A 112,618-nucleotide genomic window follows, 5' to 3' on the forward strand; every position below is an offset into this window, starting at 1 on the left:
CATGCGCATCGACATTGGCCATCGCCTCCGTCTTCAGCGGCGACAGCCTCCCCGGCCCCGCCGCCGCCCCCGCCATACCCGGCATCAGCATCGCGCCTGTCATCAGCGCCGTCATCAACGTGCGGGCGAACTTCATATCCATCTCCCCGGATGCAAACAGGATCTTAGTAAGAGAAGCGCACGCCGAGCCTGAACACCCGGCCGAGCACATCATAGAGCTGGCGGTTGGTCTGGGCGGCGGACGGGGTGTTGTTGGCGGTGATATCGCCGGCGACCAGCACCGGATCCCGGTTGAAGATGTTCTTGATCGACAGGAACGCTTCCGCCTTGCTGTTGCCGATCTCGAAACCGTAACTGGTGTTGAGATCGACGTAGAAGGCGCCGGGGATACGGTTGTTGTTGATGCTGTAGCCGTTGTCGGCGGCCATCTGCGCCTGGGTCCTGGCCGGACAGGACGCTTCGCAATCGACATATTGGGTGTTGTAGACACCGCCGCTCACGCCACGGCCGACGACGCTGATCGAAAACGGCCCCTGATCATAGCCCGCCGACAGGCGATAGCTCCAGTCGGGCGTGCTGCCGCTGTTCTGGCCGGCCGCCTGGCTGGGCACGCCGATGCCATTATTGGTGTAGACGCTGATATAGCGCGTCGCCAGCGCGCGCACGGTGACATTGCCTGCCAGCACCGGCCGGCGGTAGCTTGCCTCGAAATCGATGCCGCGCGACTTGGTCTCCGAATAGTTGAGCGACGTCGAATTGACGATCGAGATGTCCGACGCCGGCGTCAGCGCGCCGCCGTCGGCGGTGACGATGTTGGCGCAGGCAGAGGCGATGTTCTGGCGGAAGCAGAGATCGGTGATGTTGGCTGCGCTCAGGCTGCCGATCGCACCCGTCATGCGGATCGCGTAATAATCCACCGACATGGCGAAGCCCGGAAGGAAGCGCGGCGTGAGCACCACGCCGACGCCGTAGGTCTTGGCCACTTCTGGCTTGAGGCCGGGATTGCCCATCACCTGCTCGAGGATCTCGTCGCTGCGCACCGTGCCGTTGGGCTGGAGCACCTGCACCGTATTGGTCCGCCGGATGCCGGGGGCGAACAGCTCGTTGAGATTGGGCGCACGGATATCGCGGGAGACAGTGCCGCGCAGCTTGATGTCGTCGATCACCTGATAGGTGAGGCCGAGCTTCCAGGTACTGACCGTGCCCGAAGTCGAATAGTCGGTGACGCGCACCGCGCCGTTCAGGTCCATGCCGCGCAACAGCGGCACCACCGTCTCGAGATAGGCCTCCTTCACATTGTAGGAGCCCTTGGTGACCAGATAATTGCCGTAGAGCCAGCCCGACGCGAATTGGGGATCGACGCTGCCGTTCACCTGCTCCTTGCGCCATTCGCCGCCGAACGCGATCGAGACGGGGCCGGCCCAGGTCTCGAAGAGGTCCGCGGTGGAGAGGTTGAACGCAGCGACGTCCTGCTTCAGCGTCTGCTTGCGCAGCGGCTGGTCGCCATTGTTGAAGATATAGTCGATCGCCGCCGGGCTGGCGCCGCCGACGCCGATGCGGTTGATCGGCACGCAGCCATTGTTCGGGCTGGCGAGCGTCGAGCGGCAGACGATGGTGCCGGCGGCGATGCCCGCGCTGTTGCCGGCCGGCGCGAAGACGGCGTCCTGGGCCAGCGCCATGCGGGCGGTGTTCCAGGTGTTGATCAGGCTCTCGTTCGTCTTGGCGATGCCCTTCTGATAATAGGCATCCCATTTCCATTCCCGCGACAGCGCCTCAAACCCGCCCTCGGCGCCGAGCACGTAGCGATAGACCTGGCGGGTGTTGTCGCTGCCCGCCGCCGGGATGCCGGAATTGGTGGTGCCGATGGTGATCGAGCGGAGCTGCTGGGCGGCAGGCACCGTCGCGTTATAGGCGTTGACGCGGCTCAGGAAGGCGGCTGGCAGGAAGGCATTGTCGAGCTGGATCGAGACGCCGGTGCTCGGCGTCTGCTGGTAATAGCTCAGCCCGTTATAATGGCTGTAGGCCATCTGGGCATAGACCTGCAGCGCCGGCGAGAATTCCCAGCTGACCCGCCCGAAGCCGCTGTAGCGTTCCTCATCCGGCATCAGCGAGTTGGTGCCGACGAAGCCGTCCAGGCTATATTGCCAGTCGCCGCCGAGCATCCATTGCCCGCTGGTCCGGGCGACCGGCGCGCCGGCGGCGAACTGGCCGGTCGTCGCGCGCCCGGTGGCGGGATCGATCGTGCCGAAATAAGTGTCCTGGATGCCGGCCGGGCCGTTGGTGACGAGGCCGCCCGGCGTCATGCTGCGCACGCCGATGCCGTCCGACACGAGATAATAGGGCTGACCGTTGGTCGCCGTCCAGGCCGGGTTGACCATCATGAAGTGGCCCTTGCTGTTCCACTTCCGATCGATCGTGCTCTTGCCCTGCTGGTTGAAATATTCGCCGCTGACGAGAATATGGCCCTTGCCGCCGCCGAACGGCATGCCGGCGGTCAGCGTCACCTTGTGGTTGGGCACGTCGCCATAGGTGGTGACGCCATATTCGTAGCTGCCCTTCACGCCGGTATATTTGCGGTCGAGGATGAAGTTGACGACGCCGGCCACCGCATCCGAGCCATAGGCCGACGAGGCGCCGCCGGTCACCACCTCGACCCGCTCGACCAGCGCCTGCGGGAAGGTGTTGGTGTCGACGAGCCCGGTGGCCGAGGACGCAACCGAGCGCTGACCGTCGAACAGCACCAGCGTGCGCACGGCGCCGAGATTGCGCAGGTTGAGCGCGGAGATGCCCGCCTCACCCGCCGAGAGGCGGCCGGAATTGGTCGCGCCGTTCTGGCTGCCGCGGATGGCGGGGAGGGTGGCCGCGAAGTCGGCGATGCTCGCCGGCGCCTCGGCCTGCAACTCCTTGGTGCTGATCACGCTGACCGGGGTGGGCGCGCTATAGCCGTCGCGAACGATGCGCGATCCGGTGACGGTGATATCATCGACGGTCGGCGCGGCTGCATCGGCAGCGGCCATCACCGGCGCGGCATCCTGAGCCTGAGCCTGAGCGCCAACGCAGAGAGCCATCATGCCTGCCGTCGCCAGGCTGCGATGCCTGAGGGAACGCCAGCTGCTACGTGCGTCGGATGCGATGAAACCCGGTAGTATCGTCATGATTGCCCCCGATTTTATGATTTCGGGCAATCCTCTCCATTTTTCTTATGCTTTTTCGTCGCCTTGGCGGGGCGACTATATTGTATAACTGCAATAACAACCTGCTCATATTCAGACATAAACACGCCCGTCGTCCGAGCGCCTGCCATACCTATTGGAGCTAATTTGCCAGCTGCCCCTATCCTTAAACGTTATCAGAATGGTGATTGCGGTTCCCACAATTATCCGGACGCAATCAGAGAGGTGATTGCAGATTCCGGCGCGACATCGGTAATCGACGCCGGAAACTGCTCGCCGGGTTTCGGTTCGCGACATCCGATCCCGGTGCAAGCGCAGGGAGGGCCGCAGGAGATTCGGAAATCGGCGCTCGGGGCGACGAGCGCGCCGGATTCGGCGCACGATACCCGCCTGCACGACCGAAAGCGTCATGGCCTCAAGACGGGTGGCGAAGAAATGACAGAAAATGCAATCAAGGCCATGCTAGCCTAAGGCTGTCCGGGGAGGGGCGGGGCAGCAGATATTTGCGGATCGCTCCCGTGGCGCCGTCCGGCGTGCGCGAAACAAGGGGATGATTTCATGAAGCGGAAGATCCTGATCGGTACTGGCTGCGCCTTGCTCGCGCTCGCCGCAGCTCCGGCCGTCGCCCAGCAGCCGGCCGGCGGCGGCGGAGCGCTGATGCCGGTGCGCGTCGTCGCTGCCGAGGGACGCATCCTGATGACGCTGCCGCCGCCCGACAGGGACGGGGTGTCGGGCCGCTATCTCTATGCCAGCGCGCTGCGCACGGGCCTCGGCTCGGCGGATCTCAGGCTCGATCGCGGCATGCTGGGCGGTGAGCAGATTCTCGCCTTCCGCCGCATCGGCAAGAAGATCGCCGTCACCTTCGAGAACCCGCGCTTCAAGGCGAGCGGCGACGCCGGCGTCCAGGCGGGCGGCCGCGACAGCTTCCCGTTCAGCACCATCGTCATGCTCGATATCGCCGGCACGGGGCCGGACGGCACGACGACGGTGGATATCGCGCCGTTCCTGACGCGCGACCTCGTCGGCATCGCGGACACGCTGAACCAGGGCGGGAAGGGGTTCCGCCTCGCCGAGACGCTGAGCGCGGCGGATCCGTCGTCGGTGAAAATCTTCCCGGACAATGTCGAGATGGAGGCGCTGCAAACCTACACCTCCGACGCGCCGGGCCGGGACGTCTCGGCGATCGCATCCGAGCCCAAGCAGGTCAGCTTCATCGTCCACCACAGCTTCATCCGGCTGCCGGGGCCGGGCTTCCAGACCCGCAAGTTCGATGTCCGCGCCGGCAGCTTCGTCACCCAGCATTATGATTATGGCACGCCGCTCGGAGAGCCCGTGGTCGAGCAGCTCGCCAATCATTTCCGCCTGGAGAAGGTCGATCCGTCGGCCGCGCGCTCGCGGGTGAAGAAGCCGATCATCTTCTACATCGATCGTGCCGCGCCCGAGCCGATCCGCACCGCGCTGATGGAGGGCGTCAATTACTGGCGGACGGCATTCGACAAGGCCGGCCTGATCGACGCCTTCGAGGCACGCATCCTCCCTGAGGGCGCCGATCCGCTCGACGTGCGCTATTCCATGGTCAACTGGAGCAACCGGCTGACGCGCGGATGGTCCTATGGCGGGGGCATCACCGATCCGCGCACCGGCGAGATCATCAAGGGCAATGTCGTCATCGGCGCGCTGCGCGTGCGCCAGGACATGATCATCTTCGAAGGCCTTGTCGGCGCCGATCAGGACAATAAGGGCGGGCCGAACGATCCGGTGCGCGTCTCGCTGGACCGCATCCGCCAGCTCGGCGCGCACGAGGTCGGCCATGCGCTCGGCTTCATGCATAATTTCGCCGGCAGCATCCAGGACCGCACCACGGTGATGGATTATCCGCCGCCGCGCATCAAGCTGACCAACGGCAAGATCGACCTGTCGGACGCCTATGCCAAGGGCGGCGGGCCGTGGGACGATTTCACCGTCGACTGGCTCTACGGCCAGCCAAAGCCGGGCGAGGATCCGGATGTAGCGGCGCGTCGCAAGGCGCTGGCGGCCAAGGACCTGCTGTTCATCACGGACGTCGACGGACGGGCGCCGGACACGCCGAGCCCGTGGGGCAGCATGTGGGACGACGGCGCCGATCCGGTCGACGCGCTCGGCCATATGATGGCGGTGCGCAAGGTCGCGCTCGCCAATTTCGGCACGGCCGTGCTGCAACCGAACGAGGCTCTTTCGAACTTGCGCCGCAAGTTCGTGCCGGTGTGGCTGCTGCATCGCTACAATATCGACGCTACCGGCAAGCTGATCGGCGGCATCGATTATCGCTACGCCGTCAATGGCGACAATCATCCGCCGGCCCAGCCGGTGCCCGCCGCGAGGCAGATGGCGGCGCTGGATGCGCTGCTCGCAACGCTGTCCGCCGATGCCCTGACCGTGCCTGACCGGCTGGTGATGCCGCTGTCCGCCGCGGTGAACGGCGGGCGCGACCTGCAATATAATCTGGAGGTGTTCCAGAATGCCTCGGCCTCGGCGTTCGATCCGCTGGTCGCGGCCGACGCGGCGGCGCAGATGACGCTGGACTCGCTGCTGGCGCCGGCGCGACTGACCCGCGTCTATGAGCAGCATCGCCGCGATCCGGCCTATCTCGGCGTGGACCGGCTGCTCGACAGGCTGCTCGCGGCGACGGTGGACGCGCGGAAGGATGCGGTCGGACGGCGCATCGCGTTTCGCACGATCCTAACGATGGCGCGCACGGCGCGCGACAACGATACTTCCGTCGATGTGGCCGCGCTCATCAATGATCGGCTGCGTGGATTGGCCGACCGGCTGAAGGCGGCAGGCACCGGCGAGGATGGCGCCTGGGCGCGCAGCGTCGCGCAGATCCTGTCCAATGACGGGGCGCTGACCCGCGAACTCGCCAAACGCCCCGCAGCGCCGGCCATTCCGCCGGGCATGCCGATCGGCAGCAGCGAGAGCGACTGGTTCGACGACGTGATGTAGGCCGCGGACCGCAGAGGCGACGGCGGTGAACCCCGCCGTTGCCCGGGTCCGATTTTACATAATATATATTATCGGACTGAGCGACGTCCCGTCGGGGCGGTCGCGCGGCAATGCGATCGTCCATGCCGCGATCGCCATGGCATCCAGCCTCCCCTCCAAGGCGAGTGTGATTGCATCAGCCCCATCCCGGAGGATGATGATCCCGGTGTCCGCCAGCGGGCATCGCAAGTTACGTAGCCCCAGAGAATGCCGGAGCCCATTGCCGCAGGCTGGCATTCAGGGCGAGCAACGCTGCGATTTTGTGTTGATGGCGGAAGGAAGAGTCGCTCCGGGCATGTCCTGGCACCATATTCCTCTGCCCCCCCCTCGCATTCATGGGGAAGCTCCAGTCAATCAGGATAATGGGTGTGGTCACGAGCGCGGCGCGCGAGAGCCCGTGAGGCCCGACCATGCCGATCTCGTGGACGCGCCGGACGGGATCATCACGATCGCGCTGCTGCGACGATTGGGCCACCCTTGCCGGACTGCACGAGGACCGCCGTGCGGTAGACAGGGTTGGGGTTCGGCGGCAATGCGAAGCTCGATGCGGCGCCCGACCAGGTGCCGATCGCCGTCAGCTGGCGGACGATATTACGGTGAGGCAGCGTGCGCCCGCCATTCTCACCGGCGCGGATCGGCACATTATTGACGCGCGGGTCATAGCGGACGACCCATATCGTCGACGTTGGCGCGCCGCGCGCTGCGCCGATAAACAGTTTGTCGCCAGTCAGCCGGATCTGCGGACCAGAATGTCGCGGTGCCGCGGTGATCGCCGCTTCAAGCTGCTGGCGATCGTTACCGACGATCGTCTGCTTTCCGCCGTTTATGACCATCTGCGGCGTCGCGACTTCGCCGCGCCCGGCGCTATGGGCGTAGTCCCACTGCCGTGCCGTGAACCGGGGTGTGGCGAAAGTGTCCTTCCAGCCGAGCTGGTCCCAATAGGTCACCGCGAACGACAGCGGGATGACGTCCGGGCGATCGGCGATCGCATTGAGGTTCGCATTGGCCGGCGGACAGGAGGAGCAGCCCTGGCTCTGAAACAGCTCCACCAATACCGGCGAGCCGGCGGCAGGCGGCGGCGAAACGGATGCTGCGGAGACGCCAACAGCGCCAGCAGCCGCCAGCGCGAGAGTCGCAGCGATCCAATGTTGGCTCTTCATCGTGATGCTCCTCGACTGGTTCCGTGGATCTGGGCCTGCCCTCGGCCGCGCCCGTTAGACCCCGGCAGGCGCCTGAACGACCATAGGCCGGCCCGATAAAGCGGACCGGCCAAATCATGAATCGGCTCAGAACAGGTGCGTGCCGTGGGTGATCGCACCGCCGGCGCGGATCGCCGCAGCGACGGTGGTCGCTTCCGCGAGCTGCGCATCGGTTGCGCCGGCTTCTCGCGCCTGCCTGGTATGGATCTCGATGCAATAGACGCACTGCGTCGTGAGCGCGACGGCAACGGCAATGAGCTGCTTGTTGAGCGCGGAGATCTCGCCGTCCCTGAACACGGCCTTGTCGAACTCCCAGAAGGCCGACATCGCGTCGGGCGCGCCCGCATCCAGGCTCTTCAGTTTCTTCAGCTTACCCATGTCGTGCATGTCGCGTTCCTCGTCGTCGTTCGAAGGTGGATGCTCTGGCCGGGTCGGACGTTGCCCGTCGCGCGCCGTCAGCATGAGGACCTACGTGCCGGCCGGGGCGGGGGTTACAGAGCTGACCGAATGACGAAATCCTCGTCGCCGGCCACCGACTGTGGGACGGATGAACGGGAGGAGCGGGTCGTCCCGATCCGCTCCTCCCCAGCCTTCGGCCGTCAATCAGGGACGTGGCGTGGACAATCGCCGGGCCTGATCATGCCGTCGCCGCACCGGCGAACCTCGTGTCCTTGCGCACCACCGCCCCGATGAGGCCGAAGCCGAGCATCATCATCGCCCAGGTTGCCGGCTCCGGAACGGCGGCGGCGGAAAAGGTGATGCGGTAAAATGGCGTCTCGGCGGAAAGCCCGCTGTTGAAACTATAGCCCGGCGCCGTGGTGAGCCCGTTGAACTTGCTGAAGTCGGCGAAGCTGCGCGAGACCGTGCCGTTCTCCGGATCACGCAGCGTCGCGTCGGCACCGGCGATGTAGGCGGCATTTGCCGGATTGAAGAGCTCCGAGCCGGCGTCCCAGATATCGCCGGCGGTCTGCGTGATGGAGCTTATCAGCAGATTGCCCGCTGCATCGAACAGGCGATAGGCGTGCGGATCATCATTGCCGATGAAGGAATCGTTGCTGGGCACGACCATCGCCGCAAATGAAAAGAAGGGGTTGGTCGCCGGGTCGACCGTAAAGGTCGCGCTCGCCACCTCGCCCGGGGGCATCGGGGCGCCACCCACCGTGCCGAGGACCGCAGCCGGATCTGCCGCGGCAAAGGCCGATAGCCAGTCCGTGCCAGAGCCGAGTTCGGCCGCCGTGACGATCGGCATGGCGGCAGGGCCGCCCTGATCGAAGGCATCGAAGGTGCCGCCGCTGAAGCCGACGTTGAGCGGCGCGACACCGACGCTTGTCGGCGGCGCGATGTTCTGCACGGTGACCGTGACCTTGCGCTGAGCAAAGGCCGGCTGGGCCACGGCTGCGGCGACAAGGACGGCCGGAATTGCCATTCTCGCGATCTGCTTCACGACGCATTCTCCCTTGAGCAGACGGGATGCCTGCGTTCGGCAGTACGTCGACCGTGAGACCGCCGTTACAGTCCCGGGCGCGGATGCGGCGAAGCGTGGACGGGCCGCAGTCACCAGCGAAGCAGCCGTGGCCCCAGCAACGCGCCGACCCCCGCTGCAAGCGCTATTCCAAGACTGTACCAGGTGAGCACAAAGATCGCGGAGACTTCCGGACAGTGGAGGCAATAGATCGTGGCCGCCCAGGCGCCCGCCCCCAGCCCCGCCACCGCGCCGGCGGCGCGAAGGCGGTCGGCGCAAGCTTGCGGAACGACCAGAGCAGCCCGGCGAAGATCGGCGCGGCGAGCGCCACAACCAGCCACGGACATGCCATCCAGCTGCGTCCGAGCCACATCGCGAGCCAGTGCGATGAGGGCGTCCGGGCGAGCTCGCCGACCCCGACACCTGCCAGGATCAACACAGGCGCCGCCAGAAACCAGAGTCCGCCGAGCGATCCCGGCGCAGGTCGCGCCAGACGCGAGATCCCGTATACCGCGCCGAGCCCGAGCGAAATCGTGTAGGTCCATTTCATCCAGAAGGAGAAGCCGTGCATCGCGACGCGCAGGTCCGGACGGACGCCGAGCGTCACCGTCACCAGCAGCATGGCCGCGACGCAGCCGGCGGCGATGCCCAGGCCGATCCGCGTAACGACGGCGTGGCGCGGCACGGATCGAACATCTCGGCTCAGCGCCTGAATGAGCTGATCGTTGTTCATCATGAGCAGCCTTTGGTGGCATCCTCGAAACCTTCGGCCGCGAGGATCGCCTCGACTTGAGCTGGGCTTCGCTCGTTGCCGTCCTCAACCCGGGCCTATGTCGGTTGGCCGCGATCAGTTGCAAAGCTGCTGCCGACGTTCCTGGGATCTCCGGCGGCACGAGCGATCCTACGACCGATAGAGGCGCGGCATCATGCGGCGTAGCGCGTCCACTTTCGGCGCGTCGTTGATGACGATGTACGGGTAGGTCGGGTTCTTCGCCATGAAGTTCTGATGATAGCCTTCGGCCGGATAGAAGTGATCTGCATGCTCGATCCGCGTGACGATCGGGCGGGAAAAGATATGCGACGCCGTGAGCTGCTGGAGGTAGGCACGCGCGACCCGCTCCTGCGCGGCCGACTGCGGGAACAGCGCGGTGCGATACTGGGAGCCATGATCAGGCCCCTGCGCATTCAACGTCGTCGGGTCCGCCACGACGGAGAAATAGACGCGCAGCAGGTCGGCATAGCTGACCCTGGCGGGGTCGAATATGACCCGAACCGCCTCGGCGTGTCCGGTGGTGCCGGTCGACACCTCCTCATAGGTCGCGGCGCCGGCCCGCCCGCCGGCATAGCCCGACGTCGCCGAGGCGACGCCCTTCACATGGTCGAACACGCCCTCCACGCCCCAAAAGCATCCGCCGGCGAAGACCGCGGTCTCGGTCTTGCCGGATACAGGGGCGGTGACGCTGGGCTGCGGTGCGTCGACAAATGCTTCCGCGGACGCGCCAACAGCGGAGGATGCCGCCACCATGGCCAGCACAAGGACGCCGCCGAAACCGAGGTAGGAAACTGAACGCATGGCCGGAAAACTCCTTTGACTACCCTGACATACGCAGATCCCTGTCGTGGCGTTACGCGTAACCTCGGCGGCCGATCGGACGTATCACCAATCATGACCCACCCATCCGATCGCCGAGCCTTCCTCACCACCAGCGCCCTGGCGCTCGCCGGCGCCGCCATGGCCACCGCCAGCCTGCCGGCGCTTGCGGCCGCGCCCCGCCCGTTGCGCCTGAGCGACGCTGAGTGGCGCCGGCGCCTCTCGCCGCAAGCCTATGCCGTGCTCCGGCAGGCCGCGACCGAGCGCCCGTTCTCGAGCCCGCTCAACGCCGAGCACCGCAACGGCACCTTCCTCTGCGCCGGCTGCGCGCTGCCGCTATTCGCCGCGCGCACCAAGTTCGACAGCGGCACGGGCTGGCCGAGCTTCTGGACGTATCTCCCCGATGCGATCGCCACGAAGAGCGATACCAGCCTGTTCATGGAGCGGACCGAAGTGCGCTGCGCACGCTGCGACGGGCATCTCGGCCATGTGTTCGACGACGGGCCCAAGCCGACCGGCCTTCGCTACTGCATGAACGGCGACGCGATGCACTTCGCGCCGCTCCCGGCATTTCCGGCCGCACCTGCACCGTCCCCGGGAGGCGTGGCCAGGAGGTGAATCAAGCGTTGCGCACATCGCGGCCCGATGGCGCATGACCTCAAGGCGGTCCTGTCCCATCGGGCCGATCACCTCACCGGCTTCGTCCCAAGGCGATTGCCGGCCGCCCGCCCCGCCACGGCCGTTGGACTGGAAGGGTCAGAACTGGGTCGACCACTCGGTCATCCAGTCCGGGAAATGATCAAGCGCGAACGCTTCGACCTTCCGGTCGAAGCCGGTCAGGATGAAGACGCCGACCAGGAGGAGAAGCACGCCCAGCACCGCTTTCCCGCGTCCGCCGGCCGCCATCATCCGCCCACGCCACCGGGCGAGCGCCCCGCGAGCCGCGAATGCGATGACCAGCAGCACGGTCGAGATGCCGAGCCCGAAGGCAACCATAACGAGGGCCACCTCGCCCAGGTCCTTGCCTTCGGCCGCAAGTGCGACCGCGGCGCCCAGTGTCGGACCCACGCAAGGCGCCCAGACGATGCCGAGGAGCGCCCCGACCAGCCCCTGCCCCCACAATCCCGCCCTGCCGTCCAGCGAGGACTGGCGCTCGCTCGCCCACGCGGCAAGCGGGGTAGCGATACGGGTGAGCACGTCCTGCAGCTTCGGCAGGAGCAGGATTACGCCGGCCGCGCACAGGATAGCCGCCCCGGCCGCGCGCACGACGAGCGTGTCGATCCCGAGCGCTTGCCCGAACGCGGCCACGATGAAGCCCGTCGCGGTGAATGCGGCCACCAGCCCTGCCGCCAGCGCCAGCGGAGCATAGCGGTGCCGCTGCGCCGCCGACGAGAGCACGATCGGCACCAGCGGCAGCACACAGGGCGACAGGATGGTGAGCGCGCCCGCCGCATAGGCGAGCGCGGGATTGAGAGCGGACGCCATCCTCGGCGTCAGGCGATCGCGCTGTGGATCACCGCGGTGACCTTGCCGTCATCGGTTTCGTGGGCGATCCGGGCCGTCTCGCGCTTGCCGTGGAAGGCGATCACCGTCGACTGCATCGTGGCGCCGAACTTCTGCCAGAGTGGCTTCTGCGTGTCGTAGTCGATACGGAACACCTGCATGTCGCGATATGCGGGCTCTGCGGTCACCCGGGCGATGGTCTTGGCCTGCTCGCGGCAGACCGGGCACCAGGGCGCATGAACCCACACGATGATCGGCTTGCCCGCCTTCTGCGCATCATCGAACGCAGCTTGATTGAATGGCTGTACCGCGGGAGCCGCGGCGGCGGCGGGCGAAACGGCGACGACCGTCGGAACTCCGGCAGCAAGAGCCGCCAAAACCGCGAAAGAAGACTGGCGCATAGGGCCTCCCTGAAACTGTGAAGCACGCTTCCTACGGGCCATCGCCGGGCGCGGTTACACATGGTCGAGAAGGTCGGCCTCACGACGATGATTTTTACCGGACGGGGGCGGTCAAGGGCTGCATGCGCGAGGCGGTGGCCGGCGCCGGTCGTGATAAGCGAGGCACGCCGAACAGCGCCCGGGCGCGCCCCTAAATTGTCCACTCGTCTTCTGGCAGCCTGCACGGTCGTGGAATCCGGCTATCTCCCGCCACCGACACTCCCCCCGCCGTGCCGGATCAGCGCACGACCAGCCGCGTGTAGAGATGCCACGTCGCATAGCCGAGCACCGGCAGCACCACCGCCAGGCCGATCAGCGCCGGAATGGCACCAAGGACGAGCAGCGCGCCGACCATCAGGCCCCAGCGCAGCATGACGCCCTTGTTCGCCGCGACAGCGCGCACGGAGGTATCAATTGCGGTCCGGGCATCAACCGGCTTGTCGACCAGCATCGGCATCGACACCACGCTAACCGTCAGCGCCAGCGCCGAGAAGAATAGCCCGGCGGCGTTGCCGAGCACGATCAGCGCCCAGCCTTCGGGCGTGGTGAACAAGCGCGTCAGGAAGCCGTTCACCGTCTCCGGCACCGGCCCGATCAGCCACAGATAGAGTCCGGCCGCCACCGCCATCCAGGCGAAGAACACCACCAGCAACAGCCCGCCGACGATGACGATCGCGTCGAAAGCCGGGCGCTTCGCCACGTCGAAAAAATGTGACCAGTCGGACGGCAGGCCCTGTTCGCGGCGGCGGGCCAGTTCGTAGAAGCCGATCGCCACCGCCGGGCCGAGTAGCCCGATACCGGCGAGCAACGGGAAGAGCAGATGGACCAGCGAACCCTGCAACGCCACGATCGCCGCGACAAAGCCAATCACCGGATAGATGATGCCGGCGAAGAGCAAGTCACCGCGCCGTTCCATGAAATCGGCCCAGCCCTCGCTGAGCGCTCTCCGCAGGTCCGCCGTCTCGATGGTGCGAACCTCGTAGCTTTCGACAGGTCGATCGATGCCTTCGACATGGGCAATTGCCATGACGCGCTCCTTTGATCCCCGCTCGCGGATCATACGCCTCCCCCAGCCGGGCGGCAATCCACCGCTCCATATTGCTGGAAATCGAGGTCATATTTCTTGCCGGGCATGAAGAACCTATGTATCGTTAACTAAATATATAGAGGAATCGGCGGTTTCTGCCGATTCGAGTTCGGAGAGCCCTCTTCAGCTGACGATCCGGTTCGGCGTGCCGCGGAAAGAACAAGAACATTCATTGCGATGTCCTTGGTCTTAGCCGTGCCTTTGTCCTATCATACTCGATTTATTAGAAAATCGTCTTGGGTACCCCAGCGTTCCTCGTGCGGGCGGATGCACATTCGAATTCATCACAGGGAGGATCGATCATGAGACTTGCAGGAAGAATAGGCGCGCTCGCCTCGGTGGCGCTCGCCGCCGTCACCATCGCCGCGGCGCCGGCCGAGGCCGTCGTCTACCAGAGCTCGATCATCGCATCCGGGCTCGACAATCCGCGCGGCCTCGCCTTCGGGTTGGACGGCGCGCTCTACATCGCCGAGGGTGGCACGTTCAACAATGGCCCGGTCGGCCCATCCGGCGAAGGCCCCGCAGCCTATGGCACCACCGGCGCGATCTCCAGGGTCGACAATGGCGTGCAGACCCGCATCATCAGCGATCTGCCCTCGTTCACCAATATCAACACCGGCTCGGCATCCGGCCCGCAGGACATCGCCTTCTATAACGGCGTCGGCTATTTCGTCGTCGGCCTCGGCGCCAATCCGGCCGTGCGCACCAATGAACTGGGCTCCGCGCCCGGGGCGGCCAACCTCGGCTCGCTCTACTCCTTCACCGGCGCCACCGTCACCAAGATTGCCGACCTCGCCGGCTACGAGGCTTCGGAGAACCCGACCGGCGACCAGATCGACAGCAACCCCTATCACCTGACCGCCGGCGCCAACGGCCTGCTGGTCACCGATGCCGGCGGCAATTCGCTGCTCAACGTCACCGCTGGCGGCGCGGTGTCTACCGCCGGCACTTTCGCCGACGTCGGTTATGACGCGGTGCCGACGGGTGTGTCGGTCGGGCCGGACGGGGCCTTCTATGTCGGGCAGCTTACCGGCTTTCCCTTCCCGGTCGGCGGCGCGGATATCTTCCGCATCGATCCGTTGACCGGCATCCAGTCGATCTACGCCACCGGCTTTACCAACATCACCGACATCGCCTGGGGCGCGGACGGCAGCCTCTATGTGCTGCAGATCGCCGACAACGGCCTGCAGAACGGGCCGTTCGGCTCGATCCAGAAGCTCAACGCCGATGGCACGCACAGCCTGGTCTATGGCGGCCTGTTCGCCTCGACCGGATTGGAGATCGGCCGCGACGGCTCCTTCTACGTCACCCAGAACAGCTCCGCGCCAGGCGTCGGCCAGGTGCTGCGCATCTTCGCCGTGCCGGAGCCGGCGACCTGGGCGATGATGCTGATCGGCTTCGGCGCGGTGGGCATGATGGCGCGCCGCCGCCAGCCCGTCCTCGCCAACGCCTGATCGACGACGGCGTCCGAGGCAAACAGGGCGTCCGGCCAGACGGCCGGGCGCCCTTCCCCTTTTCTCACTACAACGCAACCGCCCAACGCAGCACTTGCCCCGCATGGAAGGCCGATGCAGGCTGGACCGCGCACATGTCGACGAGGGGAAGGAACATGGAGAGCGGACAGGGGAAGATCCCGGCCGAGGCGGTGGACCTCTATACCCGTTTCGTTCACGGGGAGATCAGCCGCCGGGCCTTCACCGCCGGTATCAGCCGGTGCGCTGGCGCCGGCATGACCGCCGGCGGGATCATCGCTGCCCTGATGCCGAACTACGCACTGGCCCAGCAGATCCGCCGCGACGACGAGCGTATCCGCGCCGGCTATGAGACGGTGGCGTCGCCGAAGGGCAATGGTTCGATCCGCGGCTATCTGGTGCGGCCGTTCAGCGCCGAATCCCGGGAGGCGACCTCGACAAAGCTGCCGGGCGTCCTCGTCATCCACGAGAATCGCGGTCTCAACCCGCATACCGAGGATGTCGCACGGCGCTTCGCGCTGGAGAATTTCATCGCCTTCGCGCCCGACACGACGACCTCGCTCGGCGGCTATCCGGGCGATGATTATAAGGGCGGCCAGATGTTCGCGAAGATCGATCGGGACAAGATGACCGAGGATCTCGTCGCGGCCGCGCGCTGGCTGAAGGCGCATCCCGGATGCAATGGCAGGATCGCGGCAACCGGCTTCTGCTACGGCGGCGGCGCCTCCAACGCGCTGGCGGCGATACTTGGCGACGAGCTGTCGGCCGCCGCGCCCTTCTACGGCGCGCCGACCCCGGCGGCCGAGGTGCCCCGGATCAAGGCGGCGATCCTCATCCACCACGGCGCGCTCGATACCCGGCTCGCCGAAGGCTATCCGGCCCAGGAGGCGGCGCTGAAACAGCATAATATCCGCCACGAAGGCCATGTCTGGCCGAACTCCGTCCACGGCTTCTTCAACGATGCCACGCCCGAGCGTTACAACAAGGTGACGGCGCCGCAGGCGTGGAACCGGACGATCGAATGGTTCAACCAATATACCCGCACCGCCTGACCGCCGCGTGGCCCCCGGGGGCATGAATGGATGATCTGACCGACGAGCATTATGTGGCGCTGGCGAGGATCCGCTACGAGCTGCGCCACTTCCTCCATTTCAGCGAGGAGGCAGCCGCCGCCGCCGGGGTGACTCCGCAGCAGCATCAGGCGTTGCTCGCCATCCGCGCGGCCGGCGGCGAGATGCTGGTCGGCGCGCTCGCCGAGTTTCTGCTGCTGAAGCCGCACAGCGCCAGCGAGCATGTCGACCGGCTGGCGAAGCTGGGGCTGGTCAGCCGCAAGCCCGGCACGGCGGATCGCCGGCAGGTGTCCGTCGCGCTCACCGAGGACGGCCGGGCGGTGCTTGCCTCCCTCTCACGCGTCCACCGCGAGGAACTGCGCCGCATCCGGCCGCTGCTGACGCAATTGATCGGCGGGCTTTGAGCCGATCAGTCGCCGCCGAACATGCGGATCAGCAATACGCCGAGCGCAAACACCGCGATCCAGGCGATCGCCATCAGCGCCATCGAGCGCGCCGGCAGGCGGCGGACGGCGATGCTGCCGCCGACCAGCACGAGCATGCCGAGGATCAGCAGCACATCGACGGCGCGATCCGCGTCCATCAGCCGAACTCCAGTTCCATGCCGTCATAGCCAGGCTCGACGCCGTCCGGCAGGATGCGAAGCAAGGTGCGATAATCCATGCTGTTGTCCATGTGCATCAGCACCGCCCAGCCCGGTTTGAGGCGCTGGATCCAGCCCAGCGCCTTTTCGAGATTGGGATGGGTCGGATGCGGGGTGACGCGCAGCGCGTCCAGCACCCACACTTCGACGCCCCGGAACAGCGCCGCCATCTCATCGGTAAGCGCATTGAAATCGGTCGAATAGCCGGCCGAATAGCCCTCCCAGTCGAAGCGCAGCCCGGCCGAGGTGATCGCGCCGTGCGGCTGGTCGACGACGCGGATACGGATGTCGCCGATCGTGAAATCATCGGGCAGATCATGGCCGACCACGGTCGGCGGATATTGATCCTTGCCCTGGAAGGCATAGCCGAAGCGCGCCCGCATCGAGGCCATGGTCTCCGGACGGGCGTAGCAGTCGATCGCGCCGCGCTTGGCGAACCAGAGCTGGCGCAGATCGTCGATGCCGTGGGTGTGATCGGCATGATCATGCGTCCAGATGACCGCGTCCACCGCCCCGCAATCGGCATCGAGGAGCTGTTCGCGCATGTCCGGCGAGGTGTCGACGAGGATGGTGGTGGTCTCCGTCCGCACCAAGATCGAGGCGCGGCGGCGACGGTTCTTCGGCTCGGCGGGATCGCATTTGCCCCAGTCATTGCCGATGCGCGGCACGCCCGAGGAGGTGCCGGTGCCGAGCAGCCGGACCCTCATGCGCGGCGCGCCTTCGCGAAGAGCGCGAAGAAATTGTCCGCGGTCCGATCGGCCAGCACGGCGACCTCCTCGCCGCGCAGCCCGCCAAGGAAGCGGGCCGTGTCGGCGACGAACGCCGGCTCGCCCGGCTTGCCGCGATGGGGCACCGGCGCGAGGAACGGCGCGTCGGTCTCGATCAACAGGCGATCTTCCGGAAGGGTTGCAGCGATGTCCTGCAAGTCCTTGGCATTCTTGAAGGTGACGATGCCGGAAATGGAGATATAGAGCCCGAGATCGAGGGCCGCCCGGGCGAAATCGGCGCTCGCCGTGAAGCAGTGGATAAGCGCCGGATAGGCCCCCTTTCCCATCTCGTCGCGCAGGATGGCGATGGTGTCGGCCTCGGCGTCGCGGGTGTGGACGATCAGCGGCAGCCCCGTTTCGCGGGCGGCGGCGATATGGGCCCGGAAACTCGTCTGCTGCTGCGCGCGATCGGATTTGTCGTAATAATAATCGAGCCCGCTCTCGCCGATGCCGACGACCCGCGGATGGGCGGCAGCATCGACCAGCCGCGCCGTGTCGATATCGGCATGCTGGTCGGCCTCATGTGGATGGATGCCGACCGAGGCCCACACGTCCGCCTCGCGATCCGCGGTGGCGATGACCTCGTCCCATTCCCGCGCGCGGGTCGAAATGTTGAGCATCGTGCCGACGCCCGAGGCGCGGGCGCGATCCAGCACTTCCGGCTGACGCTCGACCAGGCCGGGATAATTGAGGTGGCAATGACTATCGACAAACATGGCCGCCAGATAGGCACCCTGCCCGCGCCGCGCCAGTCGAAAGCTTGGCTCAGATGTCGAGGCGCGGGAAGACGCCCTCCGGCGGCGGCAGCGCGTTCCCCGGGGCGAGGCCGGTGTCGAGGGTGGCGAAGCTGCGCGCGTCTGTCGCGACGCCGAGTTGATCGAGCAGCCGGTCGGCGCTCGCCGGGATGAACGGGCGCAGCATCAGCGCGACGCGGCGCAGGCCGTCGGCGGCGCGATAGAGCACGCCGCCCATGCGGGCCGGGTCGGTCTTCTTCAGCGCCCAGGGCTGTTCGCTCGCGACATAATTGTTGAGGTGGCTGGCGAGCGCCAAAGCGTGCTCGGCGGCGCGATGGAGGGCGAGATCGGCCATCGCCCCGTGATAGGCCGGCACCAGATCCGCAAACTGGGCGGCGAGCGCGGCGTCCGCATCGCTGTCCGGGCCTGGCGCGGGCACCAGCCCATCGCAATTCTTGGCGATCATCGACAGGCTGCGCTGGGCGAGGTTGCCGACATTGTTGGCAAGATCGGCATTGACGCGGGTGACGATCGCTTCGTGGCTATAGCTGCCGTCCTGACCGAAGCTGACTTCGCGCAGGAGGAAGTAGCGCAGCGCATCGACTCCGTAAATCTCTGCCATTTCAATCGGATCGACGACGTTGCCGACAGACTTCGACATCTTCTCGCCGCGATTGAGCAGGAAGCCGTGGCCGAATACCCGCTTGGGCAGCGGCAAACCGGCCGACATCAGGAAGGCGGGCCAATAGACGGCATGGAAACGGACGATGTCCTTGCCGATGATATGCACATCAGCCGGCCACCATGCGGAGGCATCGCCCGGATAGCCGGCACCGGTCAGGTAATTGGTCAGCGCGTCGACCCACACATACATGACATGGCCCGGGCTGCCCGGCACCGGCACGCCCCAGTCGAAGCTGGTCCGCGATACGGACAAGTCCGCAAGGCCGCCCCTGACGAATGACACCACCTCGTTGCGGCGCCCGTCCGGGCCGACGAAATCGGGGTTCGCTTCATAATGAGCGAGCAGCCGATCCTGATAGGCGGACAGACGGAAGAACCAGCTTTCCTCCACTGTCCATTCAACCGGCGTGCCTTGCGGCGACAGCCTGGCCCCGTCCTCCCCGGCAACCAGCTCCTTCTCGTCGTAAAAGGCCTCGTCGCGAACCGAGTACCAGCCTTCATAGCGATCGAGATAAAGATCGCCATTGGCCGCCATTGCCTGCCAGATCGCCTGGCTGGCGGCATAATGATCAGCGTCGGTGGTGCGGATGAAGCGATCATAGGAGATGGAAAGCTTGTCATCCATCGCCTTGAAATACGACGACATCTCGTCGGCAAGCTGGCGCGCCGTCAGGCCCCGGCCGCGCGCCGTCTGGGCCATCTTCAGGCCGTGCTCGTCGGTGCCGGTGAGGAAGCGGACGGTGCGGCCGAGCTGCCGTTGATAGCGGGCGATGACGTCCGTCGCGATCGCCTCATAGGCATGGCCGATATGCGGGCGGCCATTGGGATAGCTGATGGCGGTGGTGATGTAGAAGGATTCGGTCATCGGCTCGCTTGTGTCTGGGGCGCCAGCGCCGCGAGCATGCTGCCCAACTCGAAGACGGTGGTCTGGGGATCGAGCGAGAGGCGCACCGCGCTGCCGGCAAGGGCGCGCGCCTTCTCCCACAGGGCGATCGCCTCGGCAAGCGCGGCTCCGGAGCGCCGCCGCGCCTCTTCGGCGATCGCCGACGGCGCACGCTCCAGGAACATCTCGTAGCGCGGCTGGGCGGCCTTGAGCGCGAGCTGGCGGGCGAGCGCGGCGCGGCGCTGGTTGAGCGGATCCCCCTCGGTCACGAGCGCCGCCATGGCCTGATCCAGCGCCTCGATATCCAGCCCCGCGAAGCGCAGCGCCGAGCCGGGAGCGCCCGCGCCGAGCGCGGCCAGCGAGGCGATCTCGGCCGCGTCCGCCTCGGGCATGGCATCACGAAGCGCGGCGGTCATGTCGGCGTCATCCAGCCGGCCGAAGCGGAGCAGGCGGCAACGCGAGCGGATCGTCGGCAACAGCCGGCCCGGCGCGTGACTGACGAGAAGAAACACCGTGTTCGCAGGTGGTTCCTCGAGATTCTTGAGAAGCGCATTGGCCGCCGAGCGCTCCATATCGTCGATCGAATCGACCACGATCGCGCGCCACTCCGACAGCGACGGCGTGGTCGACAGCAGCCGCTGCAAGCCGCGCACCTGATCGACGCTGATGTTGCGGGCGAGCTGGTCCGACCTGTCGCGGACCAGCCGCTCCAGCCGGGCGAAATCCGGGTGACTGCCTGCCTCGAAGAGATGCGCGATGGGGTGGTCGCCGGGCAGCTCCAGTCCCGGCGCCAGCACCGGCGGTCCGGCCGCCTCGGCGAGCAGTCGCCGCGCCGCCATGTCGGCGAAGCGCGCCTTGCCCACGCCCTGTGGCCCGGCGAGCAGCCAGGCATGATGCAGCCGCCCGGATGCGCGCGCCGAGAGGAAGGCATCCACCGCGGCGGCGTGGCCGTAAAGATGGGTCATGCGATGGCGTCCAGCGCGGCGAGCAAGCGGGCGGTCACCTCGCCCTCCTCACCGGTGGCATCGATCAGGCGCACCCGCTCCGGCTCCTCGACGGCGATGCGCTCGAAGAAGGCGCGGACCCGCGCGTGATAGGCGTCGCCCCGGCGGCGGAAGCGGTCGGCAGCGCCGTCCCGCGCCAACTCCCGCGCCTCCGCCTCGCCCGGCGGCAGGGACAGCACCAGCGTACGATCCGGCAACAGCCCGCCGCTGCCGATGCGGTGCAGCGCCAGCACGTCCGCGTCGCCAAGCCCGCGCGCATCGCCCTGATAGGCGCGCGAGCTGTCGAGGAAGCGATCGCACACCACCCATTGGCCGGCGGCGACGGCCGGGCGGATCACCCGTTCGACATGGTCCGCGCGGGCGGCCGCGAACAACAGCGCCTCGGCCGCCGGCGACCAGCGCTCGCCGTCACCCTCGAACAGCAGGGCGCGGATTGCCTCCGCGCCCGCGCTGCCACCCGGCTCGCGGGTGGTGACGACGTCGTGGCCGCGTGCACGAAGCGCCTCGGCAAGCAGGCGGAGCTGGGTGGATTTGCCGACCCCCTCCCCGCCCTCAAGGCTGATGAACCGGCCTTGCGACACTCAGGCGAGACCGAACAGCGCCCGGAGCCCCGCCCACAGCCGATCGAAGAACCCGGCCGGGCCGACATCGCTGGCGGCGACGAGCGGCAGCAGCTGCTGGCCGGCGTCGGCCGAGGTCACCACCAGATCGGCGACATGGTCGCCGGCCTTGATCGGCGCCTTGAGCGGCCCCTGATAGACAACCTTCATCGTCATGTCGGACGCAGCACCCGCCGGCACGGTGACGGTGAGGTCGCGCGGGGCGATCAGCCCCACTTCGCGGGCATTGCCCAACTGCACCTCGGCGGTCTGCACCTGCTTGCCCTTGGCGAAGAGCGGGCGGGCGCGCCATGCACGGAAACCCCAGTTCATGAAGCTGACCGACTGGGCGATGCGCTCGTTCGACGAGGAGAGGCCGGCCATCACCATCACCAGCCGCCGGCCATTCTGCTCCGCCGAGCCGGTGAAGCCATAACCGGCTTCTTCGGTATGGCCGGTCTTCAGCCCGTCGGCGCCGGCGACGCGGCCGAGCAGCGGATCGCGATTGGCCTGGGTGATGTCCTGGCCCGAGCCCATCGTCTTGCCCCAGGTGAAATCGAGCCTGGAGTAGAAATCCTTGTAGAGCTTGGGATGGTCGCGGATCGTCGCCTCGGCCAGCCGCGCCAGATCGCGCGCCGTGACATAGGTGACGCCATTGTCCGGCCAGCCATTGGACGTGCCGAAATGCGAATTGGTGAGGCCGAGCTTGCGCGCCTGCTCGTTCATCAGGCTTACGAAGGCAGGCTCGGTGCCCGAAATGCCCTCGGCGAGCACCACGCAGGCGTCATTGCCCGAGAGCGTGACGATGCCGGCAAGGAGGTCCGCCACCGACACTTCCTCGCCGGGCGAGAGGAACATCGTCGAGCCGGCAGCCGGGCCGTGCCACTGCTTCCACGTCTCGGGCCGCACCTGGAACTTCTGGTCCAGCTTCAGCTCGCCCTTCTTGAGAAGATCGAAGGCGACGTAGACCGTCATCATCTTCGCCATCGAGGCGGGCGGCATGCGCAAGTCGCCGGCCTTGTCATAGAGCACCGCGCCCGAGGACAGGTCCTTGAGATAGGCGACCTTGGCGGTCGTATCGAAGGGCGGGGCGGCCGCGATGGCGGGGGCCGAAAGGCTGAGCAAAGCAACGAGATAAGCGGGCTTCATGCGTCCGGGACCAGTCATGTGAGGAATGTGATGCGATTCAGGTTAGCGCGGGGCGAGGCCCCGTCTCAAGCTCAGTTCACCACTGCATCGGCGAGCAGGCCGACCGACAAGGCGTAATAGTTGGAGCAGTTGTAATCGAGGATGGCCCGATAGTTGGTGGTGAGAAGATAGGCGGTCTGCCCCGGGCCGTCGGGCTCGATCAGGGTCGCCATCTCCTCGTCCGCCGGCCACGGCCCGCCGGCCTGGGTCAGGCCCTTCGCCTTCCACTCGGCGACGGTCAGCCAACGGCTATGCCGCGCAAAGACGCGCGGGCAGCGCGGGCTCACCAGCCTGGTCGCCACGGCGCCGCGATCGAAATCGGGCGGCACCATCACCGCCGTGCCCCAGCGGACATCGGGCTTCCAACCGGCGTTGACGAGATAATTGCCGATCGAGGCAAGCGCGTCGTCGGCGTTGTTCCAGATATCGACCTTGCCGTCGCCATTGCCGTCGCGGGCGAGGCGCAGATAGACGGACGGCAGGAATTGCGGATAGCCGGTGGCGCCGGCCCAGCTCCCCTTGAGCTGATCGCGCCTCACGCCGCGATCGATCATCTTCAGCGTGTCGATGAACTCGGTGGTGAACAGCTCGCGACGCCGCCCCTCGAAGGCGAGCGTGGCCAGCGAGCGGGGCAGATCGAAATTGCCGGTATAGCCGCCATAATCCGTCTCATGCCCCCAGATGGCGACCATGATCGCCTCCGGCACGCCGGTCTCCGTCTCGATGCGGGCGAGCGAGGGGCGCGCGTTCAGCCAGGCGCGCTGGCCACGCCCGATGCGCGCGGCATCGACATGGCGGGCGCGATAGGGCGCGAAGGCCGGCGGCGCCGCGCTCGGCGTGCCCGGCTGGCGGCGATCGAGCGTCACCACCCGCGGATCATAGCTGAGCGTCGGGATCACCGCGTCGAACGTCGCGGCGGTCACTCCCTCGGCGAGGGCGCGCTGGCGCAGCCCGACGACGAAGGCGGAGAAGCCGGCTTCCTCCGGCGGCGCGGCGGCGGCCGGCGGAAGCGGCTCGGGATCGGCATCCTCTTCCTGCACCTGGGCATGGGCGGCGATCGACCCGCAACAGGCGGCAACGAGGAGAAGCGAACGGATACCGGGCAGGAAGGACATTCGCCCTCCCTGCCACAGGCGGCGGGGATCATGAACCCCCGTCGCCCGCGGGCTCAGAAATCGGTGACGAAATCGAGGAAGAAATAATGCGCGTCGCCATTGTCGGGGGCGTTGGGCGCATCCTTCAGGAAACGGCCCCGCGCCAGCACCGCGCCGCCGGCCTCGACCCGGAAGATCTTGGGCACGAACCAGTAGCGCACGCGGCCCTCGACCTGGGTGCCGGCATGATCGCCGGACCGGCCGCGCGCATCGCGCACACCGGTCGAGCCGAAGCTGTCGGTCTTCGAATCGAGCCACAGGCCGCGGACCATGACGAAGCCGTCGAGCTTCTTGCTCGGCGCCGCTTCCAGCCTGACGCCAACCGAGCGCAGATTGGCCCGGGAGACCATGCCATAGAGGCTGGACGGGCCGAAATCGGTGCGCGCCGCGCCGTAAAGGCTGTCGAATCGGGTGATCTTGCTCGGGTCGCTGTCCTCGCCGGTGATCTTGTCACCGTGAAATGAGATACGCGGTGCCCACGGCCCGCCAAACTTCCGCCCGACCTCGCCATGGATCAGCCACGCCGACACGTCGACATCCTTGCGATCGGTGGCGGCGGTCGAGGCGCGGGCATGTCCGGTCTGGCCGATGCCTTCCACCTCGAAGTCGAAGCTGTTCGTCTGCGGCTTGCGGAACAGGCGGCCACCATAGGTCACCAGATGCCGGTTCCTCGTTGCCTGATAGGAGGCATCCCGCTCGGCGAGGCGAAAGACATAGGCTTCGCCGGTGACGCCCGCGATCAGCGGCCGGGTATAGTCGCCGCCGAAGAACTGCAGGCCGGTGCGGGCGCGGTCCAGCTCGACCCTGTTGTGGTGGATCGCGTCCGGATCGCTCGGCAAGCGCGTGCTCGGCATCGTCCAGAACAGCAGAAGATGGTCCTTCCCCTGCCCCGTCCAATCGAACGAGACGCCGGTGAAGCTGTTGACGCTGTCCGAGAAATCCGGCCGCGCGGCGAGGCGCCCCGCGCCGATGTCGAGCGTGAAGCGACCCGCAGTGAGGGCGCCCCGCGAACCCTTGCCGGTCATGCCGTCGAGATCGAACCGCAGATAGGCCTGTAGCGGCTCGAGCGCGTTGACCTCGTTGATGCCGGCGGACGAATTGTCCTTCTCGGCATAGCCGCGCGCGTCGCGCAGCTCGCCGACGATGTGCACCGGACCGGTATCATAGTCGGCGAGCAAGGTGGTGCGGAAGGTGGTGAGCAGGTCGCGCCTGGCGATGTTGGGGCGAAGCTGCCCGTCGATGCCTTCGACGCGGGTGCGGAAATTCAGCTTGAGGGTGAGATTGTCCGGCGCGTCGACCCATTCATGCAGCGGATTCGAATCGGCCGCCACCGCCGGCGAAAACCCCGCCGCCGCCATGACCATTCCCCAGCCCATCGCCGCGGCGCGCGTGCGCCGGGCGAGCCCATGCTTGTTCTCGTTCACCATCCCACCTTATCGAAACCCATATCGGGACGGGCGACAAGGTCCATGCGGCATGCGGAGCCCTCTGGCTGCGCAAACGACGTGCCCCCCGGCCTACCATCCGCCGAACGGCCTAATCACATTGTCCTAACGGGGAGCTAACCGAGGGATCGCAAACTGTTGGCGGCGGCGCTCTCAGATCACCCCGAGCATGCGCATCGCCTCGGCCACACGGGTGAAGCCGGCGATGTTCGCGCCGAGCACGTAATCGCCCGGCGCGCCATAATCCTCCGCGGTTTCGTAGCAGGTATCGTGGATGTTGCGCATGATCACGTTGAGCCGCGCCTCGGTCTGTTCGAAGCTCCAGCTGTCACGGCTGGCATTTTGCTGCATTTCCAGCGCGGAGGTGGCAACCCCGCCGGCGTTGGCGGCCTTGCCCGGGCCGAACAGCACGCCGGCCTCGCGGAAGATGCGGATGGCGTCGGGCGTGGACGGCATGTTCGCCCCCTCGCCAACCGCGATCACGCCGTTCCTGACCAGCGCCGTCGCGTCCCTGCCGGACAGCTCGTTCTGGGTGGCAGACGGCATGGCGACATCGCAGGGCACATTCCAGATCGAGCCTTTTTCGAGCGGCACGAAATGCGCGCCCTCGCCGCGCCGCTCGGCATATTCGCGGATCCGCTCGCGCCGGGCGTCCTTGACGTCCTTGAGCAGCGCGACGTCGATGCCGTTCTCGTCCAGCACATAGCCGCTGGAATCCGAGCAGGCGATCACCTTGGCGCCGAACGACTGAACCTTCTCGACGGTATAGATGGCGACGTTGCCGGAACCCGAGACGACGACCTTCTTCCCGTCGAAGCTGGTGCCCTTCGTTTCCAGCATCGCCTGCACGAAATAGCTGTTGCCGTAACCGGTTGCCTCGGTGCGGGCGCGCGAGCCGCCATAGACCAGAGCCTTGCCGGTGATGACGCCGGCCTCGTAGCGGTTGGTCAGCCGCTTGAACTGGCCGAACATATAGCCGATCTCGCGCCCGCCAACGCCGATATCGCCGGCCGGGACGTCGGTATATTCGCCGAGATGGCGGTGCAGCTCCGTCATCAGCGACTGGCAGAAGCGCATGATCTCGCCATCCGACTTGCCCTTCGGATCGAAATCCGAGCCGCCCTTGCCGCCGCCGATCGGCAGGCCGGTGAGCGCATTCTTGAAGGTCTGCTCGAAGCCGAGAAACTTGATGATGCCGACGTTCACCGACGGGTGGAAGCGCATGCCGCCCTTATACGGCCCGAGCGCCGAATTGAACTGGACGCGGAAGCCGCGATTGATCTGCACCTGTCCGCGATCGTCGACCCATGGGATGCGGAAGATGATCTGGCGCTCCGGCTCGCAGATCCGCTCGATCAGGGCGTCGTCGAGGAAGTGCGGATGCTTGGCGGCGACGCGACCGAGGCTTTCCAGTACCTCGTGCACAGCCTGATGGAATTCCGGCTCCCCGGCATTGCGCTCGATCACCTTGGCGAGGATCGGCTGGAGCTTCTCGTCGATGCTGGTCATGATTCTCGCCTGTTGTTCCGGGGCAGGCTGCATGATGAGACGATGCCGGGAACCACAACTGGCCTCATGGACAGGGGGCGCCGGCTGCGCATAGGCTGCGCGCCATGCACATCAGGGCGCCCGCGAAATCCCCTCCGGACCGACGCCAGGCGGCGAAGGCGCTGCTCGCCGAGGCGCGCGCGCTGAAGGCAGCCGGGCGGCTGGACGAGGCGCTGGAGGTCAATCGCCGCGCCGTCGCGGCCGACCCGGCGAGCGGCATTGCCGAGCATAATCTCGCCGCCACGCTGGGCGACCTGTCCCGCTTCGCCGAGGCGGAGGAAGCCGCATCGCGCGCCGCCGCCAAGGGCGTCGATGCGCCAGAGACATGGCTGGTCCGCGCCCGCGCGCTGCAAGGGCTCGGCCGGCTCGACGAGGCCGAAGCAGCGTTCGCCGCGGCCATCGCGCGCCGAGCGCTCTATCTCGACGCCCAGCGGGATCTCGCCCAGCTACGCTGGATGCGATCGGCCGATGCCGCCACCGCGACCGCCGCGATCGACCAGGCGCTGGCCACGGCCCCGGACACGGTGGAACTGTTGTTGCTCAAGGCGCGCGTGCTCGGCTGTGCCGGCGAGGAGACGGCGGCCGGCGCCCTCCTCGCCCACGCGCTGGCCCGTCAGCCGGGACATGCGCCGCTTCACCTCGCGGCGGCGGAGCTTGCTGCGCGCGCCGGCGATGCCGACGCCCAGCTCCGCCATGCCACCGCCGCGCTGCGCCTCACCCCGGCCTCGACCGACGCTGCGCGCGCGGCGGTGGAGGCGCTGCTCCATGCCGGGCGGGCGGCCGAGGCAGAGCAGCTGGCATTGCGCGTGCAGGCGGCGACCCCGCTCGATCAGGCAGTGCTGGCGCTGCTCGGCACGGCGTGGCGGCTGATGGGCGATCCGCGCCATGCCGCGCTGTGCGACGATGCGCGCCTCGTCTCGACGGCGACGATTGCCACCCCGCCCGGCTGGCCGGATCGCGAAGCCTATCTCGCCGATCTCGCCAATGCGCTGCGCGCCCGCCACGCGTGGCGGACGCATCCGCTCGAGCAATCGCTTCGCCACGGCAGCCAGACGCAGGAGGACCTGACCCGATCGGATGATCCGGCGATCCGCGCGCTGTTCGTGGCGCTCGACCCGCTGATCCGGGCGCACATCGCCGCGCTCGGCAAGGGGACCGATCCGGTACGGGCGCGGGCGACGGGGGACTATCGCATCGTCGGGGCATGGTCGGTGCTGCTCCGGCCGGGCGGCTTCCATGTCGACCATGTCCATCCGCAAGGGTGGCTGTCATCGGCCTTCTATATCGCCCTGCCGGAAGCGGTGGAGCGCGGGCACGAGGGCTGGCTGGCGTTCGGCCGTCCCGGCATCCCGACGCGGCCGCCGTTGGCACCGACGCGCTTCGTGCGCCCGGAGCCGGGGATGCTGGTGCTGTTCCCCTCCTATTTCTGGCATGGCACCGAGCCCTTCACCGGTGGCCAGCCGCGCCTGACGGTGGCGTTCGACATCGTGCCGGCCTGAGCGTTTCCCCAAAAAAACTTCGCGACCGCCGCGCGGCCCGGTGAGGGATGGCGCTGGCGTTGCGTCTAACCCATGAACGTGGTGCGTTCGGCGCGGCTGGCGCAGGGCGAGCAAAGGGGGCTGAGAGTGAAAAGAGAGATGTTGCTCGGTGCGGCGGCGATCGCGCTGTTCGGTGGGGCCCAGGCGGTTGCGCAGACGAGCATTTCGCCGCCCAACAATGCGGGCGTCACCAGCCCGCGCGAAGCTTTCCCGGTAGAGCCGGGCAGCGATTACTATCTCGCCAATTACAGCGCCTATGAAGCCTATCTGAAGAAGATCGCCACCCAGTCCGACCGCATGAAGCTGGTCGACATCGGCAAGAGCGCCGAGGGGCGGACGCAGTGGATGGCGATCGTCTCCTCGCCCGAAAACCTCGCCAAGATGGACCAGTATCGCGGCATCGCCCAGCGACTGGCCAAGGCCGAGGGGCTGACCGACGAACAGGCCCACCAGCTCGCCAACGAAGGCAAGGCAGTGGTGTGGATCGACGCCGGCCTGCACGCCACCGAGGTGATCACGGCGCAGAGCCAGATCCACGTCCTCTACCGCATGCTGACCTACAACGATGCCGAGACGAAGCGCATCCTCGACAATGTCATCATCCTGTTCGGGCATGACAATCCGGACGGCATGCAGCTTGTCGCCGACTGGTACATGCAGAAGGCGGACGAGAAGAAGCGCGAATACAACTACATCCCGCGCCTGTATCAGAAGTATATCGGCCACGATAACAACCGTGACTCATTCATGGCGCAGATGCCGGAGACGGAGAACGTCAACAGGCAGCTGTTCCGTGTCTGGTATCCGCAGATCATCTTCAACCAGCACCAGACCGGCCCGGCGGGCATGGTGGTGTTCGTTCCGCCGTTCCGCGATCCGTTCAACTACAACTATGATCCTCTGCTCGTCACCGAGCTGGACGAAGTCGGCGCGACGATCCACAGCCGCCTGATCGGCGAGGGCAAGCCCGGCTCCGGCATGCGCAGCGCCGCCAACTACTCCACCTGGCATAACGGGATGGAACGCTCCATCTCCTATTTCCACAATTCGATCGGCCTGTTGACCGAGATCATCGGCGGGCCGACGCCGCAGAAGATCCCGCTCATCCCCGACACGCAGCTGCCCAAGGGCGACGAGCCGATGCCGGTGGCACCCGGCGCGTGGCATCAGAGCCAGAGCCTGGAATATCAATGGTCGATGGATCGCGCGGTGCTCGATTATGCGGCGCGCAACCGCGAACGGCTGCTGTTCAACATCTATCGCATGGGCGCCAACGGCATCGCCCGCGGCAATCGCGACAGCTGGACGATCGAGCCCAACGACATCGATGCGCTGAAGGAAGCCGCCAAGGCTCGCCAGGCTCCGTCCGCGGCCTCGGAGCCGAGCTATGATCCGCGCCAGCGCAACGCCGTCGACCCCGCGCTCTACGAGACCGTGCTGCACGATCCCGCCAAGCGCGATCCGCGCGGCTATGTCATCCCGCTCGACGCCCAGCGCGACCTGCCGACCACGATCACCTTCCTCAACACCCTGATCAAGACCGGCGTCGACGTGCTGCGCGCCACCCAGCCCTTCACGGCAGGCGGCAAGACCTATCCGGCCGGCTCCTTCGTGGTGAAGACGGCACAGGCCTATCGTCCGCACGTCCTCGACATGTTCGAGCCGCAGAACCACCCGAACAATCTCGAATATCCCGGCGGCCCGCCCAAGGCGCCCTACGACATCACCGGCTACAACCTCTCCTACCAGATGGGCATCGGCTATGATCGCATTCTCGAGGGATTCGACGGCCAGTTCGAGAAGGTGCCCGATCTGCTGACGGCGCCGGCCGGCCATGTCATCGGCACCGGCAAGGCCGGATGGCTGCTCCGCCACGAGGCAAACAACAACTTCATCCTCACCAATCGCCTGCTGAAGGCCGGCGTGAAGGTGGCGTGGCTGAAGGAGCCGACCAGCGCCGAGGGCAAGCAGTTCGGCGCCGGCGCGGTATGGGTGCCGGCTTCGGCCGCCGCGCAGAAGATCATCGCCACCAGCACGCAACAGCTTGGCGTCGACGCCTATGCCGTCGCCGCCAGGCCGAGCGGCGCGGCGATGCCGCTCAAGCCGGTCCGCGTCGGGCTGGTCGATCAATATGGCGGCGTGATCCCGTCCGGCTGGATCCGCTGGCTGCTCGAGCAATATGAGTTCCCGTTCAAGGTCGTCTATCCGCAGGAACTCGACGCCGGGAAGCTCAACGCCAAATATGACGTGCTCGTCTTCGCCGACGAAACGGTGCCGCCGTCCAACGATAGCCCCTATCGCGGCCGCACCCCGAACCAGCCCAAGCCGGAGGATATCCCGGCCGAGTTCCGGTCGTGGCTCGGCGTTATCAGCGACGCCAGGACGGTGCCGCAGCTCTCCGCCTTCGCCAAGGCGGGCGGCACGATCGTGACGATCGGCAGCGCCAATCGGCTCGGGCCGCTGCTCGGCGCGCCGGTGCAGCCGGCGCTCGTGCGCATGGTGAACGGCAAGCCGGCGCCGCTCGACACCAAGGAATTCTATATTCCTGGCGCGCTGATCCGGGCGGATGTCGATCCGAACCAGCCGCTCGCCTATGGCGTGCCGGACAAGGTCGACATGTTCTTCGACCACAGCCAGTCGTTCAACATCGCCGCCGGCAGCCCGACGGCGAAGCGCGTGTCCTGGTATTCGGACGCGAAGCCGCTGCGCAGCGGCTGGGCGATGGGTCAGGAAAAGTTGCAGGGAACGACCGCGATCGTCGATGTCGATCTCGGCAAGGGCAAGCTGTTCGTGGTCGGCCCGGAGGTGACGCAGCGCGCCCAGCCCTATGTCACCTTCAAATTCCTGTTCAACGGCCTGCTCTACGGCCCGGCCGAGGCCGCCGCTCGTTAAGCCTCTGTACCAATAAAGTTCCCCCCAGGGGCCGGGATGGTGACATCCCGGCTCTTTTTTTTGCGCTGCGTCGTGAGGGGGTGGCGCAGGCGCGCGTCTTTCCTGTCGAGCCCGTCCGCCAAGGACGGCCGATCTCAACAGGGGGACAGACAATGGCGACGCGCTCCGCAATTCACTGGCTGCTGGTCGGGAGCTGCGCCTGCAGCGCGCTCGCCAGCGGCATGGCACAGGCCCAGACCGCCGGCGAGGTCGCGCCCGAGGCGCCGCCGGCCGGCCGCGAGGAGATCGTGGTCACCGGCTCGCGCATCGCGCGGCCCGACTATGTCTCGAACAGCCCGATCGTTTCGGTCGGCTCGGAGGCGATCCAGAATTCCGGCCAGATCACCATCGAGCGGTCGCTGACCCAGATGCCGCAATTCTCCGGGTCCTTCGGCCAGTCCAACGGCGGCAGCACCTCGACCGGCCTCAACGGCGGTCAGTCCTACGCGTCGCTGCGCGGCCTCGGCCCCAAGCGCACGCTGCTGCTGCTCGACGGCCGCCGGCTGCAGCCGTCCAACCCGGATGGCTCGGTCGATCTCAACATCATCCCGGAGGCGCTGATTGAGAATGTCGAGGTGATCACCGGCGGCGCCTCGACCACCTATGGCTCCGACGCGACCGCCGGCGTCGTCAATTTCCGCCTCAAGCGCAAGTTCGACGGCGTCGAGCTGAACAGCCAATATGGCGTCAGCGACTATGGCGACGGCCAGTCGTTCCGCATCACCGGCACGGTCGGCGGCGAGTTCGCGGATGGCAAGGGCAGCGCCGTGCTGTCCGTGGACTATACCGATCGCGGTCGGGCCTATCAGAAGAAGCGGCCTTACTACCTTGCGCGCAGCAACGTTCCCGGCACCGCCACCCTCCCCCAGGGCACGGCGCTGTTCGGCGGCAACACCCCGACGCTGGCGTCCGTCAACGCGCTCTTCCAGGGCAAATATGGCACCGCCGCCCTGCCCGGCAGCGCCGCCGGCCGCTACACCGCGCAGCTCGGTTTCAACACGGACGGCTCGCTGTTCAGCACCGTCAACGTGCCCGTGCTCAATTTCCGTGATCCGGAATCGGACCTGGCCTACATCGTGACCAGCAGCCCGGGCAGCCAGCAGATCAATTTCGGCTTCACCGGCAGCTCCATCCAGTCGAACCTGAAGCGCTACAATATCTTCGGCAAGACGGAGTATGAGCTCAGCGATCACCTGAAGGTCTTCGCTCAGGTCACCTATACCAGCTACAGCTCGGTCGGACTTTCCAATCCGACGCTGGCGTCCAACGTCTACGGCCTGTCCGTGCCGGTGACCAATCCCTTCATCCCGGCCGACTTCAGGCCGATCCTCGCGTCGCGCGCCGATCCGAACGCAGACTTCAGCTTCTACAAGGCGTTCAACCTGCTCGGGCCGCGCTATCAGGGCTATGAGTACAACGTCTACCAGATCACCACCGGCGCCTCCGGCGACATCGGCGTGAAGGACTGGACCTGGGACCTGTACGGCAGCGTCAGCCAGGCGAAGTTCGAGAACTGGCAGACCGGCGGCGCCAGCTTCCAGGCGCTGCACGACCTGCTCTACAGCCCCAATGGCGGCACAAGCCTGTGCGCGGGCGGCTTCAACCCGTTCGGCGACCGGACGCCCTCGCAGGCCTGCGTCGACTATATTTCCCGTCGCACGCTCAACACCAACGAGCTGCGGCAGCGCACGGTGGAAGGCAACATCCAGGGCGAGCTGTTCAAGGGCTGGGCGGGCCCGGTCCGCTTTGCGGTGGGCGCCGATTATCGCTACAACAGCTACGGCTTCCAACCGGACTCCGCCTTCTCGCTGCCGAACGGGACCAGCGACATCGTCGGCTACAGCGTGCTGCTGGCCGCCCGGGGCAAGGTCAGCACCAAGGAAATCTACGGCGAGCTGCTGTTCCCCGTGGCGAAGGACCTGCCGCTGGTCCAGGAACTCAACCTCGACCTTGGCGCGCGCTATTCGGATTACAGCTCGGTCGGCGGCGTCGCCACCTACAAGGCCGATCTCGACTGGCGGGTGTTCGAGCCGCTGCGGCTGCGCGGCGGCTATAACCGCGCCATCCGCACGCCGAGCGTGGGCGAGCTGTACGCGCCCGTATCCACCGGCAGCGTCGGCATCGGCGCGCCGAACCGCAGCAACAATAGCGGCGATCCCTGCGACACCCGCTCCTCCTATCGGCAGGGCGCGAACAGCGCCAAGGTGCAGGCGATCTGCCTGGCGCAGGGCATGCCCGCCTCGCTGGTCGGCACCTATGCGCTCGGCACCTCGCAGGTGTTCGCGCTGACCGGCGGCAACCCGGAGCTTGAGGAAGAGACGGCCGACACCTTCTCGGCCGGAGCCGTGATCACATCCCCGTTCAGCTCGCCATTGTTCCGCCGCATGTCGCTGTCGGTCGACTGGTACAAGATCAAGGTCAAGGGCGCGATCGGCCCGTTGTCGATCTCTCAGGCCTTCCAGTTCTGCTTCAACGCCGACGGCAGCAACCCGACCTATGATCCGAACAATTATTATTGCGGCCTCGTCGGGCGGCGTAATCCGTCGACCGGCGTGCCGGTCAATCCCAGCCAGCCGCTGCTCAACCTCGGCAAGTTCGACGTCAGCGGCGTCGACGTGCAGTTCGACTGGCAGGTCGATCTCGATGACCTCGGTCTCGGCAATGCCGGCAAGCTCTCGCTCAACACCGCCGTCAGCTATCTCGACAAGTTTGCATCGCAGGCGCTGCCCGGCGCCCCGACCTATGATTATGCCGGGACGATCGGATTCAGCATCGATACGGCCGGCGGCATCGCCCATCCGCGCTGGAAGTCGATCACGGCCCTGTCCTGGTCGAAGGGCCCCGCGACGCTCGGCTTCCGCTGGCGCTTCATCGACAAGATGAAGTCGAACCAGTCGGTCACCTCGGCGACCAGTACGCTGCGCGGTATCAACGCCTATAACGTGTTCGACCTCAACGCCCGCCTCGACCTGCCGTGGAATGGCGAGCTGCGCCTGGCCATCACCAATCTGTTCAACAAGACCCCGCCCCAGAATGGTGACGAAGCCGGCAATTTCGACTCCCAGAATTACGACACGATCGGGCGTTATTTCTCCTTCGGCATCAGCCAGCGCTTCTGACCACCGGCGGAGGACGATCATGCATAACGCCTTCACATTCGGGCTGGCCGCGACCCTCGTCGCGGCCAGCCCCGGCTGGGCCAGGGAATTGACGCCGCCCGACCAGACGCAGCTGCTCGGCACGATCGACCGCGATTCCGCGGTACTCGGCGACACTGCCCTGCAAATCTGGAAGTTCGCCGAGCTCGGCTATCTCGAAACGCAGAGTTCCGCCTTGCTGCAAAGCCGGCTGAAGGAGGCCGGCTTCCAGATGAAGACCGGCATCGCCGGCGAGCCCACCGCCTTCCTCGCCAGCTATCGCAACGGCAGTGGCGGCCCGGTGATTGCCGTGCTGGCGGAGTTCGATGCGCTGCCGGGCCTCGCCCAGGCGGCGGTGCCGACGCGCCAGCCGCTGAACCAGGCGGCCGGCCATGGCTGCGGCCATAACCTGTTCGGATCAGCGTCCACCTACGCGGCCATCGCCGTCAAGGAATGGATGATCCGCAACAATATCAAGGGCGAAATTCGCCTCTATGGCACGCCCGCGGAGGAAGGCGGATCGGGCAAGGCCTACATGGCGCGCGACGGGCTGTTCAACGATGTCGACATCGCGCTGCACTGGCATCCCGGCAATGCCAACTCGGCCGCGCAAGGCCCGAGCATGGCCAATATCAGCGGCAAGTTCCGGTTCCACGGCAAATCCTCACACGCCGCGGCGGCGCCGGACAAGGGCCGCTCCGCACTCGACGCCGTCGAGGCGATGGACGCGATGGTCAATCTGATGCGGGAGCATATTCCGGATCGAACCCGCATCCATTACGTCATCACCAACGGCGGCAAGGCTCCCAACGTCGTGCCCGACGAGGCCGAGGTATATTACTATGTACGGCAGACCGATCCGCAGATCGTCATTTCGGTGATGGACTGGGTGAAGCAGGCCGCTGCCGGCGCGGCCATGGGCACCCAGACCAAGGTCGATTTCGAACAGACCGGCGGCGTCTACAGCCTGCTTCCCAACGAAGCGCTGATGCATGTCATGGACCGCAATCTCCATCGCGTCGGCGGCATCAGCTGGACGCCGGAGGAGCAGGCATTCGGCGCGGAGATTCAGAAGAGCTTCACCGGCCAGGCGCCGCCTCTCTCCAGCGTCGGCGAAATCCAGCCGGCCGTGATCGGCAGCGAGGGGGCCGCATCCACCGACGTCGCCGATGTGAGCTGGGTGGTGCCGACCGTCGGGCTTTCCACCGCCACCTTCGTCCCCGGCTCGGCCGGCCATAGCTGGCAGAATGCGGCGGCGGCGGGGATGAGCATCGGCGTTAAGGGCGCCATTCTCGCGGCCAAGACCCTGTCGCTGACGGCCGCCGAGCTGTTTCGCAGCCCGGAGGAGATCAGCGCGGCCAAGGCCGAGTTTGCCAGGCGGCGCGGCGCGGGCTTCCAGTACAAGTCGCTGGTCGGCGACCGCAAGCCGCCGCTCGACTATCGCAAATCCACCAGCGTGGAATAGTCCCCCGCGCCTGGTGGTCCGGCCGCCCCCTCGACGCTCCGGGGGGCGGCCGGAGCCGCTTCAATATTGGGCGAGCACCAGTTCGTGGTCATCCTGATGCGCGATGCGGGCAATGCGATAGCTCTCCAGCGCCGAGGCCAGCGCGTCGCCGTCCGTCGTATTGAGCACCCCGCTGAACGGCACGTTGGCGAGCGTCGCGTCCCGAAGCACGATCTGCCGCGCGGAATAGCGGTTCATCTCCGCCACCACCTTGCCCAGCGGCTCGGCATTGAAGCTGATCCGGCCCTCCAGCCAGCCCATCGCATCCTCGGCGTGATCGGCCGTCACCCGCACACCCGTCGCATCCGCCTCCAGCGTCGCGCCGCGGTGCAGGATGGTGGACCGGCGCGCGGCCGGGGTGTCCACCTTCACGGTGCCCTCGGTGAGCGCGACGCGAAAGCGCTGCGGCGCCAGCCGCACCGAAAATGCGGTGCCCAGCGCCATCACCCGGTTGCCGGCGCCCGAGACGATGAACGGATGGGCGCGATCCTTGGCGACCCGGAAAAAGGCCTCGCCCCGCACCAGCTCGACGCGGCGCTCGGCGCCCCATTGCGGCAGGCGGACGAGGCTTGCGGTGTTGAGGGTGACGCGCGATCCATCGGCGAGCTTCACGGTCAGCCGCTCGCCCACCGCGGTGCGATATTCCTTTGCCGCGGCAACCAGGGTGCGGTCCGGTTGCGGCGACGGGCGGCGTACCGCGAAGAACGCGCCGCCGACAACCAGCGCAAGCAGGGCGATCGCCGCTGCCATCGCCATCCAGTTGAAGTTCGTCTCACGCGCCGGCGCCGCCATGGCCAGCGCCTCCGCCCGCATCGCGCGAAGCTCGGCATCGTCGGCCGCGGCATCCAGCCTGTCGGCGATCGTGGTCAGCGCATCCCAGGCGCGGCGATGTTCCGGCGCGGCCGCGTGCCAGCGGGCGAAGTCGTCCCGCGCCGCCAGCCCGGCATCGTCCGCATGGAGGCGGGCATACCACGCCGCTGCCTCGGCATCGGCGTCCTTGTTCGCCTTGATGTCGGTCATTCGCCTGCGCGCGCTGCGAGATGGCGGATCGCCTTCATGATATGCTTTTCGACGGCACTCACAGAGATCCCCAAATGACGGGCGATCCCGCCGTAACTCATCTCTTCGAAGCGATGAAGAACAAATATCTGCCGCGTGCGGTCGGGCAGCTCCTTCAGGGCCGCGATCAGGAGGGCGAGCTGTTGCTTGCCCTCGAGCACCCGGGCCGGCGAGATTTCCTCGACCGGATGATCGGGTTCCTCCAGCGGGCTGTGCTGGGAGCGCCGGCGCACCTGATCGCGCCGCCCGCGATCGGTGAGCACGCTGTGCGCGACCTGGAACAGATAGCCCTCGAAATTGCCGATACCCATCTCGCTGCGGCGCACCTGCATGCGCAGCACGACTTCCTGCACCATGTCGTCCACATCGCACGGCGCCACGCGCTTGACGAAGAAAGCGCGCAGCCCGCCGAGATAATGGACGACGTCGCTGGCCGGCTTCCGATCAAGCGGAATTTCGGCGCGGCTGGACGTGAACATACCCCTTTTGTCCCCCTGTCTGTTCCGATCCTGCGGGGATTTATTATTTTTGTAACCGACTATGTTGCTTCGCTGCCGTCAAGCGTGGAAACTGTTACGGTGGAGCCGTCGCAGAAGCGGCCTGCTGAGTGTGCCCGGCACGACACAGAAAGGACGAGGCTGGGCATCGCCATTCCCGGCCGGCGCCGCATATTCGCGTGCCACCCGGCCCGCCCGATGCGCGCGCTGGCGCCGTTCATCGCAGCTATCTCCTCGGGGGCACTGGCGCGCGCCTATGATCTGGCGATCCCGGCCGGCCCGCTTGATCAGGGGCTGACCAGCTATGCCGTGCAGACCGGCCGCCAGATCCTGTTCGCGCCGGGTCTCGTCGCCGGCAAACGGGGCAATGCGGTCACCGGCCTTGTCGATGCCGATCGCGGGCTGAGCGCGTTGCTCGCCGGCAGCGGCCTCGTCGCGCGGCGGCTGCGGGGCGAGGTGCTGATCATCGAGGTCCGGCCGGCGCCGCTTCCTGCCGCGCCACCGCGCCCGCCCTCGCCGGCCCCGCCCGATCCGCCGCCAGAGGAGATCGTGGTGACCGCGCTCAAACGCGAGACGCTGCTGGCGGAGACCGCGGTCAGCATGGACGTGCTGACCGGGCGCGATATCAGCGGGCGCAACATCTACGATCTGCGCCGGATGATGCGCAGCGTGCCGGGCTTCGCGACGATCGACACCGGCAGCGGCCAGCAACGCCTGGCGATCCGCGGCGTGTTCGCCACCGGCGAGGCCACGGTCGGTGTCTATTATGACGAGACCCCGATCAGCGGTCCGAGCGGCACCACCTTCGATCCCGGGCAGGTGGCGCCGGACGTCGAACTGGTCGACGTCAACCGCGTCGAATTGCTGCGCGGCCCGCAGGGCACGCTCTACGGCGCGAGCTCGATGGGCGGCACGCTGCGCGTCCTGTTCAACCAGCCCGACGCCAGCGGCTGGCATGGCGACGTGCGCGGCGGGCTCGATTTCGTGACGCGCGGCAATACCGGCGCCAATTTCTCCGCCGTCCTCAACGCGCCGATCGTCGCCGATCGTCTCGCCGCGCGCGTCGTCGTCTATCGGCGCACGCTGGGCGGCTATATCGACCGGCCGAACCTCGGCCTCAGCGATACCGGCGGCATCACCCGCAAGGGCGCGCGGATCGCGTTGGCATGGACGCCGGAGCCCGCCGTGCATGTCTCGCTATCCGGGCTGGTCCACCGCGGCAGCGCCGACGACGCGACCTATTGGTCAACCCGCCTCGGCCCCTATCGGAACGATCAGCCGACCCGCACGCCGACGTTCAACACGCTCAAGCTGCTCAGCGGCACGGCGCGCTGGGACGCGGCGTTCGCCACGCTGACGGCAACCGCGTCCGCCTATCGCTGGCTGGTGACGCGCGACAATGACTATACCAGCGTGCTCGCCCGCCAGCGCACCAACGCGACGAGCTGCCGGGACTACAACAAGCTTCCCGACGACGGCGCCTGCACGCCCGCACAGTTCGCCAGCTTCGCCGCCTATGCCGACAGCCGCCTCCCGGGCATCCTCTATCAGCCGATGCTGGTGCGCAGCCAGAGCGGCGAGGTTCGGCTTGCCTCCCCGGCGGGCGCGACGACGATCTGGACGGTAGGCGGCTTCGTCGAGCATCGTCGCGATCGGGTCGACAGCATCGTGCTGCGCGCCGATCCGCGCACCGGCATCGTGATCACGCCTTACGACGTCACCGGCCTGCGCACGATCTGGACGACGCTCAGCCAGCAGGCGCTGTTCGGCGAGCTTACCCAGCCGATCACCTCGCGCTTCTCGCTCACCGGTGGTGGCCGCTATTTCCGGTATCGCCGTTCGGCGACGGGCGATGTCTCCCAGCCCAACATCCTCACCGGCACCGCCGATCTCGCCGCCGGCCCCTTCCATACCCGCGAAGGCGGCGCCAATCTGAAGGCCCAGCTCGCCTGGCATCCGGGCCACGACGCGATCGTCTATGCCCAGGCGGCCGAAGGCTTCCGGCCCGGCGGCGTCAACATCACGCCGAACCTCACCGAGGAGGAGCGCAGCTATCATGCGGACCGGCTGTGGAGCTACGAGCTGGGCGGGCGCACCCGGCTCCTCAACGGCGCTGTCGGGGCCAGCCTCGCCGCCTTCCACATCGACTGGTCGGACATGATCTACGCAACGGCGAGCGCCAATGGTGCCTTCGCCTACAACACCAATATCGGACCGGTGAACATCGACGGCGCCGAGGCCGAGATCAGCACCATTTGGGCGCCCGGCGGCGAGCTGGTGTTGCGGATCAGCTATGTGAATGCGCGCCTTGCCGCCGATCAGACGAGCAACAACCCGCGCGGCCTCGGCCGGAAGGGGGACAGGCTGCCCAACGTCGCCCACCTCGCGGCCTCCGCCTCGCTCAGCAAATCGGTCCAACTGGCCCGCGCGCTGACGGGCTTTGCGCGGGCGGACGTCACCGCCGTCGGCGCCTCGGGCACGCAGTTCAATCCCTCGATCACCTATTATGACCGCTCGCCCGCCTATGTGCTGACGGATGTCCAGGCAGGGGTGGAGCATCGCGGCTGGGAGGCCGCGATCGCGGTGCAGAATCTTTTCGACAAGGCCGGCGCGGGCCGGGCGCTGTCCAACACCTTCCTGTCCAACCAGGTCTATTCGGTCCCGCCGCGAACCATCACGCTGACGCTGGCGCGGCGTTTCTGAGGTCGGTCGTCAGGCCAGGTCGAGCTGGCGCAGGTCGCGCCCGCGCGTCTCGCGGCCGAACCAGGCGACGAGGATCAGCGCGACGATCGTCGGCAGCATGATCAGCGCCGCGGCCAGCCCCATCGACAGAGCGATGCCACTGATCGTCAGCGCCTGCGCGAACAGCCCGCCCGCCTTGGTGCATGCCGCCACCCAGCCGGTGGCCCGACCGCGTACGCGGAGCGGAAAGCTTTCGGCGGCATAGGGCAGAACGATGGCGATGATGCCATTCGTCCCCACGATCAGCAGCGCCACCGGCAACACCGGGCTGCCGACGCCGGCGAGTTCGAGCCGCAACACCAGCGCCAGCCCGGCGAGCGTCAGCGCGACCATCGCCACCAACGACCATTTGGTGCTCCATCGGCTGTAGAGCAGCGCTGCGAGGAATACCGTGGGAAAGGCGATCAGGGCGCTTTCGGCGAGCAGCCGGCTCGACACGCCGACCGAATAACCCTTGGCGACAAGATCGGCGGGAAGCCACAGCAGCAGCCCGAAATTGATCAATCCCCAGGACAGCGCGCAGACGCTGAGCGCGGCGAGCTTGCCGTAGAGGCTGAGGCCGGTCAGCGCGTGCGACCCGGCGGCCGGGGCGGAGGCCATTGGCGGCACCTTTCGCGCCTTCGACCCGAAACGGCGCATCACCGCCTCCGCTTCCGCCACGCGGCCGCGCGCCAGCAGGAACTTGGCCGATTCCGGGATGAATGCGCCGAGCAGCACCAATGTCAGCCCGGTCGGCAGATTGGCCAGCCACAGGATGCGCCAGCCGAAAATCGGCTGCAGGATTGCGGAAAGGCCGCTCGCCGCGAAATAACCGCCGACGGCGCCCAACCCGCCGACCAGCACCAGGCTCCAGCCACGGTGGCGGTTCGGCATCATCTCCGCGAGCAGGGCATAGGTAACCGGCAGCATCCCGCCCGCTGCCGCCCCCATCATGAAGCACATCGCGATATTCCAGGCGAGACTGGGCATCGCGCCGCAGATCGACGTGCCGACGAACATCACCGCCGACAGCAGGATTGACGCCTTGCGCCCGTAGACGTCGGCGATGACTCCCCACAGCACCGATCCGGCGACCGTGCCCGCCAGCGCCGCGAACGGCACCAGCGACACCGTCGCCTTGGCCACCCGATATTCGCTGATCATGCCGGGCACGGTGAAGCCCAGCGACGCCGGCTTCATCACGTCGATGACGAGCGCGACAACCAGCACCAGCATCAGCCCCCAATGGGCAAGGCCGAGTGGCGCATCCTCGGGCGCGGCGACGACGATGTCCGCGCTCGCGGCATAGTGGGCAGTGACATTGCGCGGCAGCAGCCCATAGGCGGCGACGAGCATGCCCGCGACGATCGCGCCCATGCCGGCGATCATCAGCCGATCCATCGGCATGCCGGCGAGCTGATAATGCATCGTCCGCGCCATCGCGAACATCGGCAGATGCGCGCAGACGCCCGCGGTGACGGCGACGCAGCCGAGCACGAACGCCCAGATCGCCTGCCGGTCCGATAAAGTGCTGCCCCACCCGCCCATGCCACTGCTTTACACCGCCCTGACGGCGCCGCCATCCCCAGCGACGCCCGTGCCCGGCACACTAGCTCCTGCCGCTGCCGGCGCGACCGTCCGTCCCCGGCGAAGGATCGGGAAGAGCATCAGGCCGGCGCGCAATATCTGGCGGATGGGGTGGGATTCGAACCCACGGTGGGCGTGAACCCACGGCGGTTTTCAAGACCGCTGCCTTAAACCACTCGGCCACCCATCCTGCTGGCCGGATGCGCTTATCCTCTCCCCGCCGAGGAGGAAAGGGCGCTATCCTGTCACCATGAGTCGCCCATCGTTTTTCGGAGGAGTTTCGTGATGCCCCGCCCCCTGCTCGTCCTCGTCGTGACGCTGTTCGGCGCGAGCGCGGCGCTCGCCCAGCCCAGCGCCAACGCCTTCAATGACCGACTGCGCAAGCTGTCCCCCGATCAGCAGAAGGCTGCGATGCGGCAGGCGATCACCAACAACGGCAACCGATGCGGTCGCGTCGAGAAGGCGGATTTCCAGCAGCCCTACAAGAATCTGATGATGTGGACGGCGACCTGCAACCCGGGCGGCCGCTTCGCGGTGTTCGTCGGTGCCGATCAATCGGTCCAGGCGCGGCCCTGCGCGGACCTGGCCAGCCTCAAGCTGCCGGTCTGCCGCTGAAACGCAAACGGGCGGCCGATGGCCGCCCGTCCCGCCGTCCGATCGGACGAACTTACTTCTTGGTGAGGCTGAGCCCGCCGAAGCGCTTGTTGAAGCGCGCGACCTGGCCGCCCTGGTCGAGAAGGCGCGCGTTGCCGCCGGTCCACGCCGGGTGGACGGTCGGGTCGATGTCGAGCTGCAGCGTGTCGCCCTCGGACCCCCAGGTCGAGCGCGTCTCGTAGACCGTGCCGTCGGTCATCTGCACCTTGATCATGTGATAGTTGGGATGGATATCCTTCTTCACCGCGCAATCTCCATGGCGGCTGGTTCCGACCAGCCTGAAAAGAAGGCGGCGCCATAGCGGCACCGCCCCGAAAACACAAGCTCGCCGCCCCCCCGCCTACTCGGCTGGCGGATCAGCAATCATCGCCGTGAAGTTGGCCTGCGCCGCCACCTTGCCGTCAAGCATCGCCCTGCCGGCGAACTTGCAGACGGTGGCGCGCTTCTGGACGAACTCCACCTCGAGGCGGAGCAGGCAGCCGGGCTCGACCGGCTGGCGGAACTTCACCTCGTCGATCGACATGAAATAGACGAGCTTGCCCGAGCCGGCGAGACCGAGGCTCTCGACAGCCAGCACGCCGGCGGCCTGCGCCAGCGCCTCGACGATCAGCACGCCGGGCATGATCGGCCGGCCAGGAAAGTGGCCGGCGAAGAAGCCCTCGTTGACCGTCACCGCCTTCACCGCGACGATGCGCTGGTCGACGACGAGCTCTTCGACCCGGTCGACCAGCAGCATCGGGTAGCGATGCGGCAGCGCCGCCATCACCCGGCGGACGTCAAGCGGCCCCAGATTGGTGGCGGCGTCGCTCATCGCGTTCGCCTCAGCGGCCCGGCGCGGCGGCAGGAGCGGCCGGAGCAGCGGCGGCCGGAGCCGGCGCGGCGCCGGCGGCGGGGGCGCCCTGCTGCGGCAGCTGGATGCTCACCGTCTTGAGCTGCGTGTCGAGGCGCTGCATCAGCGTCGTCGTCACGTCGGCGGCGGGATCTGCGGCCAGTGCCTCGTTGCGCGGAATCACCGCCGCAACCTTGCGCTCGGCGCGGATCTGCTCGGCGATCGGCACCGCGGCGCGCAGGATCTGGTCGCGCACGAAATTGCCGACCGCGTTCGCTTCCTGCTGGGTGCGGTTGAGCGCCTCGTCGGCGGCCTGCAGCTTCTGCTGGGCATCGGCGAGGGCGGCGCGGTTTGCGTCGGGAAGGCCCGAGCCGTCCGGCTTCACCAGCTTGCGGGCGGCCTCGACCTGGGTGTTGTAGGCGGTCGCCGCCGCGTTGAACGCATTCTGCTGGCTGGTCGCGGTGCCCTGATACTTGGTCTGGATCTGGGTGGCGCCGTTCTTGGCCGCGAGGCTCTCGGAGAACAGGCGGTTGAGGTCGACCGTGACGATGCCGCCGGTCTGGGCGGCGGCCGGCACGGCGGCGAAGATGGCGAGGCCAAGCGCCGCGCTCTTGATCATCGTCTTCATCAGAACTGGGTCCCTACGTTGAAAGTGAACAATTTCGGATCGTCGCCCTTCACGGTGACAAGGGCCTTGGCGATGTCGAGGCGCAGCGGGCCGAACGGCGAGTTCCAGTTCACGCCGAAGCCCACCGCGATGCGCGGCCGGGGCGAATCGCCCAGGAATTCCTCGCGGAAGGGGTTGATGGTGTTGGTGTATTTGGTCGTCCCGTTCGGGCAGACCGAGCCGACCGGCACCGTGCCGGAGATCAGGCCATTGCCGTCGAGGCACTGGAGATTGCCGTTCTTGTCGAGGATGTCGCGCACCACGACCTGCTTCTGGTCGATCAGCGTGCCGTCGGCATAGCTCGGCTTCTTCACGCCCCACAACGCGCCGGCATCGACATAGATGGACGGGCGCAGGCCCATTTCGCGCGCACCGGCCGAAAGCGGGATCTCCAGCTCGGCGCGAGCATGATAATAATAGCGGCCGCCGATGGCGTCGTCCTGGATCTGGTTCTTGTCGGTGACCAGATCGTTGGGATCATCGGTGCTCGTGTCATAGGGGGTGCGCTTCACGCGCGGGCCGATGCCGCGAATGTCGAAGCCGCGCATCTGCGGCGAACCGAGCATGAAGCGATCGGTCAGGCGAACCGCGTCGGAGCCGTTGCGCCCCTTCTGGAATGGCAGGATGGCGCCGCCCTCGCCGCCCACCGAGAAGATGAAGCCGCCGAACACGTTCCAGTATTTGGTGCCCTCGAGGCGGCTGCGCAGATATTTCACGTCGCCGCCCAGGCCCGCCACGTCCTGGCTGAACACGACGCGCTGGCCCGCCGACGGGCGGAGGCGGTTGTTCAGATTGTCGAAGACGAAGCTGTAGCCCACCGACGAGGTCAGCCGGTTGCCGACGGCGTCGCAGAGATAGCGCCCGGCAAGCAGCGGGTCGCAGACGCCGTTGGTATAGAAGGTGCCCTTGTCGAGCGTGACATTGTCGAAAGTCAGGCCGTAGCGCAGCGCCAGCTGGGTATATTCGGTGAGCGGCACGCCGGAGCGGATCTGGAAGCCGGTCGACACCTGATGATAGGTGGTCTGGCGATCGTCGTTCAGATAGTTGAACGAGTTATAGTCGCGCCTGAACACGTCGCCGCCGACGGCGATGTTGCGATCGAACAGATAGGGCTCGGTGAAGCCCAGCTCGATCGACTTGGAATAGGTCGAATAGTCGACGCTGGCGCGCAGTTCCTGGCCCTTGCCCATGAAGTTGCGCTGGGTGACCGACAGGTTGACGATGAACCGCTCGAGGCTGGAGAAGCCGGCCGAGACCTGCAGCTCGCCAGTGGCCTTTTCCTCGACATTCGCCTCGAGCACGACGCGATCCGGCGCCGAGCCCTGCTTCTGCTCGATCTCCAGCTTGTCCTGGAAATAACCGAGGCTGCGGATGCGATCGCGCGAACGCTTCACCTGGAAGCCGTTGAAGGCGTCGCCCTCCCCGAGGCGGAACTCGCGGCGGATCACCTTGTCGCGGGTGACGGTGTTGCCGTTGATGTTGATGCGCTCGACATAGACACGCGGAGCGTCCGCCACCTTGAAGGTGACGTTCATCTGCAGCTTGTCCTTGTCGCGCCGGAAATCCGGGCTGACGTCCGCGAAGGCATAGCCGAGCAGACCGGCCGTCTCCGTCATCTGATCGACAGTGTCCTCGATCATCTTGGCGTTGTACCAGTCATCCTTCTTCATGCGGATGAGGTACTGGAGCATCTCGGGCCGGAGATCGCGGATGTCGCTTTCGATCTTCACGTCGCCGAATTTGTAGCGTTCGCCCTCCTCCACCACATAGGTGATGATGAAGTCCTTCTTGTCCGGGGTCAGCTCGGCGACCGCCGAGACGACGCGGAAATCGGCATAGCCCTCGGTCAGATAGAACTGGCGCATCTTCTGCTGGTCGTAAGCCAGCCGATCCGGATCATAGCTGGTGCCGGACGAGAAGATGTGGGTGATCGAGCTTTCCTTGGTGGCCATCTCGCCACGCAGGCGGCCGTCCGAGAATTTCTCGTTGCCGATGATGTTGATGCGCCGGACCTTGGATTTCGCCCCCTCGCTGATCTCGAACACGACATCGACGCGGTTCTGGTCGAGCTGGACCATCTTCGGCTCGACGGTGGCGGCGAAGCGGCCCTGACGGCGATAAAGCTCGATGATGCGCGCCACGTCGGCGCGGACCTTGGAGCGGGTGAAGATCTGGCGCGGGGCGAGCTTGATCTCCGGCCGGATCTTGTCTTCCTTCAGGCGCTTGTTGCCCTCCAGCACAATGCGGTTGATCACCGGATTCTCGCGCACGGTGATGACGATGTCGTCGGTCGCCTGGTTGATCGAGACGTCGGCGAACAGCTCGGTGGCGTAAAGATCCTTCAGCGCCTGATCGAGCGATTCGCGGGTATAGGCGTCACCCGCCTTGAGCTTGATATAGGAGCGGACGGTGTCCGCCTCGAGCCGCTGGTTGCCGACCACCGAGATCGATTTGATGACGCCGCCCGTCATCGGCGCCGGCGCCGATGCGTTCGGGAACGCCACCGGCGGCGGCGCTGCACCCGCACCGGGGCCCTGTGCCGGGGCCTGCGCCTGCGCGCTGGCCACACACAACATCAGCCCGCCGCCGAGTGCCGTACCGAAGCGGAGTGCGGAAACCGTCGTGCGGCGATCGCCGTAACCCTTTTGACTCACCAATCCCCGCCTTCACCCGCTGGAACGCGCGAAACGCCCGTCCCTTGAGCCCTGTTAGCTAGCCCGCCGCCCTGCCCCAAGCGGCTCAACCGATCAAGCCGGCAAGCGTCCGCCATAAGCCGAAAGAACCCAGATCGTTGAACGTCACGAACAGCATCAACGACAGGAGCATCGCCAGACCCGACCGGAACGCCCATTCCTGCACCCTGGGCTCCAGCGGCCGGCGGCGAACCGCCTCGATCGCGTAGAAGAACAGGTGCCCGCCGTCCAGCAAAGGAACTGGCAGCAGATTGATGAACCCCAGATTGATGGAGATCATCGTCATGAACCAGATGAACTCGAACCAGCCCATGCTCGCCTGCTGGCCGGAGACCTGGGCGATCTTGAGCGGACCGCCCATCTCGCTGGCGGCACGCTGGCCGCGAATGATCTGGGCGGTGGTCTCGATCATCATGCCGACGGCGTTGACGGTGTAGCGCAGCGACGCGCCGACCACTTCGGTCGGCCCGAGCTTGCGCATCTCGCCGCGCCCGGCGAGGATGCCGAGGCGGCCGATGCGCATCTCGTTGCCGAAGCGATCGCGCAGCAGCTGGGAGCCCGTGACGATTGGCAGCGACATCGTCCGGCCATCGCGCTCGACGGCCAGCGTCATGCGCTCGCCGGGGCGGATCTGAACGATGTCCTGAATCTGCTCGAAGCGCCCGATGGCGCGGCCGGACACGCTGGTGATGCGATCGCCCGCGCGCAGGCCGGCGGCGGCGGCCGGGGAGCCCGGCTGGACGCCGGCGATCACGGGCGGGGTGGTCGGCTCGCCCAGCGTCGCGAATACGGCGCAGAAAACGAGGATCGCGAACAGGAAATTGGTCGCCGGCCCGGCCAGCACGATCAGGAAACGCTGCCATACCGACTTGGCCTGGAAAGTGCGCGCGCGCTCGGCGGCGGGCAGCGCCAGCCATTCCGTGGTCGGCGTGGACGCCGGATTCATGTCGCCGGCGAACTTCACATAGCCGCCGATCGGCATCCAGCCGACTTTCCAGCGCGTGCCGCGGCGATCCGTCCAGCCGAACAGCTCGCGGCCGAAGCCGATCGAGAACACGTCGGCCTTCACCCCGCAGGCGCGGCCGGCGAGATAATGCCCCATCTCGTGGATGAAGATCAGGGGACCGATGACGAGCAGGAAGCTCAACACGGTCATGATGATGCCGGGGGTCTCAGTCACGCGATCACGGTCTCCAGCGCCCTGTCGGCATAGGCCCGCGCCTCGGCATCGATAGCGAATACGTCGTCGAGCGAGGCGGGCGCGGGCGGATCATAGGCGCAAAGAGCTTGATCGACGATTGCGGCGATATCGAGGAAGCCGGCGCGTCGTTCCAGAAATGCCGCGACGGCCCGTTCATTCGCCGCGTTGAGCACGGCCGGCCGCGCCCCACCCGCCGCCAGCGCGGCGCGCGCCAGCGCCAGCGCCGGGAACCGCGCCGGATCGGGCGCCTCGAAGGTCAGCGTGCCGATCGCGGCGAGGTCGAGCGGCCGACACGGCGTCTCCATCCGCCGTGGCCAGGCAAGCGCGTGGGCGATCGGCACGCGCATATCCGGCGAGCCGAGCTGGGCGAGCGTCGACCCGTCGACATAATCGACCATCGAATGGATTACCGATTGCGGATGGACGAGGATATCGAGCCGCTCGGGTCCCACCGGGAACAGGTGGTGCGCCTCGATCAGCTCCAGCCCCTTGTTCATCATCGTGGCGGAATCGACGGAGATCTTGGCGCCCATCGACCAGTTCGGGTGCTTCACCGCCTCGGCCGGGGTGACGCCCCGCATCTGCTCGGGCGACCAGGTGCGGAACGGGCCACCGCTCGCCGTCAGCACGATGCGGCGGACGCGGCTCAGGTCGGTGCGGTCCAGGCATTGAAAGATGGCGTTGTGCTCGGAATCGACCGGCAGCAGCGTCGCGCCGTTGCGCTCCACCGCCGCAATCATCAGCGCGCCGGCGGAAACCAGCGCCTCCTTGTTGGCCAGGGCGACCGTGCCGCCGCGCTCCAGCGCCGCCATCACCGGCGGCAGCCCGGCGCAGCCGACGATCGCGGCCATCGTCCAGTCCGCCGGCCGCGCCGCCGCCTCGACGATCGCGTCTCCGCCGGCGGCTGCCTCGATGCCGGAGCCTTCCAGCGCGTCGCGCAGAGCCGCGTAAAGCCCCGGCTCGCCGATCACCGCGACCTCCGCCCCCAGGCGCCGCGCCGCGTCTGCCAGGCCGGCGACATCGCGATGCGCGGTAAGGGCGACGACGCGATAGTCGTCGGGGGCGCGCTCGATCAGGTCGAGCGTCGAGGTGCCGACCGAGCCGGTGGCGCCAAGCACTGAAACGCTACGCTTCACGGATATCCCACCATCACCAGTCCGGCGACGATCACCGCCACCGGCACCACGCCGTCCACCCGGTCCATCACCCCGCCATGTCCGGGCAGGAGGTGGCCGCTATCCTTGACGCCCGCGCGCCGTTTCAGCCAGCTCTCGAACAGATCGCCGCCCTGCGCGGCGGCGGCGAGCAGCGCGGCGGTACCGGCGAGCCGGAACGAGATGTTGAACGGAAAGGCCAGTGCCACGCCGATGACCAGCGCTGCCACCATGCCGCCGATCAGCCCCGCCCAGGTCTTGTTCGGGCTGAGCCGCGGCGCCAGCTTCGGCCCGCCGATGGCGCGGCCGGCGAAATAGGCGCCGATGTCGGTCGCCCATACGATGACCAGCGTCCACAAGGTCAGCGTGATCCCGTCATATTGATCGCGCAGGTAGATGAGCGACAGGATCGGCAGCAGCGCATAGAGCACGCCCGCACCGTTCCAGACGCTGCGCGACAGCAGCGCCACGGCGAGCGCTGCGGCGACGGCGGCGGCGAGGATAGCCTCACGCGGCACATCCGAGCCGAGCAGGATCAACAGAATCAGCGGCAGCGCCGTCGCGGCAACGAGCAGGCGGGTCGCCACCCGGCCGGCCCCCATCAGCCCGGCCCATTCCACCGCGATGGCCACCGCCGCCGCGCTGAGCAGGCCGGTGAAGGCGATCGAGCCGTAGCCGATGGCGGCGACGGCGATGATGATCATCACCACGCCCGAGGCCGCCCGCACCGGCAGATCGGAGCGGCGGCGGCCGGCGGGGGCGGCCCCCTCGCTCACAGGCCCCCGAAGCGCCGCTCGCGTGCGCCGAAGCGGGTGACCGCCTCGGCCAGCGCCGCAGCGTCGAAATCCGGCCACAGCGTGTCGACGAACATCAGCTCCGCATAGGCCGCCTGCCACAGCAGGAAATTGGAAAGGCGCACCTCGCCTGAGGTGCGGATCAGCAGGTCCACCGGCGGCAGGCCGGCGGTATCCAGCCGCGCCTCGATCTCCTCGACATCGATTGCTTCCGGCACGAGCGTGCCGGCGCGCGCCTCCTCCGCGAGGGCGCGCGCGGCGCGGACCAGCTCGTCCTGGGCGCCATAGTTCAGCGCCAGCACCAGCGTCAGCCGCGTGCCGGAGGCGGTGCGCGCGATCGCCTCGTCGATCAGCGCGCGGACATCGGCATCCAGTCGCGCCAGATCGCCGATCACCCGCAGCCGCGCGCCATTCGCGACCAGCTCTGCCACCTCCGCCTTGAGGAAGTGGCGTAGCAAGCCCATCAGGTCGCTGACCTCCTCGACCGGCCGCCGCCAGTTCTCGGACGAAAAGGCGTAGAGGGTGAGCACCTCGATGCCGATTTCGCCGGCGGCGCGGACGGTGCGGCGCACCGCCTCGGCGCCCTGGCGATGGCCGGCGATGCGCGGCAGGAAGCGCGCCTTCGCCCAACGGCCATTGCCGTCCATGATGATGGCGACATGGCGGGGCACGGCCCTGCCCCCGCCCCCGTCACCCCGCACGGAAAGGGCAGTCGCCGCCGTCACTTTCCGAGGATTTCCTTTTCCTTGGCGGCGAACGCGGCATCGATATCGGCGATGGTGGCGTCGGTCGCCTTCTGCACGTCGGTCTCGTGGCGCTTGCGCTCGTCCTCGGAGAGGCCGTGCTTCTTCTCGTCGGTCTTGAGGTTGTCCATGCCGTCGCGACGCACGTTGCGCACCGCGATCTTGGCCTTCTCGGCATATTGGCCGGCGAGCTTGGCAAGCTCCTTGCGGCGCTCCTCGGTCAGATCGGGGATGGGCAGGCGCAGCGTCTGGCCATCGACGATCGGGTTGAGGCCGAGCCCGGCCGAACGGATCGCCTTGTCGACGGGGCCGACATTGCTCTTGTCCCACACCTGCACCGAAAGCAGCCGCGGCTCAGGCGCGGAGACGGTCGCCAGCTGGCTGATCGGCATGTGCGCGCCATAAACCTCGACCGTCACCGGATCGAGCAGCGACACCGACGCGCGGCCGGTGCGCAGGCCCTGGAGATCATGCTTCAGCGATTCGACGGCGCCGGCCATGCGGCGATCGAGATCGGCCTTGTCATAGGTTGGTCCGGCCATGTCTTACTCCTGTTCCGTCAATGTCTTGGGCTCGATCTCAACCATCGCGTCTGAACTGCGCCGGCGATGTTCGAGCCCCTCATCCTGCTTCAGATTGCCGACGACCGTGGCCACGCCTTCGCCGGCCAGCACCCGGGCGAGATTGCCCTGCTCGCGGATGTTGAACACCACGATCGGGATATCATTGTCGCGACACAGCGCCACCGCCGAGGCGTCCATCACCTTCAGATCATCCGCCAGCACGGTGTTGAAGCTGACCTGATCATAGCGGCGCGCGCCCGGTACCTTCTTGGGATCGGCATCATAGACGCCATCGACCGAGGTGCCCTTGAACAGCGCGTCGCACTTCATCTCGGCGGCGCGGAGCGCGGCGCCGGTGTCGGTGGTGAAGAAGGGGCTGCCGACGCCCGCCGCGAAGATCACGATCCGCCCCTTCTCCAGATGCCGTTCGGCTCGCCTGCGGATATAGGGCTCGCACACCGAGGCCATCGGGATGGCGGACTGGACGCGGGTATCGACGCCGATCTGCTCGAGCGCGTTCTGCACCGCGAGGGCATTCATCACCGTCGCCAGCATGCCCATATAATCGGCGGTGGTCCGCTCGATGCCCTTGGCGGCGGCGGCCAGGCCGCGGAAGATATTGCCCCCGCCGACAACCACGCACAGCTCATGGCCCATGGCGCGGGCATCCGCGATTTCCTGGGCGACGCGGGCGGTGGTCTCGGGATCGATCGACACCCGCCCGTCGCCCATCAGCACCTCCCCGGAGAGCTTCAGCAGGATCCGGTTGAAGCGCGGGCGAGACATGGATGGAGGCGTCCGATCTGCAGCATGAAGGGGGGTTGGGGCGGGCGGCACCTTAGAGGCGCCGTTGCCGGAAAGCAAAGGGTGGCCGGACGGCAAAAGGGCGCCGATCGCATCGCTGCGACCGGCGCCCCTTCCGGTTCGACGATAGCTCAGACGCCAGCGGCGGCGGCGACCTCGGCGGCGAAATCCGACTGCTGCTTCTCGATGCCCTCGCCCAGCTGGAAGCGGACATAGCCCTTCAGCGTGATCGGCGTGCCGGCTTCCTTCGCGGCGGCACTGACCACGTCCTGCACCGGCGTCTTGTTGTCCATGACGAACAGCTGGCTGAGCAGCGCCGCTTCCTTCTTGAACTTGGCGATCGCGCCCTCGACCATCTTCTCGATGATGTTGGCGGGCTTGCCGCTCTCGTTCGCCTTCTCGGCGGCGACGACGCGCTCGCGCTCGATCATCACCGGATCGAGACCCTCGGCATGGAGCGCCTGCGGGTTGGCGGCGGCGATGTGCATGGCGAGCTGCTTGCCCAGCGCCTCCAGCTTGTCGGCCGACGCAGCGGATTCGAGCGCGACCAGCACGCCGATCTTGCCGAGGCCGGGGGCCACAGCATTGTGCACATAGGGCACGATCACGCCCTCGGTGACCGAGATGATCTGCGCGCGGCGGAGCGCCTGATTCTCGCCGATGGTGGCGATATTGGCGGTCAGCTTCTCCTGAACCGTGCCGCCGCCCGGATAGGCGGCCGCGGCCAGCGCCTCGATATTGTCGCCCGTCGCCAGCGCGACCTGGGTCACGTCACGGACGAACTGCTGGAACTGGTCGTTCTTGGCAACGAAGTCGGTCTCGGAATTGACCTCGACGGCAGCGCCCGTGGTGCCGGCGACGGCGACGCCGACCAGGCCCTCGGCGGCCTGACGGCCGGCCTTCTTGGCGGCGGCGGCGAGGCCCTTGGTGCGCAGCCAGTCGATCGCGGCTTCCATGTCGCCGGAGACTTCGGCGAGCGCCTTCTTGCAATCCATCATGCCGGCGCCGGTGCGCTCGCGCAGTTCCTTGACGGTGGCAGCGGTGATCTCCGCCATGGCGAAATCCTTTCGGGCTTGAAATGACGCGGGGCGACTGTGCCAGCCGCCCCGCGATGAAATCCGGCTATCGCCGATCTGTTACGCGAGAGCGGCTTCCGCGGGCGGCTCGTCCATCGCGCCCAGATCCTCGCCGCGCGACGCGCGGTTGCCCTGGTTGCCGCGGGTGGCGGCCTCGGCGATCGCCTCGCAGTAAAGACGGATGGCGCGGCTGGCGTCGTCGTTCGCCGGGATCGGGAAGGCGATGCCGTCGGGCGACACGTTGGAATCGAGGATCGCGACCACCGGGATACCCAGCGTGTTGGCTTCCTTGATCGCCAGCTCTTCCTTGTTGGCGTCGATGACGAACATCACGTCCGGCACGCCGCCCATGTCGCGGATGCCGCCGAGCGACAGCTCGAGCTTGTCGCGCTCACGGGTGAGCTGGAGGACTTCCTTCTTGGTGAAGCCCTGGGTATCGCCCGAAAGCTGCTCCTCGAGGCTCTTGAAGCGCTTGATCGAGTTGGAGATCGTCTTCCAGTTGGTGAGCATGCCGCCCAGCCAGCGATGGTTGACGAAATGCTGGCCCGAACGGCGCGCGGCGTCGGCAATCGGCTCCTGCGCCTGGCGCTTGGTACCGACGAACAGCACCTTGCCGCCGGCCGCGACCGTCTGCGACACGAAATCGAGAGCGCGCGCGAACAGCGGCACGGTCTGCGACAGGTCGATGATGTGGATGCCGTTGCGGTCGCCGAAAATATACGGCTTCATCTTCGGATTCCAGCGATGGGTCTGGTGGCCGAAGTGGGCGCCGGCGTCGAGCAGCGCCTGCATGGAGACGGTGGGAACCGCCATAGGATAATCTCCTTCCGGTTGAACCTCTGCGGAGCAGTGACCGACCGAGATCGGCACCGGGTTATGGCGCTCCGCATGCGGGATGGACGGGCCCCTTACTGGCGGCCGCGACTTAAATCAAGCCTTGTCATAAGAACAAAAAGGGAACATAAGGAACGCATGGCGCCGGCAGGGGGTTGGCGTTCCAGATAAATTCCACGGAAATTCCGTTGGATCGGACGGAGACCGGGCATGGCCCAATTGTTTTCGACGCTGTTTTTCGCCGCTGTGCTCGCTGGCGTCGGCACGCTGATCGTGCGGATGCTGCGCGCCGAGGCCGGGAAGATTCTCGACGCGCTGGCGATGATGCCGCCGCGCCCGGCGCCGCGGCCCTGGCCGTCGCGGGTGCGGCTGGTCGGCATCGCCCGGCCGGCGGCGGTCAGATCGGCCGCGCGGCGCGCAACCGCCTGAACCGCGCATAGCTGCGCACGCTGAACGGGACGGCGAGGACATAGGCAATCGTCAACAGCGTCAGCGTCTCCCACGGCGCGCTGATCAGCGCAGCGCCGATCATCGCGATGACCACCAGCGCGCCGAAACGCACGCCGCGGCGCAAGCGGAGCGAGCCCCAGCTATAGGTCGGCAGCGAAGACGCCAGGAGGAAGGCAGTGAGCGCCGTCCATGGCGCCACCACCCAGATTTCGCGGAACACGTCCATGCCGGTGGCGAGCCACAGATAGATCGGCAGGAACAGGACGCCCGCCCCAGCCGGCGCAGGAACCCCGGTGAGGAAGCCGGCCGCCTTGTGCGGCTTTTGCGAGGCCTCGATCTGGGCGTTGAACCGCGCCAGCCGGAGCGCGCAGCACAGCGCATGGGCGAGCGCGAACAGCCACCCGTAGCGGGGCAGCGCCTGTAGCGACCAGAGATAGATCACCACCGAAGGCGCGACGCCGAAAGCGATCACGTCCGACAGCGAATCGAGCTCGGCACCGAACCGGCTCTCGCCTTTGAGCAGGCGGGCGATGCGGCCGTCGACGCCGTCGAGCACGCCGGCGACGATCATCGTCGCCACCGCCCTCTCCCACTCCCCCGCCACCGCAAACCGGATGCCGGACAGGCCGAAGCAGAGCGCCAGCGCGGTGACCGCGTTGGGCGCGACGGCGCGCAACGGGATGCCGCGCGCCGCCCGGTCCCGCCAGCGCGTGCGCGCCTCGGGGTCCGGCTCGCTCACTGGGCGATCCCCTCGGGCGCGTCGGGTATTCCGGCGACACCAAGGATCGTTTCGCCGGCGATGGTGCGCTGGCCGACGATCACCTGCGGCGCGGTGTCGGCGGGCAGGAACACGTCGACGCGGCTGCCGAAGCGGATCAGCCCGATGCGCTGGCCGGCCGCGACCATGTCCCCGCCCTTGACGAACGGCACGATGCGGCGGGCGACGAGACCGGCGATCTGGGTGAACCCAATGCGCAGCCCCTGCCCGTCCTCGACGAGGATATATTGCCGCTCATTTTCCTCGCTCGCCTTGTCGAGGTCGGCATTCAGGAATTTTCCGGAGACATAGATGACACGCCGGATCGTGCCGCCGATCGGCGCGCGATTGATATGCACGTCGAACACCGACATGAAGATGGAGACACGCGTCAGCGGTTCCTGGCCGAGCCCGTCCGGCCCTTCCAGCTCGCGCGGCACTGGAACGCGCGTGATCATTGTCACCAGCCCGTCGGCCGGCGCCACGATGAACCCCGGCCCGCGCGGCGTGACACGCACCGGATCGCGGAAGAAGGACGCCACCCACAAGGTGATGCCGGCCATCGGCCAGGCGAGCGTTTCCCACGCCATCAGCGCGAAGAACAGCGTGAGGGCGGCGGCGATCACGACATATTTGCGGCCGTCCGGGTGAACGGCGGGCGCGCGATAGCGCACCGTCGGGGTGCCGAGATCCGGCTTTGGAAGGGAGGTCATGGGGCGGCACCCTAAGCGCCTGTCGGGCGGCTGACAATTGCGTGGGTCAATCGCATGGCCCGTTGATCACGACGCTTGCAACCCCTAAGCGGGCGGGGTTTTCCAACCTCCAGCACGGTGGAGCCGATATGGCAAAGATCAAGGTGAAGACCCCGGTCGTCGAGATCGACGGCGACGAGATGACCCGCATCATCTGGGAATGGATTCGCGAACGCCTGATCAAGCCCTATCTCGACATCGACCTGCTCTATTATGATCTCGGCATCGAGAAGCGCGACGAGACCAACGACCGGATCACCATCGACAGCGCCAATGCCATCAAACAATATGGCGTCGGCGTGAAGTGCGCCACGATCACCCCGGACGAGGCCCGCGTCGAGGAATTCGGCCTCAAGAAGATGTGGAAGTCGCCCAACGGCACGATCCGCAACATCCTCGGCGGCGTCGTCTTTCGCGAACCGATCGTGATCCAGAACGTCCCCCGGCTGATTCCGGGCTGGACGGACCCGATCGTCGTCGGCCGCCACGCATTCGGCGACCAGTATCGCGCCACCGATTTCCGCGTGCCCGGCCCCGGCAAGCTTAAGATGGTGTGGACCGGCACCGACGGCCAGCAGATCGAGGAGGAGGTGTTCGACTTCCCGTCCAGCGGCGTCGCCATGGGCATGTACAATCTGGACGAATCGATCCGCGATTTCGCCCGCGCCAGCATGAACTACGCGCTGGACCGCAAGTGGCCTCTCTACCTCTCCACCAAGAACACCATCCTCAAGGCCTATGACGGGCGCTTCAAGGATCTGTTCGCCGAGGTGTTCGACGCCGAGTTCAAGGACAAGTTCGCTGCCGCCGGCATCGTCTACGAACATCGCCTGATCGACGACATGGTCGCCTCCGCGCTCAAGTGGAGCGGCAAGTTCGTCTGGGCCTGCAAGAATTACGATGGCGATGTCCAGTCGGACCAGGTGGCCCAGGGCTTCGGCTCGCTCGGCCTGATGACCTCGGTGCTGATGAGCCCGGACGGCAAGACGATCGAGGCCGAGGCGGCGCACGGCACCGTCACCCGCCATTATCGCATGCACCAGCAGGGCAAGGCGACCTCCACCAATCCGATCGCGTCGATCTTCGCGTGGACCGGCGGTCTCAAGTTCCGCGGCAAGTTTGACGACACGCCCGATGTGGTGCGCTTCGCCGAGACGCTTGAGCGGGTCTGCATCGAGACGGTCGAGGCCGGCCAGATGACGAAGGATCTCGCCATCCTCATCGGCCCGGATCAGGCGTGGATGACCACCGAGCAATTCTTCGAGGCGGTTCGCGCCAATCTCGAAAAGGCGATGGGCGCCTGGAACTGACCTGAGAAACAGCGACAGGATCGGCCGGCATCAAACTGATGCCGGCCGATTTTTTGTTGGATCGCCTGCTTTTATCTACCAAAGGGTAGAAATCCCCAGCCAATGCCGCAAAGATGCCGGCATGGCGTTTCCCCTCAACTCCGCGCATTTCAGCGATGCCGTGCTGATCCTGGGTACCGCGGGCATCGTCATTCCGATTTTCACGCGAGTGCGGGTGAGCCCGGTGATCGGCTTCATCCTCGTCGGCATCCTCGTCGGCCCGCACGGCCTGGGCGCGCTGGTGCCGCGGGCGCCCTGGCTCTATTTCTTCACGATCACCGATACACACGCGATCGAGCCCTATGCCGAGTTCGGCATCGTGCTGTTGCTGTTCACGATCGGGATGGAGCTGTCGTTCAAGCGACTATGGCTGATGCGGCGGATGGTGCTCGGGCTGGGCGTCACCAAATTGCTGGTGTCGGCGGCGGCGATCGGCGCGCTCGTCTATCTGCTCGGCCAGCCGACCGCCGGGGCGCTGGGCCTCGGGCTGGCGCTCGCTCTGTCCTCCACCGCCCTGGTGCTGCCGATGGTCAACACCACCAGCATCGTCGGCACTGCCGCGTTCGCGATGCTGCTGCTGGAGGACCTGGCGCTGGTGCCGATCATCTTCACGCTGGGCACGCTCGCGCCCTATGCCGCCGACCCGGGCTGGGAGGCGATCCTGCGCGCGTTTCTGGTTGGCACGGCGGTGATCGTCAGCCTGATCGCCGCCGGCTATTTCCTGCTCCCGCGCCTGTTTGCGCAGGCGGCCCGGGCGAAAAGCCCCGAGCTGTTCCTTTCGGTCAGCCTGCTCGTCGTGATCATGTCGGCCATTGCCACCACCGCGGCGGGATTGTCGCCGATCGTCGGCGCGCTGCTCTCGGGCATGCTCATCGCCGAGACCGAATATCGCCACCAGGTCGAGACCATCATCGAGCCGTTCAAGGGGCTGGCGCTGGGCGTGTTCCTGCTCACCGTCGGGATGAGCATCGACCTGCGCCAGATCCTCGCCGAATGGGACAAGCTGGCGATGGCGGTGGTCGCGGTGGTGACGATCAAGGCGCTGGTCACCGCCGGGCTGCTGCGGCTGGCCGGCAATCGGCGGGGCATGGCGGCGGAAACCGGTCTGTTGATGTCCTCGCCGTCCGAGACGACGCTGATCGTGCTCAGCGCCGCCGCCGGCGCCCAGCTCATCCAGCCCTCCACCGCCAATTTCTGGCAGACGGTGACGGCGATCGGCCTCACCATCACGCCGATGCTGGCCCGCATCGGCCGGGACGCCGCCCGCCGCGTGGAACGGCGGGAGGCCGTCTCCGCCGATCCGGAACATGCCGAGGAAGGCCCGCCGCGGGCGATCATCATCGGCTTCGGCCGCGTCGGCCAGCTCATCGCCGATATGCTTGACGTGCATGGCCGGCCGTGGGTGGCGGTGGAATCCGATATCGACGCGGTGACGGCGGCGCGCGCCGCGGGGCGGCCGGTGATCTTCGGCGATGCGGCGCGCACGGAGCTGATCGAGCGGCTGCACCTCGACAGCGCCAGCGCGCTGGTCCTGACCATGGACGATCCCGTGCAGCAGGTACGGCTGACGCGCCGCGCCCGGCGGGACTTTCCGAGGCTGACCATCGTCGCCCGCGCCCGTGACGGGCATCACGCCGCCGAACTCTATCGCGCCGGCGCCACCGACGCCGTGCCGGAGCAGCTGGAAAGCTCCCTGCAGCTGTCCGAGGCGGTACTCGTCGATCTCGGCGTGGCGATGGGTCCGGTAATCGCCTCGATCCATGAGAAGCGCGCCGCCCAGCGCGCCGAGATCATGGCACTCGGCAATCTCTCGACGCCGCCGGTCGAGCGCGGACGCCGTCTGCGCGACGCCGCCGGCTAGACTGTCTTCGCCCGGTTCGGCAGCCGCGGCAGCGGCTGTTCGCCGGGTGCCGGCCAGTAATCGCGCGGCAGGGCGCGACCAACCCTGGCGAACGCCGCCTTCACCGCCGGATCAGCGGCCAGCTTCGCCCAGGCGGCGTCAGTCGGAGTCGGAATGAAGAAGAGCTGCGCGCCGCCGGGCTGGAGAAAGGCGATCAGGCGGCTGGCCTGCTCCGCGTCGGACAAGGTGGCAACCGCGGCGGCCGACGCCTCGGCGAAGCGCCCGGTGCACAGCATGGTCTCGATCGCGGCGCCGGGATTGTCGGCGACGCGGATCGCGGCGATGCTCGCCCCGGCCTCGTCCACCCGGCCGAGGCCGTATAGTGCGCAGCCCTCGGCGCGGCGCAGCCAGGCCAGCCCGAACGCGTTGTAGCGCTGCGGATGGGCCAGCCCCTCGCGGGCGACGGCAAGCGCCTCGTCATTGTGGCCAAGATCCTGCAGCCAGCGCGCCAGATAGAGCCGGCCGTTGGCGGCGACCGGCGACTTGTCCGGATCGAGCCTCGCCAGCGCACGCAGCCGATCGAGCGCGCCATCGGCGTTGCCCGAGGCGACCAGCGCCGCGGCGCCATAGAGAACGGCCGTGAAATCATCCTCCCCCATCGCCTCGTCGATCGTCACCTGGCGACTGAGCAGATCGGCATCCTCGTGCCGGTTAAGCATTTCGAACGCCTCGATCGCCTCCCGGCGCGTGCGCGGATCGCCGGCGGCGGTGGCCAGCGCGGAAAGGCTGCGCGAGGCGAAGCGGCCGATCGCCTTCTCGCCGCGCGGACCAAGGCGCTCCTCGATCGCCGGCCACAAGGCCGCGTAGCGGCGCTCGCCGGCCATGCGCAGCAGCTCCTCCGGGCGATCGATGTCGGCGAGGAACGGCTCTGCCTCGCCCGCCTTGCCATCCGCGATCAGCGCGCGCACCGCGTCCCCGGACAGGTCCTGGCTGATGTCGGTGCCGTCGGCGGGCTGCCAGTTGGCGCGGGCGAGCGCCAGCGCGGTGCGATAGCGGCGGGCATAATCGCCCTCGCGGGTCAGCTCGCGCGACAGGCTGGTCCACAGCTGGCTGTTGAAGCCGCCGAGCAGGCGCGGCGCGTCGGTGGCGATGGCGGCGAGCTGGTCGGCGCTGTCGGCGAAACGGCCCTGCGCGGCGGCCAGAAGCAGGCCGAAGCTGCGCACCACCGGATTGTCCGGCGATGCCGCGAGCAGCTCGCGATGGGCGGCGGCACCCTCGTCGAGCCGTCCCACGCGGAGCAGGCAGAGCAGCCGGCCGGCCTGCACCGCCTCATGCTCCCGCCCGGTCGTCTCCCCGAGCAGCGGTTCGAGCGTGGCGAGCGCGGCCGGGCAATCATTGTCGGCGGCGAGCAGCTGAGCCTTTTGCAGCGCGGCGGCGACCTCCATCGGTGCGGCGGCTGCGGCCGCTGGGCCGGAGAGGATCGCGGCCAGGGCGAGGAGGAGAGGCTTAGGCCTCATCCCGCGCCCGGGCCTCGGCGTCGGCGATCCAGGCTTCGACCACCGGCGCGGTCTTCTCGCGCCAGCGGCGGCCGTTGAAGATGCCGTAATGGCCGACACCCTTGGCCATGTAATATTTCTTCAGCTCCTTGGGGAGGCTGGCCGAGATATCCAGCGCCGCCTTGGTCTGGCCGAGGCCGGAGATATCGTCGCGCTCGCCCTCGATGGCGAGGATGGCGACATCGGTGATCGCAGCCGGATCGACGCGGCGGCCGCGATGCAGCAGCTCGCCCTTGGGCAGCGCATGGTGCTGGAAGACGAGATCGATGGTCTGCACGTAGAATTCCGCGGTCATGTCGCAGACCGAGCGATATTCGTCGTAAAAACCCTTGGTCGATTCCGCGCTCTCGCCGTCGCCCGCGACGAGGTGCTTGAACATGCCGTAATGGCTCATCAGGTGGCTGCCGAGGTTCATCGTCATGAACCCGGCCAGCTGCAGGAAGCCCGGATAGACCCGGCGGCCGGCGCCCGGGTAGTAGAGCGGCACCGTCGCCAGCACATTCTGGCGGAACCAGGCCAGCGGGCGGGTCATCGCCATCTCGTTGACGCTGGTCGGCGCCTTGCGGGTGTCGATCGGACCGCCCATCATCGTCAGCGAGCGCGGACGATAGGGGCTCTTCTCCGCCGACAGCACAGCCGTGGCGGCATAGGCCGGCACAGAGGGCTGGCAGACGGCGAGCATGTGCGCGCCCGGCCCGATCTTCTCCAGGAACTCGACGAGATAGTCGATATAGTCGTTGAGGTCGAAGCTGCCGTCTTCGAGCGGCACCAGCTTCGCGTCACGCCAATCGGTGATGTAGACGTCGTGCGTCGCCAGCAGCCGCTCGGCGGTGCCGCGCAGCAGCGTGGCATAATGGCCGGACATCGGCGCCACGATCAGCAGCTTCGGGCCGCCCTCCACCCCTTCCCGGCGAAAGCGCTTGAGCTGGCCGAATGGCTTGCGCAGCACGATCTCCTCATGGATCGGCACGTCCCGGCCGTCGATGGTCGTATGGGTGAAGCCGAAGGCGGGCTTGCCGCGCGCCGCGGCGGCATGGGCGAACACATCGAGGCCCGAGGCGACCAGCGGGCCCATGGCGACATGGCTGAGCGGGTTCACCGGGCTCTGCAGCCATTCGGACCCGAGGTTCGCCATCATGCTCGCCCCGGCGAGCCATGAACGCTGCAGATCATAAGCATTATAGAGCATCTGAAATTCCGTCGTCCCGAGTCTGGCCCCCAAGCCACCCATTTAATGCGCCGCCGCCGCCGCGTCAGAGCCGTTCACGGGCTTAACGCATCATCCTTTCGATCTGTCTAATTATATCGAGCCATCTTTTGCCCATCCCGTTCCGGGACGCGCGCGCCATTGCCCGGGAAATCTGCCGCTGCTAGGGCCTGCCGATGGCCCGGAATCCCAGTCGCGGGGGCGATGCCACGTCCCGTCGTTCCCTCTCCGACCTTCGGCTGGTCTGGCATCATGCGCGCGCCTATCCGATCCAGATCAGCCTCGCGTGCATCGCATTGCTGGTCGCAGCGGCGGCAACGCTCGCCATCCCGTCCGGTTTCCAGCGGGTGATCGACAAGGGCTTCATCGCCAATGGCGGCGATGTCGCCCCCTATTTCCATTATCTGCTGATGATCGTGGCGGTATTGGCGCTGGCGACGGCGGCGCGATTCTACTTCGTGTCGTGGCTGGGCGAGCGGGTGATCGCCGATGTGCGCATCGCCGTGCAGGCCAATCTGCTGACGCTGGCGCCGCGCTTCTTCGAGGAAAACCGCCCCTCGGAAATCGCCTCGCGCCTCACTGCCGACACTGCGATCATCGAGCAGATCATCGGCTCCACGGTGTCGATCGCGCTGCGGAACCTGGTGATGGGCGTGGGCGGGGTGATCTATCTGTTCGCGCTGGCGCCGAAGCTCGCCGCCATGCTGGTGGTCGGCATTCCGGTGGTGGTGGTGCCGCTGATCCTGCTCGGCCGGCGGGTCCGCCACCTGTCGCAGGAGACGCAGACGCGCATCGCCGCCGTCGGCACCATCGCCACCGAGATGCTCGGCGCGATGAAGATCGTGCAGGCATTCGGGCAGGAGCCGCGCGAGGCGGCGCGCTTCGCCGGCGCCGCCGAGGAAGCCTTCGCCACAGCGCGGCGCCGCATCCGCTTCCGCGCCGTGCTGACGGCGATCGTCATCGCGATCATCTTCGGCTCGATCACGCTGGTGATGTGGCAAGGCGCGGTGGACGTGGCGAGCGGCCGGCTGTCCGGCGGCTCGATCGCGGCGTTCGTCATCACCGGCGGGCTGGTTGCCGGCGCGTTCGGCGCGCTGACCGAGGTCTATGGCGATCTGCTGCGCGGCGCCGGCGCCGCCGCCCGCCTTGGCGAGCTGCTTGCCGCCCATGCCGAGATTCGCGCGCCGGCCGCTCCGGTGGCGCTGCCCGCGGCCGGGGCGGGCCGGCTCGCCTTCGAGGACGTCACCTTCCGCTATCCGACCCGCCCTGACGTGTCGGCGCTGGAGAATTTCAGCCTGACGGTGGAGCCCGGCGAGATGCTCGCCGTCGTTGGCCCCTCCGGCGCGGGCAAGTCCACCCTCTTCCAGCTCGCCCAGCGCTTCTATGATCCGGAGGCCGGCCGCTTGACGCTGGACGGCGTCGCCCTGCCCGACGCCGACCCGGCCGCGATCCGCGCGCGCATCGCCATCGTGCCGCAGGAGACGGTGATCTTCGCCGCCTCGGCGCGCGACAATCTCCGCTATGGCCGCTGGGCGGCGACGGATGACGAATTGTGGGCCGCCGCCGCCGCCGCCAATGCGGTGGATTTCCTGCGTGCCTTGCCCGAGGGCCTCGACACATATCTCGGAGAGGGCGGCGCGCGCCTGTCGGGAGGGCAGCGCCAGCGCATCGCCATCGCCCGCGCGATCCTGCGCGACGCGCCGCTGCTCCTGCTCGACGAGGCGACATCCGCGCTCGACGCGGAAAGCGAGCGGCTGGTGCAGCGCGCTCTGGAGTCGCTGATGCAAGGGCGGACGACGATGGTCATCGCCCACCGCCTTGCCACAGTGCGGGCGGCGGATCGGATCATCGTCATGGATCACGGCCGGATCGTCGAACAGGGCCGTCACGACACACTGATCGCGCAGGGCGGCCTTTATGCCCGCCTCGCGCGCCTGCAATTCGAAGGCCTGGCCGCCTGACACGGCACGGGGGCCCGGCGTCGCCGCCGGACCCCTGCCGATCCGGTCAACCCGTCAATAGGTGCCGGAGAAGCTGCGGTTGAGATTGCGACCGCCGCTCCAGTCACTGTCATTGTCGCGGCTGGTCTGATCGTCACCGCTCCCGCCGAACAGCCCGCCGCGGCGCTGCTGCTCGTTATTATCCTGCTCCTCGCGCCACAGGCGTTGGGCCTCGGCGGCGGTCTTGCTGATCGTCACCCGCCCTTCCTCGACCGTTTCCAGCCAAGACGAGGGAATGCTGTGGTGATGGCCGCCGGCCGACTGATCGGTCTTGGTCAGCTTGATGCGGTCGCCGCGCACATGATCGACAGTGCCGACATGCTGGCCGTCGGAGCCGAGCACCTCGGCATGCTCCTTGACCTGTTCCAGCAGCTGGCGCTGGGACTGGCGGCGCGTGCGATAGTTCGAGAACTCGCTCTCGAAGCGCGACTGGTTCTCCCGGCGATAATCTTCATAGTCGCGGTCGAAGGCGTCCATCTGCCGATCGCGCCACGAGCGATAATGATCGTCGCCCGGACCCTGACCCTGGCCCTGACCCTGCTCGGTGCCACGGCCGGAGGAGCGGCCGGCGGAATAAACGCCGAGCCCGCGATCCCCTTCGGACCGGCTGCGGCCCGACTGATCATTCCAGCTCGCGCCGTAGCTTCCGGAGCCTGAGGGGCCGCCGGCGCGGTAGCCGCCCCGGTCGCGGCCCGGGCTTTGGGCGCCGTAATCGCGGCCATAGCCGCGCTCGCGATCGCGACCGCCTTCGTCGCCGTAGCGGGCGTCGTAACGCTCGTCATAGCGGCGGCGACGCTCGGCCTCCTCGTCCCCGAACCAGGAGCGGACCTCGTCGCCAGCGCGATCGAGGAACCCGCGCTCCTCATAGTCATAGTCGGACGGGCGGCCGCCGCGGTCATAATCCGGGCTGCGGTCGCGCCCGGGGCCGGCGCGATAGGCGCCCTCGCGCCCTCGGCCCTGCCCGTAGCGGTCGTAATTGCCTCCGCGGCGATCATCATAACCCATGGCATCTCTCTCCCACGTCTCTGCGGTGATCTGCCGGACCACGCCATCATCGCGGCGCGGGCCCGAGATACGCCGTCAAAAACACGGGAATCGGGGAGCAGGTTCCTCCGCGCGGGGCCGGACGTGGCGGCACGGGGACGGATCGTCCACAGAAAGGAAGGGGGGAGATTTTCGGTCGTTGCATCGCGCCGAGAGCCCCGCTAAGGGGTGCGCACCGGCAGGTACGGGGCTGTAGCTCAGATGGGAGAGCGCTGCAATCGCACTGCAGAGGTCAGGGGTTCGATTCCCCTCAGCTCCACCAAACCCGCCGGATAATCTTCGATCGCCAGTCCGTGGCGCTCCCCCATTCCCCAGAACCCGATACTCCGCGCTCCGCCTGCGGCGGCGCATACTCATCGATTCTTCCGCTTACTGATACAGAAAAAGTTTGAACTCAATACGATTAACGGTTCATATGGATTCATATATTAGACGGGAGACAGGTTGAGGGGAGTGCGATCATGATCGAAACGACGGGCGATGCGTGGTGGGCCCTCCCGTGATCGCGCGCCTTGCCGCCAGCGTCGCCGCCCTGTTCGCGACGCAAAGCCGCAATCCAGAGCTGCTGCGCGAACGGCGCATTGCGCTGTCGCGGATGGTGCCCCTGCTCTACACGATCCTCATCGCCAACACCTGGGGTCTGGCGGTGACGTTCATCGGCAAGGCGCCTTCGCTGGTGACCTTCTATATCCCCGTCGTGCTCAGCCTCGTCTGCTGCGTGCGGCTGGTGCAATGGTGGCCGCGGCGAAACGTCGTACCGCCGCCCGAAGTCATCACGCGCGAGTTGCGGAGCACCGATCGGCTCGGCGTGCTGCTGTCGGCGTGGATCAACGTGTGGTGCTTCACGCTCTTCCCCTATGCCGACGACATCACCAAGGGGCACATCGCGTTCTTCGTGGCGATCACGCTGCTCAGCTCGATGTTCTGCCTGATCGCCGCGCAATCAACCGCGCTGATCGTCGCGTCCCTGGTCGGAATGGCGAACTTCATCTTCTTCATGATGACCGGCAACGCCAATCTGGAGAGCATGGCGGTTACCCTGTTCGTGGTGACGCTGGCGGCGGTGGTCATCGTCATCACCCAGAACCAGCATTTCACCCACATGGTCAACGCCCGCACCGAGGCGCGGCAGAAGCACGAGGAACAGGGCCGGCTGTTGCGCATGATCGACGACATGCCGATCGCGGCGATGACCATCGATCCGGCAAGCTTCGTCATCACCTATGCCAACAAGGCCGCCGTCCGGCTCGTCGAGCAGCTCGAGCATCTGTTGCCGATCAAGGCGAGCGAGCTGGTCGGCACTTCCACCGACATCTTCCATGCCGTGCCGGACCGGCAGCGCCGCATCATCGACGATCCGGCCAGCCTGCCCTTCCATTCCCGCACGCCACTCGGCAACGAGATCGTCGACCTCCAGCTCGCGGCGGTAACCGCCAATGACGGCAGCCGCATCGGGCTGATGCTGACGCTGGCGATCGTCACCAAGGAAGTCGAGGCGGAGCGGCATATCTGGCATCTCGCGCGTTACGACGCCCTTACCCAGCTGGCGAACCGCTCCACCTTCCACGAGGCGCTGCGCCGCCATCTGGAGGCGCGGCTGCCGGCAGCGCTGCTGTTCATCGACCTCGACGGCTTCAAGCTCGTCAACGACACGCGCGGCCATCGCGCCGGCGACCGGCTGCTCGTGCAGGTCGCCGACCGGCTGCGCAGCATCTGCGAGGCGCCGGGCGCCAGCCTCGCCCGGCTCGGCGGTGACGAATTTGCGGTGCTGATACCACACAGCGAGGACGCGGACGCGCGCGCGCTGGCGGTGCGCGTCATCGGCCTGCTCAGCGAGCCCTATGATCTTGACCCCGGTCAGGTGCGAATCGGCGCCTCGGTCGGCATTGCGCTGGCCCCGGAACAGGGCGAAACCGGCGAACTGCTGCTCGCCCGCGCGGATATCGCGCTCTACGCGGCGAAGTCAGCCGGCAAGGGCGTGGCGCTGGTGTTCGCGCCGGAGATGGAGGCGCGCATTCAGGAGCGCGTGCTCCTCGAAGGCCAGCTGCGCGAGGCCTTGCAGGACCGGCAGGGTCTTTCCGTCTTCTATCAGCCGATCGTGTCGATCAAGACCGGTCAGGTGACGGCGCGCGAGGCGCTGGTGCGCTGGTATCATCCGGTGCGCGGCTGGATCCCCCCGTCCGAATTCGTGCCGGTCGCCGAGCAGAGCGGCCTGATCGACGCGCTCGGCGAGTTCGTGCTGACGACGGCCTGCCGCGATGCCGCCTTGTGGGAGGATGGCGCGCGCGTCGCCGTCAACGTCTCGGCCGCCCAGCTCGGCCGCGATCTGGTGGCCCAGCACATCCTGTCGGCGCTGGTCAATTCGCGACTCGCGCCCGATCGGCTGGAGGTCGAGGTCACCGAGACGGCGCTGCTCGACGAGGGCCGCGACGTGATCGGCGACCTGCGTCGCATCCGCGCGCTCGGCGTCCGCGTGGCGCTGGACGATTTCGGCACGGGCTTCTCCTCCCTCGCCCATCTGCGCCTGTTCCCGTTCGACAAGATCAAGATCGACGGTTCCTTCGTGAAGGAGGCGACCAGCCGGCCGGATTGCGCGGCCATCGTCCGCGCCGTCGCCGATCTCGGGCGGCGGCTCGGCGTCACCACCGTTGCCGAGGGCGTCGAGACGCGGGCCCAATATGCCTGCGTCCGCGAGGAGGGCTGTACCGAGGTGCAGGGCTATCTGATCGGCCGCCCCGCTCCCAATGGCGAGGAGGACGAGCTGGAGATGGTCGACAGCTGCCAGGCCTGAGCGGTTGCCAATGCCGGCGCCGGCGGGCATCGCACCGCCATGCCGGACGAGATCGCGCCCATTCCCGCCGCGTCGCTGATCGTGATGCGCGAACGTGTCGGCGGGCCGCCGGAATTGCTGATGCTCGAACGATCGCCGGCGATGCGCTTCGCGGCAGGCGCCCTGGTATTTCCGGGCGGGCGCGTCGAGCCGGCGGATGGGCCGCGCGATAGCGACGCCGCCGCCCGCGTCGCCGCGATCCGCGAGACGATCGAGGAAGCGCGCCTCGCCATCGCCGTGACGCCCGAGCCGGGACCGCCGCAGCTCGCTCGCCTCGCTGAAGGTTTGCGCGGGGGCGGCGCCTTCGCCTCCCTGCTGGCCGCCGAGGGGCTGTCCGCCGATCCGGCGGCACTGGTGCCGTTCGCGCGCTGGCGGCCGAATTTCCACGAGACGCGGGCCTTCGACGCGCGTTTCTATCTCGCCGTCACCACGACATCGGCGCTGCCCGAGCCGGACGGCACGGAATGCGTCGCCGCCTTCTGGGCCAGCGCGGCCGAGATATTGACGAGCGGCCGCCCGATGCTGTTCCCGACGCGGCGCAATCTCGAGCGGCTGGCGCAATTCGCCAGCTTCGCCGAGGCTGTAGCCGACGCCGGGCGCCATCCGCCGCGCCTGATCACGCCCCGCGTCGAGCGCCGCCCGGATGGCGACTGGCTGACCATTCCCGATGACCTCGGCTATCCCGTTACCGCCGAGCCGCTGGCGCGGGCGCGGCGAAGCTGAGGCTGCGCCCGCCTTTCGTCGTGCCGAGCATAACCGGTGCGCTCAGGCCCCCGGCTGCCACAGATCATCGACCACGCCAGCACCGGCATAGGCAATGAGCAGGTCGCTCCCCTCGCCCATGTCCAGTTCGACCGGGCCGTCGACCAGCCAGGCGCCGCCGGATTCGAGCGCCTCGCCGTCCACCGTGCCATGTCCGACGATCGCCACCAGCCATACCGGCCGCCCGGCGGCCGGCGCCAGCGTGCCGCGCTCCTGCCAGCGCCAGCGCTCCAGCACGAAGGCGGGGCCGTCGGCGAGGATCAGATGTCCCGGCCGATGGCGCTCGCGCGCAATGGTCGTCGCGACATAGGGCACGGGATTGGAAACGGCGATACCCTCGTCGAGATGAAGCTCCCGCGGGCGGCCATAATCATAGAGGCGATAGGTGAGGTCGACATTCTGCTGCACCTCGACCAGGGTGAGGCCGGGACCGATCGCGTGGACCGTGCCGGCCGGCGAATAATAGACGTCGCCGACCTTCACCGCCTTCCAGTCGACAAGCTGCTCGATCGAGCCGTCCAGCGCCGCGGCGCGCAGCGCCTCGCGGTCCATCACCTGCAAGGTGCCGATCGCGATCGAGGCGTGCGGCTCTGCGCCGAGCACCACCCACGCCTCGTCCTTGCCGCGCGGATAGCCGGCGGCGCGCGCGGCCGCGTCGTCCGGATGGACCTGGATCGACAGTCGTTCGCTGGTGAACAGATATTTGATGAGCAGCTCCGGCCCCGGATCGGGCTGACCGGGCACCTCAAACCAGATCTCGCCGATCGGCTCGCCGTCCTCCGGTACGTCCCCGAAGCCGGGCAGCAGGTCACGGCGGCCCCAGGGCTTTTCGACGCGCTTGGTTTCGAGACGGACAGCAGGCATCGACGACGACTCCCGGAAACACATTAACAGGAAACACTCTTAACGTCCGAACGTCGTGCAAGGCGATGCGTTTCGTGTCCGTCTTGCGCGCCATGCTGGTGCTCGCGGTGGTCGGCCTGATCGCTCAGGCCTTTTATGCCTTCACCCGCGCCCGCCCGCAGGACATGCCGTGGACGGCGCTCGACCTGCGCCAGCCGATCGGCCTGTTCACCGGCCGCAAGCTGACGGCGCTCGGCGATGCCGAACCGGGCCATTGCCGCGCGCTGCTCGCCGCGGCGGGCGCCCGCGTCACGGCATTGCCGCCACGGCGGGACGGCGCGCGATGCGGCTATGACGATGCCGTGCGGGTCGCCACGGGTGTCACCCTGGCGGCGCCGGCGCCGGGCGTCGCCTGCCCGGTCGCGGCCGCGCTGTTCGTGTGGGAACGCGAGGTGGTGCGTCCCGAGGCGCTCCGCATGTTCGGCGCGGAGCTGCGGCGCATCGATCATTTCGGCAGCTATTCCTGCCGGCGCCTCTATGGCCGCGACAGCGGCGCGTGGAGCGAGCACGCCGCCGCCGACGCGATCGATATCGCCGGCTTCCGGCTCGCGGACGGGCGCCGCATCACCGTGGCGCGGGATTGGCGGCCGGGCGAGAGCGAGGAAAGCCGTCGCCGCGCCGCCTTCCTCCACGCGGTGCGCGACGGGGCCTGCCCGCTGTTCGCAACCACCCTCTCACCCGATTACAACGCCGCCCACCATGATCATCTCCACCTCGACCAGGCGATACGCGGGGCGATGGGCTGGCGTGCCTGCCGATAACCGCGCCGTTAAGGATGCTTTCCCGTTGCTGACTGCCTGATTTCGTCCACGTTCAGCAGGGCGAACATAAACGGGCATGTCACGGGGAGAGAATTATGGACAGTTATCTATCAGTCGCGCGGACGTCCCATCGCCGACCATGGAACGAAGAAGACGACAATCTTCTGCGAAATCTTGTAGGGCGCGGCGACTTTATTGGTGAGATCGCTTTGCAACTCGGCCGCACGCGCGAAGCCGTGCGCAATCGCGCCAATCACCTTGGCCTGTCCGTCCATTCCTCGCCGGGGCGGGGCCGCCGCCGGCTCGACGGGAATAGCTGATCCGCGCCGGCCCTTTCAGGAGGGCATGCGCGTGTCGACCTTGTCCACCCATTCCGGAAAGAAGCACGGCTCGCGGCCGGACCAGCCGGGCGCCGTCGCCGCCGCCTCGCTGATCGACTGTAGCAGCACGCGCCGCCGCTCCGGGTGGAGATGAGGCAACGCCGCCGCCGCGCAGAACGCTGCCGGCAACCACGGCCGCACACCGGCGCCGACCAGCCGCTCATAGAGGAAGCGATAGGCGGCGAAGCCGTTCAGCCGATCCTGGCCGAGGTCGAACGCGCTCATCGTCACCAGTGGCGCGAAAAACGGCTCGATCGTGTCTAGGCCGCTGTCGTCTGGAAGCTCGCGGCGGACATGATCGAGCCGCGCATAGACCCGCGCCTGCGCCTTGATGCTCGCCGCCTCGATCGTGTCGCGCGACCAGCAGGCCAGCGCGTCTCCCCGCTCCAGCCCGACATCGAGCGACCGGCGGATGTAACGCTGCGTCGCCGTCGGAAAGGCGGCGAATTCCTTCATTTCCTGGAGGCTCAGCGCGCCGTGCGCCGGCCGAGATTTCTGGCCCATAACCCCGATACCCGCTCATTAACTTCGGAATCGGTTATGCGCCCCCTGTCGTTACCGGCCGCTTAACTCCTCCCGCCCCGATGGGCACGACATCATGCCAAATGGGCTCTGGCAATGCCGAAATGTGGCAGTTCGGTTACGTATCCACAGCATTGCGACGAAACGAGGGTTCGCCATCGGGCTGGACGCCGACCGCGGGCTGGCGCATGAGGCGCCGGTCCGCAGCGCGTCGTGCCGGGTTAGCTCAGCTGGTAGAGCAACCGCCTTGTAAGCGGTAGGTCGTCGGTTCGAGTCCGACACCCGGCACCATGTCTCCGGGCAGCCTAGCGGCGCTCGGCCTGGGCGAGCGCCCGCCGGAACAGCGGATCCATCTGCCGATAGCCGGCCGGCGTGGGATGCACGCCGTCACCGGCCAGTCCCGCCCGCATGCCGCCCTGGTCGTCGGCCAGCGACGCATGATAATCGACATAGACCAGGCCCTCGGCGCGGGCGAGGTCGCGAAGCCAGCCATTCCAGGCGCGGATGCGGGCAGCCGGCCGGATGCCCGGCTTCCACGGAAAGGCCGCGGCCGGCGGGATGCTGGCGAGGATGACGCGGATGCCATGCGCCTTGGCGAGCGCGGTCATGGCACGGATATTGTCCTGAAACTGCCGGTCCGTCGTTGGCCCGGTATTCCCGGCGATGTCGTTGGTACCGGCCATGATGTGGACGATCGCCGGACGCAGCGCGATCACATCCTGCGAGAAGCGCACCAGCATCTGCGAACTGGTCTGCCCGCTGATGCCGCGCCCGACGATGCCGCCGGTGAACAAGCCCGGATCGAAGGCGCGCCAATTCTCCGTGATGCTGTCGCCGAACAGCACGACGCGCGGCCGGCCCGTAAGCGCGCGGTTCTCGTCCTGATAGCGGCAGAGGAAGGCCCAGTCGTTCACGCGGATATAATCCATATACTTGGTGGCGGCCTCGCGCTCCGCGGGCGATGGCGGCGGCAAGGGGGGCGCCGCGTTCCTGCGCTGGGCAAGCCCCTCGGGCAGCGGAGGACAGACATTCCCTCCCTGCGCTTGCGTGGATTGCCATGGCAGCAGCGCCGCCAGCAGCATCAGCATAGCCAGCCCCTCGCGTCGCATCCCTTTTCTCCTCGGCAAGGATCATAAGCGCATCGCACGGTACGGCCAATCGCGCCGATCGATTGACGATTGAGGCGGGCGGCCATTGCCGCCACAGAACAGGCCATGAGCCTGCCGCTCCAATCGCTGCTACCATGGCTGGACATCGCCGGGCTGACCGTGTTTGCGGCCTCGGGGGTGCTCGCCGCCGCGCGCAGGCGGCTGGATTTTGTCGGCGCCTGCTTCTTCGCGCTGATCACCGCGACCGGCGGCGGCACGTTGCGCGACGTGCTGATCGGCGCGCCGATCTTCTGGATGCACGACGCCGCGCCCGTGATGCTCTGCGTCGGGGTGAGCGCGCTCGCCTGGATCGTGCCGCTGCGCTGGTGGCCCGAGCGCGCGCTGGATTGGCTGGATGCGGCGGGGCTCGCCGCCTATGCCGTCTATGGTGCCGGCAAGGCGCTCCATTTCGGCATCGCGCCGATCCCGGCTGTCGCGGCGGGCGTGTGTACCGCCTGCATCGGCGGTGTCATCCGCGACATCACCGCCGGCGTGCCGTCGATATTGATGCGGCACGAGCTTTATGTGACGGCGGCGTTGCTGGCGGCGAGCGCGTTCGTGGGGCTCACCGGGCTGGGCCTCGCCGCTCCCTGGCCGATGCTGATCAGCGCATCCGTGGGCTTCGCGTTGCGCGGCGCCGCGATCCGGTGGCATCTCGCTCTGCCACCACACCGTGGAAGCTGAAAGCCCGGGGCTTTACGATTACGGTGCTTAGCGATGCACCCGGAACACGAAGCCGCTCCGAATTTCCATGCTGATATTGCTACGGCAGCTTCCGCACTTGCGGCTGACCCTGCCATTTCCATTGGGAAGTCCGTGAAAGAACATCTCGGTCGTCCCGCAACACGGGCAAGTAACTGAGGCATTAGCCATATCTATTACTCCGGTCCCCCGATATTCTGAATATCGGGGCCGGGATTGCGAAAACGTTAATTCACAGACTTGCCGTTCAGGGGCGCGGCGGGATGTTGAGGCCGCGCTGAACGGCCGGCCGCGCCAGCCCGCGATCCAGCCACGCCCCGACATGGGCGAAGTCCTTGAAGCCGACGAGCTCGCCCGCCTCGTAGAAACCGATCAGGTTGCGCACCCAGCCCAGCATTGAGATATCGGCGATGCTATAGTCCTCGCCCAGGAACCAGGTGCGCCCGGCCAGCCAGCCGTCCATGACGCCGAGCAGCCGCTTCGCCTCGGCGACATAGCGATCGCGAGGGCGCTTATCGTCATAGTCCTTGCCGGCGAACTTGTGGAAAAAGCCGACCTGCCCGAACATCGGCCCGACGCCGCCCATCTGGAACATCAGCCACTGAATGGCCTGCCAGCGCGCGGCGCCATCGGCGGGCAGGAACTTGCCCGACTTCTCGGCCAGATAAAGCAGGATCGCGCCGGATTCGAACAGCGGCAGCGGCTCGCCGCCCGGGCCGTCGGGGTCGATCATCGCGGGTATCTTGCCGTTCGGGTTGAGCGAGAGGAATTCGCTGCTCTTCTGATCGTCCGTGGCGAAATCGACGAGGTGCCATTCATAAGGAATCCCCGTCTCCTCCAGCATGATCGACGCCTTCACCCCGTTGGGGGTCGGCAGCGAGTAGAGCTGGATGCGATCAGGATGCTGCGCGGGCCAGCGGCGGGTGATTTCGAAGGCGGACAGGTCGGTCATCGGGCAGTTCTTCCTTGGGCAGCGGGAGAGTTCGATGGCGTTCGGCACGACGGCCGAACAGGATGTCGCGCCGTGCTCAGGCCGGCGCGCTGTGCGCCTCGTCCTCGGCGATGACGGCACGACCGCGCAGGATCAGCCCCACCCAGCCGGCAAAAGCATCCGCAATGCGGACGACGACATCCTTGAGCGGCCCCTCCTTCAGGCAGCCGTCCGCGTCGAACTTGTCGTCGGTGACGTTGCCGAGATAGGCTTCGGGCTGCTGCATCGTCGGCATGTTCAGGAACACGCAGAGCTGGCGAAGCTGGTGATTGGCGCCGAAGCCGCCGATCCCGCCCGGCGAGGCGCTGACGATGGCGGCGGGCTTCTTGTCCCAGACGCTGGCGCCGTAGGGGCGCGAGCCGACGTCGATGGCGTTCTTGAGCGCGCCCGGCACGCCGCGATTATATTCCGGCGTCACGAACAGCACGCCCTCCGCCGCCGCGATCGCCTCCCGGAAGCGGACATAGGCGGCCGGCGGCTCGCCATCGAGGTCCTGATTGTAGAGCGGCAGATCGCCGATCTCGACGATCTCGCATTCCAACGTGGTGCTCGCGAAGGACTGGATCGACAGCGCGATCCTGCGGTTGACGCTGCCCTTGCGCAGGCTGCCGACGACGATCGCGATCTTGTGCCGGGACATGGGGGAGCTCCTTTGTGTCGACGGAGTGATGGTCTAGCCGCGCGGGGGACGCTCCGGAATAGACGATTTTCGACACGGCCACGGCGCCATCTCATCCGGCCTTTTTCTCAGTGATTTTAATAACATCTGGAACCCAGGCGGCGCTTGGGCGTATCCGTTCCGACAGGCATGGGAGACGGACGATGGCGATATGGGGCCTTTTTTCCGGCGGACAGATCTCCGTGGACGAGACCATAGCGGTGGAGCATGTTCCGCCGATGCCGATTGGCGGCCTGACGCTTGCCGAGGAACAGCGCCGGCACGAGGCTGCGATGCAGCCGCCGCGCGCGCAGCGACGTGAACCAATGCCATTGCTGCGGAACTAACGGATATGAACGCACCGATCATCCGCATCCTGATCGCCGGCCTGGCGGGCGTGGCCTTGGCGACCACGGCCACAGCCGCCGCGCCGCGCTCCAAGGCCGATGGCGAAGCTGAGCTGGCCAAGCTGCTCGACGGGCGCGTTGCCGGCAAGCCGGTCGACTGTATCAGCCTGCCGTCGACCGGTTCCAGCCGGATCATCGAGGGCACCGCCATCGTCTACGGCTCCGGGCGGACGCTCTATATCAACCGCCCTCAATCCTCGGCCGACCTGCTCCATGATGACGATATCCTCGTCACCCGCACCTTCGGCAGCCAGCTGTGCCGGATGGACACGGTAAGGTTGACCAACCGCTTTTCTCGCATCCCCGGCGGGTTCGTGATCCTCGATCGCTTCGTCCCCTATAAGCGAGCCCAGCCGCGCAGGCGCTGAGGCAGCGCCGGCCGCATGGTGTCGGCCGCCGCCTTCGGGCATGAAGGGCGCCATGGCCCTCACTGATATCGCCACCCGCACCCCTATGATCATAATTGGCGGCTCGACCCGATCGTCCGCAGCCTGCTCGACACCGATTTCTACAAGCTGCTGATGTTGCAGATGATCCGCCATCTCCACCCGGACGTGGCGGTGACGTTCGAACTGATCAACCGCTCGCGCTCGGTGCGCCTCGGCGAGGTGATCGACGAGGCCGAGCTTCGCGCGCAGCTCGATCATGCCCGCACCATCCGCTTCACCAAGAAGGAGCTGATCTGGCTGGCCGGCAACAGCTTCTACGGGCGGCGGCAGATGTTCAGCCCCGGGTTCATCGCCTGGCTCGCCGACTTCCAGCTGCCGGATTACGAGCTTCGCAAGGAGGACGGGCAATACAGGCTCCGCTTCCACGGCCCGTGGACGCACAGCACGATGTGGGAAATCCCCGCGCTCGCCATCGTCAACGAGCTGCGCTCTCGCGCCGCGATGAAGGATCGCGGCCGCTTCGCGCTGGACGTGCTCTATGCCCGCGCCAAGGCGAAGCTGTGGGAGAAAGTGGAGCGGCTGCGGCGCCTGCCCGATCTCGTCCTGTCCGATTTCGGCACGCGGCGTCGGCACGGCTTCCTGTGGCAACGCTGGTGCGTCGAGGCACTGAAGGAGGGGCTGGGCGATCGCTTCATCGGCACATCCAATGTGCTGCTGGCGATGGACGCCGACCTTGAGGCGATCGGCACCAACGCGCACGAATTGCCGATGGTCGAGGCGGCGCTCGCGCCCGACGACGCCGGCATCGCCGCCGCGCCCTATCGCGTGCTGGAGGATTGGCGCGATCATTATGGCGGCAACCTCCTCATCGCCCTGCCGGATGCCTTCGGCACCGCCGCCTTCCTCCGCCACTCCCCCGACTGGGTGGCGGACTGGACCGGCTTCCGCCCGGACAGCGCGCCGCCGATCCCGGGCGGCGAGCAGATCATCCGCTGGTGGCAGGACAAGGGCCGCGATCCGCGCGACAAGCTGCTGATCTTCTCCGACGGCATGGACGTCGACACGATCGAGGCGACCTGTCGCCATTTCCACGGGCGCGTGCGGCTGAGCTTCGGCTGGGGCACCAACCTCACCAATGATTTCCGCGGCTGCGCGCCGTTCGAGACGGCGGGACTCGATCCGATCTCGCTTGTCTGCAAGGTGGTCGCGGCAAATGGCCGGCCGGCGGTGAAGCTTTCCGACAATCCGGCCAAGGCGACGGGTGATCCCGCCGAGATCGCGCGCTATCTGCGCATCTTCGGCGAGGATGGCCGCCGACCGGCGCCGGTCGCGGTCTGAACACGGAAAAAGGGGTGGGCATGCGCTGGTTGACGATCGCGACATCATTGCTGCTGGGCGCGGGCAGCGCGCTGCACGCCGCTGCGCCCGCGCCGCTGTTGCTCAAGCCGGCAGGCGTCTTCGACGGGATCGACGGCAAGGTCCACGCCGGGTGGCAGGTGCTCGTCACCGGCGACAGGATCACGGCGGTCGGGCCGGCGCTGTCGGCGCCGGCCGGGACACGCACCATCGACCTGCCCGGCGACACGCTGATCCCCGGCATGATCGAGGGGCATGATCACCTGTTCCTCCATCCCTATAACGAGACGAGTTGGGACGATCAGGTGCTGCACGAGCCGCTGGCGTTGCGCACCGCGCGCGCCGTCGCCAATGCGAAGGCCACGCTCCTCGCCGGCTTCACCAGCGCCCGCGATCTCGGCACCGAGGGCGCGGGCTATGCCGATGTCGGGCTGAAGGAGGCGATCGACCAGGGCATCGTCCCCGGCCCGCGCATGGCCGTCGCCACCCGCGCCATCGTCGCGCTCGGCGCCTATGGCCCCAAGGGCTTCGAGCCGGGGGTCGCGATTCCGCAGGGCGCCGAGGAAGTGTCCGGCGTCGACGGCATCGTCGCCGCCGTGCGCCGTCAGATCGCCGCCGGCGCCGATTGGGTGAAGCTCTATGCCGATTATCGCTGGCGCCCCGGCGAGGACAGCCGCCCGACCCTCAGCAGCGACGAGATGAAGGCGGCCGTCGCCGCCGCTCACGATGCCGGCCGGCCCGTCGCCGTCCACGCCTCGACCGCCGAGGGCATGCGTCGCGCCGTCGCCGCCGGCGTCGACACGATCGAACATGGCTATGGTGGCACAGCGGAGATTTTCGCGGCGATGGCGGCGAAGAATATTGCGCTATGCCCGACCCTCGCGGCGTCCGATGCCACCTCGCATTATCGCGGCTGGGACGGCAGCGAGCCGGCGCCGGCCGCGGTGCAGATCAACCGCAGGAGCTTCCAGCTCGCGCTGAAGGCGGGCGTGCCGATGTGCGTCGGCGGGGATGTCGGCGTATTTGCCCACGGCCAGAATGCGCGCGAAATGGAGCTTATGGCCGCCGCCGGAATGACCCCGGCGCAAGTCCTCGCCGCCGCCACCTGGGGCAATGCGCGCTGGCTGCACCTGTCCGACCGGCTCGGCGCGGTGAAAGCCGGGCTGCTCGCCGACCTCGTCGCTGTCGCCGGCGATCCGACCCAGGACATCGCGGCGGTACGCCGCGTGCGAATGGTGATGAAGGGCGGCGCGATCGTCTCGCCGGGATTGTGACCCCGCTCGGGCGATCGCGCCGGAGGATTATTGCGGCTTCTGCTTCGACTTGCCGGTCTTCGCCTTCGGATCGGACGCGGCAACCGGGCCGTTGGCGTTGTTGGGGTCCGGGCTGCGGTTGCCGTCAGCGGTGATGCGCGTTCCGGAAGTATCGGGCGCCATGGGCTGGTCGGCGCTCGTCGCGGCCGATCCGGACATGGATGTATCGCCCGGCCGCGTCGGATAGGTGGTTCCGCCCGGCGCTTGCGGCGCGGTCTGGCTGAATGCGGGGGCGGACATCGCGGTGGCGATAAGGCCCGCCCCGATCAGCAGCATGTGTCTGGGCATCGTCATTCTCCTGAAAACCGAAGAACGGCCGAGGAGAGGCGATGTTCATAAGATTACGTCCGGCCAACGAACTGCTAGCGGTCGCGCCCGCCATGCTGGCCGCCACGGTCGCCACGTGGCCCGCCGCCCCAGGACCGCGGCGCGCCGCCGCCGCCGTTGCCGCCGGAAGTGCCGGGCGGACGATTGAAGCGGGGCTGCGCGTCGGCAGCCGGGTTGGTCACGCCCGGATTGCCGTCCGGACGATTGGGGCGCGGCGGGCGGATATCGTTGCGCGGCGCCACGCCCGGCCCCCTGCCCTGCTGATTGGTGAAGGCGCGCCGATCCTGGCGGCGGTCCTGCCGGAAATCCTGCCGCGCGTCGCGGCGCTGCTCGCGGAACTGATCGCGGTTGATCGTGCCGTTGTCGAGCGCGGCGCGGTCGCGGCGGCGATCCTGGGCAAAGCCGCGGCGGTCGTCCCGACGCTCGTGGAGATAATCGCGACGCGCGCTCCAGTAGCGGCGCTGGTCGTCATTCCAGCGGCTGCGGCGGCCGCTGCGATCGAACACATAGATGCCGGAGCCGGGATAATAATAATCCCCATACCAGCCATAGCCGGGGCCATAACCATAGCCGATGTCATCGCCATAATAGCCGCCGGCATAGCTGTCATAATAGCCGCTCGGCCCATAGCCATAGCCGTCGGTCACGCATCCGCCGAGCATGGTGGAGCACGCGATCAGGGCGGCGGCAAGCCCATGTCTGGGAGAAATGGTCACGTCCTCTTCCAATCTGTCCTTCCAGCGAAAAGACCATAGCGCGCTTGAACATAGCGTGAACCTCGCGCCACATGGAAAGGCCAACGCGCGACTGAAGTTGAAGGCTTCATATCCAATACGGCGACGTCGCATTGTCGCGGATTTCGATTAGGCATAACCTTGCCGTCGGGCGGCGGGGAAAGGGCCGAGACACGTCGGCACTCTCCTTGTTCGCTCGCGTCCATAAGCTTTTGCGACAGAGGATCCGGGCCAAGACAAGGGAGCGAGGAATGGGAAAGCGACTTGCGGCAGAATTCATCGGCACGCTCTGGCTGGTGCTGGGCGGCTGCGGAAGCGCGGTGCTGGCCGCGGCCTTTCCGGAATTGGGCATCGGCTTTGCGGGCGTCTCTCTTGCTTTCGGCCTGACGGTGCTGACCATGGCCTTTGCGATCGGGCACGTCTCCGGCTGCCATCTCAATCCGGCGGTGTCGGTCGGCCTGTGGGCCGGCGGGCGGTTCCCGGCGGGCGACCTGCTCCCCTATATCGTGGCACAGGTGCTCGGCGGGATCGCGGGCGCCGGCATTCTCTACATCATCGCCAGCGGCCATGCCGGCTTCGACCTGTCCGGCGGCTTCGCTTCCAACGGCTATGGCGATCATTCGCCCGGCGGCTATTCGCTGACGGCGGCGCTGGTCTGCGAAGTGGTGATGACCTTCGCGTTCCTGTTCGTGATCATGGGCGCCACCCATGGCCAGGCGCCCAAGGGCTTCGCGCCGATCGCCATCGGCCTGTGCCTGACGCTGATCCATCTGATCAGCATCCCCGTCACCAACACCTCGGTGAACCCCGCGCGCAGCACCGCGCCGGCAATCTTTGTCGGCGGCTGGGCGCTGGCGCAGCTCTGGCTGTTCTGGGTCGCGCCGCTCGTCGGCGGTGCTTTGGGCGGCTTCGTCTATCGCTGGATCAGCGACGATCGCCCAGTTCCGGTCGCGGTCACCGGCGAGAACTGATCGGACCGGCGTGGGACGGCGGCGGGGGCCGCCCCGCGCTCACAGATCGCGCAGCGCGCGTGCCGGCCTGGCATTGAGCGCCGGCAGCGTGGCGAGCAGGCCGATGACCAGCGTGCCGACGCCGCCAAGCGCCAGCGTGGCCAGCACCACGCGCCAATCGGGCGCCCACTCCAGTTCCAGCACCCGCGTCACCACATACCAGCCGCCCGCCGCGCCGAAGACCAGCGCCAATATCGCCAGCGCCAGCGCCAGCAAGGCGAACTCCAGCGCCTGCGCCGCCAGCACTTGCGCGCGCGTTGCGCCGAGCAGCTTGAGCAGCACCGCGTCATAGACGCGCTGCCGCCGCGACGCCGCCACCGCGCCGACGAGCACGGCAATGCCGGCCAGCACCGCAACGGAGCCCGCGGCGCGGATGGCAAGGCCCATCTGGCCGAGCACCGTCGCCACCTGCCCGATCACATCCTTCACCCGGATCAGCGAGGCGGACGGGAAGTCCGCCGTCACTGCGCGCGAAATCGCCGGCTCCTCGCTCGGCGCCACGGCAATCGTCGCCGAGACGGTGTGCGGCGCCGCCTCCAGCACGCCGGGCGCGAACAGGATGGCGAAGTTGAACCCCATCGTGTCCCACTCGATCTCGCGGAACGAGGCGATATGGGCGGGGATCTCGACGCCAAGCACCGACACGGTGAGGCTGTCGCCGATCTTCAGGCCGAGGGCGCGCGCGGCCTGCACGTCGATCGAGACGAGCGGGGGCCCGCGATAATCACCCGGCCACCATTTGCCCTCCACTACCCGGCTGCCGGCCGGCAAGCTCGCGGCATAGGTCAGGCCCCGGTCGCCGCGCAGCATCCAGGCGTCGGACGGAATATCCTTCATTTCCTCGACGCGCCGACCGCCTATCTCGACGACCGCGCCGCGCAGCATCGGCACGGTACGCACCTCGGCGCGAGGCGCGCGAGCGGCGACGAGTTCGCGGAAGCGCGCCGCATCATCCTTGGGCAAGTCCAGCACGAAGAAGCTCGGCGCCCGGGCCGGAATGGCACCGGTGAGGGAGGCACCGAGGCTTGTCTCGATCACCGCCAGCGTCGCGAACAGGGTCAGGCCGAGGCCGAGGGCGACCACCAGTTGGCCGGTCGGCGCGCCCGGGCGATGAAGGTTGGCGATGGCAAGGCGCGCCAGCGGCCGGCGCGGTCGCGGCAAGGCCGCGGCGATCCGCCTGACCGCGACGCCGATGCCCGCCAGCAGGGCGAGCAGCCCCGCCACCCCGGCAATGAAGCCCGCCGCGATCATCCTGTCGTCGGCACCGAGAATCGCCAGCGCCGCGATGGCCAGCGCCAGCCCGCCCTGCAGCAGCCGCACCCGCCCGCCCGGCGCCGCCATCGGCTCGACCCCGCCGCGAAACAGCGAGGCCGCCGTCACCGCCCGCGCCCGGGCAAGCGGCGCCAGCGAGAACAGCAGTGCGACGAGCAGCCCATAGGCCGCCGCCACCACCATCGGCAGCGGGTGCAGCGCGAAGCCCGGCCGCACCGGCAGCGCGTCTCCGGCAAGCGCGCCCACGGCCGGCGGCACCAGCGCCCCGATGACGAGGCCGGCTGCCACCCCGATCGCGGCGACGATGCCGATCTGGGCGAGATAGGCGAGGAAGATGGTCCGCGAATCCGCGCCCAGCGCCTTGAGGACGGCGATGCCGCGGCGCTTGCCGTCCAGCCAGGACGACACGCCATTGCCGACGCCGATTCCGGCCACGGCCAGCGCCGCCAGCCCGACCAGCGACAGGAATTGCCCGAGCCGCGTGATGAAGCGGCGCAGCGACGGCGCGGCGTTGGTGCGGTCGCGCGTCTCCCAGCCGCCGAGCGGGAAGCGCCGCTCAAGCGCCTCGGCAGTGGCGTGCGCATCGGCGATCGCTGGCGGCAGCTTGATGCGGTAGCGCGCCTGATAAAGGCTGCCGGGCATGACCAGGCCGGTCTGGTGCAGCGTGTCCATGCCGGCGATCGCCACCGGACCGAGGGTGAAGCCCTCGCCCAGCCGGTCCGGCTCCTCGGCGACGAAACCGATCAGCCGCAGACGGGCATCGCCGATCCTGACGCTGTCGCCGATGCGCAGGCGCAGCCGGTCGGCCAGCGCGGGCGCCACGGCCACCTCGCCCGGCCCCGGCCGCGCCCGCAGCGCGCCCGGCGCCAGCCGGAAACTGCCGTAAAGCGGGTAACGCGCATCGACACCCTTGAGCTCGACCAGGGCCGTCTCCGCCCCATCCAGCCGGCTGGCCATGGCACGCATGCGGATCGTTTCCGAAACCAGGCCGGTACGGGCGAAGGCGGCCAGCTCGTCGGGGGCCGCGCGGCGCTGCGACACGCGCATCTCTATATCGCCGCCGACGATCCCCTGACCGGCCGCGGCCAGCCCCGAAAGGATCGCGGCCGACAGGCTTCCGACCCCGGCCAGCGCGGCGACGCCGAGCAGCAGGCAGATCGCCAGCAGCCGCAGCCCGCCAATGCCGCCGCGCAGATCGCGCAAACCCAGCCTCAGTGCGGCGTTCACGCGGCGAGACGGTCGCTGATGATGCGCCCGTCGCCCATTTCGACGACCCGCGCACAGCGGGCGGCGAGCGCTGGATCATGGGTGATGACGAACAGCGTGGCGCCGCGCTCGCGCTGGCGGGCGAAGAGCAGGTCCATGATCTGGGCGCCGGTGGTGGCATCGAGGTTGCCGGTCGGCTCGTCGGCGAAGATCAGCTCCGGCGCCGGCGCGGTGGCGCGGGCGATGGCGACACGCTGCTGCTCGCCGCCGGAAAGCTGGGCCGGATAATGGCCGAGACGCCCGCCGAGCCCGACGGCCACCAGCTCGGCCTCGGCGCGTGCGAAGGCGTCCGGGGCGCCGGCCAGCTCAAGCGGCACCGCGACGTTTTCGAGCGCAGTCATCGTCGGCAACAGATGGAAGGCCTGCAGCACGATGCCGATGCGGCCCCGGCGGGCGCGGGCGAGGCCGTCCTCGTCCAGCGCGGCGAAGTCCTGGCCGGCGACGCGGATCACGCCGCGGTCCGCCCGTTCCAGCCCCGCCAGCACCGCCATCAGCGACGATTTGCCAGAGCCGGAAGGGCCAAGGATGGCGATGCTCATGCCTCGCGGCACGGCAAGGTCGATGCCCTTCAGTATCTCGGTGCGCGCGCCGCCACTGCCCAGCGCGAGGGTGACATTGTGCGCGTCGATGACGATATCGGCGTCCGGCATGATGGGAGGATCTCGGTGAGGCGTTATGGCAATGCATATGGCGCTGCGCGACAGCTTGTCCAACTCGCGCTGGCGATTCTTCTTGTCGGCGCCGCGCCCGCCCTCGCCCAGCCCCGGCCGGCGGCCACCGCGCAGCCGCTGGTCGTCGCTTATGGCGACAGCCTCAGCGCCGGCTACCGGCTCGGGCCGACGGAAGGGTTCGCGCCGCGGCTGGAGGCGGCGCTGCGCAAGGCCGGCATCGCCGCCAGGGTCCATAATGCCGGCGTTTCCGGCGATACCAGCGCCGCCGGGCGCGCGCGCCTCAACTGGGTATTGTCCGCGCTTGGCCGCAAGCCCGATCTCGTCATTCTGGAACTCGGCGCGAACGACATGCTGCGCGGCCTGCCGCCCGCGCAGACTCGTTCAAATCTCGACGCTATTCTTGCCGACATGAAACGACACAATATTCCGGTACTGCTCGCCGGTATGCGCGCGTCGGGTAATCTTGGAGTCGTCTATCGCCGCCAGTTCGACGCCATCTATCCCGATCTGGCACATGTATATCGGGTGCCGCTCTACCCCTTTTTCCTCGACGGGGTCATCGGCCAACGCGCGTTGCAGCTCGACGACGGAATGCATCCCAATGCACGCGGCGTTGATCGCATTGTCACCGGCATCCTTCCTCTGGTTCGCCGCGCGTTGGGCAAATAATGAGGCAAAGCGGCGGGAAGGCGCGATTTCAGGGCCATTCCGGGATAGACGCCGGCATGCAAACCCGCCTATCTGCCGCCTCCAATCAACAAAGGGCTCTCCCTATGAACAGCAATGACCTCGCAGACCACGTCGCCGGTATCGCCAGCGTTTCCAAGTCCGACGCGCGCAAGATTGTTGACGCCGTCTTCACCGCGCTGACCGACGCTGCGTCGAAGGGCGAGGAGGTCTCCATCAACGGCTTCGGCAAGTTCAAGGTGAAGGAAAGTCCGGCCCGCGATGGCCGTAATCCCGCCACCGGCGAGCCGATGAAGATCGCCGCTTCGAAGAAGCTCGGTTTCTCCGCCGCCAAGGCGGTCAAGGATCGCCTGAACGGCTGATTCCTCGCTTGGGGGACGGTGCGCCGTCCCCCAAGACCCCGCCTAGACTGGCCGTGATCCTTTTTTTGGGTAGCGCCTGCGGATTTTGATTTATCGCGCTAGCATTCCGCTGTATTTGAGCTATTGGGCTTTGTTCAAGATATGCTCACGGCAGAGGAACGTGCCATGGCCGATAATGAAACACTCATCACACTGACCGCCGACATCGTGGCGAGCTTCGTCGCCCATAATCATGTCGGTGTCGCCGAGACGCCCGATCTCATCCGCAGCGTGCATGATGCGCTCAGCCGACTTGGCCAGCCGGACGCCGCTCCCGAGCCGGAGAAGCCGAAGGGCGCCGTTTCCATTCGCGCCAGCATCAAGCCGGACGGCATCATTTCGATGATCGACGGCCGCAAGTATCAGACGCTGCGCCGCCACATTTCCGGCCACGGTTATACGCCGGAAACCTACCGCGACACTTTCGGCCTGCCGCGCGATTATCCGATGGTTTCCGCCAATTATTCGGAAACCCGCCGCGCCATGGCGAAGAAGATCGGCCTGGGCCGCAAGCGCGCCGCCGAAGCTGCCCCCGCCCCTGTGGCTGAGGCGCCCAAGAAGGCCGGTCGCAAGCCGCGCGCTGCTGCCGCCGCCGCGCCGGTCGAGACGCCGAAGGCCCCCGCTCGCCGCCGCGGTCCGCGCAAGTCGAGCTGATCGGATCAACTATCGCCCGCTCCACGCCTGCGGGCGCGGGGCGGGCGGGTGATCCAATTTGACTGCATCATGTTGAATCCTTCGACAGGCCCAGAACGGGCTTGTTTCAGCATGCACTGAGCTACGCACACCTGTGCTTGTGAAGGACGGAGCTTGTGAAGAAGCGGCCCCTGACATGTTCAGGGCGTGCCCCCCCCCGAACGAGTACAGGGTGACGACAGTTAGACCGCGCACCCGCGCGATCTGGCTGAATTAAGCATCGCGAGAGGCTGATCGCCTAGTCAATCTGTCCAAGGACGGTTGCGATCCGCGACACGATCTCATCAATCTGTCCGTTTTCGACAATCAATGGCGGCGACAGGGCGATGATGTCCGCCGTTACCCGAATCAAAAGCCCTTCGTCGAAGCAGCGGTGGAACGCCTCCATCGCCCGCGCGCCCACGGCGCCTTCGCGCGACGTCAGCTCGATGCCGGCGACGATGCCGATATTACGGATATCGACGACATGGCGGGCGCCCCTCAGTCCATGCACCGCCTCCTCCCAGCGGCGGGCGAGCCCGCCGGCGCGATCGAACAATGCTTCCTCCGCATAAAGGTCGAGCGTCGCAATGCCGGCGGCAGCGGCCAGCGGGTGGCCGGAATAGGTGTAGCCATGGAAGAATTCGATGCCCGGCCCGGCGCCGTCGACCACCGTGTCGTGCACCTCGCGGCTCGCCGCCACCGCGCCCATCGGCACCGCGCCGTTGGTCAGGCCCTTGGCCACCGTCAATATATCGGGGGTCACACCGAAATAGTCCGCCGCCGTCGCCGACCCGAGCCGGCCGAAAGCAGTGATCACCTCGTCGAAGATCAGCAATATGCCGTGCGCGCTGGTGATCTCGCGTAGCCGTTGCAGATAGCCGCGCGGCGGCACCAGCACGCCTGTCGAGCCGGCCACGGGCTCGACGATCACCGCCGCGATCGTCTCGGCGCCATGCAGGGCGACGAGCTCTTCCAGCTCACCGGCGATATCCTGGTTGGTGGTGCCCATGCCGCGCGTGAATGGGGCAGTGCCGCCATGGGTATGGGACAAATGGTCGACGCCCCACAGCTGCGCGGAAAAGCCCCGGCGATTGCCGCCGATGCCGCCCACCGACATGCCGCCGAAATTGGTGCCATGATAGCCGCGTTGGCGACCGATCAGCCGGGTGCGCCCGGATTGGCCCCGTGCGCGGTGATAGGCGAGCGCCATCTTCAGCGCCGTATCCGCCGATTCCGATCCGGAATTGGTGAAGAAGATGCGGTCCAGCCCCTTGGGCATAATCGCCGCCAGCTTGTTGGCCAGCACGAACGGCAGCGGATGGCCGAGCTGGAATGTTGGCGCGAAATCGAGCGTTGCCGCGGCGTCCTGGATGGCGCGGACGATGGATTCCCGGCCATGGCCGGCGTTGACGCACCACAGGCCCGCAGTTCCGTCGAGAATCCGGCGACCGTCCGGCGTCCGGTAATACATGCCGTCCGCCGAGACGAGCATGCGCGGAGCAGCCTTGAACGAGCGATTATCCGTGAATGGCATCCAGAAGGCGGACAGGTCCGCATCGCCTTCCCGGTTTATTTCCGGCGCAGGCATGCGCCCTGCAACTCCCGTCATCCGCTCCACCCCCCTGGCCGCCTTGGCCCGACCATCAGGCCCCGGAAGGCGATCGGCAAGTTGCGATCACAGTCATGCTCGGTGCATTGGTTGCACCGGGCATGAAATGCCGGCCGTCGCTCAGCCCCTGGTGGCAAAGCGGACCACCTCCGCCTGGAGGAAACGGCGGAATTGCAGGATAGCGTCCGCCGACCAGCGATCCTCGCGGCTGACATAGGCATAGGCGCCGATCACCACCGGCCGCGTCCCCGGCACGCGCAGCTCGACGAGGCTGCCATTCTTCAGATCCGCATCGACCAGATAGGCGCTGGCAAGGGCGAGGCCGCGACTGTTGCGCGCGGCGGCGATGGCGAGATGGGCGTGCCACAACAAGGGCCCGGGCAATTTGGGCGGCGTGGCAACGCCGTTGCGTTCGAGCCAGGAGCGCCATTGCTGGTCATGCTCCTCGTGCAGCAGCGGCGCATGCACGAGATTGTCGGCGGTGATCACGCCTTCCAGCTGGGCGGCGAGGGCCGGGCTGGCGACGATCATCACCTCCGGCCGCGCCAGTTCGACATGCTGGAGACCGCGGCCACCCGGCTCGGGCGGCGAGCCGTCGAGGTAGAAGCGGATGTCCACGTCCGCTTCATGGGCAAGGAGATTGGCGCGCGCGTCGGTGGGGCGCAGCTCGACGCTGTAGCCGGGCCGCTCCTTCTCGAACAGGGCGACGCGCTCCGTCACCCACTGCGCGGCGAAGCCCGGAACGCACCAGACGAGCAGCTGCTTGTGATCATCCGCGCCGCGGATCTCGGCGGTGGCGAGCGCCAGCTCGGCGAGCGCTGCCGAAATGCGCTCGTGATAGCGCCGGCCGAGTTCGGTCAGCGCGACATGGCCGGCGACGCGCTGGACCAGCGCCACGCCGAGCCAATCCTCCAGCTGGCGCAGATGCCGGCTGACCACGGAATGATCGAGATTGAGGCTCGCCGCCGCCCGCCTTATTCCGCCGAGCCGCCCGACCGCTTCGAAAGCGCGGATCGAGGCGACCGGCGGCAGCGCCCGCGCATCATGTGCTTCCTTCGGTTTGATCGGCGCCTGTCCCGTCCTCGAGCTCTGTCTGCGACCAGCCTACAGGAGCACCCGGCCGGATGGAACAGCATTGGGGCAATTCGCCGATCAGGATTTGAGCCCGAGCAACACCGTCGGGATCAGCTCCGACACGGTCGGGTGAATCGGCACCGCCCAGCGCAGCGCCGACACCAGCTGATCGGCGTTCATCATGTCGAGTATGCCGTGGATCGCCTCGTCGCCGCCGGTGCCGAGGATCGCGGCGCCGAGGATGCGCTGGGTGTCGGCGTCGGCGACGATCTTCATGAATCCCTGAGTCTCGCCCTTCTCGACGGCGCGGCCGACCCTCGTCATCGGCCGGGTGGAAACCCAGACATTGCGGCCGGCCTTGCGCGCCTCCGCCTCTGACATGCCGACACGGCCGAGCGGCGGATCAATGTAGAGCGCGTAGCCCGGGATGCGCTGCGACAGGCGGCGGTCTTCCCCATCCAGCAGATTGGCGGCGACGATCTCGAAGTCGTTATAGGCGGTGTGGGTGAAGGCGCCGCGACCGTTGCAGTCACCGAGCGCGAAGACGCCGGGCACGCTGGTCTGCAGCCGGTCGTCGACCTGGATATAGCCGCGCGCGTCCGTGGCGACGCCGGCCACGTCGAGGCCAAGGTCGTCGGTATTGGGCCGCCGCCCGACAGCGAGCAGGACATGGCTGCCGACGACCTCCGGCGCGCCCTCTTCGCAATCGACGCCGACGGCGACGCCGCCATCGTCCAGCTTGCGGAAGGCGATGCACTTCGCATTGGTGCGCACCGCGATGCCTTCCGCCTCGACGATGCCGCGCACCGCCGCCGAGATATCCTCATCCTCTCGGCCCACCAGCCGCGGGCCCATCTCGACCACGGTCACCTCCGCGCCGAAGCGGCGGTACATCTGGGCGAATTCCAGCCCGATATAGGAGCCGCCGACTACCACCAGATGCCGCGGCAGGTCATCGAGCGCGACGATGCCGGTGTTGGTCAGGAAGGCGATGTCATTGACGCCCGGCATGTCGGGCACGCTGGCCCGTCCCCCGACATTGAGGAAGATGCGCGGCGCCCGCAGCTCCTCGCCGTTGACGGCGATGCGATCCGGCCCGGTGAAGCGCGCGTGGCCGCGGATGAAGTCGAGCCCGGCCATCCCTTCCAGCCAGCGCTCGTTATTGCCGCGCGCCGTCAGCGTCACCTGTCCGGCGCGGGCGGCGACGGCTTTCATGTCGACCCCGATGTCGCCGCCGATCGTGACCCCGAAATCGCCGTGGCGCCGGGCGAGGTGCGCGGCATAGGCGCTGGCGACCAGTGCCTTGGTCGGCATGCAGCCCGTGTTGACGCAAGTGCCGCCGACGAGATGCCGCTCGATCAGCGCGACCTTCATTCCCGCTTCGGTGAGCCGGCCGGCTAGCGACGGCCCCGCCTGTCCGGCGCCGATGATAATCGCATCGAACTGCCGCATCACAGCGCCTCGACGATGAGGATCGCGGCGAGGATGGCGGCCGCATCCTCGATCAGCGCCGCCGGACGATCGCGCCCGAACAGCGCCGCCATCCGGGCGCGCGCCGACGCGCCGCCCAGCGTGCCGATCACCGCGCCGATTGCCCCGAGCACCAGCCCCGGCAGCCACGCCCCCGCCCGCATGCCGATCGCCGCACCGCATAGCCCGCCGACGAGGACGCGCGTGCCGAACTGCGCCGCCACCTTGCGGCTCGGCGTGGCGGGCAGCTGATCCGTGATCAGTTCTGCGATCGCAAGCAGGGTGAACACCCACGGCGTCCAGCGATAGCCGAGAAAGGCGAGCCAGCTGCCTTCCAGCGGCAGCAAGCCGCCCGCCGCGGCCCAGCTGACCGCCGCGGGCGCCGTCATCGCCCTGAGGCCGGCGACGATCCCGATGAGCAAGGCAAGCGCGTAGATCATTGGCCTCTCCCCCCTTTAGCCGGAGCGAGTGTGTCGCGAGTCCGGGGCGGCGGCAAGCTAGGATATGGGGTGATTCGCGGAGGCGAGGTCTGCATAGACGGCGAGGGTATGGGCCGGCTCATGCTCGACCTGTGCGGCATCCATCGCCCCTCACGCCCCCGAACGCGCGAAAGGGGGGCGCCGGTTCAGAGGTTCAGCAGCGCCGGGTCGCCGCCCTGGGCGGTGATGTTGATCGATACCGCGCGCTCCACCGCGTAGCGAAGCAGCGCGTGCGGGCCGCCGGCCTTCGGGCCGGTGCCGGACAGGCCCTCGCCGCCGAAGGGCTGGACGCCGACTACCGCGCCGATCATCGAGCGGTTCACATAGAGGTTGCCCGCCGGCACCAGCGCTCGCACCTCCTCGGCGAAGCGCTCGATGCGGCTATGCACGCCGAGCGTCAGGCCATAGCCCCGCGCCGCCAGCCGGCCCGCGACCCTGGGCAGGTCGGCCGGATCATAGCGGTAGACGTGGAGGATCGGGCCGAACACCTCCCGCTCCAGATAATCGGGCTCGGGCACCTCGGCGATCACCGGCGCGAAGAAATCGCCCCGCTCGGCCAAGGCGCCGATGTCGCGGCGGGCGATGACGCGCCCTTCTTGCTCCAGTTTCTGCGCATGCGCTTCCAACGCGGCGCGCGCCTCGGCGTCGATGACCGGGCCGATATCGGTGGCCGGGTCCGCCGGGTCGCCGACGACCAGCGTGTCCAGCGCGCCGGCCAGCGTCTCGATCAGCGCATCGGCGCTGTCCCTGGGCAGGAACAGCACGCGCAGTGCCGAGCAACGCTGGCCCGCCGAGCCGACCGCGGACAGGAGCACGTCGTCGACGACCTGCTCGCGAAGCGCCGTCGTGTCCACGAACATGCCGTTCAGGCCCCCGGTCTCGGCGATGAACGGCAGGATCGGCCCGTCGCGCCCGGCGAGCGCGCGGTTGATGGCGCGAGCGGTGTCGGTGCCGCCGGTGAAGGCGACGCCGTCGATGCCGGGATGCCCGACCAGCGCCGCGCCGACCGTGCCGCCCTCGCCCGGCAACAGCGCGAGCAGCGCCGGATCGAGCCCCGCCCCGTGGAAGAGGCGCACCGCCTCAGCGGCGATCAGGGGCGTCTGCTCGGCAGGCTTGGCCAACACCGCGTTACCGGCGGCGAGCGCCGCGGCGATCTGTCCGGTGAAGATGGCGAGCGGGAAATTCCACGGGCTGATGCAAGCGAACACGCCGCGTCCGCGCAGCTCCAGCCGATTGGTCTCGCCGACCGGGCCGTTCAGCAGCTCCGGCTGGGAGAATTGCTTCTCTGCGAGATGGGCATAATAACGGCAGAAATCCACCGCCTCGCGCACCTCGGCGACGCCGTCGTTGAGCGTCTTGCCGCCCTCCAGGGACAACAGCGCAACCAGCCGATCCATATCGGCCTCCAGCGCATCGCCCATCGCGCGCAGCACCGCCGCGCGACCCGCGCCGCCGGACGCATCCCAGCCCGGATGGGCGGCGCGCGCCAACGCCACGGCGCGATCGATATCGGCCGGCGTGGCGCTGCTGACGTCGCCGATGACGCGTGCCCGATCAGAGGGGCTGGTCACCGGCCGGGAACCGCCTTCGACCAGCGCGCCGCCGATAATGGCGCCACCGCGCCAGCGCTCGGCCTCGGCGCGCGCGCGGGCGCTGGCCGCCTTCTCGCGGGTCAGCACCAGAGAGTAATCACGGCCCTCGGGATTGCGGCGGGTGGCGCCATAAAGCTCGAGCGGCACCGGAATGCGGGGATGGCGACCGGGCTGCGCCTCGACCAGGGCGATGGGATCGCGCACCACATCGGCGGCCGGCACGCGCTCGTCGAGCAGTGCGCTGACGAAGCTGGTGTTGGCGCCATTTTCGAGCAGGCGGCGGACCAGGTAAGGCAGCAGCTCCTCATGCCCGCCGACTGGGGCATAGGCGCGCACGGTGAGCGGGCCGTAGCGATCGACGGCGGCGGCATAGAGCCCCTCGCCCATGCCGTGCAGCCGCTGATGCTCGATCTCGACCCCGGCGGCGGCTGCCATGCGCCGCACCGCGGCGAGCGTGTGCGCGTTGTGGGTGGCAAACTGCGGATAAAGCGCCGGGGCGGCGTCGATCAGCGCGCGGGCGCAGACCAGATAGGAAAGGTCCGTTCCTGCCTTGGTGGTGAACACCGGATAATCGGGGCGGCCGGAGACCTGGGCGCGCTTGATCTCGCTATCCCAATAGGCGCCCTTGACGAGGCGGACCATGATCCGCCGCCCGCTTTCGCGGGCCAGCCGTTCCAGCCCGTTGATGACCAGAGGCGCGCGCTTCTGATAAGCCTGTACAACGACCCCAAGGCCCTGCCAGCCGGCCAGAGCCGGCTCGCGCACCAGCCGCTCGACCAGCTTGAGCGACAAGGTGAGCCGATCCGCCTCCTCGGCGTCGATCGCGAAGTTGAGGTCGTAGGCGGCGGCCGCCTCGGCGAGCCGGCGGATGCGCGGATAAAGCTCCTCCCATACGCGCGCCTCCTGCACCGCCTCATAGCGCGGGCTGAGCGCGGAGAGCTTGACCGAAACGCCGTGGCCCCGGTCCGGACCGGCGCCGCCGGCCGCCTTGCCGACGGCCTCGATCGCGGCGGCATAGATTTGCTCGTAACGCTCGGCATCGGACGCGGTGCGCGCGCCCTCGCCCAGCATGTCGAACGAACACAGCATCTTCTCGCGCCGGGCGCGGGCGAGCGCGTCGCCGATCGTGCGGCCGAGGACGAACTGTTCGCCCATCATGCGCACCGCCGCGCCGACCGCCTGGCGGATCACCGGCTCACCGATGCGGCCCGCCAGCCGGCGCAGGAAGCCGCCAAGATCGCGCTTCGCCTCATCATCGACATCGACCAGCCGGCCGGTGAGCATCAGCCCCCAGGTGGAGGCGTTGACGAACATGCTGTCCGATTTGCCGAGATGGCTGGCCCAGTCGGCCGAGCCGATCTTCTCCGCGATCAGCCGGTCGCGCGTGTCGTTGTCGGGCACGCGCAGCAACGCCTCGGCAAGGCACATCAGCGCCAGCCCTTCACGGGTGCCGAGCGAGAATTCCTGAAGGAAGCTCTCGACGACGCCCTGCTTCTTCGCCGACGCGCGGGCCGCCGTGACCAGCGCCGCCGCCTCGTTCACCACCGCCACGCGGTCATCGCCATCGAGCGGGCGGGCGGCGAGCAACATGCGCACGACATCACCTTCGGGGGCATATTTGAGAGAATCAATCGCATCCCAGGGCGACAGCGGATCGGGCATGGCAGGTCTCGCTTGTATGATGTCTCCTTTCGTATATCACCGCATTTTCAAAAGGTGTTTCGTCATTCAGGCGTCATGACCGAAGAAATTGTAGATCAAACTGACCGCCGCATCCTGAATATTCTGCAAGATGATGGCCGGGTCACCAATCAGGAGCTGTCGCGTCGCGCCGGCCTGTCGCCGGCGGCCTGTTTCGAGCGCGTGAAGCGGTTGCGCGAGCGCGGCATCATCACCGGCTACATGGCTCTGCTCGACCCTGCCAAGCTCGGCCGGGCGATGACGATCTTCGTCGAGGTGATTCTCGACCGCACCACCGGGGACGCGTTCAGCGCGTTTGCCGAACACGCCGCCAAGATCCCCGACATACTGGAATGCCATATGGTCGCAGGCGGCTTCGACTATCTGCTCAAGGTGCGGGTGGCGGACATGACCGCTTACCGCGTGTTTCTCGGCGATATCCTCGTCGCCATTCCCGGCGTGCGCGAGACGCGCACCTATGCGGTCATCGAGGAGGTGAAATCGACGCAGCGGGTACCGCTGTGAACGGGGCGCTTGTCCCTCCGGCAGGGCTGGGCCACTCTGCAAGGGGTTGAGGACAAGGAGAGAGACAATGAAGCTGGCCTCGCTGAAGGGAGGACGCGACGGGCGCCTCGTCGTCGTCTCGGACGATCTCGCCTGGTGCGCGGATGCCGCCCACATCGCCCCGACCCTGCAGGCCGCGCTCGACGACTGGGCGGAGGCGGCGCCGCGGCTGGAGGCCCTGGCCACCGATCTCGCCCACGAAGTCATCCCCATGATGCGCTTTCACGAGCGGATGGCGGAATCGCCTTTGCCGCGCGCCTTTCAGTGGGCGGACGGATCGGCCTATGTGAACCATGTCGCGCTGGTCCGACAGGCGCGCGGCGCGGAGATGCCGGAGAGCTTCTGGACTGACCCGCTCATCTATCAGGGCGGCTCGGACCGGTTCCTCGGGCCGCGCGATGCGATCCCGCTGGCCGATCCGGAATGGGGCTGCGACCTCGAGGCGGAGGTGGCGGTGATCACCGACGAAGTGCCGCAGGGCGCAGACCGGGAAACGGCGCTGGCGGCGGTCCGCCTGGTGATGCTCGTCAACGACGTGTCGCTCCGCAACCTCATCCCCGGCGAGCTTGCCAAGGGGTTCGGCTTCTTCCAGTCAAAGCCGGCCTCGGCCTTCTCGCCGGTCGCGGTGACGCCGGAGGCGCTCGGCGAGGCATGGCGCGACGGCAAGCTGCACGGCGCGCTGCTCGTCTCGCGCAACGGGACGGCGCTCGGCCGGGCGGACGCCGGTGCCGACATGACCTTCGATTTCGGCACGCTCGTCGCCCATGCGGCGAAGACGCGGCCGCTGGCGGCCGGCACGATCATCGGCTCGGGCACCGTCTCCAACCGCGATGCCGACGGCGGACCGGGACGCGCGGTGGCCGAGGGCGGGGTCGGCTATAGCTGCCTCGCTGAGCTGCGCACGGTGGAAACGATCCGCGGCGGCGCGGCGGCGACGCCGTTCCTTTCCTATGGCGACGTGGTGCGCATCGAGATGCGTGACGCCGCCGGCCACTCCATCTTCGGCGCGATCGAGCAGGAGGTCGCGCGCCCATGATCCGCCGCCTCGACGCCGAAGAGCGCGACAGCTTCCTTGCCGACCTGCCGGGCTGGAGCCACGAGCCCGGTCGCGACGGCATCCGCAAAAGCTTCAGTTTCGGCGATTTCGTTACCGCCTTCGCGTTCATGACGCGGGTCGCGCTGCTCGCCGAGAAGGCGGATCATCACCCGGAATGGTCCAACGTCTACAACCGCGTCGACATCCTGCTCACCACCCATGACGCCGGCGGGCTGACGATGCGCGACATCAACCTCGCCACCGCGATCGAAGCCGCCGCGGCATGAGCCTGCCGGCGGTGCTGGCGGGGCGGTTGCGGCTGCCGGTCATCGCCGCGCCGATGTTCATCGTGTCGGTGCCGGAGCTGGTCATCGCCCAGTGCAAGGCGGGGATCGTCGGCGCCTTCCCGGCGCTGAACGCGCGGCCGGCGGCGCTGCTCGACGAATGGCTGCACCGCATCCGCGAGGAACTGGCCGCCTGGGACCGCGACCATCCCGAGCGGCCGGCCGCGCCTTTCGCCGTCAACCAGATCGTGCATCGCTCCAACGCCCGGCTGGACGAGGATGTCGAGACCTGCCGACGCCATCGCGTGCCGATCGTCATCACCTCGCTCGGCGCGCGCGAGGACCTCAACGCGGCGGTGCATGGCTGGGGCGGCATCACCCTGCATGACGTCATCGACGATCGCTATGCCCGCAAGGCGATCGACAAGGGCGCGGACGGGCTGATTGCCGTCGCTGCCGGCGCGGGCGGCCACGCCGGGCGCCAGTCCCCCTTCGCGCTCGTGCAGGAGATCCGCAGCTGGTTCGCCGGGCCGCTGGCGCTGTCCGGCGCGATCGCCACCGGCGGCGCGATCCTCGCTGCCGAGGCAATGGGCGCGGACCTCGCTTATATCGGCTCCCCGTTCATCGCCACCGACGAGGCCAACGCTGTCGCCGCCTATAAGCAGGCGATCGTCGACGGCCGCGCCGAGGACATCGTCTATTCGAGCTATTTCACCGGCGTCCACGGCAACTACCTTCGCGGCTCGATCCTCGCCGCTGGCCTCGATCCGGACGACCTGCCGCGCGACCAGGACATCAGGATGGATTTCGCCCGCGCCCACGAGGCCAAGGCTTGGCGCGACATCTGGGGCGCGGGACAGGGCATCGGCGCGGTCGACGCGATCGTGCCGGCGGGTGAACGGGTGGCGCGGCTGGCGGCGGAGTATGACGCGGCGCGGGCGCGGCTTGGCGCAAGTGCCGCCCTCTGAGCGCCGCGATAGGGGCTAGGCTGTCGAAATAGCTGCTCAGGCAACCGGAAATAGGCGCGGATAGGCCCGGTGGGACTTAGAACCGCGCCACCTCGAGCCGGCCGAGCAGGTCGCGGGCCGGACTGACCGGCTCGACCGCGTCGAGCTCGGCATCGAGGCGGGCGACGCGGGCGTAGAGATCGCTGCTCGACGCGATCGTGTCGCGGGCGCCCTTGGGAAGCGGAGCGATGGAGTCGGCTTCGCTCGGCGCGGCGAAGCCAAGCCGCCGCTCCGGCGAGGTTGCCTCGCTGCGATCGAGCTCGCCGGCGGCCTCGGCGCGGCGGGTGAGCAACCAGGCGACGACATGCATCAGCCGGGTCGTCACCTTCAGCGACTCGCAGGCGAAGGTCACGCGCAGTTCCGGCGAGAGCGTCTCGCGCTCGCTAAGCTCGCGCGCGTCGAAATAGGCGCGCGCCTCATCCGCGAGCACCATCGCCTCGACATAGAGCGAATCGATCAGCCGCGATGTCATCGCGCTGCGCTGGAACAGGTTGCTCATTCCCGCGGCATGACATGAGCGCGCGCCGGGCGGAAGCGCATTAACCCACTTTCCCGATCTTGCGGGCCACGCGGCAACACCTATCTCACCGCCGTCGATCGCGTTGCCGGCTACGGGGCGCGACCGGCCGACCCGGCGGGACGCCCGCGGGCCTGATTTGGACTCACTCGCCAGAAAGGGATTGAGAACATGCGTGCCTATGATTTCGCGCCGCTGCTGCGCTCCTCGATCGGCTTCGAGAATCTGAACCGCCTCGTCGATTTCGCGACGCGCGGCGAAGGCGATGCCTATCCCCCTTATAATATCGAGAAGCTGGGCGAGGACGCCTATCGCATCTCGATGGCCGTCGCCGGCTTTACCCGCGACGAGCTCGATATCGTCGTGCAGGACAACATGCTCGTCATCACCGGCCGGGCCGACGCCTCCGGCGAGGACGCCGCGCGCCAGTTCCTGCATCGCGGCATCGCCAAGCGCGCCTTCGAGCGCCGCTTCCAGCTTGCCGACACCATCAAGGTGACCGGCGCCGGCTATGAGGCGGGCCTGCTCAACATCGAGCTGACGCGGCAGGTGCCCGAGCACAAGAAGCCCCGCAAGATCGAGATCGGCGAGGCCACCCCGGCGCAGCCGACGATCGAAGGGGAACGGGCCGAAGCGGCGTAACGCCGCTGTCCTGCCCCCGCCCGCCTGCAACGAGGCTGGACGAAGTCGAAGCCTGGTATCGAAGGGTCAGCCGCAGCGACCCTTCGATACGCCTTCCGACGAGCGCGTTGGTTGAGCGGGTGACGGAAAGGACCGGTCGCCCTAGGCGATGATGTCCGGAATGCTCTGGTCCTGAAGGAGCGTGATCTCGTCCTTGAGGCGAAGCTTGCGCTTTTTCAGCCGGGCGATCTGGAGCTGGTCGGGTACGGCGCTGCCTTGCAACGCGGCGATCGCGGCATCGAGATCGCCATGTTCCTGAGCAAGATGAGCCAGCCGGCGCCGCGCGTCATTTCCGTCCAGCACGCCTTTGCGCCTCCCTGTCCACCGCCCAGTCCGGGGGAGTCTAGGCGCCTGCGAAGCCGAGCGAAAGTGTTGATCGCCCCGCGCGCTGAAAGCCACGCTTCATCGATTCGCACGAAATTGTCAGGCGACAAGCGCTTGGAAAGATGCGTTACTCCATCCCCCAACAAGAGGAGATAGACGCATGGATTCTTCCCATTCGGCCGCCCTCAACGCGAAGCATGCCGGCTTGGACGCCCGCATCGCTGCCGAACGCCAGCGCCCCTCGCCGGATGAAGCGCTGCTCGCCCGGCTCAAGAAGCAGAAGCTAAAGATCAAGGAAATGCTGCTCGGCATCTAGCCGACCGCTGTCTTCGGAGCCGGGCCGGGCTGGACCCGGCTCCGGGGACGACCGCAAAAGGGGCAAGGATCGCCTAGCGAAGCCCCGGCCGCCGCCCGTCATGGGCCACCACGATCTTCGACGTCATCATGCTGCCCCCGACCGGGCGCCGCGTCGCCTTCGGATCGACGGCGCGATCGAAGGCGATGCCCATCCGGCCATTGCCGGCCCAGGCGACCACCCCCGTCACCGCGCCGATGCCGCGCAGCTCCACCGCGACGCGCTCACCGCGCACGAAGCACCGCTCGCATTCGGCCATGAGCCCGCCGGCAGATAGATTGCGGACGCGGATGGAGAGCGGCGCGGCGCCGGGGTCGGCCTCGGCGCGCAGGTTCGCCAGCAACAACATGCTTTCCCGCACCGAGGCACGCTGCCAGCCCTTGTCCGGCGCGCCGCCATTATCCACGACCTCGGACCCTCCGCCGTCACCGGCATCGGACCCAAGAAGACGCAGGTCTTCCATCGCTATCACCCCGTGTCTGACAACACGGGGCTAGAGAAGCACGAAAATGCTTAAGAATCCGTTAGGAATTCACCCGCGGCATGCGAGGGCGGCGGGCCATGCGCGGCACCGCCTGGATGGTCGAGGTCATCATGCCGCCGCCGATCGGCCGGCGCGCCGCCTTCGGATTGATCGCGCGATCGAAAGCGATGCCGACGCAATCCTCATCCGACCAGGCGATCATGCCGCGCACCAGCCCGACGCCGCTCACCTCCAGCGCCACGCGTTCGGCCGGGGTAAAGAGGTGATCGCACTCGGCCATCAGCCCGCCGGCGGAGATATTGCGGACACGGATCGAGATCGGCGCGGCGCCGGCATCGCCCTCGACGCGGAGCGTCCACAGGCGCAGCACGCTGTCCCGTGCGGAGGCGCGCTTGTCGCCGCCTTCCGAATGACCCTGGGCAGCCCCCGAACCGGCCGGCGCGTCCATTTCCAAAACCCCTTGTTGCGACAAGGTGCCGGAATGCACGATGAATGTTAAGGAAATGTCAGGGGCGGCGCCGCGCTATTCGTCGCGCGAGACCTTCTCGTTGCGTTCGTGGCGCTCCTGCGCCTCGACCGTCATGGTTGCGATCGGTCGGGCTTCGAGCCGGCCGAGCGAAATCGGTTCGCCGGTGACTTCGCAATAGCCATATTCGCCGTCTTCGATCCGGCGGAGCGCCGCATCGATCTTGGAGATGAGCTTGCGCTGGCGATCGCGGGTGCGCAGCTCGATCGACCAGTCCGTCTCGCTGGAGGCGCGATCGGTGATGTCAGGCTCGCGCATCGAATCGACCTGAAGCTGGGCCAGCGTGCCCTGCGCTTCCTTGAGGATCGATTCCTTCCAGGTGAGAAGCTTGTTGCGGAAATATTCGAGCTGGCGGGGATTCATGAACGGCTCGTCGGCGGCGGGGCGATAACCCTCGCCAGGCCAATGTTCGACGCCGTCGCCCTCCTCGGGATCGTGACCCATAACGTCGGTCGTCGTCGCCATCACGCTCTCCGCACCCGCGGGATTCGCAGGCCAGTTCAGCCCACACCCGATGCCCCGTGGCGCGCCCTATAGCCACCGCGCACGAGCCATACAAGACGTCATCCGGGTGAGAAAAAGGGCCGCGGCGGTTTGTCCCGCCGCGGCCCATCATTGTATTGCAGATGCTTAGTATTTTGCTGCGGTGCGGTTAGTTGGCACCGGTCTTCGGCTTGGCCGCCTCGGCGGCGGCGTCCAGTTCGGCGGCGCTCATGCCGATGATCGGGCCATTGCCCGCATCCGCGAACGCGGTGAGCGGCAGCCGAACCTTGTTCTTCTGGGTGGCGACGACGGCGAAGTCGGATTCGACCTCCTCGATCGTGCCGACCGGCTGGCCCTTGGCGTCGTTCACGGCCATGCCCTTTTCGAGCTTGGCCGGGCCGGGCGCGGCGCTCGCCTGCGGCGCGGCGGCGCCGGCGGCGGCGTCAACCTGCTCGGCGGTCATCCCGAGCAACAGGCCCTTGTCGCCCTGCGCGAATGCGCTCACCGGAATCTTGACCTTGCTCTTCGTGGTGGCAAGGACGGCGTTGGTGCCTTCCACGGATTCGATGGTGCCGACAGTGCCGCCCTGCACGTCAAAGACGGAGGCGCCCTGCGTCACGTTCGGAGCGGCGGCGGCCGGCGCCGCAGGCTGCTGCGCCACCGTTGCGGTGGCGGTCAGTGCTCCGACGATCGCCGCGGTCGAATAGAAAAAGCCTCGCATTTCAACTCCTTTCCAAGATTTGCGTTCAATATAAGCGACGAATCGTGGTTGATGATCGTCGCGCGACGAGTCGAGCCGAAAGCACGGCGGAATCCGCCGCGTCCGACGATCATTCCGACGTCAACAGCCTCTCGATCTCCTGCACGGGATGGCCCGTCAGATCCTTGGCGACCTCGCCGACAAGGCGCTGGGTCACTTCGGGATGATAGTGTTTACGCAGCGCACCGAGCGTCCGCGGCGGGGCGACCACGATCAGGCTCTGATATTCGCCCGCCATCGCGCGTTTCTTCAGCATTTCAGCGGCTTGTGCGGCGAAGCGATCCTCTTCCTGCTGGTGGAAGTCGACTTCCTCCATCGAACCGCCGCGATGTTGCGGCGTGCCTGCGCCGCGCCCGGCGAGATCTGTGGCCTGCTCGTTATGATCCGGGTTATGCTGGCTTTTCTCGCGGATGAGGGACAGCGTCGGATAATCCGCGTCGCCCTCGTTGCGGAAGAACAGCATCTTGCGCCCGTCGGCCACCAGCACGACGCTGTCATGGGAAAGCTGCACCGAACTGCTCCTTGTCCAACGATGTTGCCTGCCATCAACGTGGGAGCGTCGCTTGCGGTTGCTTCGCCCCGCCGGCGCGGCCATAGCGCGGCGATGCACGACATACGCGCCATCCGGGACGATCCCGCCGCCTTCGACGCCGCGCTGGCCCGGCGCGGACTGGCCCCTGCCGCCGACGCTCTGCTGGCGCTGGACGAGCGCCGCCGCGGCGCCGTCGCCGATGCTCAGGCCGCCCAGACCCGCCGCAACGAAGCCTCCAGGCTGATCGGCCAGGCCAAGGCCAGCGGGGACCACGCCGCCGCCGAGGCGCTGATGGCCGAGGTTTCGGCGCTGAAGGAGCGGCTGCCCGAGATCGAGGCCGACACCAGGGCGGCCGAGACCGCGCTGGACGAGGCGCTGGCCGCCATTCCCAACCTGCCCGCCGCCGACGTGCCGCAGGGCGCCGACGAAAACGACAATGCCGTGGAGAAACAGGTCGGCGAGCCGCGCGACTTCGGCTTCCCCGCGCGCGAGCATTTCGATGTCGGCGCACCCCTCGGCCTGGATTTCGAAGGGGCGGCGGCGATGTCCGGCGCGCGCTTCGCGGTGCTGCGCGGGGCGATGGCGCGGCTGCAGCGGGCGCTCGGCCAGTTCATGCTTGATGTGCAGACCGGGGAGCATGGCTTCACCGAGGTGGCGCCGCCGCTGCTGGTGCGCGACGAGGCGATGTTCGGCACGGGCCAGCTTCCCAAATTCGCCGAAGACCTGTTCCACACCACCGACGGCCGCTGGCTGATCCCCACCGCCGAGGTATCGCTGACCAACCTCGTGCGCGAGCAGATCCTCGACGAGGCGGCGCTGCCGCTGCGCTTCACCGCGCTGACGCCGTGCTTCCGCTCCGAGGCGGGTGCGGCCGGCCGCGATACGCGCGGGCTGATCCGTCAGCACCAGTTCGACAAGGTGGAGCTGGTGGCGATCGCCCATCCCGATCGCTCGGACATGGTGCATGAGGAGATGACACGCGCCGCCGAGACCATCCTCGAGCGGCTGGAGCTGCCCTATCGCCGCATGCTGCTGTGCACCGGCGACATGGGTTTCTCCGCGCGCAAGACCTTCGATCTCGAAGTATGGCTGCCCGGCCAGCAGCGCTGGCGCGAGATTTCCAGCATCTCGAATTGCGGCGACTTCCAGGCGCGGCGCATGGCCGCCCGCTTCCGCACGCCGAACGAGAAGGCGACGCGCTTCGTCCACACGCTGAATGGCTCGGGGCTGGCCGTCGGCCGCACGCTCGTCGCCGTGCTGGAGAATTACCAGCAGGCGGACGGATCGGTGCGCGTGCCCGAGGTGCTGCGACCCTATATGGGCGGGCTCGAAGCGCTGCGGCCCTGATGCGCATCCTGCTCACCAATGACGATGGCATCGAGGCGCCGGGCCTCAAGGTGCTGGAGGCGATCGCCGCGACGCTCTCCGATGATGTCACTGTGGTCGCGCCCGCCGAGGAGAATTCCGGCGCCGGCCACTCGCTCACCCTCACCCGCCCGCTGCGGCTGCGCGAACGCGGCGCGCGGCGCTTCGCCGTCACCGGGACGCCGACGGACGCGGTGATGATGGGCCTGGGCCTGATCATGAAGGACAATCCGCCGGACCTGATCCTGTCCGGCGTCAATCGCGGCGCCAACCTCGCCGAGGACGTCACCTATTCGGGCACCGTCTCGGCGGCGATGGAAGGCGCGCTGGCCGGCGTGCCCTCGATCGCGCTCAGCCAGGTCTATTCGCAGGAGGGCATGGGCGATCGCGTGCCGTTCGACGCCGCCGCCCGATGGGGCGAGCGGGTGCTGCGGCCGCTCATCGCCGAGCCCATGCCGCGCCACACGCTGGTCAACGTCAACTTCCCGGCGCTGCCCGCCGAACAGGTGCGCGGCATCCGGGTCTGCCGGCAGGGCATGCGCGACTATGGCCGGCTGCGCATCGTGCGCGGCACCGACCCGCGCGGCTATGACTATTACTGGTTCGGCCTCGGCATTCTCGAGGATACGACCGTCCCGGAGAGCGACCTTGCCGCCGTGGCCGAAGGCTATGTCGCCGTGACGCCGCTCCATCTCGACCTCACTCACGAACCGTCGCTGGCGGCGCTGGCGGCCCGTTTCGAAGCCTGACGACACCCGCCGACACGGCTTCGACAGGCTGTGGCGGCATGGACGCTGGACCGGCCAAGCTCGGCGTACGGCGAACGAGAGCGGCGCACGGATGGCGGCCGCTTTCGACGGCCGAACGTCAATAAGGCGCGCCGCTTTCGGACGCCATCGTCATGCGCGGGATGCGGGGCCGGGCAATTGCCACACGCCTGCTCGACCATGACGGCGAGGACCGCCTGCGCCAACGGCCAGATGGGGCGGATGAATCGCGCCCGCCCCGGCCCGACCACGGATCGCCCCGTCCCCCCGAGCCTGAACGCATCCCAGTGGATGCGCCCCGGAAAGCGACGGCGCATCTCCAGCTCGCCGGGATGGCCCAGCGCCGAGTCGCCGCCGCCATTGTCCGCCCTCGTCAGCCACGCCGCGCACCCGCCCCGGTTTCGGCACGCGCGCCCCCTCGAAATGCGCCGCGTCTTCGACTATATGCGCGCCTTCTCATGGAAATCACTCTGCCCCCCGCGCCCAAAGTCGGCATGGTCTCGCTCGGCTGCCCGAAGAATCTCGTCGACAGCGAGCGTATCCTCACCAAGCTCCGCTCGGACGGCTATGCCATGTCGCCAGACTATGCCGGTGCCGACGTGGTGCTCGTCAACACCTGCGGCTTTCTCGACAGCGCGAAGGAAGAGAGCCTGGAGGCGATCGGCGAGGCGATCGCCGAAAATGGCCGCGTCATCGTCACCGGCTGCATGGGTCAGGAGGCGGAGACGATCCGCGCCCGCTTCCCGCAGGTGCTCGCCGTTACCGGCGCACATCAATATGAGCAGGTGGTCGGCGCCGTGCACGAAGCCGCGCCGATGCCGGCCTCGCCCTATCTCAACCTGGTGCCGGATCGCGACCTCAAGCTGACACCGCGCCATTACAGCTATCTGAAGATCTCCGAAGGCTGCAATCACCGGTGCAGCTTCTGCATCATTCCGGCGCTGCGCGGCGATCTCGTCAGCCGCCGCCCGGATGCGATCCTGCGCGAGGCGGAAAAGCTGGTCGCCGCAGGCACGCGCGAGTTGCTGGTGATCAGCCAGGACACCTCCGCCTACGGCCTCGACCTGAAGCATGCCGAGTGGCCGTGGAAGGGCGCGCCGGTACGCGCGCACATGACCGATCTCGCGCGCGAGCTGGGCAAGCTCGGCGCGTGGGTGCGGCTCCATTATGTCTATCCCTATCCGCATGTCGACCGGGTGATCCCGCTGATGGCCGAGGGGCTGGTGCTGCCTTATCTCGACATCCCGTTTCAGCACGCCGCGCCGAATGTGCTGCGGGCGATGAAGCGCCCGGCCAACGAGGCCAGGGTGCTGGAGCGGCTGAGGAGCTGGCGCGCCATCTGCCCGGACATCGCCATCCGCTCGACCTTCGTGGTCGGCTTCCCCGGCGAGACCGAGGCGGATTTCCAGTATCTGCTGGATTGGCTGGACGAAGCCCAGCTCGACCGCGTCGGCGCGTTCCGGTTCGAGCCGGTCGCCGGCGCTGCCGCCAACAGCCTGCCGGACCCGGTGCCTGAGTCAGTGAAGGAGGAACGCTATCAGCGACTGATGGCGAAGACCGCCGCCATTTCCGCGGCCAAGCTGGCCGCCAGGGTCGGCCGCGTTCTGGACGTGATCATCGACGAGGTGGGCGAGCCGGACGAGGACGGCGCGCGCGGCGCAACCGGCCGCTCGCAGGCCGACGCGCCGGAGATCGACGGCGCGGTCTATCTCCGCGATGTCGGCGATGTCGCGCCGGGCGATATCATCCCGGTGACGATCGAGGATGCGGACGAACATGATCTCTACGGAGTGCCCGCCGCGCGCTGAGACGAGGCCGGGCTGACCGGTGGTGATGGGACGCTCGGCCGCACCCCTCAGCCTTGGCATCAGGATCCACTCCGCCGCGCACGCCGGCGCCTGTGGCGGAATGCTGGCATGACGGGAGGGACGGAATGGACGTCCGGTCGCCTCCGCCCACCCGTCACCCTGAACTTGATTCAGGGTCCATCCAGCCACGCTCGCCGGCGCCTGTGGAGCCGTGGATGCTGGAATCGCGTTCAGCATGACGGGCGGGACGCCATGGACGCCCGGTCGCCTCCGCCCGATCCGTCACCCTGAACTTGATTCAGGGTCCATCCAGCCACGCCCGCCGGCGCCTGTGGGGCCGTGGATGCTGAATCAAGTTCAGCATGACGGGCGGGACGCCATGGACGCCCGGTCGCCTCCGCCCGATCCGTCACCCTGAACTTGATTCAGGGTCCATTCAGCCGCGCTCGCCGGCGCCTGTGGAGCCGTGGATGCTAGAATCGCGTTCAGCATGACGAGAGGAAGGGAATGGTCGCCCGGTCTCCCCATCCTCCTCGCCACGCTGGGCCGGTTCGGCCGCCCCGTGTCAGGCGAGGCGAGGCGTCAGTCGGCGGCGACGCATCCCCGTGCCGACCACCCCGAAACCGAGGATGAGCATTGCCCAGGTCGCCGGCTCCGGCACCGCCGACGGCGGGACGACGATGCACGAGCTGTCGCCGCTCTCGCAAAGCTCGGGATCGATAAGGCCGCCCGGGTTCTCCTTGGTGTTGAACCAGCCAACCGTGTGATTATCGGATTCATAGCCCGCGGTGGAGGTCGGCTCGGAGAATATGATCTCGTCAAACCCGGCGCCGGCCAGATCGAGGAAATTGAGGAAGACATAAGGCTCGCCGGCATTCAGCCCGGTGTACGGATTGCCGTAATAATCCGGCATCGTGCTGACCAGCGCGAGCACATCGGCCTGCGCGAACGTCGCGACGGTAACGCCGCCGTCCCGGAATATCAGGGTGTTATACTGGTCCAGCGCGGACAGCCAGAAGCCAAAATAATTGACGTTGCCATTGTCCGACTGTGTGTCATTCAGGCTCAACGAATAGGATGTCTGGCCGCTCGACAATCCAGCGACGACGTAGTCGCTGCCGCCCGCGCCACCGAACTGATCGGCATTATGGGCGTAGACGTCATGATAGGTGCCGTTGATGGCGCTGCCACCAAAGTCCGTCGCCCTCTCCGCATAATAAGTGGTCACGCCGACCGAACTGTCCGTCGCCCACCCGTCAAACGTCTCGCTGCCGTAGGAATCGAAATATTTTGCGGCCGGGCCAGTCGTCGCCTTCGGCGCCTCGATGGTCACCTGCCATCCCGCCGGCAGCGCCGCCGGCGCCGCGGACGCACCCAGCAGCGCCATGGCGGCCGCCGACGTCAGCAAAATCCGATTACGCATTCTCACTCCCCTCTCGCATCGCATGGAGGCGGAGCCGGCGCACTCCAAAATCCCCGTTCCGTGACGGACGATTCATATGAGGATTTTACGCATTCTTATCAACGCAGATTACGATGCATTGCGTGTATGATTTCGATACATCGGTTTCGATTTTTTGTACTTGATCTGTCGCCCGTCACTGCGCAGCCGCCGTTTCCGCTCCGCGGGCGGACATGGGCTGGATCAATGGCGCGCGATCGCCCACATAAGCGAAACCCCTTCCCTCCGATCCGACCGAGCCGCCGATGACCGACTTCGCCGCCCTCCTCCAGCCCGACCTCGGCCAGCCTGCCCACCGTCTCCATTTGCTGCGCAAGGATGATCTGGACGGCTGGCTGCGCGGGCAGCCGGAGCGGGTGCGCGCCGCTGTTGCCGCCCAGCGCTTCGAGGCAAAGCCGGGGGAGTTCGCGATGCTGCCGGGCGATGGCGCCGATGATTGGGAGGCGGCGCTCGGCCTGCCGGCCAAGCCCGGCCCCTGGGATATCGCGCCGGCAGTGGCCAAGCTGCCCGCCGGCACCTATCGCGCCGCGCCGGCCATCGCGCCGCTGGCCGGGCTCGGCTGGCTGCTCGCCCAGCATCGTTTCGAACGTTATCGCCTGTCGCCCGATCCACAGCCCGAGCGCGTGCTGATCGTCACCGATGTCGCGCGCATCGAGGAGACGGTGCGTCTCGCGCAGGCGGTGGCGCTGGTCCGCGATCTCGTCGACACCCCGGCCTCGGACATGGGGCCTGCCGATCTCGTGGCGGCGGCGCAGCAGGCGGCGGCGGGGTGCGGGGCGGAACTGACCGTCACCGACGGCAAGGCGCTCGCCGAGGGCTATCCGATGATCCACGCCGTCGGACGCGCCGCGACCGCGGATCGCGCGCCGCGGCTGATCGAACTCGACTGGGGCAATCCCGATCACCCGCGCCTCGCCATCATCGGCAAGGGCGTATGCTTCGATTCGGGCGGGCTCGATATCAAGCCGTCCTCGGGCATGCGCCTGATGAAGAAGGATATGGGCGGGGCGGCGCACGCCATCGCCCTCGCACGGCTGGTGATGGAGGCGCGCTTGCCGGTGCGGCTGCACATGCTGGTGCCAGCCGTGGAGAATGCAGTGTCGGCGGCGTCCTTCCGTCCCGGCGACATATTGGCCAGCCGCAACGGCGTCACCGTCGAGATCGGCAACACCGACGCCGAGGGCCGGCTGATCCTTGCCGACGCGCTGACTAGGGCGCTGGAGGGCGAGCCGGATTTGATCGTCGACTTCGCGACCCTCACCGGTGCGGCGCGGGTCGCGCTCGGCCCGGACCTGCCGGCGCTTTTCTCCAATGACGACAGCCTCGCCGCCGACCTGCTCGCCGCCGCCGACGCCTCTGGCGACCCGTTATGGCGACTGCCGCTGTGGCAACCCTATGCCGAAATGCTGAAATCCGACCTGGCGGACATCGGCAATGCGGCCGACGGGCCGTTCGCCGGCGCCGTCACGGCGGCGCTGTTCCTCAACCGTTTTGTGCCCGACGGCACGCCATGGGCGCACCTCGACACGTTCGCCTGGATGCCCGCCGCCAGGCCGGGCCGCCCGCGCGGCGGCGAGGCGCTTGGCCTGATGGCGGTGTGGGAGATGCTGCGCCGGCGCTTCGGCTAGCCGCCGCTCCTTCGCGGCCCGAAGCAGAAGACGACCGCAAGGATCAGCGCGATCATCCCGGTGACGAGGCCGCCGAATCCGGGAAGCCGGGCGAAGAAAAACCAGCCGAGCCCGACGCACAGCGCCCCCATCCAGTAGCATCGGACAAGACCGAGGCGCAGCAGCACCCGGTCCTCTTCGCTGAGCACCCTTTTGCGCCGCGATCCCCGGCGCCCCGGCTTCACCACACTCATGTCGCTCCTCCCTGTCTCACCCCGGATTGCGACCGGGGCAGGGTGCGGGATCAGTTCCTAAGGCAAGGTAAATTGACATGCGGCGCGAACGCCATCGAGATGACCGCCCTCGCCAATATGCCGTGCCGCGTTCGTCGCCGGCCTTGCGCAAATCACCGTTCGCGCCGATCAGATGGGCCTGGGGAGGTCGTGCCGCCCTTCAGCAATCGGGGATACGAGATGGGATGCCGCAAGTTCGTCGTAGTGATGATGACAACGATTGCGGCGCTGCCGCTCCACCCTGCGCTGGCGGATGACGCGCCGCGCCTCAAGGCAGATCACTCCTACTATACCTCGATCACCGAGCTTCCGAGCAACCAGGAGAGCGGCGTCGATATCGATCAGTTCATCGGCTATCCGCAAACCGCGTTCGCCAGGATCTTCAACGGGCTGATGACGCAGTCGATGTTGCGCGCGGGCGACCCCTATAAGCCCGGCCCCGCCGGTGCGGTGCTCGAATATCGTGACGACCTTTCGCTCGCCACGCTGGAGCCGCATTACGAGACCGGGACCGAAGCGTCCTCAAAGGTCATGTTCTATTATGTGCAGGACGGCGTCGGCAGGGTCGATACCGGCCCGGGTACCCAGGCCTATGATCTTCATAAAGGCGTCGGCATTCTTCTCGCCCCCGGCACCGCGCAGCATTTCGTCAACACCGGCGACGGCAAGTTGAGCATGATCATGCTAAGCTGGTCGAAGAATGACGGGCTGAAGGTGGCCCAGCCGATCAAGGTGATCGACAGCGACAAATCGCCGCTGAACGAGCGCCGCGCCCATTGGGTGCATTCGGGCAAGCCAATGTTCGGGTTGAGCGACGGCGTCAACATTACCATCTCGCCGATCCTCATCCCGCCCGGCACCTATGCTGGCCCGCACGCCCATTCGGAAGGGGTCGAGGAGATCTGGGTCAAGGTCGGCGCGGACACCGGCTATGCGATCCTCGGCAGCGAGATCCGCAAGATCGACGGCACCGGCGCCTTCCTCGCGCCGCCGAACGGCATCACCGTCCACTCGTCGATGAACCTGACGAGCAACCCGGAAATCTGGCTCTATATTTCCTATCGCAATCCGAACGAGAAGCGCCCGGGGTGGCCGGGGGGCCCGCCGATGGCGAAGCCGCGCGCCGCGCGCTAGTTGCGCTCAGGCGGCGCGGCGGGCGGCGGCCAGCCCCTCGAACGTGCCGCGCACATTCGGGGAGGCGGTCGCCACCAGGCGCGACACCTGGGCGAGAAAGGCCTCGGCGTCGTCATGGCTGTGGCGGCTGGCCATCGCCCACGATCCGAACTCCCGCGACGCAACGCTCCGGTCCGACAGGAGGACGACGGCGCGATGCCGATCATCGGCGCGGATGCGCATCAGCACCCGGTCGAGCATCGGCCCGTCGCCCTCGATCGCCTGCAGGAAGCGCCGGCCGTCGAAATAGAGCAGCCCGGTAATGCCGTCGCGGCGGTTGTTCGCCTGCGAGACCGTCAGGATGCGATCGACCTCGGCCGGCGCGAGCGCGCGCGATGCTGTGCTGATGTAGACGATCTGGCGCATGTCGAAATCCTGACTCGCCCCTGTATCGCCCCAGACGGTTAGCAATTGATGAAGCGGGGGTCGCGGGTGGCGACCCCCAGGCGGTCTATTGATAGCCGCCCTCCTTGCGCTCTTCGGCGGCCTCTTCCTGCGCCTCTTCGAGTGCGCCGCTCTCCTCGTCCTCGGTCGGTTGCTGCTCGGTGTCGGTATTTGCGTTTTCCGGGGTTGTCGCCATGATCTCGTCTCCTCTCGCGGCTCCAACGAACGAATGCAGTTTGGGCTGCGCGAAAAAAGCCAGCGCGGCCGGGCTTCGGCGAGTCGCCCTACGACCAGCCGCCGCAATCCTCGGTATTTTGATGACGCCAAGAAATGGGTTAAATAGTATGCATAGATAGATACGGGGGACTTTATGACGTATCTTACGCGTAGCTTGGCTACGACCTCGCTGATCATGATCAGCCTTCCCGCTTCGGCGGCGACATTCATCGGCGGGACGATAAGCGAGCAATATTATTATCCCGATCTCGCAACGCCCTATGCGCAGGCCAGCTATATCCCGCAGTCCTTCACGGTTGGCGCGGGCCAGGAATCGGTCGTCTGGATCGAAAACGTGACGTCTATCGGCGTGGACTTCTCCGCGGCAGCGCTCGACCTGGACTTCACGACCAGCCTCGACAACCCGACCTTCGGCGTCCAGCCTTTTAACGGGCTGGTATTCACCAGCGCCGCGTTTGCCCAATTCAACGGCGTGACGATCAGCGGCATGACGAATCTGTCCGGATTTGACGCCAGCCGGGTGACCTTGTCTGGTAATGAACTGAGGCTCGACTGGGGCGGGCTGACTTACAACAGCGACACCGTCATCGAACTGAACTTCAGTTCGGCCGTGCCCGAGCCGGCATTGTGGATGTTGCTCATCATCGGCTTTGCCGCGGTCGGCATTTCCCTGCGCAAAGACCAGGCGGGCACGGCTGCGATCAGCTGACCGGCGGACAGACAGGCTCAGGCAGATCCGACGTATTTCCGGCAAAGTGAGCGCGGCGAGGTCGAACCCTCAAGCCGCTACCCACGTCGTCATGAAATCTTGGCGCGCCCGGAACGATTCGAACGTCCGACCCTCAGATTCGTAGTCTGATGCTCTATCCAGCTGAGCTACGGGCGCGCTGTGGGAGGGGCACTAGCCGCGCCTTCGACGGAGCGCAACCCCGTTGCAATAATCTTTCCTCATCGCCAAAGCCGTGGCCATGAGCGCGCTCCGCCCCGTCCTTCTCCTTGCCGCCGTGGCGCTGGCGGGTTGCGCCGGTTCTTCGGAGCCCTTTCCATCTCTGTCGCCGCGCCCGATCGAGAAGCTGGACGTCGCCTCCGCGCCGCAGACCGAGGCGCCGCCACCGGCCGCTACCGATCCCGCCGCCGATTCGGCCGCGCGCACCGCCCTTGCTGCCGCAGAGGCGGGCGACCGGGCGTTCACCGAATTGTTGGACACGGTCGCGCCGGTGATCCGCGCGGGTGCCGCGCGGGAGGCCGGCAGCGAGCCCTGGCTCGACGCGCAACAGGCTCTGTCGCGGCTACAGGCGGCGCGGCTGGCGACCTCGGACGCGCTGCAGACGCTGGATGACCAGCGCATGGCACGCGGCTATGCGGCGCCTGATCCTGCGCTGGAAAGCGCCTATGCGCGCGCCGCCGCGCTGGAGGCGGCGCAGGCCGAAAAATATGCGGCGATGAACGCGCTCTTCGCGGCGCGCTAGGCGCCGAGGAGCCGCGCCGCATGGGCGGCGTGATAGGTGAGCACGCCGGAGCACCCCGCCCGCTTGAACGCCATCAGCGTTTCCAACACGAGCGCGTCGCGGTCCCCCGCGCCGGCAGCGGCGGCGGCCTCGATCATCGCATATTCGCCGGACACCTGGTAGGCGAACACCGGCACCTCGAACCGATCCTTCACACGGCGGATGATGTCGAGATAGGGCAGGCCCGGCTTCACCATCACCGTGTCCGCGCCCTCGGCGAGATCGAGCGCCACCTCGCGTAGTGCCTCGTCACTGTTGGCGTGATCCATCTGGTAGCCGCGCTTGTCGCCCTTGAGCAGGCCGCGCGAGCCGACCGCGTCGCGGAACGGGCCGTAGAAGGCGGAGGCATATTTGGCGGAATAGGCCATGATCTGGACGTCCTGCCGCCCGTCCGCCTCCAGCGCCTGACGGATGGCGCCAACGCGGCCGTCCATCATGTCCGACGGGGCAACGATGTCGGCGCCGGCCTCGGCCTGGACGCGCGCCTGATCGACGAGCACGGCCATCGTCTCGTCGTTGAGGACGCGGCCGGCGGCGTCGACCAGACCGTCATGGCCATGGCTGGTATAGGGATCGAGCGCGACATCGGTGAGCACGCCCACCTCCGGCACTGCGTCCTTGATGGCGCGGATGGCGCGGCACATCAGATTGTCCGGATTGAGCGCCTCCCGCCCATCCTCCGTGCGCAGGTCCCGCGGCGTATTGGGGAACAGGGCGAGGCACGGAATGCCCAGCTCCCGCGCTTCCCTTGCCCGCTCCACCGCGCGATCGACCGACCAGCGCGACACGCCGGGCAGTGTTGCGATCGGATCCTCGACGCCGGAACCATCCGTGACGAACAGCGGCCAGATGAGGTCGGAGGGCGTCAGCACCGTCTCGGCGACGAGCGCGCGGCTCCACGGGGCGATGCGGGTCCGGCGGAGGCGGAGGGCGGGATAGCTGGTCATCCCCGCCCTGTAGCGCTCCGTCCGGCTCAGGTCAGCGGAAAACGAACAGGTAAAGAAGGATGATGATGGGGATCGGAATGCCGATCAGCCACAACATAATGCCTTTCACGGGGCGGTCTCCTTCGCATCGTTGCGGGACAAGAACGTGAACAATGACGGACCGGTTCCGTTGGACCCGGAGCGGCACGGCCGCGTTATGAGCGCAATGGCCAGCCCCCTTCCCCGCTCCGCGGTGCTCATCGTCAACACCCGGTCCCGCAAGGGGGAGAAGCTGTTCCGCTCGGCGAGGGAAAAGCTGGAGCACGCCGGCATCACGCTGATCGCAAGCCATTCGGTTCGCGATCCGCGCCGGCTGCCCGAGCTGGTGCGCGACGCCGTGGCAGAGGGCGCGCCGATGGTCATCGTCGGCGGCGGCGACGGCTCATTGTCGGCTACGGTGGATCATGTCGCCGGCACGGATACGGTCTTCGCGCTGCTGCCGCTCGGCACCGCGAACAGCTTCGCGCGGACCTTGGGCATTCCGATTGATCTCGACGGGGCAGTGGCGGTGATCGCCGGGGGGCGCCGGCGGCGCATCGACCTCGGCATGATCGACAAGGACTATTTCGCCAATTGCGCGACGCTGGGCGTGCCGCCGCTGGTCGCAGACACCGTGCCCCACGGCCTCAAGCGCTGGCTCGGCCGGCCGGGCTATCTCGCCTGGGGAGCGTGGAAGATGGCGCGCTTTCGGCCCTTCCGCCTGACCATCGGCGAGGGCGCCGCGGCGGTGACCATGGACGCGCTGGAGGTGCGCATCGCCAACGGCCCCTTTCACGGCGGCACGGAGATGGTGGAGGG

At 67.6% G+C, this 112,618-nt stretch carries 105 protein-coding genes, 4 tRNA genes and 3 pseudogenes (1 of these 112 cut by a window edge); 44 read left to right on the forward strand and 68 right to left on the reverse strand.

The features are described 5' to 3' along the window. Window positions 1–164: 164 nt before the first annotated feature. Complete coding sequence (locus tag KOF26_RS00005) at window positions 165–3,068, reverse strand: TonB-dependent receptor domain-containing protein (RefSeq protein WP_253200889.1); 2,904 nt, start codon at window positions 3,066–3,068, stop codon at window positions 165–167. Window positions 3,069–3,398: 330 nt separating this feature from the next. On the opposite strand from KOF26_RS00005, the gene KOF26_RS00010 reads away from it, so the two are divergent. After that, window positions 3,399–3,644, forward strand: coding sequence for a hypothetical protein (locus KOF26_RS00010; RefSeq protein WP_216318075.1), 246 nt, complete (start codon window positions 3,399–3,401; stop codon window positions 3,642–3,644). A gap of 87 nt (window positions 3,645–3,731) precedes the next feature. After that, complete coding sequence (locus tag KOF26_RS00015) at window positions 3,732–6,155, forward strand: zinc-dependent metalloprotease (RefSeq protein ID WP_216318078.1); 2,424 nt, start codon at window positions 3,732–3,734, stop codon at window positions 6,153–6,155. 482 nt (window positions 6,156–6,637) lie between these two features. On the opposite strand, the gene KOF26_RS00020 is transcribed toward KOF26_RS00015, so the two are convergent. The 5 genes and pseudogenes from KOF26_RS00020 to msrA all read right to left on the reverse strand — a co-directional run bounded on the left by KOF26_RS00020 (window position 6,638) and on the right by msrA (window position 10,428). Then, window positions 6,638–7,354 (reverse strand): DUF1223 domain-containing protein, encoded by a 717-nt coding sequence (locus tag KOF26_RS00020; RefSeq protein WP_216318081.1) that lies wholly within the window; start codon window positions 7,352–7,354, stop codon window positions 6,638–6,640. Window positions 7,355–7,480: 126 nt separating this feature from the next. Next, complete coding sequence (locus KOF26_RS00025; protein WP_253200890.1) at window positions 7,481–7,855, reverse strand: carboxymuconolactone decarboxylase family protein; 375 nt, start codon at window positions 7,853–7,855, stop codon at window positions 7,481–7,483. 175 nt (window positions 7,856–8,030) lie between these two features. Further along, entirely contained in the window at window positions 8,031–8,837 is an 807-nt protein-coding gene (locus KOF26_RS16940) for a spondin domain-containing protein (protein WP_363181469.1), read from the reverse strand. Window positions 8,838–8,947: 110 nt separating this feature from the next. Continuing rightward, window positions 8,948–9,588, reverse strand: a pseudogene (locus tag KOF26_RS00035) (DUF1109 domain-containing protein). Between the two features lie 168 nt (window positions 9,589–9,756). Further along, entirely contained in the window at window positions 9,757–10,428 is a 672-nt protein-coding gene (gene msrA / locus KOF26_RS00040) for a peptide-methionine (S)-S-oxide reductase MsrA (protein ID WP_216318084.1), read from the reverse strand. Window positions 10,429–10,521: 93 nt separating this feature from the next. Here msrA and msrB point away from each other — a divergent pair, with 93 nt between their 5' ends. Beyond that, window positions 10,522–11,064: a peptide-methionine (R)-S-oxide reductase MsrB gene (msrB, locus tag KOF26_RS00045; RefSeq protein WP_216318087.1), complete on the forward strand. Its 543-nt coding sequence runs from the start codon at window positions 10,522–10,524 to the stop codon at window positions 11,062–11,064. Between the two features lie 138 nt (window positions 11,065–11,202). On the opposite strand, the gene KOF26_RS00050 is transcribed toward msrB, so the two are convergent. The 3 genes from KOF26_RS00050 to KOF26_RS00060 all read right to left on the reverse strand — a co-directional run bounded on the left by KOF26_RS00050 (window position 11,203) and on the right by KOF26_RS00060 (window position 13,416). After that, window positions 11,203–11,931, reverse strand: a complete 729-nt coding sequence (locus KOF26_RS00050; protein ID WP_216318090.1) for a cytochrome c biogenesis CcdA family protein — start codon at window positions 11,929–11,931, stop codon at window positions 11,203–11,205. An 8-nt stretch (window positions 11,932–11,939) separates the two neighbouring features. Continuing rightward, complete coding sequence (locus tag KOF26_RS00055) at window positions 11,940–12,350, reverse strand: thioredoxin family protein (RefSeq protein WP_253200891.1); 411 nt, start codon at window positions 12,348–12,350, stop codon at window positions 11,940–11,942. Between the two features lie 277 nt (window positions 12,351–12,627). Further along, window positions 12,628–13,416: a DUF2189 domain-containing protein gene (locus tag KOF26_RS00060; RefSeq protein ID WP_216318095.1), complete on the reverse strand. Its 789-nt coding sequence runs from the start codon at window positions 13,414–13,416 to the stop codon at window positions 12,628–12,630. Between the two features lie 362 nt (window positions 13,417–13,778). Between KOF26_RS00060 and KOF26_RS00065 the strand changes: the two genes are divergently transcribed. The 3 genes from KOF26_RS00065 (at window position 13,779) to KOF26_RS00075 (ending at window position 16,422) form a co-directional block, all read left to right on the forward strand. Continuing rightward, window positions 13,779–14,930, forward strand: coding sequence for a ScyD/ScyE family protein (locus tag KOF26_RS00065; RefSeq protein ID WP_216318099.1), 1,152 nt, complete (start codon window positions 13,779–13,781; stop codon window positions 14,928–14,930). A gap of 155 nt (window positions 14,931–15,085) precedes the next feature. Then, a complete protein-coding gene (locus KOF26_RS00070; protein WP_216318102.1) occupies window positions 15,086–16,000 on the forward strand; it encodes a dienelactone hydrolase family protein in 915 nt (304 codons plus the stop codon). A gap of 26 nt (window positions 16,001–16,026) precedes the next feature. Then, on the forward strand, window positions 16,027–16,422 hold the full coding sequence (locus KOF26_RS00075; protein ID WP_216318105.1) for a MarR family winged helix-turn-helix transcriptional regulator: 396 nt from the start codon (window positions 16,027–16,029) through the stop codon (window positions 16,420–16,422). 5 nt (window positions 16,423–16,427) lie between these two features. Here KOF26_RS00075 and KOF26_RS00080 read toward each other — a convergent pair whose 3' ends face one another. The 10 genes from KOF26_RS00080 to gdhA form a co-directional block, all read right to left on the reverse strand. Beyond that, on the reverse strand, window positions 16,428–16,601 hold the full coding sequence (locus KOF26_RS00080; protein WP_216318108.1) for a hypothetical protein: 174 nt from the start codon (window positions 16,599–16,601) through the stop codon (window positions 16,428–16,430). Continuing rightward, entirely contained in the window at window positions 16,601–17,368 is a 768-nt protein-coding gene (locus KOF26_RS00085) for an MBL fold metallo-hydrolase (RefSeq protein WP_216318111.1), read from the reverse strand. The genes KOF26_RS00080 and KOF26_RS00085 overlap by 1 nt, the downstream gene beginning before the upstream one ends. Continuing rightward, window positions 17,365–18,144, reverse strand: coding sequence for a TatD family hydrolase (locus KOF26_RS00090; RefSeq protein ID WP_216318114.1), 780 nt, complete (start codon window positions 18,142–18,144; stop codon window positions 17,365–17,367). Before KOF26_RS00090 ends, KOF26_RS00085 begins: the two co-directional genes overlap by 4 nt. Before the next feature lie 49 nt (window positions 18,145–18,193). Further along, on the reverse strand, window positions 18,194–19,711 hold the full coding sequence (gene metG / locus KOF26_RS00095) for a methionine--tRNA ligase (RefSeq protein ID WP_216318117.1): 1,518 nt from the start codon (window positions 19,709–19,711) through the stop codon (window positions 18,194–18,196). Next, window positions 19,708–20,694: a DNA polymerase III subunit delta' gene (locus KOF26_RS00100; protein ID WP_216318120.1), complete on the reverse strand. Its 987-nt coding sequence runs from the start codon at window positions 20,692–20,694 to the stop codon at window positions 19,708–19,710. The genes metG and KOF26_RS00100 overlap by 4 nt, the downstream gene beginning before the upstream one ends. Beyond that, window positions 20,691–21,314 carry a dTMP kinase gene (tmk, locus tag KOF26_RS00105; RefSeq protein WP_216318124.1) on the reverse strand — a complete coding sequence of 208 codons (624 nt, stop codon included), beginning with the start codon at window positions 21,312–21,314 and terminating at the stop codon, window positions 20,691–20,693. The genes KOF26_RS00100 and tmk overlap by 4 nt, the downstream gene beginning before the upstream one ends. After that, window positions 21,315–22,481, reverse strand: a complete 1,167-nt coding sequence (locus tag KOF26_RS00110; RefSeq protein ID WP_253200892.1) for a D-alanyl-D-alanine carboxypeptidase family protein — start codon at window positions 22,479–22,481, stop codon at window positions 21,315–21,317. It abuts the gene before it with no gap. Between the two features lie 71 nt (window positions 22,482–22,552). Continuing rightward, the gene (locus KOF26_RS00115) at window positions 22,553–23,635 is read right to left on the reverse strand and encodes a lytic murein transglycosylase (protein WP_216318130.1); all 1,083 of its coding nucleotides are present in this window, start codon (window positions 23,633–23,635) and stop codon (window positions 22,553–22,555) included. Window positions 23,636–23,688: 53 nt separating this feature from the next. Next, on the reverse strand, window positions 23,689–25,098 hold the full coding sequence (locus KOF26_RS00120; protein ID WP_363181478.1) for an alginate export family protein: 1,410 nt from the start codon (window positions 25,096–25,098) through the stop codon (window positions 23,689–23,691). Window positions 25,099–25,272: 174 nt separating this feature from the next. Next, complete coding sequence (gene gdhA / locus KOF26_RS00125) at window positions 25,273–26,628, reverse strand: NADP-specific glutamate dehydrogenase (protein WP_216318133.1); 1,356 nt, start codon at window positions 26,626–26,628, stop codon at window positions 25,273–25,275. Between the two features lie 104 nt (window positions 26,629–26,732). Here gdhA and KOF26_RS00130 point away from each other — a divergent pair, with 104 nt between their 5' ends. The 4 genes from KOF26_RS00130 to KOF26_RS00145 all read left to right on the forward strand — a co-directional run bounded on the left by KOF26_RS00130 (window position 26,733) and on the right by KOF26_RS00145 (window position 35,738). Next, window positions 26,733–28,166: a putative 2OG-Fe(II) oxygenase gene (locus KOF26_RS00130; RefSeq protein ID WP_216318135.1), complete on the forward strand. Its 1,434-nt coding sequence runs from the start codon at window positions 26,733–26,735 to the stop codon at window positions 28,164–28,166. A 126-nt stretch (window positions 28,167–28,292) separates the two neighbouring features. After that, the gene (locus KOF26_RS00135; protein WP_363181481.1) at window positions 28,293–31,097 is read left to right on the forward strand and encodes a M14 family metallopeptidase; all 2,805 of its coding nucleotides are present in this window, start codon (window positions 28,293–28,295) and stop codon (window positions 31,095–31,097) included. A gap of 152 nt (window positions 31,098–31,249) precedes the next feature. Further along, complete coding sequence (locus KOF26_RS00140; RefSeq protein ID WP_216318138.1) at window positions 31,250–34,255, forward strand: TonB-dependent receptor domain-containing protein; 3,006 nt, start codon at window positions 31,250–31,252, stop codon at window positions 34,253–34,255. Between the two features lie 19 nt (window positions 34,256–34,274). After that, window positions 34,275–35,738 (forward strand): amidohydrolase, encoded by a 1,464-nt coding sequence (locus tag KOF26_RS00145; RefSeq protein ID WP_216318141.1) that lies wholly within the window; start codon window positions 34,275–34,277, stop codon window positions 35,736–35,738. A gap of 60 nt (window positions 35,739–35,798) precedes the next feature. Here the strand turns inward: KOF26_RS00145 and KOF26_RS00150 are convergent, their stop codons facing one another. Together KOF26_RS00150 and KOF26_RS00155 are read right to left on the reverse strand one after the other, a co-directional pair. After that, a complete protein-coding gene (locus tag KOF26_RS00150) occupies window positions 35,799–36,797 on the reverse strand; it encodes a FecR family protein (protein WP_216318146.1) in 999 nt (332 codons plus the stop codon). Then, window positions 36,794–37,315: an RNA polymerase sigma factor gene (locus tag KOF26_RS00155; protein WP_216318149.1), complete on the reverse strand. Its 522-nt coding sequence runs from the start codon at window positions 37,313–37,315 to the stop codon at window positions 36,794–36,796. The genes KOF26_RS00150 and KOF26_RS00155 overlap by 4 nt, the downstream gene beginning before the upstream one ends. Window positions 37,316–37,531: 216 nt before the next feature. On the opposite strand from KOF26_RS00155, the gene KOF26_RS00160 reads away from it, so the two are divergent. After that, entirely contained in the window at window positions 37,532–40,036 is a 2,505-nt protein-coding gene (locus KOF26_RS00160; RefSeq protein ID WP_216318152.1) for a TonB-dependent receptor, read from the forward strand. A 9-nt stretch (window positions 40,037–40,045) separates the two neighbouring features. Here the strand turns inward: KOF26_RS00160 and KOF26_RS00165 are convergent, their stop codons facing one another. After that, the gene (locus KOF26_RS00165; protein WP_216318155.1) at window positions 40,046–41,602 is read right to left on the reverse strand and encodes an MFS transporter; all 1,557 of its coding nucleotides are present in this window, start codon (window positions 41,600–41,602) and stop codon (window positions 40,046–40,048) included. Window positions 41,603–41,741: 139 nt separating this feature from the next. Then, a tRNA-Ser gene (locus KOF26_RS00170) sits at window positions 41,742–41,831 on the reverse strand. Window positions 41,832–41,926: 95 nt separating this feature from the next. Here KOF26_RS00170 and KOF26_RS00175 point away from each other — a divergent pair. Beyond that, the gene (locus KOF26_RS00175; RefSeq protein ID WP_253200893.1) at window positions 41,927–42,256 is read left to right on the forward strand and encodes a hypothetical protein; all 330 of its coding nucleotides are present in this window, start codon (window positions 41,927–41,929) and stop codon (window positions 42,254–42,256) included. A 52-nt stretch (window positions 42,257–42,308) separates the two neighbouring features. On the opposite strand, the gene rpmE is transcribed toward KOF26_RS00175, so the two are convergent. From rpmE to rpsB, 12 genes and pseudogenes are all read right to left on the reverse strand, one after another. Further along, a complete protein-coding gene (gene rpmE / locus KOF26_RS00180) occupies window positions 42,309–42,539 on the reverse strand; it encodes a 50S ribosomal protein L31 (protein WP_216318157.1) in 231 nt (76 codons plus the stop codon). 96 nt (window positions 42,540–42,635) lie between these two features. Next, the gene (fabZ, locus tag KOF26_RS00185) at window positions 42,636–43,106 is read right to left on the reverse strand and encodes a 3-hydroxyacyl-ACP dehydratase FabZ (protein ID WP_216318160.1); all 471 of its coding nucleotides are present in this window, start codon (window positions 43,104–43,106) and stop codon (window positions 42,636–42,638) included. A gap of 10 nt (window positions 43,107–43,116) precedes the next feature. Further along, window positions 43,117–43,752: an OmpH/Skp family outer membrane protein gene (locus tag KOF26_RS00190; RefSeq protein WP_216318163.1), complete on the reverse strand. Its 636-nt coding sequence runs from the start codon at window positions 43,750–43,752 to the stop codon at window positions 43,117–43,119. Then, on the reverse strand, window positions 43,752–46,448 hold the full coding sequence (gene bamA / locus KOF26_RS00195; protein ID WP_435876827.1) for an outer membrane protein assembly factor BamA: 2,697 nt from the start codon (window positions 46,446–46,448) through the stop codon (window positions 43,752–43,754). The genes KOF26_RS00190 and bamA overlap by 1 nt, the downstream gene beginning before the upstream one ends. A gap of 82 nt (window positions 46,449–46,530) precedes the next feature. Next, complete coding sequence (gene rseP / locus KOF26_RS00200; protein WP_216318166.1) at window positions 46,531–47,664, reverse strand: RIP metalloprotease RseP; 1,134 nt, start codon at window positions 47,662–47,664, stop codon at window positions 46,531–46,533. Beyond that, window positions 47,661–48,827 (reverse strand): 1-deoxy-D-xylulose-5-phosphate reductoisomerase, encoded by a 1,167-nt coding sequence (locus KOF26_RS00205; protein ID WP_216319816.1) that lies wholly within the window; start codon window positions 48,825–48,827, stop codon window positions 47,661–47,663. The genes rseP and KOF26_RS00205 overlap by 4 nt, the downstream gene beginning before the upstream one ends. Continuing rightward, complete coding sequence (locus tag KOF26_RS00210; RefSeq protein WP_363181486.1) at window positions 48,818–49,615, reverse strand: phosphatidate cytidylyltransferase; 798 nt, start codon at window positions 49,613–49,615, stop codon at window positions 48,818–48,820. The genes KOF26_RS00205 and KOF26_RS00210 overlap by 10 nt, the downstream gene beginning before the upstream one ends. Then, entirely contained in the window at window positions 49,612–50,304 is a 693-nt protein-coding gene (locus tag KOF26_RS00215; protein WP_363181488.1) for an isoprenyl transferase, read from the reverse strand. Before KOF26_RS00215 ends, KOF26_RS00210 begins: the two co-directional genes overlap by 4 nt. Window positions 50,305–50,354: 50 nt before the next feature. Beyond that, window positions 50,355–50,918 carry a ribosome recycling factor gene (frr, locus tag KOF26_RS00220; protein WP_216318171.1) on the reverse strand — a complete coding sequence of 188 codons (564 nt, stop codon included), beginning with the start codon at window positions 50,916–50,918 and terminating at the stop codon, window positions 50,355–50,357. A gap of 93 nt (window positions 50,919–51,011) precedes the next feature. Beyond that, window positions 51,012–51,725 (reverse strand): annotated as a pseudogene (gene pyrH, locus KOF26_RS00225) (UMP kinase); the annotation flags it as partial. A gap of 149 nt (window positions 51,726–51,874) precedes the next feature. After that, a complete protein-coding gene (gene tsf, locus KOF26_RS00230; protein ID WP_216318177.1) occupies window positions 51,875–52,798 on the reverse strand; it encodes a translation elongation factor Ts in 924 nt (307 codons plus the stop codon). 81 nt (window positions 52,799–52,879) lie between these two features. Further along, a complete protein-coding gene (rpsB, locus tag KOF26_RS00235; protein ID WP_216318180.1) occupies window positions 52,880–53,632 on the reverse strand; it encodes a 30S ribosomal protein S2 in 753 nt (250 codons plus the stop codon). Between the two features lie 231 nt (window positions 53,633–53,863). On the opposite strand from rpsB, the gene KOF26_RS00240 reads away from it, so the two are divergent. After that, window positions 53,864–54,082, forward strand: a complete 219-nt coding sequence (locus tag KOF26_RS00240) for a hypothetical protein (protein WP_216318183.1) — start codon at window positions 53,864–53,866, stop codon at window positions 54,080–54,082. On the opposite strand, the gene KOF26_RS00245 is transcribed toward KOF26_RS00240, so the two are convergent. Both KOF26_RS00245 and KOF26_RS00250 read right to left on the reverse strand, forming a co-directional pair. Next, the gene (locus KOF26_RS00245; RefSeq protein ID WP_216318186.1) at window positions 54,051–54,842 is read right to left on the reverse strand and encodes a CDP-alcohol phosphatidyltransferase family protein; all 792 of its coding nucleotides are present in this window, start codon (window positions 54,840–54,842) and stop codon (window positions 54,051–54,053) included. The two genes, KOF26_RS00240 and KOF26_RS00245, sit on opposite strands and share 32 nt — an antisense overlap. Next, window positions 54,839–55,573: a phosphatidylserine decarboxylase gene (locus KOF26_RS00250; RefSeq protein ID WP_216318190.1), complete on the reverse strand. Its 735-nt coding sequence runs from the start codon at window positions 55,571–55,573 to the stop codon at window positions 54,839–54,841. The genes KOF26_RS00245 and KOF26_RS00250 overlap by 4 nt, the downstream gene beginning before the upstream one ends. 128 nt (window positions 55,574–55,701) lie before the next feature. Between KOF26_RS00250 and KOF26_RS00255 the strand changes: the two genes are divergently transcribed. Together KOF26_RS00255 and KOF26_RS00260 are read left to right on the forward strand one after the other, a co-directional pair. After that, window positions 55,702–56,922, forward strand: coding sequence for an NADP-dependent isocitrate dehydrogenase (locus tag KOF26_RS00255; protein ID WP_216318195.1), 1,221 nt, complete (start codon window positions 55,702–55,704; stop codon window positions 56,920–56,922). Window positions 56,923–57,043: 121 nt separating this feature from the next. Then, a complete protein-coding gene (locus tag KOF26_RS00260; RefSeq protein WP_216318198.1) occupies window positions 57,044–58,822 on the forward strand; it encodes a cation:proton antiporter domain-containing protein in 1,779 nt (592 codons plus the stop codon). On the opposite strand, the gene KOF26_RS00265 is transcribed toward KOF26_RS00260, so the two are convergent. Further along, window positions 58,819–60,318, reverse strand: a complete 1,500-nt coding sequence (locus KOF26_RS00265) for a tetratricopeptide repeat protein (RefSeq protein WP_216318201.1) — start codon at window positions 60,316–60,318, stop codon at window positions 58,819–58,821. The genes KOF26_RS00260 and KOF26_RS00265 overlap by 4 nt on opposite strands. Next, on the reverse strand, window positions 60,308–61,546 hold the full coding sequence (locus tag KOF26_RS00270) for a polyhydroxyalkanoate depolymerase (protein WP_216318204.1): 1,239 nt from the start codon (window positions 61,544–61,546) through the stop codon (window positions 60,308–60,310). The genes KOF26_RS00265 and KOF26_RS00270 overlap by 11 nt, the downstream gene beginning before the upstream one ends. Window positions 61,547–61,740: 194 nt before the next feature. On the opposite strand from KOF26_RS00270, the gene KOF26_RS00275 reads away from it, so the two are divergent. After that, complete coding sequence (locus tag KOF26_RS00275; protein ID WP_216318207.1) at window positions 61,741–63,525, forward strand: ABC transporter transmembrane domain-containing protein; 1,785 nt, start codon at window positions 61,741–61,743, stop codon at window positions 63,523–63,525. Between the two features lie 54 nt (window positions 63,526–63,579). Here the strand turns inward: KOF26_RS00275 and KOF26_RS00280 are convergent, their stop codons facing one another. Continuing rightward, window positions 63,580–64,569, reverse strand: coding sequence for a DUF2171 domain-containing protein (locus KOF26_RS00280; RefSeq protein ID WP_216318211.1), 990 nt, complete (start codon window positions 64,567–64,569; stop codon window positions 63,580–63,582). 225 nt (window positions 64,570–64,794) lie between these two features. On the opposite strand from KOF26_RS00280, the gene KOF26_RS00285 reads away from it, so the two are divergent. The 3 genes from KOF26_RS00285 (at window position 64,795) to KOF26_RS00295 (ending at window position 68,161) form a co-directional block, all read left to right on the forward strand. Next, window positions 64,795–64,870, forward strand: a tRNA-Ala gene (locus tag KOF26_RS00285). 1,197 nt (window positions 64,871–66,067) lie between these two features. Further along, window positions 66,068–67,399 carry a putative bifunctional diguanylate cyclase/phosphodiesterase gene (locus tag KOF26_RS17460; RefSeq protein ID WP_253200986.1) on the forward strand — a complete coding sequence of 444 codons (1,332 nt, stop codon included), beginning with the start codon at window positions 66,068–66,070 and terminating at the stop codon, window positions 67,397–67,399. Window positions 67,400–67,438: 39 nt separating this feature from the next. Continuing rightward, window positions 67,439–68,161, forward strand: coding sequence for an NUDIX hydrolase (locus KOF26_RS00295; protein ID WP_216318220.1), 723 nt, complete (start codon window positions 67,439–67,441; stop codon window positions 68,159–68,161). Between the two features lie 42 nt (window positions 68,162–68,203). Here the strand turns inward: KOF26_RS00295 and KOF26_RS00300 are convergent, their stop codons facing one another. Further along, window positions 68,204–69,064, reverse strand: a complete 861-nt coding sequence (locus KOF26_RS00300) for a class I mannose-6-phosphate isomerase (protein WP_216318223.1) — start codon at window positions 69,062–69,064, stop codon at window positions 68,204–68,206. A gap of 65 nt (window positions 69,065–69,129) precedes the next feature. Between KOF26_RS00300 and KOF26_RS00305 the strand changes: the two genes are divergently transcribed. Continuing rightward, window positions 69,130–69,864 carry an extensin-like domain-containing protein gene (locus tag KOF26_RS00305; protein ID WP_216318226.1) on the forward strand — a complete coding sequence of 245 codons (735 nt, stop codon included), beginning with the start codon at window positions 69,130–69,132 and terminating at the stop codon, window positions 69,862–69,864. A gap of 110 nt (window positions 69,865–69,974) precedes the next feature. On the opposite strand, the gene KOF26_RS00310 is transcribed toward KOF26_RS00305, so the two are convergent. Next, a complete protein-coding gene (locus KOF26_RS00310) occupies window positions 69,975–70,139 on the reverse strand; it encodes a hypothetical protein (protein WP_216318228.1) in 165 nt (54 codons plus the stop codon). A gap of 60 nt (window positions 70,140–70,199) precedes the next feature. Beyond that, on the reverse strand, window positions 70,200–70,748 hold the full coding sequence (locus tag KOF26_RS00315) for a hypothetical protein (RefSeq protein WP_216318231.1): 549 nt from the start codon (window positions 70,746–70,748) through the stop codon (window positions 70,200–70,202). A gap of 233 nt (window positions 70,749–70,981) precedes the next feature. Here KOF26_RS00315 and KOF26_RS00320 point away from each other — a divergent pair. Then, a tRNA-Thr gene (locus KOF26_RS00320) sits at window positions 70,982–71,057 on the forward strand. A gap of 14 nt (window positions 71,058–71,071) precedes the next feature. On the opposite strand, the gene KOF26_RS00325 is transcribed toward KOF26_RS00320, so the two are convergent. After that, on the reverse strand, window positions 71,072–71,875 hold the full coding sequence (locus KOF26_RS00325) for an SGNH/GDSL hydrolase family protein (protein WP_216318234.1): 804 nt from the start codon (window positions 71,873–71,875) through the stop codon (window positions 71,072–71,074). Between the two features lie 105 nt (window positions 71,876–71,980). Between KOF26_RS00325 and KOF26_RS00330 the strand changes: the two genes are divergently transcribed. Next, entirely contained in the window at window positions 71,981–72,598 is a 618-nt protein-coding gene (locus tag KOF26_RS00330; protein WP_216318237.1) for a trimeric intracellular cation channel family protein, read from the forward strand. Window positions 72,599–72,863: 265 nt separating this feature from the next. Here the strand turns inward: KOF26_RS00330 and KOF26_RS00335 are convergent, their stop codons facing one another. Next, on the reverse strand, window positions 72,864–73,568 hold the full coding sequence (locus tag KOF26_RS00335) for a glutathione S-transferase N-terminal domain-containing protein (protein ID WP_216318239.1): 705 nt from the start codon (window positions 73,566–73,568) through the stop codon (window positions 72,864–72,866). Between the two features lie 76 nt (window positions 73,569–73,644). Further along, window positions 73,645–74,247, reverse strand: coding sequence for an NADPH-dependent FMN reductase (locus KOF26_RS00340; protein WP_216318243.1), 603 nt, complete (start codon window positions 74,245–74,247; stop codon window positions 73,645–73,647). Between the two features lie 182 nt (window positions 74,248–74,429). Between KOF26_RS00340 and KOF26_RS00345 the strand changes: the two genes are divergently transcribed. From KOF26_RS00345 to KOF26_RS00360, 4 genes and pseudogenes are all read left to right on the forward strand, one after another. Continuing rightward, window positions 74,430–74,612: a hypothetical protein gene (locus KOF26_RS00345; protein WP_216318246.1), complete on the forward strand. Its 183-nt coding sequence runs from the start codon at window positions 74,430–74,432 to the stop codon at window positions 74,610–74,612. A gap of 5 nt (window positions 74,613–74,617) precedes the next feature. Then, window positions 74,618–75,040 carry a hypothetical protein gene (locus KOF26_RS00350; protein ID WP_253200895.1) on the forward strand — a complete coding sequence of 141 codons (423 nt, stop codon included), beginning with the start codon at window positions 74,618–74,620 and terminating at the stop codon, window positions 75,038–75,040. A gap of 52 nt (window positions 75,041–75,092) precedes the next feature. Beyond that, window positions 75,093–76,399, forward strand: a pseudogene (pncB, locus tag KOF26_RS00355) (nicotinate phosphoribosyltransferase). A 20-nt stretch (window positions 76,400–76,419) separates the two neighbouring features. Next, on the forward strand, window positions 76,420–77,691 hold the full coding sequence (locus KOF26_RS00360) for a metal-dependent hydrolase family protein (protein ID WP_216318249.1): 1,272 nt from the start codon (window positions 76,420–76,422) through the stop codon (window positions 77,689–77,691). Between the two features lie 27 nt (window positions 77,692–77,718). Here the strand turns inward: KOF26_RS00360 and KOF26_RS00365 are convergent, their stop codons facing one another. Together KOF26_RS00365 and KOF26_RS00370 are read right to left on the reverse strand one after the other, a co-directional pair. Further along, a complete protein-coding gene (locus tag KOF26_RS00365) occupies window positions 77,719–78,018 on the reverse strand; it encodes a hypothetical protein (RefSeq protein WP_216318253.1) in 300 nt (99 codons plus the stop codon). A gap of 74 nt (window positions 78,019–78,092) precedes the next feature. After that, the gene (locus tag KOF26_RS00370) at window positions 78,093–78,773 is read right to left on the reverse strand and encodes a splicing factor U2AF large subunit (protein WP_216318257.1); all 681 of its coding nucleotides are present in this window, start codon (window positions 78,771–78,773) and stop codon (window positions 78,093–78,095) included. Window positions 78,774–79,042: 269 nt separating this feature from the next. Between KOF26_RS00370 and aqpZ the strand changes: the two genes are divergently transcribed. Continuing rightward, complete coding sequence (aqpZ, locus tag KOF26_RS00375; RefSeq protein ID WP_216318260.1) at window positions 79,043–79,762, forward strand: aquaporin Z; 720 nt, start codon at window positions 79,043–79,045, stop codon at window positions 79,760–79,762. 39 nt (window positions 79,763–79,801) lie between these two features. Here the strand turns inward: aqpZ and KOF26_RS00380 are convergent, their stop codons facing one another. Together KOF26_RS00380 and KOF26_RS00385 are read right to left on the reverse strand one after the other, a co-directional pair. Beyond that, window positions 79,802–82,300, reverse strand: coding sequence for an ABC transporter permease (locus KOF26_RS00380; protein WP_216318263.1), 2,499 nt, complete (start codon window positions 82,298–82,300; stop codon window positions 79,802–79,804). After that, window positions 82,297–82,989, reverse strand: coding sequence for an ABC transporter ATP-binding protein (locus tag KOF26_RS00385; protein ID WP_216318266.1), 693 nt, complete (start codon window positions 82,987–82,989; stop codon window positions 82,297–82,299). Before KOF26_RS00385 ends, KOF26_RS00380 begins: the two co-directional genes overlap by 4 nt. Before the next feature lie 75 nt (window positions 82,990–83,064). On the opposite strand from KOF26_RS00385, the gene KOF26_RS00390 reads away from it, so the two are divergent. The 3 genes from KOF26_RS00390 to KOF26_RS00400 all read left to right on the forward strand — a co-directional run bounded on the left by KOF26_RS00390 (window position 83,065) and on the right by KOF26_RS00400 (window position 84,752). Next, complete coding sequence (locus KOF26_RS00390; protein WP_435876833.1) at window positions 83,065–83,679, forward strand: arylesterase; 615 nt, start codon at window positions 83,065–83,067, stop codon at window positions 83,677–83,679. Between the two features lie 104 nt (window positions 83,680–83,783). Then, a complete protein-coding gene (locus tag KOF26_RS00395) occupies window positions 83,784–84,059 on the forward strand; it encodes an HU family DNA-binding protein (RefSeq protein WP_216319828.1) in 276 nt (91 codons plus the stop codon). A gap of 165 nt (window positions 84,060–84,224) precedes the next feature. Next, window positions 84,225–84,752 (forward strand): Ros/MucR family transcriptional regulator, encoded by a 528-nt coding sequence (locus KOF26_RS00400; protein WP_216318269.1) that lies wholly within the window; start codon window positions 84,225–84,227, stop codon window positions 84,750–84,752. Window positions 84,753–85,029: 277 nt separating this feature from the next. Here KOF26_RS00400 and aptA read toward each other — a convergent pair whose 3' ends face one another. The 5 genes from aptA to putA form a co-directional block, all read right to left on the reverse strand. Beyond that, entirely contained in the window at window positions 85,030–86,361 is a 1,332-nt protein-coding gene (aptA, locus tag KOF26_RS00405) for an omega-aminotransferase AptA (protein ID WP_253200897.1), read from the reverse strand. Window positions 86,362–86,502: 141 nt separating this feature from the next. Beyond that, window positions 86,503–87,447 carry a LysR substrate-binding domain-containing protein gene (locus tag KOF26_RS00410; protein WP_216319834.1) on the reverse strand — a complete coding sequence of 315 codons (945 nt, stop codon included), beginning with the start codon at window positions 87,445–87,447 and terminating at the stop codon, window positions 86,503–86,505. Window positions 87,448–87,534: 87 nt separating this feature from the next. After that, window positions 87,535–88,911: an FAD-containing oxidoreductase gene (locus KOF26_RS00415; RefSeq protein ID WP_216318272.1), complete on the reverse strand. Its 1,377-nt coding sequence runs from the start codon at window positions 88,909–88,911 to the stop codon at window positions 87,535–87,537. Continuing rightward, window positions 88,908–89,366: a DUF4126 domain-containing protein gene (locus KOF26_RS00420; protein ID WP_216318275.1), complete on the reverse strand. Its 459-nt coding sequence runs from the start codon at window positions 89,364–89,366 to the stop codon at window positions 88,908–88,910. Before KOF26_RS00420 ends, KOF26_RS00415 begins: the two co-directional genes overlap by 4 nt. Window positions 89,367–89,551: 185 nt before the next feature. Further along, window positions 89,552–92,659 (reverse strand): bifunctional proline dehydrogenase/L-glutamate gamma-semialdehyde dehydrogenase PutA, encoded by a 3,108-nt coding sequence (putA, locus tag KOF26_RS00425; protein ID WP_216318278.1) that lies wholly within the window; start codon window positions 92,657–92,659, stop codon window positions 89,552–89,554. A gap of 12 nt (window positions 92,660–92,671) precedes the next feature. On the opposite strand from putA, the gene KOF26_RS00430 reads away from it, so the two are divergent. The 4 genes from KOF26_RS00430 to KOF26_RS00445 all read left to right on the forward strand — a co-directional run bounded on the left by KOF26_RS00430 (window position 92,672) and on the right by KOF26_RS00445 (window position 95,529). Further along, window positions 92,672–93,202 carry an Lrp/AsnC ligand binding domain-containing protein gene (locus KOF26_RS00430; protein ID WP_253200899.1) on the forward strand — a complete coding sequence of 177 codons (531 nt, stop codon included), beginning with the start codon at window positions 92,672–92,674 and terminating at the stop codon, window positions 93,200–93,202. A 67-nt stretch (window positions 93,203–93,269) separates the two neighbouring features. Beyond that, window positions 93,270–94,277: a fumarylacetoacetate hydrolase family protein gene (locus KOF26_RS00435; protein ID WP_216318281.1), complete on the forward strand. Its 1,008-nt coding sequence runs from the start codon at window positions 93,270–93,272 to the stop codon at window positions 94,275–94,277. Continuing rightward, on the forward strand, window positions 94,274–94,564 hold the full coding sequence (locus KOF26_RS00440) for a 4a-hydroxytetrahydrobiopterin dehydratase (RefSeq protein WP_216318284.1): 291 nt from the start codon (window positions 94,274–94,276) through the stop codon (window positions 94,562–94,564). Before KOF26_RS00435 ends, KOF26_RS00440 begins: the two co-directional genes overlap by 4 nt. Continuing rightward, a complete protein-coding gene (locus tag KOF26_RS00445; protein WP_216318287.1) occupies window positions 94,561–95,529 on the forward strand; it encodes an NAD(P)H-dependent flavin oxidoreductase in 969 nt (322 codons plus the stop codon). Before KOF26_RS00440 ends, KOF26_RS00445 begins: the two co-directional genes overlap by 4 nt. Window positions 95,530–95,605: 76 nt before the next feature. Here KOF26_RS00445 and KOF26_RS00450 read toward each other — a convergent pair whose 3' ends face one another. Continuing rightward, window positions 95,606–96,067, reverse strand: a complete 462-nt coding sequence (locus KOF26_RS00450; RefSeq protein WP_216318291.1) for a DUF1465 family protein — start codon at window positions 96,065–96,067, stop codon at window positions 95,606–95,608. Window positions 96,068–96,256: 189 nt separating this feature from the next. Here KOF26_RS00450 and KOF26_RS00455 point away from each other — a divergent pair, with 189 nt between their 5' ends. Beyond that, window positions 96,257–96,727 carry an Hsp20 family protein gene (locus KOF26_RS00455; RefSeq protein ID WP_216318294.1) on the forward strand — a complete coding sequence of 157 codons (471 nt, stop codon included), beginning with the start codon at window positions 96,257–96,259 and terminating at the stop codon, window positions 96,725–96,727. Window positions 96,728–96,868: 141 nt separating this feature from the next. On the opposite strand, the gene KOF26_RS00460 is transcribed toward KOF26_RS00455, so the two are convergent. Beyond that, a complete protein-coding gene (locus KOF26_RS00460) occupies window positions 96,869–97,066 on the reverse strand; it encodes a YdcH family protein (RefSeq protein WP_216319840.1) in 198 nt (65 codons plus the stop codon). 184 nt (window positions 97,067–97,250) lie between these two features. Here KOF26_RS00460 and KOF26_RS00465 point away from each other — a divergent pair, with 184 nt between their 5' ends. Next, the gene (locus KOF26_RS00465; RefSeq protein WP_216318297.1) at window positions 97,251–97,406 is read left to right on the forward strand and encodes a YdcH family protein; all 156 of its coding nucleotides are present in this window, start codon (window positions 97,251–97,253) and stop codon (window positions 97,404–97,406) included. Window positions 97,407–97,479: 73 nt separating this feature from the next. On the opposite strand, the gene KOF26_RS00470 is transcribed toward KOF26_RS00465, so the two are convergent. The 5 genes from KOF26_RS00470 to KOF26_RS00490 form a co-directional block, all read right to left on the reverse strand. Next, entirely contained in the window at window positions 97,480–97,908 is a 429-nt protein-coding gene (locus KOF26_RS00470) for a PilZ domain-containing protein (RefSeq protein WP_216318300.1), read from the reverse strand. Between the two features lie 61 nt (window positions 97,909–97,969). Next, on the reverse strand, window positions 97,970–98,377 hold the full coding sequence (locus tag KOF26_RS00475) for a PilZ domain-containing protein (protein WP_216318303.1): 408 nt from the start codon (window positions 98,375–98,377) through the stop codon (window positions 97,970–97,972). Between the two features lie 75 nt (window positions 98,378–98,452). Beyond that, a complete protein-coding gene (dksA, locus tag KOF26_RS00480) occupies window positions 98,453–98,899 on the reverse strand; it encodes an RNA polymerase-binding protein DksA (RefSeq protein WP_253200999.1) in 447 nt (148 codons plus the stop codon). Between the two features lie 208 nt (window positions 98,900–99,107). Then, complete coding sequence (locus tag KOF26_RS00485; protein ID WP_216318309.1) at window positions 99,108–99,659, reverse strand: hypothetical protein; 552 nt, start codon at window positions 99,657–99,659, stop codon at window positions 99,108–99,110. A 109-nt stretch (window positions 99,660–99,768) separates the two neighbouring features. Then, entirely contained in the window at window positions 99,769–100,209 is a 441-nt protein-coding gene (locus KOF26_RS00490) for a host attachment family protein (protein ID WP_216319843.1), read from the reverse strand. Between the two features lie 93 nt (window positions 100,210–100,302). Here KOF26_RS00490 and serS point away from each other — a divergent pair, with 93 nt between their 5' ends. The 3 genes from serS to rimO all read left to right on the forward strand — a co-directional run bounded on the left by serS (window position 100,303) and on the right by rimO (window position 104,170). Continuing rightward, entirely contained in the window at window positions 100,303–101,577 is a 1,275-nt protein-coding gene (gene serS, locus KOF26_RS00495; RefSeq protein WP_216318312.1) for a serine--tRNA ligase, read from the forward strand. After that, complete coding sequence (surE, locus tag KOF26_RS00500) at window positions 101,577–102,344, forward strand: 5'/3'-nucleotidase SurE (protein WP_216318314.1); 768 nt, start codon at window positions 101,577–101,579, stop codon at window positions 102,342–102,344. Before serS ends, surE begins: the two co-directional genes overlap by 1 nt. Before the next feature lie 476 nt (window positions 102,345–102,820). Beyond that, on the forward strand, window positions 102,821–104,170 hold the full coding sequence (gene rimO / locus KOF26_RS00505) for a 30S ribosomal protein S12 methylthiotransferase RimO (RefSeq protein WP_216318318.1): 1,350 nt from the start codon (window positions 102,821–102,823) through the stop codon (window positions 104,168–104,170). Window positions 104,171–104,735: 565 nt separating this feature from the next. Here the strand turns inward: rimO and KOF26_RS16950 are convergent. Beyond that, window positions 104,736–105,593 (reverse strand): Npun_F0296 family exosortase-dependent surface protein, encoded by an 858-nt coding sequence (locus KOF26_RS16950; RefSeq protein ID WP_253200900.1) that lies wholly within the window; start codon window positions 105,591–105,593, stop codon window positions 104,736–104,738. Between the two features lie 284 nt (window positions 105,594–105,877). Here KOF26_RS16950 and KOF26_RS00515 point away from each other — a divergent pair, with 284 nt between their 5' ends. Then, window positions 105,878–107,260, forward strand: coding sequence for a leucyl aminopeptidase family protein (locus KOF26_RS00515; protein WP_216318320.1), 1,383 nt, complete (start codon window positions 105,878–105,880; stop codon window positions 107,258–107,260). Here KOF26_RS00515 and KOF26_RS00520 read toward each other — a convergent pair. Beyond that, window positions 107,257–107,493 (reverse strand): hypothetical protein, encoded by a 237-nt coding sequence (locus KOF26_RS00520; protein WP_216318323.1) that lies wholly within the window; start codon window positions 107,491–107,493, stop codon window positions 107,257–107,259. The two genes, KOF26_RS00515 and KOF26_RS00520, sit on opposite strands and share 4 nt — an antisense overlap. A gap of 246 nt (window positions 107,494–107,739) precedes the next feature. On the opposite strand from KOF26_RS00520, the gene KOF26_RS00525 reads away from it, so the two are divergent. Next, on the forward strand, window positions 107,740–108,666 hold the full coding sequence (locus KOF26_RS00525; protein ID WP_216318326.1) for a cupin domain-containing protein: 927 nt from the start codon (window positions 107,740–107,742) through the stop codon (window positions 108,664–108,666). 6 nt (window positions 108,667–108,672) lie between these two features. Here KOF26_RS00525 and KOF26_RS00530 read toward each other — a convergent pair whose 3' ends face one another. Further along, window positions 108,673–109,071 (reverse strand): BLUF domain-containing protein, encoded by a 399-nt coding sequence (locus KOF26_RS00530; protein ID WP_216318329.1) that lies wholly within the window; start codon window positions 109,069–109,071, stop codon window positions 108,673–108,675. Between the two features lie 85 nt (window positions 109,072–109,156). Beyond that, window positions 109,157–109,285, reverse strand: coding sequence for a hypothetical protein (locus tag KOF26_RS17255; protein WP_301183099.1), 129 nt, complete (start codon window positions 109,283–109,285; stop codon window positions 109,157–109,159). Between the two features lie 216 nt (window positions 109,286–109,501). On the opposite strand from KOF26_RS17255, the gene KOF26_RS00535 reads away from it, so the two are divergent. Further along, window positions 109,502–110,035: a PEP-CTERM sorting domain-containing protein gene (locus KOF26_RS00535; protein WP_216318332.1), complete on the forward strand. Its 534-nt coding sequence runs from the start codon at window positions 109,502–109,504 to the stop codon at window positions 110,033–110,035. 100 nt (window positions 110,036–110,135) lie between these two features. On the opposite strand, the gene KOF26_RS00540 is transcribed toward KOF26_RS00535, so the two are convergent. Further along, window positions 110,136–110,212, reverse strand: a tRNA-Arg gene (locus KOF26_RS00540). Between the two features lie 82 nt (window positions 110,213–110,294). Between KOF26_RS00540 and KOF26_RS00545 the strand changes: the two genes are divergently transcribed. Then, entirely contained in the window at window positions 110,295–110,795 is a 501-nt protein-coding gene (locus tag KOF26_RS00545; protein ID WP_216318335.1) for a hypothetical protein, read from the forward strand. Here the strand turns inward: KOF26_RS00545 and hemB are convergent. Further along, window positions 110,792–111,781 (reverse strand): porphobilinogen synthase, encoded by a 990-nt coding sequence (gene hemB, locus KOF26_RS00550; RefSeq protein WP_216318338.1) that lies wholly within the window; start codon window positions 111,779–111,781, stop codon window positions 110,792–110,794. The two genes, KOF26_RS00545 and hemB, sit on opposite strands and share 4 nt — an antisense overlap. A gap of 196 nt (window positions 111,782–111,977) precedes the next feature. On the opposite strand from hemB, the gene KOF26_RS00555 reads away from it, so the two are divergent. Beyond that, a protein-coding gene (locus tag KOF26_RS00555) for a diacylglycerol/lipid kinase family protein (protein WP_435876828.1) crosses the window boundary here: on the forward strand, window positions 111,978–112,618 show its 5' portion. The gene runs 259 nt beyond the window's last position; the window shows 641 of its 900 coding nt (coding positions 1–641); its start codon is at window positions 111,978–111,980; the stop codon falls past the right edge of the window.

This window comes from Sphingomonas quercus (assembly GCF_018863195.1).
Classification (GTDB): domain Bacteria; phylum Pseudomonadota; class Alphaproteobacteria; order Sphingomonadales; family Sphingomonadaceae; genus Solisphingomonas; species Solisphingomonas quercus.

Bases quoted from the DNA above. Each gene is read 5' to 3' on its own strand.
- KOF26_RS00525 (WP_216318326.1), top strand. From the start codon at position 107,740: ATGATGACAACGATTGCGGCGCTGCCGCTCCACCCTGCGCTGGCGGAT.
- KOF26_RS00020 (WP_216318081.1), bottom strand. From the start codon at position 7,354: ATGAAGAGCCAACATTGGATCGCTGCGACTCTCGCGCTGGCGGCTGCT.
- KOF26_RS00535 (WP_216318332.1), top strand. From the start codon at position 109,502: ATGATCAGCCTTCCCGCTTCGGCGGCGACATTCATCGGCGGGACGATA.
- KOF26_RS00330 (WP_216318237.1), top strand. From the start codon at position 71,981: ATGAGCCTGCCGCTCCAATCGCTGCTACCATGGCTGGACATCGCCGGG.
- KOF26_RS00475 (WP_216318303.1), bottom strand. From the start codon at position 98,377: ATGGACGCGCCGGCCGGTTCGGGGGCTGCCCAGGGTCATTCGGAAGGC.
- KOF26_RS00015 (WP_216318078.1), top strand. From the start codon at position 3,732: ATGAAGCGGAAGATCCTGATCGGTACTGGCTGCGCCTTGCTCGCGCTC.
- KOF26_RS00065 (WP_216318099.1), top strand. From the start codon at position 13,779: ATGAGACTTGCAGGAAGAATAGGCGCGCTCGCCTCGGTGGCGCTCGCC.
- KOF26_RS00080 (WP_216318108.1), bottom strand. From the start codon at position 16,601: ATGGACGCGGATCGCGCCGTCGATGTGCTGCTGATCCTCGGCATGCTC.
- msrB (WP_216318087.1), top strand. From the start codon at position 10,522: ATGACCCACCCATCCGATCGCCGAGCCTTCCTCACCACCAGCGCCCTG.
- metG (WP_216318117.1), bottom strand. From the start codon at position 19,711: ATGACCGAATCCTTCTACATCACCACCGCCATCAGCTATCCCAATGGC.
- KOF26_RS00335 (WP_216318239.1), bottom strand. From the start codon at position 73,568: ATGACCGACCTGTCCGCCTTCGAAATCACCCGCCGCTGGCCCGCGCAG.
- KOF26_RS00280 (WP_216318211.1), bottom strand. From the start codon at position 64,569: ATGGGTTATGATGATCGCCGCGGAGGCAATTACGACCGCTACGGGCAG.
- KOF26_RS00340 (WP_216318243.1), bottom strand. From the start codon at position 74,247: ATGTCCCGGCACAAGATCGCGATCGTCGTCGGCAGCCTGCGCAAGGGC.
- KOF26_RS00275 (WP_216318207.1), top strand. From the start codon at position 61,741: ATGGCCCGGAATCCCAGTCGCGGGGGCGATGCCACGTCCCGTCGTTCC.
- KOF26_RS00440 (WP_216318284.1), top strand. From the start codon at position 94,274: ATGATCCGCCGCCTCGACGCCGAAGAGCGCGACAGCTTCCTTGCCGAC.
- KOF26_RS00165 (WP_216318155.1), bottom strand. From the start codon at position 41,602: ATGGGCGGGTGGGGCAGCACTTTATCGGACCGGCAGGCGATCTGGGCG.
- KOF26_RS00395 (WP_216319828.1), top strand. From the start codon at position 83,784: ATGAACAGCAATGACCTCGCAGACCACGTCGCCGGTATCGCCAGCGTT.
- aqpZ (WP_216318260.1), top strand. From the start codon at position 79,043: ATGGGAAAGCGACTTGCGGCAGAATTCATCGGCACGCTCTGGCTGGTG.
- aptA (WP_253200897.1), bottom strand. From the start codon at position 86,361: ATGCCTGCGCCGGAAATAAACCGGGAAGGCGATGCGGACCTGTCCGCC.
- tsf (WP_216318177.1), bottom strand. From the start codon at position 52,798: ATGGCGGAGATCACCGCTGCCACCGTCAAGGAACTGCGCGAGCGCACC.
- msrA (WP_216318084.1), bottom strand. From the start codon at position 10,428: ATGCGTTCAGTTTCCTACCTCGGTTTCGGCGGCGTCCTTGTGCTGGCC.
- KOF26_RS00295 (WP_216318220.1), top strand. From the start codon at position 67,439: ATGCCGGACGAGATCGCGCCCATTCCCGCCGCGTCGCTGATCGTGATG.
- KOF26_RS00435 (WP_216318281.1), top strand. From the start codon at position 93,270: ATGAAGCTGGCCTCGCTGAAGGGAGGACGCGACGGGCGCCTCGTCGTC.
- KOF26_RS00075 (WP_216318105.1), top strand. From the start codon at position 16,027: ATGGATGATCTGACCGACGAGCATTATGTGGCGCTGGCGAGGATCCGC.
- KOF26_RS00175 (WP_253200893.1), top strand. From the start codon at position 41,927: ATGCCCCGCCCCCTGCTCGTCCTCGTCGTGACGCTGTTCGGCGCGAGC.
- KOF26_RS00270 (WP_216318204.1), bottom strand. From the start codon at position 61,546: ATGCTCTATAATGCTTATGATCTGCAGCGTTCATGGCTCGCCGGGGCG.
- KOF26_RS00445 (WP_216318287.1), top strand. From the start codon at position 94,561: ATGAGCCTGCCGGCGGTGCTGGCGGGGCGGTTGCGGCTGCCGGTCATC.
- KOF26_RS00485 (WP_216318309.1), bottom strand. From the start codon at position 99,659: ATGCGAGGCTTTTTCTATTCGACCGCGGCGATCGTCGGAGCACTGACC.
- frr (WP_216318171.1), bottom strand. From the start codon at position 50,918: ATGGCCGGACCAACCTATGACAAGGCCGATCTCGATCGCCGCATGGCC.
- KOF26_RS00255 (WP_216318195.1), top strand. From the start codon at position 55,702: ATGGCAAAGATCAAGGTGAAGACCCCGGTCGTCGAGATCGACGGCGAC.
- KOF26_RS00115 (WP_216318130.1), bottom strand. From the start codon at position 23,635: ATGTCCTTCCTGCCCGGTATCCGTTCGCTTCTCCTCGTTGCCGCCTGT.
- fabZ (WP_216318160.1), bottom strand. From the start codon at position 43,106: ATGAGCGACGCCGCCACCAATCTGGGGCCGCTTGACGTCCGCCGGGTG.
- dksA (WP_253200999.1), bottom strand. From the start codon at position 98,899: ATGGGTCACGATCCCGAGGAGGGCGACGGCGTCGAACATTGGCCTGGC.
- serS (WP_216318312.1), top strand. From the start codon at position 100,303: ATGCACGACATACGCGCCATCCGGGACGATCCCGCCGCCTTCGACGCC.
- KOF26_RS00520 (WP_216318323.1), bottom strand. From the start codon at position 107,493: ATGAGTGTGGTGAAGCCGGGGCGCCGGGGATCGCGGCGCAAAAGGGTG.
- KOF26_RS00300 (WP_216318223.1), bottom strand. From the start codon at position 69,064: ATGCCTGCTGTCCGTCTCGAAACCAAGCGCGTCGAAAAGCCCTGGGGC.
- hemB (WP_216318338.1), bottom strand. From the start codon at position 111,781: ATGACCAGCTATCCCGCCCTCCGCCTCCGCCGGACCCGCATCGCCCCG.
- KOF26_RS00150 (WP_216318146.1), bottom strand. From the start codon at position 36,797: ATGACCGACATCAAGGCGAACAAGGACGCCGATGCCGAGGCAGCGGCG.
- KOF26_RS17460 (WP_253200986.1), top strand. From the start codon at position 66,068: ATGCTGACGCTGGCGATCGTCACCAAGGAAGTCGAGGCGGAGCGGCAT.
- KOF26_RS00365 (WP_216318253.1), bottom strand. From the start codon at position 78,018: ATGCCCAGACACATGCTGCTGATCGGGGCGGGCCTTATCGCCACCGCG.
- KOF26_RS00110 (WP_253200892.1), bottom strand. From the start codon at position 22,481: ATGAAGCCCGCTTATCTCGTTGCTTTGCTCAGCCTTTCGGCCCCCGCC.
- KOF26_RS00070 (WP_216318102.1), top strand. From the start codon at position 15,086: ATGGAGAGCGGACAGGGGAAGATCCCGGCCGAGGCGGTGGACCTCTAT.
- KOF26_RS00250 (WP_216318190.1), bottom strand. From the start codon at position 55,573: ATGACCTCCCTTCCAAAGCCGGATCTCGGCACCCCGACGGTGCGCTAT.
- KOF26_RS00385 (WP_216318266.1), bottom strand. From the start codon at position 82,989: ATGCCGGACGCCGATATCGTCATCGACGCGCACAATGTCACCCTCGCG.
- KOF26_RS00310 (WP_216318228.1), bottom strand. From the start codon at position 70,139: ATGGACGGACAGGCCAAGGTGATTGGCGCGATTGCGCACGGCTTCGCG.
- KOF26_RS00260 (WP_216318198.1), top strand. From the start codon at position 57,044: ATGGCGTTTCCCCTCAACTCCGCGCATTTCAGCGATGCCGTGCTGATC.
- KOF26_RS00360 (WP_216318249.1), top strand. From the start codon at position 76,420: ATGCGCTGGTTGACGATCGCGACATCATTGCTGCTGGGCGCGGGCAGC.
- KOF26_RS17255 (WP_301183099.1), bottom strand. From the start codon at position 109,285: ATGGCGACAACCCCGGAAAACGCAAATACCGACACCGAGCAGCAACCG.
- KOF26_RS00450 (WP_216318291.1), bottom strand. From the start codon at position 96,067: ATGAGCAACCTGTTCCAGCGCAGCGCGATGACATCGCGGCTGATCGAT.
- KOF26_RS00190 (WP_216318163.1), bottom strand. From the start codon at position 43,752: ATGAAGACGATGATCAAGAGCGCGGCGCTTGGCCTCGCCATCTTCGCC.
- KOF26_RS16950 (WP_253200900.1), bottom strand. From the start codon at position 105,593: ATGCGTAATCGGATTTTGCTGACGTCGGCGGCCGCCATGGCGCTGCTG.
- KOF26_RS00315 (WP_216318231.1), bottom strand. From the start codon at position 70,748: ATGGGCCAGAAATCTCGGCCGGCGCACGGCGCGCTGAGCCTCCAGGAA.
- KOF26_RS00515 (WP_216318320.1), top strand. From the start codon at position 105,878: ATGACCGACTTCGCCGCCCTCCTCCAGCCCGACCTCGGCCAGCCTGCC.
- KOF26_RS00145 (WP_216318141.1), top strand. From the start codon at position 34,275: ATGCATAACGCCTTCACATTCGGGCTGGCCGCGACCCTCGTCGCGGCC.
- KOF26_RS00470 (WP_216318300.1), bottom strand. From the start codon at position 97,908: ATGGAAGACCTGCGTCTTCTTGGGTCCGATGCCGGTGACGGCGGAGGG.
- gdhA (WP_216318133.1), bottom strand. From the start codon at position 26,628: ATGACCAGCATCGACGAGAAGCTCCAGCCGATCCTCGCCAAGGTGATC.
- KOF26_RS00155 (WP_216318149.1), bottom strand. From the start codon at position 37,315: ATGTTCACGTCCAGCCGCGCCGAAATTCCGCTTGATCGGAAGCCGGCC.
- KOF26_RS00055 (WP_253200891.1), bottom strand. From the start codon at position 12,350: ATGCGCCAGTCTTCTTTCGCGGTTTTGGCGGCTCTTGCTGCCGGAGTT.
- KOF26_RS00085 (WP_216318111.1), bottom strand. From the start codon at position 17,368: ATGAGGGTCCGGCTGCTCGGCACCGGCACCTCCTCGGGCGTGCCGCGC.
- surE (WP_216318314.1), top strand. From the start codon at position 101,577: ATGCGCATCCTGCTCACCAATGACGATGGCATCGAGGCGCCGGGCCTC.
- KOF26_RS00060 (WP_216318095.1), bottom strand. From the start codon at position 13,416: ATGGCAATTGCCCATGTCGAAGGCATCGATCGACCTGTCGAAAGCTAC.
- KOF26_RS00420 (WP_216318275.1), bottom strand. From the start codon at position 89,366: ATGATCTACGCGCTTGCCTTGCTCATCGGGATCGTCGCCGGCCTCAGG.
- KOF26_RS00090 (WP_216318114.1), bottom strand. From the start codon at position 18,144: ATGTTTGTCGATAGTCATTGCCACCTCAATTATCCCGGCCTGGTCGAG.
- putA (WP_216318278.1), bottom strand. From the start codon at position 92,659: ATGCCCGATCCGCTGTCGCCCTGGGATGCGATTGATTCTCTCAAATAT.
- KOF26_RS00305 (WP_216318226.1), top strand. From the start codon at position 69,130: ATGCGTTTCGTGTCCGTCTTGCGCGCCATGCTGGTGCTCGCGGTGGTC.
- KOF26_RS00050 (WP_216318090.1), bottom strand. From the start codon at position 11,931: ATGGCGTCCGCTCTCAATCCCGCGCTCGCCTATGCGGCGGGCGCGCTC.
- KOF26_RS00350 (WP_253200895.1), top strand. From the start codon at position 74,618: ATGAACGCACCGATCATCCGCATCCTGATCGCCGGCCTGGCGGGCGTG.
- KOF26_RS00465 (WP_216318297.1), top strand. From the start codon at position 97,251: ATGGATTCTTCCCATTCGGCCGCCCTCAACGCGAAGCATGCCGGCTTG.
- KOF26_RS00530 (WP_216318329.1), bottom strand. From the start codon at position 109,071: ATGCGCCAGATCGTCTACATCAGCACAGCATCGCGCGCGCTCGCGCCG.
- KOF26_RS00160 (WP_216318152.1), top strand. From the start codon at position 37,532: ATGCGCGCGCTGGCGCCGTTCATCGCAGCTATCTCCTCGGGGGCACTG.
- rimO (WP_216318318.1), top strand. From the start codon at position 102,821: ATGGAAATCACTCTGCCCCCCGCGCCCAAAGTCGGCATGGTCTCGCTC.
- KOF26_RS00140 (WP_216318138.1), top strand. From the start codon at position 31,250: ATGGCGACGCGCTCCGCAATTCACTGGCTGCTGGTCGGGAGCTGCGCC.
- KOF26_RS00130 (WP_216318135.1), top strand. From the start codon at position 26,733: ATGCACATCAGGGCGCCCGCGAAATCCCCTCCGGACCGACGCCAGGCG.
- KOF26_RS00400 (WP_216318269.1), top strand. From the start codon at position 84,225: ATGGCCGATAATGAAACACTCATCACACTGACCGCCGACATCGTGGCG.
- KOF26_RS00345 (WP_216318246.1), top strand. From the start codon at position 74,430: ATGGCGATATGGGGCCTTTTTTCCGGCGGACAGATCTCCGTGGACGAG.
- KOF26_RS00025 (WP_253200890.1), bottom strand. From the start codon at position 7,855: ATGCTGACGGCGCGCGACGGGCAACGTCCGACCCGGCCAGAGCATCCA.
- rpsB (WP_216318180.1), bottom strand. From the start codon at position 53,632: ATGGCGGTTCCCACCGTCTCCATGCAGGCGCTGCTCGACGCCGGCGCC.
- KOF26_RS00545 (WP_216318335.1), top strand. From the start codon at position 110,295: ATGAGCGCGCTCCGCCCCGTCCTTCTCCTTGCCGCCGTGGCGCTGGCG.
- KOF26_RS00265 (WP_216318201.1), bottom strand. From the start codon at position 60,318: ATGAGGCCTAAGCCTCTCCTCCTCGCCCTGGCCGCGATCCTCTCCGGC.
- KOF26_RS00325 (WP_216318234.1), bottom strand. From the start codon at position 71,875: ATGCGACGCGAGGGGCTGGCTATGCTGATGCTGCTGGCGGCGCTGCTG.
- KOF26_RS00240 (WP_216318183.1), top strand. From the start codon at position 53,864: ATGGCCCAATTGTTTTCGACGCTGTTTTTCGCCGCTGTGCTCGCTGGC.
- KOF26_RS00005 (WP_253200889.1), bottom strand. From the start codon at position 3,068: ATGGCTCTCTGCGTTGGCGCTCAGGCTCAGGCTCAGGATGCCGCGCCG.
- KOF26_RS00100 (WP_216318120.1), bottom strand. From the start codon at position 20,694: ATGACCCATCTTTACGGCCACGCCGCCGCGGTGGATGCCTTCCTCTCG.
- KOF26_RS00455 (WP_216318294.1), top strand. From the start codon at position 96,257: ATGCGTGCCTATGATTTCGCGCCGCTGCTGCGCTCCTCGATCGGCTTC.